The organism is Pseudomonas sp. R15(2017) (genome assembly GCF_002112685.1).
Taxonomy (GTDB): domain Bacteria; phylum Pseudomonadota; class Gammaproteobacteria; order Pseudomonadales; family Pseudomonadaceae; genus Aquipseudomonas; species Aquipseudomonas glycinae.
In genome coordinates this window covers 171,647-286,989 of the sequence record NZ_NEII01000007.1, presented here as the reverse complement: position 1 = coordinate 286,989, position 115,343 = coordinate 171,647, and the positions used below count along the sequence as shown (strand labels likewise).

The following is a 115,343-nucleotide window of genomic DNA, read 5'->3' as shown; positions in this document are numbered from 1 at the left end:
ATGTTGATGACTGTTTCAGTAATAGTTGTGCGGCGGGCAGTATTACCGAGTTCAACGAACATCATAAGAGCAAGGTGGATAACTTTGATCTCAAGGTCACTGGTGCTTTTCTGAATGTCCTTTATTCAGGCAGTCTCGCTTACTCGAAAAATGTCGGAGAAGTTCATCTGGTGCAGCTCAACAATGAACCCACCTACGCCACAAAGATTGCTCATGCGTTGAATCCGACAACCTTCAATATCACCAGTGCCCTGGACTGGCTGGAGAACGATTTGAGGGTGGCGAGGGCGCAGGGTTACGCCATCATCCTCAACATGCACAAGTGGGATGACTGGCAGGGAGACTGGCAACAGGAGCAGCGCTTTCTGGACATGATCGAGAAGTATGAAGTCACGGCCATTTTTGCGGGTCATTACCATGCGCGAGGTGGAGCCAAGCGCTGGATGGGTAAGGTGCCGATGTTTCTCAGCGGCGCAACGTCCCAGCAAACGTACCTGACGGCCAGTTTTTCGGATGATCGCAGGCAGCTGCACGTCAATCTGGTCGAGAACAATGAATGGCAAAAGCCGCGATTCGTGCATACGGTTCCGGTGAAGTCCATCTGGGCCAATCGTCCATAAAAAATGGCTCGGGCATCGCTTTTACAGATCTGACTCTTTCAAGGATGAAAATGTATGAATAAAGGCACTCTCAAAGCACTCGGCATTACTCAGAAAGAAATTGATGCATTGGACGTCATTCTGAATAGCGCCAGCGCGGTAGCTCCCTTGGCCGTCGTGTACCTGCAAACGGCTCTGCGAGCGCTTGAGCCGGTCGAAGCTGCGCAGGGGACGAAGGATCTGGCCAGTCAGAAAGGCAACCAGCCGGGCGATGCCGGCAAGCAGCGCAGACCTTCGGGCCTGGACAGTCTCGGTGGAGGCAATATTCTTTGAATCAGTAGAGAGGGAAACAAAACGGCCCCGCCAATTCTCATTGGCGGGGCCGTTTTGTTTGCTTCAGGCGTTGGTCTTACTGAGCCTCGGCTTCCGCTGGTTTTTCACCGTGGGACAGGCTGTAAACGTAAGCCGCCAGCAGGTGAACCTTGTCGTTGCCTTGCAGTTGTTCCTGGGCAGGCATCTGGCCCTGACGGCCGTAACGGATGGTCTGCTGCAGTTGCGCGAAGCTCGAACCGTAGATGAACGCGGCCGGGTGGGTCAGGTTCGGGGCGCCCATTGCCGGGGTGCCTTTGCCTTCCGGACCGTGGCAGGCCACGCAGTTGGCGGCGAACAGTTTCTGGCCGTTGGCCGGATCTGCCTTGGTGCCTTCCGGCAGCTTGCGGCCATCCAGATTGGTCAGCACGAACGCGGCCACGTCGGCCACGCCTTGCTCGCCGATCACTTCAGCCCAGGCCGGCATCACGGCGTGACGACCGCCCATGATGGTGGTCTTGATGGTTTCCGGCTCGCCGCCCCAGCGCCAGTCGGCGTCGGTCAGGTTCGGGAAGCCATAAGCGCCCTTGGCGTCGGAACCGTGGCAGACCGAGCAGTTGGAGGCGAACAGACGGCCCCCCATCTTCAGGGCTTGCGGATCCTTGGCCACTTCTTCGATCGGCATGGCGGCGAACTTGGCGAAGATCGGACCGAACTTGGCGTCCGAACGCGCCATTTCCTTTTCCCATTCGTGAACGCCGGTCCAGCCGGTCTGGCCGTTGGCGAACGCGGTCTGCTTCTCGGTATCGAGGTAGTTGTAGCCCGGCAGCAGGCCTTTCCAGTTGCCCAGGCCCGGGTACAGCACCAGATAACCCAGAGCGAAGACGATGGTGCCCACGAACAGCATGAACCACCATTTCGGCAGCGGGTTGTCGTACTCCTCGATCCCGTCGAAGGAGTGGCCCACTGTCTCGTCCGTCTGTTCGCTGCGCTGGCCCTTGCGGGTCGACAGCAACAGCCAGGTCAGGGAAAAGATCGTACCGAGACTGAGGACTGTGACGTACAGACTCCAGAATGTAGTCATTCTTTGTTACTCCTAGAAGCTTGCTCGACGTGCTTGATGGCTTCGGGATCATCCGCGAAGGGCAGCAAGGTCGCGTCTTCAAACTCCGACTTGCGCTTGGGGCTGAACACCCACAACGCCAGGCCGATGAAGGCAACCATCACGACAACGGTGCCCAGGCCTCGAATCATCCCGATATCCATCAGAATCACCGTTTGCTTTTGATGATGGTGCCCAGGCCTTGCAGATAGGCCACCAGCGCGTCCATTTCGGTTTTGCCCTTCACGGCATCTCTTGCACCGGCGATGTCTTCGTCGGTGTAAGGGACGCCGAGCGTGCGCAACACTTCCATTTTCTTGGCCGTGTCTTTGCCATCGAGCTTGTTTTCTACGAGGAACGGGTAGGCCGGCATTTTCGACTCGGGGACGACGTTGCGCGGGTTGTACAAGTGCGCACGCTGCCAGTCATCGGAGTAACGACCGCCGACGCGGGCCAGGTCCGGGCCGGTACGTTTGGAACCCCACAGGAACGGGTGATCCCAGACGCTTTCACCGGCGACCGAGTAGTGGCCATAGCGTTCGGTTTCGGCACGGAACGGTCGGATCATCTGCGAGTGGCAGCCGACACAGCCGTTGGCGATGTAAACGTCGCGGCCTTCCAGTTCAAGGGCGGTGCGCGGCTTCATGCCTTCGACCGGCTTGTTGGTGACGTCCTGGAAAAACAGCGGAACGATTTGGGTCAGGCCACCGACGCTGACGGCGATGACCATGAAGAAAGCCAGCAGGCCAATATTCTTCTCGACAGCTTCATGCTTCATCAGTGAGCTCCAACTACGGCGATCTTGGCGGCGGCTTCGGCTTCAGCCGGGTTCGAGGCGCGCACGGTGCGCCATACGTTGTAAGCCATCAGCAGCATGCCGCTGGCGAAGAACGCACCGCCCAGGGCGCGGACGATGTAGCCAGGGTGGCTGGCCTGCAGCGCTTCCACGAACGAGTAGGTGAGGGTGCCGTCGTCGTTGATTGCACGCCACATCAGGCCTTGAGTGATGCCGTTGACCCACATCGAAGCGATATACAGCACGGTACCGATGGTCGCGAGCCAGAAGTGCGCGTTGATCAGGCCGGTGCTGTGCATCTGCGCACGGCCGAACAGTTTCGGGATCATGTGGTAGATCGCGCCGATCGAGATCATCGCTACCCAGCCGAGTGCGCCAGCGTGTACGTGGCCGATGGTCCAGTCGGTGTAGTGCGAGAGCGAGTTGACGGTCTTGATCGCCATCATCGGACCTTCAAAGGTCGACATGCCGTAGAACGCCAGCGAAACCACGAGGAAGCGCAGGATCGGGTCGGTGCGCAGCTTATGCCAGGCGCCCGACAGGGTCATCATGCCGTTGATCATGCCGCCCCAGCTTGGCGCCAGCAGGATGATCGACATCGCCATGCCCAGCGACTGTGCCCAGTCCGGCAGTGCGGTGTAGTGCAGGTGGTGCGGGCCGGCCCAGATGTACAGGGTGATCAGCGCCCAGAAGTGCACGATCGACAGACGATAGGAGTAGATCGGACGTTCGGCCTGTTTCGGCACGAAGTAGTACATCATCCCCAGGAAGCCGGTGGTCAGGAAGAAGCCCACGGCGTTGTGGCCGTACCACCACTGGATCATCGCGTCGGTGGCGCCCGAGTAGGCCGAGTAGGACTTGAACAGGCTGACCGGCAGCGACATGTGGTTGACGATGTGCAGCATCGCGGTCACCACGATGAACGCACCGTAGAACCAGTTGCCGACATAGATGTGCTTGGTCTTGCGCTTGGTGATGGTGCCGAAGAACACCAGACCGTAGGTGACCCAGACAATGGCTAGCAGAATGGCGAGGGGCCATTCCAGTTCCGCGTATTCCTTGGTGGTGGTGTAACCCAGCGGCAAGGTAATGATCGCGCCGACGATTACCGCTTGCCATCCCCAGAAGGTGAAGGCCGCGAGGCTGTCGGAAATCAGTCGCGTCTGGCAGGTTCGCTGCACGACATAGTAGGAAGTGGCAAACAGTGCACAACCACCGAAGGCGAAAATCACCAGGTTTGTGTGCAACGGGCGCAGGCGTCCAAAGCTCGTCCACGGCAGACCGAAATTCAACTCCGGCCAGACCAGTTGCGAGGCGATGAAGACACCGAGCCCCATGCCAAGGATCCCCCAGACCACCGTCATGATGGCGAACTGGCGGACTACCTTATAGTTATAAGCAGTCGGACTGATTGCTGTGCTCATTCTAAGGTTCCACGGTTTGGGTGTTTTATTAGGATTAAAATCGGCCGCAAGTATGTAGAAAGCAGGGGGTCAATGCAACGCGCCATGACCTGGGTCAATGCTTTCCAACGCTGATTCTGCGGCCTTTCCATGCGCCGCGTAAGGACAAAATTGCCCTCGGGCAAAATGTCGCAGCGAACAAAAAAAGTGAGGGGTCCCGGTCGGATGTAACGGGGTGTGTTCGAACGCTCGGTTCGGGTGACGGACGGTAATCGGCACGACAGCCGGTATCTACCGGCCTTTGCGGCCATGTCAGTCAGCCGATTCGTTCAACGCCTCGCTCAGGGTCGACCTGGAACCGGCACGGGCCAGTCCGCATCGAGCAAGCGTAGACCCGAATCCGGGTAATCGAAAGGAGAGGGGGTAACGGGGTGCGACAATGCGTCGCAAAGAGGCTGGAAACTGCCGCACTGGAAACGTGCGGCAGTGTTGTACTCAATGATTATTGCTTGTTGTCTTCAGTAATCAGTTTTTCTGTATTCAGTCCGTGACTCAAGCTGTACACGTAAGCGGCGAGCAGTTGCACTTTGTCGTTGCCCAGCAGCTCGTTCTGAGCTGGCATGTGGCCCTGACGACCATGGCGAATGGTCTGCTCGAGCTCGGTCAGGCTGGTGCCGTAGATGAAACCGGCCGGATGCGTCAGATTCGGCGCGCCCATGGCTTCGGTGCCTTGGCCGTTTGCCCCGTGACAGGCGGTGCAGGTTGTGCTGAACGCCTGCTGACCCGCTTGAAGATCAGCCTTGTTGTCCGCCGGCAGTGGCAGCCCCGCCAGTTCATGACGCACATAGGCGGCAACGTTTTTCACGCCAGTCTCGCCCAGCACTTCACCCCACGCCGGCATCGCCGCCATCCGGCCACCCATGATGGTGGCCTTGATGGTTTCGGCGCTGCCGCCCCAACGCCAGTCCTTGTCGGCGAGATTAGGGAAGCCGAACGCGCCCTTGGCGTCCGAGCCGTGGCACACCGAGCAATTGGAGGCGAACAGACGGCCACCCATTTTCAGCGCCTGCGGATCCTTCGCCACTTCTTCCACCGGCATGGCGGCGAATTTGGCGAAGATCGGCCCGAATTTGGCGTCAGCCTTGCTCATTTCCTTTTCCCACTCGTGGACGCCGGTCCAGCCGTCCTCGTAGCCGGGCAGGATGCCTTTCCAGTTGCCCAGGCCCGGATAAAGGATCAGATAACCCACGGAAAACACCAGCGTGCCGGCGAACAGCATGAACCACCACTGCGGCAGCGGGTTGTCGTACTCCTCGATGCCGTCGAAGCTGTGGCCCATGGTCTGGTCGACGCTGCCCTTGGTCTCGCCCCGACGGGTGCCGACCAGCAGCCAGGTCAGGCCGATCAGGCTGCCGATGGTCAGTACGCAGATCCACGTACTCCAGAAGGTGGTCATGGCCGGGTACTCCTTGTTTCAGATGCTTGGGTTGGGTCGGGTTGTGGCTCGTCGGCAAACGGCAGCAGGCGTGCTTCGGCGAATTCCGGCGTGCGCTTGCGGTTGAACACCCAAAGGGTCAGGCCGACGAAGGCTACGAACACCACGACCGTGCCGAGGCCGCGAATCAGCCCCGCGCTCATTTCAATGACCATTTCTCACCTCTTGCTCTTGATCGCAGTGCCGAGCACTTGCAGGTAGGAGACGAGGGCGTCCATTTCGGTCTTGCCCTTGAGGCTGGCCACCGCGCCGCTGATGTCGTCATCGGTGTAGGGCACGCCGAGGGTGCGCATGGTCTTGAGCTTGGTTTCGGTGTGGCTGCTGTCGACCGGCTGGGTAACCAACCATGGGTAGGCCGGCATCTTCGATTCCGGTACAACGTTGCGCGGGTTGTACAAGTGCGCACGGTGCCAGTCATCCGAGTAACGCGCGCCGACCCGGGCCAGATCCGGACCGGTACGCTTGGAACCCCACAGGAACGGGTGATCCCACACGCTTTCGCCGGCCACCGAGTAGTGGCCGTAGCGTTCGGTTTCGGCGCGGAACGGACGGATCATCTGCGAGTGGCAGCCGACGCAGCCTTCGCGGATGTAGATGTCGCGGCCTTCCAGTTGCAGCGCGGTGTAGGGTTTCATGCCTTCCACCGGTTTGTTGGTCACGTCCTGGAAGAACAGCGGGACGATCTGGGTCAGGCCGCCGATGCTCACGGCGAACACCATCAGCAGCATCAGCAGGCCGACGTTCTTTTCAATCGTTTCGTGTTTCATGGCGGACTCCTCAGGCCATCTGCGCGGCAGCAACGACGTCAGCAGGCTGCGAGGCCCGCACGGTGCGCCAGGTGTTGTAAGCCATCAGGAACATGCCGCTGAGGAAGATCGCCCCGCCAATCAGCCGCACGACGAAGCCCGGGTGGCTGGCCACCAGGGTTTCGACGAAGGAGTAGGTCAGCGTGCCGTCCTCGTTCACCGCACGCCACATCAGGCCCTGGGCGATGCCGTTGACCCACATCGAGGCGATGTAGAGCACGGTGCCGATGGTCGCGAGCCAGAAGTGCGCATTGATCAGGCCGATGCTGTGCATCTGCTCTTTGCCGAAGACTTTCGGGATCATGTGATACAGCGCGCCTATGGAAATCATCGCCACCCAGCCGAGTGCGCCGGCGTGTACGTGGCCGATGGTCCAGTCGGTGTAGTGGGAGAGGGCGTTGACGGTCTTGATCGCCATCATCGGACCTTCGAAGGTCGACATGCCGTAGAACGCCAGCGACACCACCAGGAAGCGCAGGATCGGGTCGCTGCGCAACTTATGCCAGGCGCCCGAGAGGGTCATCATGCCGTTGATCATGCCGCCCCAGCTCGGCGCCAGCAGAATCAGCGACATCACCATGCCCAGAGACTGCGCCCAGTCCGGCAGCGCGGTGTAGTGCAAGTGGTGCGGGCCGGCCCAGATGTACAGGGTGATCAGCGCCCAGAAGTGCACGATCGACAGGCGATACGAATACACCGGACGTTCGGCCTGCTTCGGCACGAAGTAGTACATCATCCCGAGGAAACCGGCGGTGAGGAAAAAGCCTACGGCGTTGTGGCCGTACCACCATTGCACCATCGCGTCGGTTGCACCGGCGTACACCGAGTAGGACTTGGTGAAGCTCACCGGCAGCTCAAGGTTGTTGACGATGTGCAGGATCGCCACGGTGATGATGAACGCGCCGAAGAACCAGTTGCCCACGTAAATGTGCTTGGTCTTGCGCTGCATGATCGTGCCGAAAAACACGATGGCGTAGGCGACCCAGACGATGGTGATCAGAATGTCGATCGGCCATTCCAGCTCGGCGTATTCCTTGGAGCTAGTGTAACCCAGTGGCAGGCTGATGGCTGCCAATAGAATCACAAGCTGCCAGCCCCAGAAGCAGAACGCGGCGATTTTCGGCGCGAACAGTTGGGTCTGGCAGGTGCGCTGCACCGAGTAGAACGAACTGGCGAACAAGGCACAGCCGCCGAACGCGAAGATCACCGCGTTGGTGTGCAGCGGGCGCAGGCGTCCGAAGCTGGTCCACGGCAGGTTGAAGTTGAGTTCGGGCCAGACCAATTGAGCCGCGAGAAAAACCCCGAGCCCCATGCCGACGATGCCCCACACCACCGTCATAATGGCGAATTGGCGGACCACCTTGTAGTTGTAGGCGGTACTGATAGAAGTGTTCATGGTTCCCCATCCACGGTTCAGCCGAAGTGAGCGCCAACAGCGCGTCCTTCGCCTGGAGTTATAGGCAGACTAAAAGCGAGGCAAGCATGGACAAACAGCACAAGGCCAGTATTGACGGGGATCAATGGGCGCAGTGCCTGCGGGATCACGGGTGGCTTTGGGATGCGGCTGTTGGTGAGGCTTCGGCGACGCTGATCCTGGCGCATGGGGCGGGGGCGCCGATGGATAGCGACTGGATGAACGATATGGCTGGGCGCCTTGCCGGGCTTGGTATCAACGTGTTGCGGTTTGAGTTTCCTTATATGGCGCAGCGGCGGGTTGATGGGGTCAAGCGACCGCCGAATCCTGCGGGGAAATTGCAGGAGTGCTGGCGTGAGGTTTATGGCCTGGTGCGACTTCATGTCGCTGGTCCGCTTGCGATTGGCGGGAAGTCCATGGGTGGGCGGATGGCGAGTTTGTTGGCTGATGAGCTTGGCGCTGATGCTTTGGTTTGTCTGGGGTATCCGTTTTATGCGGTTGGGAAACCGGAGAAGCCTCGGGTTGAGCATTTGGCTGGGTTGAAGACTCGGACGTTGATTGTTCAGGGGGAGCGGGATGCGTTGGGGAATCGGGGCGCTGTCGAGGCTTACGATCTATCGCCGAGTATTGAGGTGTTTTGGCTGGCCTCCGGGGATCATGATTTGAAGCCGCTCAAGGTGTCCGGATTTACGCATGAGGAGCATTTGGCTGCCGCCGCGCAGAGGCTGGTCGAGTTTCTCAAGCACTGATCGAGGTTTTGAACCGCGTAAAAATTGAATTGGTCAACAATTCTGTGTCCGGGAATTGTTGACCAATACATAAATAGCGTCGCCGGTGCCGTGTGAGTCAGCAAAAAGCCGCTAGTTTTTCACCGAATCTGAAAGTCTTTTTCAGAGATTCCTTAGGTGATGACATAGGTTTGCGTGGCACTGGTGGCAACGACTCGTAGAGGGGTCTGAGGGCCTGCTGGGGCTGGAGAAGGGGGAGTTGGCGTAGGTCTACTATAGTGGACGCATATGAAGTCCCATGTTCCAGATGCGACTCCTAAGTTAATTAAATCAGTTGTGGGTATCTCACCCCTTATAAACACGCCCTCGTTTCTGCGTAGTGCCCAGAAAATATCATAATCCGTAAGTGTGTAGGTTTTAACCAGTATGGCAACACTGTTGGAGTTGTCTATTAAATAAAACTCAGCCACATCATCTACTCTCAATGCACGCGGCAAAAGATAGCGGATAGTTAAGAAGTTCGGGCCGTTAGGCTGGTCTATCTGTGGGGCAAAACTAGTGCCAGGCACTCCGGGCGGGATGAGAACAGCGGCCGTGGCTGTAAAGGCGTTCGACATGGTTGTTGCCGCAGGTGCAAGCGTTATGGGGGTTGGCATAGGAGTAAAGATCATGTTTGCATCCTCTGTTTTTCTCGTGCCAGTAATTTATATGGTCGAGATTGTTTGGGTGAATTGATTCTGCCGGGCACTGGCGTGTCACGCACCTGTTAGAAGTTGCAGCTTTTTATATTTTTTGGCAGTTAAGCACGGGTTGATTATTTCGTTTTTTAAATGTGCAATCCCTGATCGGTGTGCGAGGTTTGGTTTACCGCAGGGCAGATATAGCCCGGACCGGTGAAGTCCGGGCACATCCTTGATGTCGCAAAAGCGTGGACGCTATTCACTGATCACCAGGTTAAAGCGTCCGATGGGCTGTGTCCGAAAACCATGACTCTTGAACTTCGCTTCAAAAGTGCCCACTGCAATTCCCTTGGCAGGATTGAGGTCTATTTTCAAGGTGGCTTCATTGGCATGGACCACTCTCCAACTCTCAAAGCCCTCCGGCGGGGGAAATGAAATACTGTTACTGAAGTTCAATTTGTCCTTAAGCGTGTACGTGGCGTTGAGAGGGGCGTCATTGATGTACGGGAAACTCATGCTGTAGGCGAAGTAGTTTCCGCTAGAAACTGAGCCGATAGCCCCTAAGATTGACCAGAACTGCTCACCCGTTGGCGGATACGTAAATCGATAAAACAGGGATCTTTCAGCTGTCACTTCGGGATTGCTCCCAAATGTCCAGTAGAACTCATTTGCGAGGATCGCAGTGCTGTTGGATTTAGGGACAAAAATAGTATGACTGCTCATCTGGAATTCCTTTTTCATGAAGGGTGATCGGCGTTCTCTTAATAGATCGCCAGACACTTGATATGCCTTTTTCAAGATGAGCGTCTACTGTCATACCTGACAGCTGGGCGATGAGTATCAAATGTGCTTGTTTCCGGTCTGGTGATTAAAGAACCTAGACGGTGGGCATATCCGTTGCTGCGGGTATGGCTGCTTAGGGTTCCGCCCTGACGGCGGGTCACTTTTTACAAACGCCCGGAATGCCGGCCCAGAAAAAAGTAACCAAAAACGCTTGCTCCTACGTCCGGCCCACTCGCTGAGGCTCGGGGTTCCTTCGTTCCGGGATTCATCCGGTGGGGCATCGCCTACGGTTTGCTTCGCTGCACCTCCTCTCGATGTGTTTGGCTTCGCCAAACGGTCGCTGCGGGAGCTGGCTTGCCAGCGATGGCGGCCTACGAGGCGACCAGTTTTTGACAGGTGCGTCCGATCCAATGCGGGCTTGCTCGCGAAAGCGGTCTGCCAGAACACAGCAAAGGAACAGGACTGAATGCCCCGCCCATCAGAGCAGGAAGGGCACTGGCGACTAGGTTGCTTGGGGTCGTATATCGTTCAACTCTATGGCCACCCCGTATTTTTTCTTTAAGTTTTCATCATGAGTGACAATTATCAAGCAAGGGATATTGACGGCAAGCCACTCTATGATTGTGTGTGCCGTTTCCTTGTCGAGTGCCGAAGTTGGCTCATCTAATATCACGGTTGGCTTGTCTCTTAGAATGGCTCGGCCAATAGCAATACGTTGCTTTTCTCCCCCGCTGAGTTCGCTATTTGTCGCGCCTATTACGGTATCGAGTAAAGCATCAGTATCGGAATCCTTTCGCGAAAATCCCAGAAGCTCGACGACCTGTCTTATTTTCTGCGAGCAGGCGTTTTCAGCGCCATACAGGAGGTTGTCCTTAAAGGTTCCGCCTATCAGGATAGGTTTTTGCGGCGCTACGGAAACTTCAGAGAGTATGAATTCGCTCATGCTTTCGTTTATCAAATGTCCTTTATAGTACGCCGTTCCGGTGTAGCTTTCTTCGAAGCCTAAAAGTGTATTGATAAGTGTTGTTTTTCCTGCACCAGAAGCACCAGAGATGATATTTACACCTGGCCTGAACTCATGAGTAATGTTGGAGAGTATGGTGTTGTTGTCTTTGCTGAGTGACAGGTTGCTCAGGACAAAACCCTGTGCAGTCTGAGATGTATTCGGTTTTTGCGGAAGGGTTATTTTTTCTTCAATGTATTTGATGCCGTCATTCAGAGAAACGATATTGGCCTGGAGGTTTATAAGGGTCCCTGCCATTAAATGTAACTGCATCGTAAACATTGTGATGTAGCCAATGATCATGACGAAGTCGCCGGTTGTCAGTTTTGAGCCATAGTGGGTGCCTGACAGAATAACAAAAAAAGCCAGCACGACTCCGATTGCCAACCCTTGGGTGCCGACTCGTATGCCCATATGAAGATTGGCTTTTCTGATTGTCTTGACGTAACCGTCGAAAAAAAACTTTCCCTGCGTGACATTCCTTGTGTTGCGTGTTGTTGAGTTTGATGTCGTAAGTTCGGCCGAGCCTTTCAACTGTGTAGCTGGATAAGTTGTCATCAGCCTCAAATAATTCTCGGTGAATGTTCGAGCTGGATTTTGCCACGTATGTCGATATGCAAATCAATACCAAGGAGGCGAGGAGGAAAAGAAGTGCATAGGTGAGGCCCATGATCGAATAAAGTACGCTGATGGCAATGATGATTTCTACTGCGATGGGGGTAATTGTCCAGAATACGCCTACCGTCACCATGCTGAAGCTTCTTGCGGATCTGCTTATATCGGAGACAACATATCCAGGATCCAGGTTCTGTTGTTTTTTATAGGGGTAGCGAAAGACTTTGTTAATGATCGCCTCGTATATTGTGGTATCGCATTTTGCGAGCATCCAGGCTGAAAAAATGCCACGTATGTTCGACAAGACTTGCGAAAGTGTCCATATGGCCGAATAAGAGGCTGCAAAAAAAAGGAACTGTGTTTGTAGGTTGTTCGCCTCTTGGATAGAGTTTGCGGTATTTCTCAACAGTACAGGGAGGAGCGAATTTAAGGCGCTGCATAGAAGAAAAATGATCGATACGCCTACAAAGCTGATGGTGAGTTGGCGGTAGTTGTTGGAGACTATTTTAAAGATTGTTATGTATTGATAAGACCAGTTCATTTGTGGGTGGACCTTATATTGTTTGTGTCATTGAAAATTTCCGTGATAGATGAGGGGTGTTAGCTACGATTGTTTCGCCTACTTCGATCTACGCATACGAATGGACGTCGAATGGCTCGACTCCAATAAAGAAATTACAGATTTTTCGTTTCTCATTGTGTATTAAAAGAAGCAAATAGTAGCGCTCCAGGTGCTTGATCCTTAATTACAGAGCAGGCTGGGTGATATGAATTGCTTGGGCGCATTTTTTTCAATTTTGCCGTGCCACGTTAATGTGGAACTGATTCACCAGATCGTTTTTCAGCTTTCAGTGACCTTGTTACGGTAAATTCCACGCGCCAGGTGCACAAGCCGGCGGATTCTGTCGTTGTTGTAGGCAATGACGAGAGGATCTGTAGGCTTCGTATGACGTTCCAGGAAGTGTTTTAAACGTGTTCAGTTTGATCCTGAACGTCGTCCGATTTTTGCGAGGCACACTTGAGTTTTGAGTGGTGATTCCTGGCTTTGTAATCATTGGCAAATGACATCTGAGTTGCCGATTAGGCTCCGCTGGTCGACGGATCAAGATCATGAGCTGCAGGCGAGAAAACCCCCATCCTGTTGAGTTTTACTGTCGGGTATTTGCTATTCGTAAACATGATTGGGTGTTTAGGTTTAAACCACACAAAGCGTTACTCCATAAGGGCTACAACACCTTGCGTCGTTGCCTACGCGTACGCCAGAATCCGCCGGCTTACGCGGCTTGGAGAGGGCTATATCGTTTCCCTGTCACTGAAAAGTGGCTGGGTTTGGTAGCCCGATTCGAGTTGTGGTTATTGCGACACCTTCAATGCTGTCTCTCTTTTGAGGTGCAGCTTTGTATGGTGGGCATGCGTGGGGCTCATTCGTGAGCGCCGGGTTTCCCAATTCGACCGGTCTACCAACCCGCGCATGGCCGCCACCCGCCGTTTGGTAGCGAGGGTGATGGCTCCCATTTTTTCGAATTGGAGTTCTAACTATGTTCAAAGCCACACCAAACCCGCCAGAAACCGATTCAACCTCCAACGACCCCGAGCTCGAGTCCCGAAAGACAAAAGAAGCCGCCGACCGCGCACTCGACTTTTACCTCGGCCCCGAAATCCCGAAGTACTTCCCGCCCAAGGCCCGTCCTATCTTTATGGTCGATCCCACACTCGATGACGAAACGCTGCTCGTCGAAGCCTGCGAATCACTGTCGTCAGCCAACGCCATGGCCGGCAATATCGCCAACTCGGTGAAAGGCCCGGAGCGCAAACCGCTGCTGGCGCTGCAACAGCTGATCATGTTGAACGAGCTGCTGGTTAATCGAGTGCTGGACAGGCTGAAATTGCCTTAATGATTCGCTCGCTGTTATGGCCTCTTCGCGGGCAAGCCCGCTCCCACAAGGATGGTGGTGTTGCGAGATTTTGTGGCCAATGCGAAACCCTGTGGGAGTGGGCTTGCCCACGAAGAGGGCGGTGCTGGTCACATCCATTTCAGACAGGTAATAAAAAACCCGGAAGCTCTCGCTATCCGGGTTTTTTCTATTGCAGAACAATCAGCGGTTAAACCGCTCCACCAACGAGTATTGCGTGTTGGCAGTCTTGGTCAGCTCTTCACTCAGCAACGCCGAGTTATGCGCCTGTTCCGAGGTCTGGTCCGCCAGTTCCGAGATGTTGCTGATGTTGCGGCTGATTTCTTCAGCCACGGCACTTTGCTCTTCGGTCGCGGCGGCGATCTGGGTGGTCATGTCGGTGATGTTGGCCACCGCTTCGCTGATGCCCACCAGGGCCTGATCCGCTTCCAGTACCCGCGCTACACCTTCTTCCGCCTGGCGATGGCCGGCTTCCATGGTTTGTACGGCGCTGGTGGCGGTCTGCTGCAACTTGGCGATGAGGGCGTGGATCTGGCCGGTGGATTCGCTGGTGCGTTGTGCCAGTTGGCGGACTTCGTCGGCGACTACGGCAAAACCACGGCCCATCTCGCCGGCACGTGCTGCTTCAATCGCAGCGTTGAGCGCGAGCAGGTTGGTCTGGTCGGCGATGCCTTTGATCACGTCGACCACGCCGCCGATTTCGTCGCTGTCCTTGGCCAGTTGGGTGACGGTCAGGCCGGTTTCACCGACCACGACCGACAGACGCTGGATGGCTTCGCGGGTTTCGCCGGCGATGTCGCGGCCGCGGCCGGTCAGGCGGTTGGCTTCCTGAGTGGCGTCGGCGGTGCGCTGGACGTGGCTCGCCACTTCCTGGGTGGTGGCGGCCATCTGGTTGACGGCGGTGGCGACCTGTTCGGTTTCCACGCGCTGACGTTCCAGACCGCTGGAGCTGTTGTGCGCCAGGGCGTCGGATTGCTTGGCCTGATCGGTCAGGTGCTCGGCGGTGTCCTGCAGACGGGTCAGGCAGGTTTTCAGGCGCGCTTCCTGGCTGAGGATCGACATCTCCAGACGCGCCTGGGCGCCACGGCTATCGGTGTACATCTGCGCGATCAACGGGTCGGAGGTGGTCTGCTCGGCCAGACGCAGCAGGCGCTTGAGCCCGCGTTGTTGCCATTGCAGGCCCAGCAGGCCCAGCGGCACCGACAGACCGGCGGCGAGGGCGAAGCCCCACTGCGAGTTGAGGGTGGCGCCGATCATGAAGCTCAACTGGCTGACCAGAATGAACGGCAGCCAGTCCTGCACAATCGGCAGCCACTTGTCGCTCGAAGGAATCGCCGACTTGCCCTGGTTGATGCGTTGGTAGAGCGCTTCGGCACGGCGGATCTGTTCGGCGGTGGGTTTGACCCGCACCGACTCGTAACCGACCACCTGATTGCCATCGAACACCGGCGTTACATAGGCGTTCACCCAGTAATGATCACCGGTCTTGCAGCGATTCTTGACAATGCCCATCCATGGCAAGCCTTGTTTCAGTGTGCCCCACATGTGCGAAAACACCGCCGCCGGCACGTCAGGGTGACGAACCAGGTTGTGCGGCGCACGGATCAGTTCCTCACGCGAAAACCCGCTGATTTCGACGAAAGCGTCGTTGCAGTAGGTGATCACGCCCTTGGCGTCGGTTGTGGAAATCAACCGTTGCTGAGCCGGGAAAGTCCGTTCGCGTTGTGTAATGGGCTGGTTATTACGCATGGTTTTTCAATCCGCAAGGCTTTGAAAGGTTGTCGGCGGGGTCAGCCATTTATTGAAATTTTTTTTCATTTATAAGTACGGCGTCGCAAAACGGCCCTTGCTTCAACCCGCGAGCATCGGATAGGTGAACAGACCGAAGTGCAGCAGGTTCAGGCCAAAATGCGTCGCGATCGCCGCACCGAGCCCGCCAAAACGGTAGGCCAGACCATAGCCGACACCCGCCAGGCTCGCCAGCAACACCCATTGCCAGCCAGCGCCCACATGCACCAGGCCGAACAGCAGGGACGCCAGCAGCAGCGCGAGGTTTTCGCCGTAAGGCAGGTGTTTGAAGCGCCGGCTCATGCCGCCCTGTATATAGCCGCGAAACAGCGTTTCTTCGACCAGCGTCACCAGCAGCAGATTGTTCAGCACCCACAGCCACGCCTGATCCGGCCATTTCGGTGCCCAGGTGATCATGCCCAGCAACACCGCACCGCCGAGCGCCAGAATCACGCTCAACGTCAGTGCCAGCGCGGTGGCGTACACCGTCAGGCGCAAGGAGCGTCGCGCGACGATCCATGGGCAGACCAGCAGCAGCCAGAAGCCAATCAGCGGTTTGTCGAGATTCAGGTACATCGAGAACGGCACGGCATTGTCGGTGAAGCGCTGCGGCTCGATGGCCCGGCCGTTGTAGAAGCCCGGCAGCCAATGCAGGGCTAGCGCCAGAGCCAGCACGATAAACAGGCCATGGCCGAGATAACGCCCGACCGGCACGGTTTGCTGGCGCACGGCGTAACCGGCGAAAACCAGCAGCGCAATGGAGATCAGCGCCAGCCAGCCGAGCTGGCCGAAACTCGACGCCAATCCGTAACCAAGGCTGAGAAGCCCGAGATAGAGCCATGGCAGAGCTGTCATGGAAAGTCCTTGTGCACGATTTGTGGACAGGGTTTCTACACGGGTGGGGGCGAGGGGACAAGTGAAGTTGCGGCGAGAAACCGGGACAACATGCAAACCTGTGGCTGACACTGAGACCTGTGGGAGACCTGTGGGAGCTGGCTTGCCAGCGATAGCGGTGAGTCAGTCAATGAAGATATCGACTGTGCAGACGCCATCGCTGGCAAGCCAGCTCCCACAGGGATTTGTATAAGGCTGAAATGTCAGCGCAGATTGAGCCTTGCCGCCGCACGCTCGGTGATTTCAGTACGCAACTTCAGCGAAGGCGCCGCGCGCTTGCGCGCCTCATCGACAACCGCACTCGGCGCCGTCTCCGGGCTGCCCGAATCAAACGGCGGCGCCGGCGCATATTCCAGCTGCAACTGCACCAATTGCGCCGTGTCCGCACCGACCAGCTCTTGCGCCAGCGTCAAGGCAAAATCGATCCCGGCCGTGATACCGCCCCCGGTAAACAGATTGCCGTCGCGCACCACCCGATCCTTCACCGCAATCGCGCCCAATGTCGGCAGCAGATCGTGATAAGCCCAATGCGTGGTCGCCCGTTTATCCTGCAACAGACCCGCCGCCCCAAGCACCAGCGAACCCGTACACACCGACGTCACATAACGCGCCTGCGCAGCTTGTGTCTTGATGAACGCCAGCGTCTGCTCATCCTCCATCAACGGCCCGACCCCGGCGCCACCGGGAACGCAGATCACGTCCAGAGCCGGGCAGTCCTCGAACGTGGTGGTCGGTTTCAGCACCAGCCCGGTGCTGGCGGTGACCGGCACCAGATCCTTCCAGATCAGGTGCACTTGCACGTCCGGCAACGACGCCAGCACGTCGTACGGGCCGGTCAGGTCGAGTTGCTGCACCTGGGGAAACAACAGAAAACCGATCTGCAACGCCATGGTTCTTCTCCGTGAAAAGGGGGTGGACGGCTTCACTGTAGGCGCGTAGGTTTTGGCGCATACGCCAATCAGCCCACGAATTACGCCAAATGCCGAAAACCATCCACGTCCTCGCGTTCGCCAATGTGCAATTGCTCGATGTCACCGGGCCGTTACAGGTCTTCGCCTCGGCCAACGATATCGCCCGCCAGCAGGGATTGCCTGCGCCGTATGCGCCAACGGTCATCGCCAGCGGTGGCGGGGCGGTGAACTCGTCCGCCGGGTTGGCGATGCTGGCCGAACCGCTGCCGAAACAGCCCAGCGATACGCTGATCATCGCCGGAGGCTGGGGCGTTTATGCCGCTGCCGAAGACGCCGGGTTGGTGAATTGGGTGCGTGAACATGCGAATGGCTGTCGGCGCGTGGCCTCGGTCTGCACCGGCGCATTTCTGCTGGCGGCCAGCGGCTGGCTCGACGGTCGCCGGGTCGTCACTCACTGGACCCGTTGCGAACAACTGGCGCAGCAACACCCGCAATTAAAGGTCGAACCGAATCCGATCTTCATCAACGACGGACCGGTCTGGACCTCGGCGGGCGTCACCGCCGGCATCGACCTGGCGCTGGCCATGGTCGAAGACGACCTAGGTCGCGACATGGCCCTGGACGTCGCCCGGCAACTGGTGGTGTTCCTCAAGCGCCCGGGCGGGCAGTCGCAATTCAGCGTGACGCTGTCGCTGCAAAAACAGGGCAACCGCTTTGACGATCTGCACGCGTGGATTGCCGAGCACCTGACCTGCGATCTGGGCATCCCGACCCTCGCCGAACAGGCCGGCATGAGCGAACGCAGTTTCGTGCGCCACTACCGCGCCGACACCGGCCAGACCCCGGCCCGGGCCATCGAACTGATTCGCGTTGAAACCGCGCGCCGGTTGCTGAGCGATACCGGACTGCCGATCAAACGGGTTGCGGCCAATTGTGGTTTTGGCAGTGAAGAGACGTTGCGTCGCAGTTTCCTGCGGGCCATGGGTGTGACGCCGCAGGCTTATCGGGAGCGGTTTTCGGTCAGCGCTGGAGCAGACCCAGTAATGCCTTGAGCGTTTCGCCGGGCGCTTCTTCCGGAATGTTGTGCCCGACACCCGTCAGCACTCGCCGCTCATAAGGCCCGGTAAAGTGGTGCGCATCTTCATCGTCCGCCGGTGCCGGGCCGACGCCATCATCGGCACCGCACAGCGAAATCGTCGGAACGCCGATCGCCGGTTGTTTCTCCAGCGCCTGCTCCATCCACTCCAGCGTCGGATCGCCCGGCGCATACATGAAGCGATGGCGATAAGAGTGAATCACCACCTCAACGAAATCCGGGTTGTCGAACGCCGGCGCGCTCAACGGATAACGCTCGGCGTTCCGCGCCCAGGTCGGTGACCACAATTGCCAGAGCAATTCGCACAGCGCCCGACGATTCTGCGTCAGTCCTTCAACGCCTCGGGGCGTGTGGAAGTAATACTGATACCAGTAGCGATGCTCGCTCTGCGGATCCAGCGGGTGAATCGAATTCGGAATGTCCTGCAGGTTGTAGCCATCGCCCGTCACCAAACCGCGCACGCGCTCGGGAAACAGCGCCGCCACAATGCACGCCGCCCGACCACCCCAGTCGTAACCGCACAATGTCGCTTGCTCGATACCCAGCGCATCCATCAGATCCAGCAGGTCCTGCGCCAGCGCCGCTTGCTGGCCGGAACGCGGCGTGTCCGGGTTGTTGAAACGGGTCGGGCCGTAACCGCGCAGGTACGGCACGATTACCCGATAACCCTTGGCGGCGAGGGGCGGGGCGATTTCGTCGTAGGCGCGGGGAGAGTAGGGGAAGCCGTGGAGCAGGATGACCGGCGTGCCGTTTCCCGGGCCGTGATGCTCATAGGCGATGGTCAGACTTTCAGTCTTGCAAAACTGCATCACGGCTCGGGTCATACGGGATTCCTCAAGTTTCGGCTTCCGCCACCTGATTGAAATACTTGCTCCGATCCGGCGTAAACTTCACCACCATTTTCGTCCGCGAGCAGGTCAGCACCCGTTCGGCACTCAAGTCGATATCCAGATCTTCCCCACGCAAACCCTGCCACTGAGCCAGGTATTTCAGCGATCCGTACTTTTCATTCTTCTTCAGGCTGCGACTGACCCCGCCTTTCCAGCCCAGTACCGGCAATTCATCGGCGCGGCAGCGTTGGGCGAGGCCGGGGAAACGGGCGGCGCGCTGGCGGCCGATTTCCCAGCATTTGATCAGGCCCTTGTCGGCGGCTTCCCACAGTTCGTCGCGGGTCAGGCCAGACCTCAATGGGGAAGCGATGGGGCGGTGGATGCGTTGGCTCATTCTGGTTCCTTGAATCGGGTTTTTATTGGACAGCTCCGCTGTGCCCGTTGCGGTGGATGGTAGGGGGGGATGTAACAGCTGGCAACAAGGTATTTCGAGGTGTAAGTGCGAGTTGCGGGCCAAGCGTTACACGGGGTTGGCAGGTTTCTGTAGGCCGCGCCATCAACCAGTTGTATTGAAAGGAATCGATTGTGTGGGCCAGCCCTTCAACCACAAGGCTCAGGGGTGTTTGCCGTTCGTAGGTGGCCATCCTACAAACGGCGGTTGGAGTGGAGATCTTTCTTACAGCGTGTGGCGAAAAATGATGACTATGGCTGCCAGTAATTTTTCTCCCCGCTCAATTTGCGATCGAGAAAACTCGCCGCGCTGATCAGCGCCAGGTGGGTCAACGCCTGGGGCGTGTTGCCCAGATGCCGGCCACGATTGTCGAATTCCTCCGCATAAAGCCCCAACGGATTGGCATAACGCAGCAGTTGCTCGAACTCCAGATGGGCCTTTTCCACTTGCCCGGCGCGGGCCAGGCATTCGACGTACCAGAACGAGCACGCGGCGAACGCGCCTTCGGTGCCGGACAAACCGTCGATGCCTGCATCATCGTTGCGATAGCGGTAAACCATGCCGTCGCGCACCAGATGTTTCTCGATGGCTTCCAGGGTCGCGAGCCATTTCGGATCCTTGGCACTGACGAAGCGTACCAGCGGCATCAGCAACATCGAGCCATCCAGCGCGGTACCGCCCTGGTACTGCACGAAATGCCCACGCTCTTCGTTCCAGAAATTGTCCCAGATGTCGGCATGGATGGCCTGACGGGTCTGATCCCAACGGGCGAACGGTGCCGGCAGCGAGCGTTTCGAAGCCAGGCGGATCGCCCGGTCCAGCGCCACCCAGCACATCAGCCGCGAATGCAGGAAATGATGTTGCTCACCGCGCATTTCCCAGATGCCTACATCCTTGGTCTGCCAGGTCTCACAGACCTGATCGACCACTTCCATCACATGTTTCCAGCCTTCGTGGGAAATCGCGTCGCCGTACTTGTTGACCAGATAAACGGCGTCCATCAGTTCGCCAAAGATATCCAGTTGAATCTGGTCGTACGCGCCATTGCCGATACGCACCGGTTTCGCGCCGCCGTGTCCGGCCAAATGCGTGAGTTCGGTTTCCGGCAGTTCCTGGCGGCCGTCGATGGCGTAGAGGATATTCAGCTTCATCGATGATTGGCCACTGCAATCGCTGACCCGCCCGCGCAGCCAGCGCATATAGGCGTTGGCTTCGTCGACAAACCCCAGGCGCATGAAGGCGTAAACGGTGAACGAGGCGTCGCGGATCCAGGTATAGCGATAGTCCCAGTTGCGTTCGCCGCCGGGTGTTTCCGGCAGACCGAAGGTGGCCGCGGCAAGGATTGCGCCGTGCTGGCGCGAGGTCAGCAGCTTCAGGGCGAGGGCCGAACGGTTGACCATCTCCCGCCAGCGGCCGCGATAGTTGGACTGGCCGATCCAGTCGCGCCAGAACTTCAGCGTGCGCTCGATGCACAACTGCGCGGCGCCTTCGGCAAATCGCGGATCGTCGCTGGCGCCGAGCATGAACGCGGCGGTCTGATCCTGCTTGAGAGTGAATTGCCCGACCGCCGCATCGTGATCGACGCTCAAGGCTTGATCCGAGGCCAGCCGCAGTGTCGGCTGCCCGCTGGCGCTGAACAGCACATCCTGTTTATCGATGACGGCGCGGGTTTCAGCGCGGGCATAGTCATGCCGAACCGCGCAGCGCAGGTGAAACGTCGCCTGTCCGCTGACCACTCGCACCCGGCGCATCAGCAGCGGCAAGGCATCGTCGTTGTCGCCGATGGGCAGCAGATCGGTGATTTCCACCACGGCGTGGTCGCTGAGCCAGCGGGTCTGCAGGACGTTGGTGTCTGGCAGGTAAATCTGTTCGCGCCGGGCATCGGGCAGGTCCGGGGCGAGCTGGAAAATCCCCGCATCGAGTGTGTCCAGCAGCGAACAGAAGATCGACGGGCTGTCGAACTCCGGCCAGCAGAAAAAATCCACGCTGCCCTTGTCATTGACCAGCGCGGCACTGCGCAGGTCGCCAATGATGCCGTGGGCGTCGATGGGGCTTTGTCGTTCGGATTGATGCTCAGCCATTGCCACGGAACTCCGGATAGAGGCTCATGCCGCCGTCGATGAACAGGGTGGTGCCGACGATGTAGTCGGAGGCGTCGGAGGCGAGAAACACCACCACGTTGGCCACGTCCTCGACATCGCCGATGCGCCCGTAAGGGATGAGTTTGAGCAGGTCCTGCGCGGCGTCGCCTTCGGTGGCGTCTTTATTGATGGCCGTGCGGATCGCCCCCGGCGCGATGCCGTTGATGCGGATTCGCTGGTGGCTGACTTCCTGGGCCAGGGTCTGCATCAACTGATCGACGCCGCCCTTGGACGCTGCGTAATTGACGTGCCCGGCCCAGGGAATGCGCTGGTGCACCGAACTCATGTGGATGATCTTGCCGGCGGCCCGGGACACGCCTTCGCGCACGCCCTGGCGGTTGAAGATCCGCAGCGCGGCGCGGGCGCAGAGGAACTGGCCGGTGAGGTTGACGCCGATCACCGCGTTCCAGTCGGCCAGCGACATATCCACAGCCGCCGCGTCTTTTTGCAGACCGGAATTGGCCACCAGAATGTCCAGTGTGCCGAAGGTGTCGAGGGTTTGCTGGAACAGCCGCTCAACGTCTTCTTCTTTCGAAACATCCGCGCCAATCGCGATGGCCTGACCACCGTCGGCGACGATCTGCCGGGCCAGCGCTTCGGCCGGCTCGGCTTGTCGGTTGTAGTTGATGACGACAGCGGCACCGGCAGCGGCCAGGGCTTTGGCGGCGCCGTGGCCGATGCCGGAACTGGCGCCGGTGACCAGTGCCACCTGACGGGCGAGGGAAATCTGCATGAACGGTCGCGCCTTATGCGGGGATCTGATCTGCTGACCGGCATCCTTGAGTCAGAGTTCAGCGTGAATGCGAAGGGGCACGTAATCAAGTCGAGTCCCGCAGGGCTGTACGGGTTCAGATATGGTACCGGGCACTGTGTTTATGCCACTCCAGATTGCCGCCAATCCATGTACTCAATCCGGTGAGATAGCGCCGCAATACCGGCGAGCGCGTGCCTTTCATCAGCGTTGCGTGCAGGCGTTCGTATTCTTCCATCACTGCGTCATGGATATCGGCCGCCCGGTCGATTGCCTCTTGAAGCGAACAGTTGTGCCTGGCTGCCAGCAGATAAGGCAGCTTGAAGTCGCCGGTTTCGTTCAGGTGCTCTTTGTAAGCGGAATACAGATCGTTGATCAGAGTGGTCGCCAGCGAGGCCAGTGCGGTGACGTGGTGAATGTCTGGACGGGAATACGTATTGGCCGGGACTTCGTAGCCGCCGATCAGGTCGATCAGTACCAGGCATGGCCAGAAGCTGTTGACCTGCCGACTGGCCAGGTATTCGGCGACGGTGGGTTGAGTGCCATAGAGGCGCCAGGGACCTTCCGCCGCCATGGTGACGAACATGGCGATGGTGATCTGGCGCACCCGGGCGACTTGCGAGGGCGTGCAGAATTGGGCGACCCGTTTCATGTAGGCCAGCAATCCCCTGATTACCGGGTCGCACATTTGCTGCTTCAGGAGTTCTTTGTCGAACGGCGAAGGCAAATAGACCGGATCGATCGCGGTGAGGGCGAACGACAACTTTTCGGCCACTGTCTCGGGGCGACCGCCGAGGGATTGATCGTCGCAATAGTGATCGTCCACCGCAAACAACGCCGCAAAGCATTGCGCCGCGAGTAACAGTCGATTCGGATCATTCGTGTCGGCGTGGCACAGCATTGCATAGCGACCGAAGTCGCTGGCGCGGATTTTTTCCTCTTTGCCGGCAAAGATTCCCACGCTCGGTATCCAGGCCATCAGGCGATCGTTGACTTCCTGGCCCAGCGCCTCATCAATGCGCGTAGGCGGCGGGCAGCGTACGGCACGGACGATAAAGGGGGCAGTGGCGCTGCGTGGCGTCCGGGCACTGCTGGATCGATTCATGGGGTGATCCTTTTCTCGGGGCCGATTGAGATGCTCACCGACGCGGTTCCTGTGCAGGGATGACAGATCCATGTAAAACCTTTGGCGGAATTTGCGCACCTGTCAGGTTTGACAGGTGCGCGGCTCAATGGACGAGCAGTCAACGACCTCCACTAAGCGTCAGGCAGGCAGTTTGCGAAGCCAAAACCCTGAATCTTTCGCGGGTGCATTCCCTTCACATTCCACCAACAATTCCTCGCTTCCCCGCCCGTCAGGCTTTGTGGCAACTTGGCCGCCCCTGATGAGGCTGCATCCGATGGCAAACCCTTACCGCGAGTTGTTCAACGCCCCCGGCGCCCGGGCTTTTGTGATGGCCGCGATGATCGCGCGCATGCCGATTTCCATGACCGGTATCGGTGTGATCACCATGCTCTCGCAATTGACCGGCGGCTACGCGCTGGCGGGTGGGGTGGCGGCGACGTTTGCGCTGGCCACGGCGTTTTGTGCGCCGCAGGTGTCACGGCTGGTGGACCGCTTCGGTCAGGGGCGAGTGCTGCCGGTGGCGGCGCTGATCGGCGGGGGCGCGCTGCTGATGTTGCTGTTGTGCACCCGCTTGCAGGCGCCGACCTGGACCCTGTTTGTCTACGCAGCATTGGCCGGTTGCATGCCAAGCATGTCGGCGATGGCGCGGGCGCGCTGGACCGAAATCTATCGCGGCCAGCCGCAGTTGCAGACCGCTTATGCGCTGGAGTCGGTGCTCGACGAAGTCTGCTTTATTGTCGGCCCGCCGCTCTCGGTAGGGCTGTGCGTCGGCGTGTTCCCCGAGGCCGGGCCGCTGGCGGCGCTGTTGATGTTGGCCATCGGCGTCACGGCGTTCGTCGCCCAGCGCAGTACTGAGCCGCCGGTGCATCCGCACGAATCGCAGCATCAGGGTTCGATCATTCGTTCGACCGACGTGCAATGGCTGCTGGCGTTGATGCTCGCCATGGGCGTGATTGTCGGCGTGGTGGATGTGGTCAGCGTCGCGTTCGCCCAGCAGCAGGGTCAGCCGGCGGCGGCCAGCATCGTGCTGTCGGTGTACGCCATCGGTTCCTGTCTGGCCGGTATCGCCTTCGGTGCGATGCGCTCGAAACTGCCGTTGCCCAGGTTGTTTCTGTATGGCGGGATCGCGACGGCGGTGACCACGCTGCCGCTGTTGCTGGCGACCAACATCCTCGGGTTGTCTGTGGCGGTGTTCATCGCCGGGCTGTTCTTCTCGCCGACCCTGATCGTGGCGATGGCGTTGATCGAGCGCATCGTACCGCCGGCCAAACTCACCGAAGGTCTGACCTGGCTGGTCACCGGTTTGAGCATCGGCGTGGCCATCGGCGCCGCCGGCTCCGGCGCACTGGTGGATGCCTTTGGCGCGCGGAGCGGTTTCTGGCTGGCGATTGCCGCCGGTGCGGTGGTGCTGGGCTCTGCAGTGCAGAGCTTTCGTCACCTCAAATAATCCCGGTTACCAGCCCCGGCCCGAGTTCACCCAGAAGTTGACCGACAGCGACGTCGATACCGACTCCACCTGATGGAACCAGCCCTCGGGCAGGAACAGCAGATCGCCGGCCTCCAGCGTCACGCGCAGGAAAGTCACGTCGCGTGCGGCGGGGAAACGATCATAGTCCGGCGCATCCGGATTGAAATCACAACCATCCAGGCCGCCTTCCGGCGCGGTGGACCAGGTGCCCAGCGCTTCGCGGTGGTGGGGCGCGGCGAGGGTGAATTTCTTCTGGCCCCAGACCTGGGCGAACAGGTTGTCGGAGTCGTCGCGGTGCAGCGGCGTCAGCGTGCCCTTGGGGCCGATCCAGATCCGTGGCGGGATGAACAGCGAGGCATCGAAGTAGGGCGGGTATTTGATCTGCTGCATCAGCGCGGCCGGCAGGATGTTGTTGCCCATATACGCCGGCGGCTCGCCGTCCGCGCCCTTGACCGCCGGGCTGTCCAGCGAAGCGATGAAATCGGCCATCGAGGTGGAGCGGAAATCCCGTTCGGTGGAGAAGGTTTTCTTCACGTAATCGCCGTGGCGGGTGATGCCTTGCAGTTCGGCGAAATGCACCAGCGACTCTTCGCGGCTGAGCTTGAACAGCGGCCAGTCGTGCAAGGCATTGCTGATGACCACCGGCGTGCCGAAGGGCAGGTAGCGCTCCTCGAATTCCTGACACGACAGTTCGCCGCGTGGCCGGCGCTCGACGACGGTCTGCACCGGTCGTGCGGCGGTGATGCTTTCACTGCGGCGCGGCGGTGTCGGGTAGCGCTTGTTCATGTCGACCTTTTGCGCCGGCGCCCCCCCGTAGCGGGCCTGGTCGATGATCTGCGGCAACATCGTCGCCAGGCCCATGTTGCCGCCGATCTTCAGCCGACCGCTGGCGAACAGTTCCTCGACGTTGGCGGTGCCGCTCATGATCCCGGCAAAATCGTTTGGCGCCACCTCAATGGTCACGTCCGGGTTCGGGTGTCGACCGGCCTCGGTGCGGGTGCTGGCCTTGACCTCGGACCAGCACGTCAGCTGAGGCCCCAACACGAATTGGAAAACGCCTTCGATGCCGACGGCACCGGCATTGGCGAACAGCTTGCCCAGGATGGTCTGCAGGTCCACGGTGAATCCTCGTTGTTGTTTTGGCCTGAACGGTTAACGAGGGTTTGCCGGGGAAATTTAGCCACCCTCGACTAATTTGCCCGGCCGTTGATCCGTACCCTTTTGAAGAGACATTTTTTCGAGGGAAGCGTGGTGACCAACAAGTTGACCTTGCTGTGCCTGCCGTACTCCGGCGCCAGTGCCATGGTCTACAGCCGCTGGCGGCCGAAGCTGCCGCAATGGCTGCAACTGCAACCGGTGGAGCTGCCAGGGCGTGGCGCACGGTTCGACGAACCGCTGCACACCGACATGCGCGCACTGGCGATGCAACTGGCCAGGGAGTTGCGCCCGACGCTCAAGACGCCTTATGCATTGTTCGGCCATAGCCTGGGTGCGCTGATGGCTTGCGAAATCGCCCATGCGCTGCGGGCGCTGGGCTGTCCGGAACCGGTGGCGCTGTTCGCCTCGGGCACCGCTGCGCCGACCATGCGCGCGGATTACGACCGCGGTTTCGCCGAACCGAAGACCGACGCCGAACTGATCGACCAGTTGCGCACGCTTAACGGCACCAGCGAGGAAGTGCTGGCCAACGCAGAGTTGATGAGCCTGACCCTGCCGATCCTGCGCGCGGATTTCCTGCTCTGTGGCAAATTCCAGCCGCTGCAGCGCCCGTTGCTCAATTGCCCGGTGCATGTGCTGGGCGGCAAGGCCGACAAGGCCACCACCGAGCAATTGATCGGCTGGAGCAAGGAAACCTCGGGCAGCTTCTCGGTGGACATGCTGGCCGGCGGGCACTTCTTCATTCATGAGCACGAAGCCCGAGTGCTCAAGGTGATCAAGGATCAACTTGAGGTGCATCACCGGCGCCACGCGCTGGCCGTCAGCGCCTGAGTTTCAACTGGCGACTGCAGGCTCTCTGCCCGCAGTCGCTTCCTCTTGTGGCTTGCAGCTTCGAGCTTGCAGCTACCCCTCTGACACTTCTTCTCAATCTCTAATTTTTCCGGTCTGCATTCGTTTTATAGGGATGACGTGCCTTTGTGCTGCCTGCCTACTGATCCGGATGCCAAGAAATGAATGCAGAAGACTCCTTGAAACTCGCTCGCCGGTTTATCGGGTTGCCCCTGGAAAAGCGCCGGATGTTCCTGGCTGCCCTGGCGAAAGAAGGGGTGGATTTTTCCCGGTTCCCGATTCCCGCAGGCGTCGAGGCCGAGGATCGACAGGCGCTGTCGTATGCCCAGCAGCGCATGTGGTTTCTCTGGCACCTGGACCCGCAAAGCGGCGCCTACAACCTGCCGGCGGCGGTGCGCCTGACCGGTCGCCTGAACCAGGCAGCGCTGGAGCAAGCCTTCGCCAGCCTGATCGAACGCCACGAAACCCTGCGCACGGTGTTCCAGCAGCAGCTCGACGACAGCCTGCAGCAAGTGCCGCTGCAACAACCGCTGGACATCCAGCGCATCGACCTCAGCGATTTGCCCGCCGCCGAACGTGAAATCCGTGTGGCCGCTGCCGCGCAGGAGCAATCGCTGCTGCCGTTCGACCTGGCCAACGGCCCGTTGCTGCGGGTGCGCCTGTTGCAACTGGCCGAGCAGGAACATGTGCTGCTGCTGACCCTGCACCACATCGTCTCCGATGGCTGGTCGATGAACGTGCTGATCGACGAATTCTGCCGCTTCTATGACGCCCACGATCAGGGCCGCGCTGCCGAGCTGCCGCCGCTGGCGGTGCAATACAGCGACTACGCCCTGTGGCAGCGCCGCTGGCTGGAGGCCGGCGAACAGCAGCGTCAACTCGACTACTGGCTGGCGCAGATGGGCGACGAACACCCGGTGCTGGAATTGCCGGTGGACCGCCCGCGCCCGGTGCTGCCGAGCAATCAGGGCCGACGTCTGGAAAGCGTGGTGGACGCTGCACTGGTCGAGCAACTGCGCGGCATCGCCCGTCAGCACGGGGTGACGCTGTTCATGCTGCTGCTCGGCACCTTCAATATTCTGCTGCACCGTTACACCGGCCAGACCGACCTGCGCGTCGGCGTGCCGATCGCCAACCGAAACCGCCGGGAAATCGAAGGGCTGATCGGCTTCTTCGTCAACACTCAGGTGCTGCGTGTCGAACTGGACGGCCAGACCTCCATCGCCGATCTGCTGCGTGACCTCAAGGAAACCGCCCTCGGTGCCCAGGCCCATCAGGACTTGCCGTTCGAACGTCTGGTCGAGGCGCTGAAACTGGAGCGCAGTCTCAGTTACAACCCGCTGTTCCAGGTGATGTACAACCACCAGCCGGAAGTCGCCGACGTCACCACGCTCAAGGTCGGCAGCGGTCTGGAGCTGGGCGTCATCGAGTGGGAAAGCCGCAGCACCCAGTTCGACCTGAGCCTGGACACTTACGAAAAAGGCGGGCAACTGCACGCGGCGTTCACCTACGCCACGGATCTGTTCGAGCCTGAAACCATCGAGCGTATGGCGCGCCACTGGACGAACTTGCTGCGCAGCCTCGTCAGCGATCCGCAGCAGCGTGTCGGTGACATCGCGCTGTTGGAAACGACCGAGCTGGAACAACTGACTCAGGACTGGGGCCGCCACGATACCCAGTGGCCGAGCGAGCGCCCGGTGCATGAGCTGTTCGAAGCCCAGGCCGAGCTGACGCCGGATGCCGTCGCGCTGATTTTCGACGGCCAGCGCCTGACTTACGCCCAGCTCAACGCCCGGGCCAATCGCCTGGCGCGCAAGCTGCTGGCGCAAGGTGTCGGCCCGGACGTGCTGGTGGGTGTGGCGGTTGATCGCGGACTGGAACTGATCGTCGCCATCCTCGCTGTGCTCAAGGCCGGTGGCGCTTATGTGCCGCTGGATCCGCAATACCCGCGTGATCGCCTGCTGTGCATGATCGAAGACAGCGGCAGCCGTTTGCTGCTGACCCAAAGCCATTTGCTCGACCGTTTGCCGGTACCGCAGAACGTCCGGAGCCTGTGTCTGGATCAGGCCGAAGTCTGGGCGCACACCGACGAAAGCAACCCGCAACGCACCGTGTGGGCCGACAACCTGGCCTACGTGATGTTCACCTCCGGCTCCACCGGTCGCCCGAAAGGCGTCGGCATCAGCCACGGTGCCCTGAGCAAGCACGCGTTCGCCTCGCAGCATTACTACGACCTGAGCGCCGCCGATTGCGCGCTGCAATTTGCGACCTTCAACTTCGATGCGTTCGGCGAGCAGCTGTTCGGCCCGCTGACCTGTGGCGCCTCGGTGGTGCTGCGCGGCAACGAAGTGTGGGACAGCGAAACCCTGTACCGGAACATTGTTGAACACCGCATCACGGTCATGGACCTGACCACCGCTTACTGGAACATGATCGCCAAGGAATTCGCCGCCGCCGGCCCGCGTGACTACGCGGCGCTGCGTCAGGTGCACAGCGGTGGTGAAGCGATGCCGCCGGAAGGCGTGCAGGCCTGGCGTCAGGCCGGGCTGGAACACGTCAAACTGCTCAACACCTACGGCCCGACCGAGGCCACCGTTACGGCGACCACCCTCGATTGCAGCGACTACGTCTTGGGTCGCCAGTCGTTGCCACTGACAATGCCGATCGGTCAACCGCTGCCGGGCCGTCACACTTATCTGCTGGATGCCGACGGCCAGCCGACCCCGGTCGGTGTGGTGGGTGAACTGCTGATCGGGGGTGAATTGCTGGCGCGGGGTTACTTCCAGCGCGCAGATCTGACTGCCGAACGCTTCATTCCCGATCCGTTTTCCAGCACTGGGGCGCGCTTGTATCGCACCGGCGACCTGGCGCGTTACAACGCCCTCGGCCAGATCGAATACGTCGGACGGGTTGACCATCAAGTGAAGATCCGTGGTTTCCGTATCGAGCTGGGCGAAGTCGAAGCGCGCCTGCTGGAACTGAACGACGTCAGCGAAGCGGTGGTGCTGGCAGTGCAGGGCGGCAGCAGCCTGCAACTGGTGGCGTATGTGGTGCCAAAAGACACGTCCGTGGTTGCAGCGACGGTCGACGAACAAGGCGCGGCGCGTGAAGCAATCAAGGCGCAGCTCAAGGACAGCCTGCCGGACTACATGGTGCCGACGCAGCTGCTGTTCCTCGCCGAACTGCCCCTGAGCCCGAACGGCAAACTGGACCGCAAGGCCTTGCCGGCGCCGGACGCCAGCCAGATGCAGCAGGCGTTCGTCGCGCCGCGCAGCGAGCTGGAGCAGAAAATCGCCGGCATCTGGCAGGACGTGCTCAAGCTTGAGCAGGTCGGCCTCACCGACAACTTCTTCGAACTGGGCGGCGACTCGATCATCTCGATTCAGGTGGTCAGCCGCTCGCGTCAGGCCGGGATTCATTTCAGCCCCCGCGACCTGTTCCAGCACCAGACCGTGCAAGGTCTGGCCAGCGTGGCGCAGCAGGGCGGCGGTGGCGTGAGCATCGATCAGGGCCCGGTGACCGGCGAGCTGCCGTTGCTGCCGATCCAGCAAGTGTTCTTCGAAGACCCGATTCCCCAGCGTCACCACTGGAACCAGGCGGTGCTGCTGCGCAATCATCAAACCCTGAACGCCGAGGCGCTGTTGCAAGCGCTGAACGCGTTGCTCGCGCATCACGACGGCCTGCGTTCGCGCTTCGTCGAAAGCGCCGAAGGCTGGCGTGCCGAAGTCGCGCCGGTTGCGCACGATCCGGAACTGTTGTGGACCGCCGACAAGTTGGACGACGGCGAACTGCAAGCGCTGTACGCCAAGGCCCAGCAAAGCCTGAACCTGCAAAACGGCCCGCTGCTGCGCGCGGTGATGGCGACCGTCGCCGATGGCAGTCAGCGTCTGTTGCTGGCGGTGCATCACCTGGTGGTGGACGGTGTGTCGTGGCGGATTCTGCTGGAAGACCTGCAACTGGCGTATCAACAGGCTGCGCAAAAAACCGCCATCAAGCTGCCGGCGAAAACCAGCGCCTACAAGGCTTGGGGCGAGCAGTTGCAAGCCTATGCCGCGACCGAAGCGCTGCAGGCCGAACTGGGTTTCTGGAAGCAACAACTCGATGGCGCGGCCCTGGATCTGCCCTGCGACAACCCGCAAGGCAGTCTGCAAAGCCGTCATGCGCTGGTGCTGCACAGCCGCCTCGATAAAACCTTTACTCAGCAGTTGTTGCAACAGGCCCCGGCCGCTTACCGCACGCAGGTCAACGACCTGCTGCTGACCGCGCTGGCGCGGGTCATCAGCCGCTGGACCGGCCACGCCGACACCCTGATTCAGCTGGAAGGCCATGGCCGCGAAGACCTGTTCGACGACGTCGACCTGACCCGCACCGTCGGCTGGTTCACCAGCCTGTTCCCGGTGCGCCTGACCCCGGCGGATTGCGTCGCGGCAGCGATCAAGCAGGTCAAGGAACAACTGCGGGCGATCCCGAACAAGGGCATCGGTTTCGGTGTGCTGCGCCATCTGGGCGACGCGTCCACCCAGGCCAGCCTCAAGGCGCTGGCCATGCCGCGCATCACCTTCAACTACCTCGGCCAGTTCGACGGCAGTTTCGATGTCGAGGACGGTGCACTGTTCAGCCCGGCCGGTGAAAGCGCCGGGCTGGAGCAAAGCCTCGACGCGCCGCTGGACAACTGGCTGGGCGTCGAAGGTCAGGTCTACGACGGCGAACTCGACCTGCGCTGGACCTTCAGCCGCGAGCAATTCAACGAGGCGACCATCGCCCGTCTGGCCGAGGATTACGAACGTGAACTGCAAGGGTTGATCAGCCATTGCTGCGATGCGGATTCGATGGGCGTGACGCCGTCGGACTTCCCGCTGGCGCGCATTGATCAGGCACAACTGGACGCGATCCCGGTGCCGGCCGCGGGTATCGAAGACATCTATCCGCTGTCGCCGATGCAGCAGGGCATGCTGTTTCACACCTTGTACGAGCAGGGCACCGGCACTTACATCAACCAGTTGTGCGTCGATGTCGACGGCCTCGATCCCGAGTGTTTCCGCGCGGCGTGGCAAGCGACCATGGACGCTCACGACATCCTGCGCAGCGGCTTTATCTGGCAGGGCGAATTGCAGGAACAACTGCAAATCATCCATCGCCAACTGGCGCTGCCGTACACGCTGCTCGACTGGCGCGAGCGCAGCGACATCGCCCAGGCCCTCAAGGATTTCACCGCCGCCGATCTGGCCGAAGGTTTCGACCTGACCCAGGCCGGGCTGCTGCGCGTGACCCTGATCCGCATCAGCGACCAGCGTCATCACCTGATCTTCACCAACCACCACATCCTGATGGACGGCTGGAGCAGCGCGCAGATGCTCGGCGAAGTCCTGCAGCGTTATGCCGGCCAGCAACCACCGCGTCCGGTCAGCCGTTACTCGGATTACATTCAGTGGCTGCAACGTCAGGACGCGGCGGTCAGTGAAGCGTTCTGGCTGCAACAACTGGCGGACTTCCACGAGCCGACGGTGCTGGCACAAGCCGCTGTCGGCGGTGGCGAGGTGCGCAGTGAAGTCGGTCATCTGCTCAAGCACTACGACCTCGATGCGTCGCGCACCCGGCGCTTGAACGCGTTTGCCCGTGAGCAGAAAGTCACCGTCAACACTCTGGTGCAAGCCGCATGGCTGTTGCTGTTGCAGCGCTACACCGGCAGCGCCTGCGTGGCGTTCGGCACCACCGTGGCTGGGCGTCCGGCGGAACTGGTGGGGATCGAGCAGCAGGTCGGTCTGTTCATCAACACCTTGCCGGTGATCGCCGGCAGTCGTCCGGACCAGACCGTGGCCGCGTGGCTGGCGGCGGTGCAGGCGCAGAACCTGTCGCTGCGCGAGTTCGAACACACGCCGCTGGCGAGCATTCAGCGCTGGGCCGGGCAGGGCGGCGAGTCGCTGTTCGACACGCTGCTGGTGTTCGAGAACTTCCCGATTTCCGCAGCGCTGCAACACGGCACCGCCCAGGGCGTAGTGTTCGGCGAAGTCGCCAACCAGGATCAGACCCACTATCCGCTGACCCTCGGCGTGACGCTGGGCGAAACCCTGGCGCTGCACGTGAGCTTCGACCAGGCGCATTTCAGCGTCGCCACCGTCGAACGTCTGAGCGCGCAACTGCTGCACCTGCTGGAACAGTTCGCCGAATCCGCCGAACGTCGTCTCGGTGAAATCGCTTTGGCCACGGCTGACGAACACGCGCGGCAACAGGCGCAGAACCATCCGCAGGCGTATCCGACCGATATTGCCGTGCACCAGCGCTACGCCCGTTTGGCCGCGCAGCAACCGGATCGCACCGCGGTCATTTTCGATGGCAAGCATTACAGCTATGGCGAACTCGATGCCCGCGCCAACCGTCTGGCCCACGAACTGGTGGCCCGTGGCGTGCGCGCCGAAGTGCGGGTCGGCGTGGCGATGCCGCGCGGCGAAGGCCTGATCGTTGCCTTGCTGGCGGTGCTCAAGGCCGGCGGCGCCTATGTGCCGCTGGACACCAGCTACCCGCGCGAGCGTCTGGCGTACCTGATGCAGGATTCCGGACTGGCGCTGCTGTTGACCGATTCCCGCGTGTCGGCGCAACTGCCGATCGACAACGCCATGAGTGTGCTGGAACTGGACCGCCTCGACCTCAGCGGCCATTCGGCGCAGGCGCCGGTGGTGACGATCGATCCGGACAATCTGGCCTACGTGATTTACACCTCCGGTTCCACCGGCAATCCGAAAGGCGTCAGCGTCACCCACGGGCCGCTGGCAATGCACTGCCTGGCCATCGGTGAGCGCTATGAAATGCGTGACAGCGATTGCGAATTCCACTTCATGTCGTTCGCCTTCGACGGCGCCCATGAGCGCTGGCTGACCAGCCTGACCCACGGCGGCTCGCTGCTGATCCGCGACGACAGCCTGTGGACGCCGGAGCAGACCTACAACGCGATGATCGAGCACGGCGTGACCGTGGTCGCGTTCCCGCCGGTGTATCTGCAACAACTGGCCGAACACGCCGAACGCGTCGGCAATCCGCCAAAGGTGCGGATCTACTGCTTCGGTGGCGATGCGGTGCCGAATGCGAGTTTCGAGCGAGTCAAACGCGCGCTGAATCCGGAGTACATCATCAACGGCTACGGCCCGACCGAAACCGTGGTCACGCCGCTGATCTGGAAGGCCGGTCGCGATGTGCCGTGCGGCGCCGCGTATGCACCGATCGGCAGCCGCATCGGCGACCGCAGCGCCTATGTGCTCGACGCCGATCTGAACCTGTTGCCGCAAGGCATGGCCGGCGAGCTGTACCTGGGTGGCAGCGGTGTGGCCCGTGGTTACCTGAATCGTCCGGCGATGACTGCCGAGCGTTTTGTCGCGGACCCGTTCAGCGCAACCGGTGGCGTGCTGTACCGCACCGGCGACCTGGTGCGCCAGCGTGCCGACGGCACTTTTGATTACCTGGAGCGCATCGACAACCAGGTGAAGATCCGTGGTTTCCGCATCGAACTGGGCGAGATCGAAGCCAGCCTGCAAGCCCTCGACGGCGTGCGCGAAGCGGTGGTCGTGGCCCAGGAAAGCGCCGGCAGTAAACGGCTGGTGGCGTACGTGGTCGGCGATTCGCAACAGGCGGATTTCGCCGAGCAACTGCGGGCGCAACTCAAGGCCAGCTTGCCGGCGCACATGGTCCCGGCCTACGTGGTGACCCTTGAGCGCATGCCGCTGACGCCGAACGGCAAACTCGATCGCAAGAACCTGCCGAAGCCTGACGTCAGCCAATTGCAGCAAACCTACGTGGCCCCGCAAAGCGCGCTGGAGCAGCAATTGGCAACGATCTGGCAGGACGTGCTGAAGCTGGAACGCGTCGGCCTGACCGACAACTTCTTCGAGCTGGGCGGCGATTCGATCATCTCGATCCAGGTGGTCAGCCGCGCCCGTCAGGCCGGGTTGCGTTTCACCCCGAAAGATCTGTTCCAGCATCAGACCATTCAGGCGCTGGCCAATGTGGTGCAGACCGGTGAGCCGGTGCAGCAGATCGATCAGCGCCCGGTGACCGGTGAAACCGCGTTGCTGCCGATTCATCAGTGGTTCTTCGCCCAGCCGATTCCCGACCGTCATCACTGGAACCAGTCGGTGATGCTCAAGACCGCTCAGCCGTTGGATGCTTCTGTTCTGGAACAGGCACTGGATGCGTTGGTTGTGCATCACGACAGCCTGCGCCTGGACTTTGCCGAACAAGGGCAGGGCTGGACGGCGCAGTACCGCGACGTCGAAACCCAGGCCGGTGAAACGGTGTTGTGGCAAGTCGAGGTCGCCGATCTGGCGGCTCTCGAAACGATCGGCAATCAGGCCCAGCGCAGCCTGCAACTGAGCGGCGGCTCGCTGATCCGTGCGGTGCTGGCGAACCTGGCCGATGGCAGTCAGCGTCTGCTGCTGGTGGTTCATCACCTTGTGGTGGATGGCGTGTCGTGGCGGATTCTGTTCGAAGACCTGCAAACCGCTTACCGACAGATCCAGTCGGGTGCGGCCGTGCAACTGCCAGCCAAGACCAGCGCCGTGAAAGCCTGGACCGAAGCGTTGCAGGACTACGCCGGCAGCGCCCCATTGCAAGCCGAGCTGGGCTTCTGGCAGCAACAACTGCAAGGCGCGTCGAACGCGTTGCCGTGCGACAACCCGCAAGGCGGCCAGCAACATTGCCAGGCACTGGCGATCCGCACGCCGCTGGACAAGACCCTGACCCGTCAACTGCTGCAAGAGGCCCCGGCGGCCTACCGCACCCAGGTCAACGATCTGCTGCTGACCGCGCTGGCGCGGGTGATGGTGCGCTGGACCGGTGACGACAATGTGCTGGTGCAGCTGGAAGGCCATGGTCGCGAAGACCTGTTCGATCACATCGACCTGACCCGCACCGTGGGTTGGTTCACCAGTCTGTTCCCGGCAAAACTGACCCCGACCGCCGACCTCGGCGCCTCGCTGAAACAGATCAAGGAACAGCTGCGGGCGATCCCGAATAAAGGCATCGGTTTCGGTGCCCTCGCGCATCTGGGCGACGACCACGCCCGCGCTACCCTGCAAGCGCTGCCGACGCCGCGCCTGACCTTCAACTATCTGGGCCAGTTCGACGGCAGTTTCGAGGCCGGTGATGCAGCGCTGTTCCTGCCGACCAGCGAATCCGGCGGCGAAGAAGTGAATATGCAAGGCCCGCTGGGCAGTCCGCTGGCCCTCGACGGCAAGGTGTTCAACGGCGAACTGGACCTGAGCTGGACCTTCAGCCGCGAGATGTTCGAGCCGGCGACCATCCAGCGTCTGGCCGACGATTACCTGCAAGAGCTGACCGCGCTGATCGCCCATTGCTGCGACAGCGCCAACCATGGCGTGACCCCGTCGGACTTCCCGCTGGCGACCCTGACCCAGGCCCAGCTCGACGTACTGGCGCCACAGCCGCAGACCATCGACGACATCTACCCGCTGTCGCCGATGCAGCAGGGCATGCTGTTCCACACCCTGCTCGAACACGGCAACGGCGACTACATCAACCAGATGCGTCTGGACGTCGATGGCGTCGACCCGCAGCGGTTCCGCGCGGCGTGGCAAGCGGTGGTGGATGCCCATGACATCCTGCGCACCGGTTTCGTCTGGCAGGGCGATCTGGAGCAGCCGGTGCAAGTGGTGCAGCGTCAGCTCGAAGTGCCGTTCCGCGTACTCGACTGGAACGGCCAGCCCGACGTTGATACCGCGCTGAAAAAACTCGCCGACGAAGAGCGTACCCAGGGCCTGGACCTGAGCCGTGCACCGTTGTTGCGTCTGGTGTTGGTGCGCATCGCGGAAAACCGGCATCACCTGATCTACACCAACCATCACATCCTGATGGACGGCTGGAGCAGCGCGCAGTTGCTCGGCGAAGTGTTGCAGCATTACAGCGGCGCAGCGGTGCCGCGTCCGACCGGGCGCTACCGCGATTACATCGCCTGGCTGCAACGTCAGGACGCCGCGACTGCCGAAGCCTACTGGCTGGCGGCGCTGGGCAATCTGCAGGAGCCGACGCGTCTGGCCGATGCCATCGCGCGGCCGAATGCCGGTCTGCCGAGCGTCGGTTATGGCGATCATTTCCAGGTGCTCGATGCCGGTCTGACTCAGCGTCTGGGCGAGTTTGCCCGGGCCTCGAAAGTCACTGTCAACACCCTGGTGCAAGCCGCGTGGCTGCTGCTGTTGCAGCGCTACACCGGCAAGGAATGCGTGGCGTTCGGCGCCACCGTCGCCGGGCGTCCGGCGGATCTGCCGGGGGCCGAACAGCAGGTCGGTCTGTTCATCAACACCTTGCCGGTGATCGCCGCGCCACAAGCACAGCAGACCCTGGCCAGCTGGCTGCAAGGCGTTCAGGCACAGAACCTGGCGCTACGCGAGTTCGAGCACACACCGCTGGCGCAGATCCAGCGCTGGGCCGGGCAGGGCGGTGACGCGCTGTTCGACAGTCTGATGGTGTTCGAGAACTACCCGATCGCCGAAGCGCTGGAGCAAGGCGCGCCGCAAGGCCTGCATTTCGGTCCGGTGCAGAACCACGAACAGACGAACTATCCACTGACCCTGCTGGTGCATCTGGGCGCCGAACTGTCGGTGCACTTCAGCTACCAGCGCGACCGCTTTGCCGACGTCGGTGTGGCGCAACTGGGTGCTCATTTGCAGCGTTTGCTTGAGCAGATGACCGAGGCGGGCGAGCGTTCGCTCAGCCAATTGCACCTGATCGAAATGGCGCCGGTTTCCAGCGATTTCGTCACCGAACTGTGCATCCACCAGAGCATCGCCCGTCAGGTCGCCGCAAGCCCGAATGCACTGGCCGTGACCTTCGCCGACTCGCAGCTGACCTACGCCGAACTGGACGCCCGGTCCAACCGTCTGGCGCGCAAGTTGATTGAACTAGGCGTCGGCCCGGAAGTGCGGGTGGGCGTGGCGTTGCCCCGTTCCGAACAGTTGCTGATTGCACTGCTGGCGGTGCTCAAGGCCGGCGGCGCCTACGTGCCGCTGGACCCGGACTATCCGGCCGACCGCGTGGCTTACATGCTCGAAGACAGCCGCGCTCGAGTGTTGCTGACGGAGCAAGAACTGGCGGCAACTCTGACCGTGCCGTCCGACACGCAGGTGTTGCTGCTGGATCAGATCGTGCTGGATGGTTATCCGGCTCAGGCACCACAAACCGCCGTGACCCCGGACAACCTCGCCTACGTGATCTACACCTCTGGCTCCACCGGCAAGCCGAAGGGCGTGGCGATTGCCCATCGCAACGTCATGGCGCTGATCGACTGGTCGGCCAAGGTCTACCGCCGCGAAGACATTCAAGGCGTGTTGGCCTCGACCTCGGTGTGTTTCGACCTGTCGGTCTGGGAATTGTTTGTGACCCTGGCCAACGGCGGCTCGTTGATCATCGCCCGTAATGCGCTGGAACTGCCGCAACTGCCGGCTCGGGATCAGGTGCGCCTGATCAACACCGTGCCGTCGGCGATCAATGCGTTGCAGCGCGCCGGGCAGATTCCACCGGGTGTGCGGATCATCAACCTGGCGGGCGAACCGCTCAAGCAAGGGCTGGTGGACGCGCTGTATCAGCAGCCGAGCATTGAGCATGTCTACGACCTGTACGGCCCGTCGGAAGACACCACTTACTCGACCTGGACCCGCCGCACCGCCGGTGGTCAGGCGCGCATCGGTCGCGCGCTCGATCACTCCGCCAGCCACTTGCTCGATGCCGATCTGCAAGCGGTGCCGCACGGTGTGTCGGCCGAGTTGTACCTGTCCGGGGCCGGTGTCACGCGCGGTTACCTGGGCAAAGCGGCGATGACCGCCGAGAAGTTCGTGCCCAACCCGTTCGCCCGCAACGGCGAGCGTCTCTATCGCACCGGCGACCTGATCCGTCAGCGCGAGGACGGCGATCTGGAGTACATGGGCCGGATCGACCATCAGGTGAAAATTCGTGGTTTCCGTATCGAACTCGGCGAAATCGAAGCGCGGCTGCTGGCGCAACCGGGCATCAGCGAGGCGGCCGTGCTGGCCGTCGAGGCCGAGGGCGGCGCGCAACTGGTGGCCTATGTCGTGGCCCCGAAACTGGACGTGTACGACGGTGAAGCGCAGCGCCAACTGCGCGACGGACTAAAGACTGGCCTCAAGTCTTCGTTACCTGACTACATGATTCCCGCGCACCTGCTGTTCCTTGAGCAGTTGCCCCTGACCCCCAACGGCAAGCTCGACCGCAAGGCGCTGCCGGCGGTGGATGCCAGCCAGATGCAGGTCGCGTATGTCGCGCCGCAATCGGAGCTTGAGCAACAGGTCGCGGCAATCTGGCAGCAAGTGCTCACCGTGGAACGCATCGGTCTGAACGATCACTTCTTCGAACTCGGCGGGCACTCGCTGCTGGCGGTCAATGTCGTGTCGCGCATCGCCCTGGAACTGGGCCTGACGCTGACGCCGCAACTGCTATTCCAGCACCCCGTCCTCGGCGACTTTGTCGCTCGACTCGATACAGGAGGCGGGGCAATCAACGAACAGAAACTGAACAAGCTGGAAGCCCTGCTTGACGATATGGAGGAGTTCTGATGGACACGAGTGTTGCTTTGAGGATTGCCAAGCGCTTTATCACTCTGCCGCTGGACAAACGTAAGCTCTACCTGGAAAAGATGCTCGAAGAGGGCGTCTCGCCGGCCAACCTGCCGATTCCGGAAACTCGCTCAAGCTTCGAGGCGATCCCGCTGTCCTACGCCCAGGAACGCCAGTTGTTCTTGTGGCAGATGGACCCGCACAGCACCGCGTACCACATTCCCAGCGCCCTGCGTTTGAAGGGGCGGCTGGATGTCGCGGCGCTGGAGCGCAGTTTCAACGCGGTGGTCGCCCGCCACGAAAGCCTGCGCACCACGTTCGTCGAACAGGGTGAAACCTTCTGCCAGCAGGTTCACGCGCAGATGCCGCTGAGCATCACGGTCGAGACGCTGGCGGCCGGTCTGGACGCCGACGCTGCGATCAAGGCTTTCGTCGAGCATGAAACCGCGCGCCCGTTCAATCTGCAACAGGGCCCGTTGCTGCGGGTGTCGTTGCTCAAGGTCGGTGAAGACGATCACGTGCTGGCGCTGATCCAGCACCACATCATCTCCGATGGCTGGTCGATGCAAGTGCTGGTCGGCGAGCTGATCAAGCATTACGCCGCCGACACCGGCGGCCAGCCCCTGAGCCTGCCGCCGCTGGAGGTGCAATACGCCGACTACGCAATCTGGCAGCGCCACTGGCTGGAGGCCGGCGAGCGTGAGCGGCAGCTCAAATACTGGATCGACACCCTCGGCGGCGAACAGCCGGTGCTGGAATTGCCGATCGATCACCCGCGCCCGGCGGTGCAAAGCTTCCGTGGTGCGCGTCTCGATCTGCACCTGCCGACCGCACTGGGCGATGCCCTCAAACAACTGGCCCAGCGCGAAGGTGCGAGTCTGTTCATGGTGCTGCTGGCGTCGTTCCAGGCCTTGCTGCACCGCTACAGCGGCCAGTCGCAGATCCGCGTCGGCGTGCCGACCGCCAACCGCAACCGGGTGGAAACCGAGGGGCTGATCGGCTTCTTCGTCAACACCCAGGTGCTGAGCGCGGACGTTCACGGGCAACTGCCGTTCAATCGATTGCTGGCCCAGGTCAAACAATCGGCGATGGCGGCCCAGGCCCATCAGGACCTGCCGTTCGAGCAACTGATCGAGGCCCTGCAACCGGAACGCAGCCTGAGCCACAGCCCGGTGTTCCAGGTGATGTACAACCACCAGGCGGTCAACGACCAGACCCAGCGTCAGAGCCAGGTGCAGCTGCCGCAACTGAGTGTCGAGGATATCGTCTGGGAAGGCCGCACCGCGCAGTTCGACCTGACCCTCGGCACCTACGAATCCAGTGAAGGCGTGGCGGCGGAACTGACTTACGCCACCGACCTGTTCAAGCCTGAAACCATCGAGCGTCTGGCGCGCCACTGGCTGAACCTGCTGCACGGCATCGTCGCCGCGCCGAATCAGCGTGTCGGCGAACTGCCGCTGCTGGAAACCACCGAACATCAAGTGCTGTTGCAGGACTGGAAGCGCGTGGTCACTCACGCCGCGCCGGCACCGTGCGTGCAGCAACGCATTGCGTTGCAGGCCGGGCAAACGCCTGACGCCACCGCGCTGATCATCGGCCAAGACCAGTTGTCCTTCGGTCAGTTGGACGCCCGCGCCAACCAGCTCGCGCACAAGCTGATCGAGCTGGGCGTCGGCCCGGATCGACTGGTCGGCATCGCGGTCGAGCGCAGCGTCGAAATGATCGTCGGCCTGCTGGCGATCCTCAAGGCCGGCGGCGCTTATGTGCCGCTGGATCCGGCGTACCCGGAGGATCGTCTGGCCTACATGATCGAGGACAGCGGCATCGAATTGCTGCTGACCCAGTCGCACTTGCAGACGCTGCTGCCGATCCCGGCCGGCCTTGCCACGGTGCTGCTGGATCAGCCGCAGGACTGGCTGGCGGAGTACCCGGTCACCGCGCCTGACGTGGCGCTGAACGGCGAGCATCTGGCCTATACCATTTACACCTCCGGCTCCACCGGCAAGCCTAAAGGCGTGATGGTGCGCCACGCAGCCCTGAGCAACTTCGTTGCGAGCATGGTCGAGCAACCGGGCATCGCGGCGGCGGATCGCATGCTGTCGCTGACCACCTTCTCATTCGACATTTTCGGCCTGGAAATCTACGGCCCGCTGCTGGCCGGCGCCGCCGTGGTGCTGACCGGCAAGGACGTGCATCAGGATCCGCAAGCGGTGCTCGAACTGATCGACCGCCACGGCGTGACCATGCTGCAAGCCACGCCTTCGACCTGGCGCATGCTGCTGGACAACGAACACGCCGGGATTCTCGACGGCCGCACTTTCCTGTGTGGCGGTGAAGCGCTGCCCCAGGAACTGGCACAACGCATGCTGGCGCGCTCGCCGAAGGTCTGGAACCTCTATGGCCCGACCGAAACCACGATCTGGTCGGCGCTGCATCCGCTGAGCGTGGACAACAGCCGTCCGTTCCTCGGCAAGCCGATCGACAACACCGCGCTGTACATTCTCGGCAGTGATCTGGAACTCAATCCGCTCGGCGCGCCGGGCGAGCTGCTGATCGGTGGCGATGGCCTGGCGCGGGGTTACTTCCAGCGTCCTGCGCTGACCGCCGAACGCTTTGTGCCGGATCCGTTCTCAAGCACCGGCGAGCGTCTGTATCGCACCGGTGACCTGACCCGTTACCGCGCCGAAGGCGTGATCGAATACATCGGGCGGATTGACCATCAGGTGAAAATCCGTGGTTTCCGGATCGAGCTGGGCGAAATCGAAGCGCGCCTGCTGGCGCTCGACAGCGTGCGCGAAACCGTGGTCGTCGCCCAGGACGGCCCGACCGGCCCGCAACTGGTGGGCTACGTGGTGCCGGCGTCCGGCGAGGTGCTGGATGCCGATGGCGAAGCCGCGTTGCGCGCTGCGCTCAAGGCCAGCCTCAAGGCTGAATTGCCGGAGTACATGGTGCCGGCGCACTTGCTGTTCCTTGCGCAACTGCCGCTGACCCCCAACGGCAAAGTCGACCGCAAGGCTTTGCCGGCGCCCGACGCCAGCCAGTTGCAATCGACCTACATCGCGCCGCAGACCGCCACCCAGCACACCGTCGCCGACATCTGGCAAACCGTGTTGAAACTGGAGCAGGTGGGGCTGGGCGACAACTTCTTCGAGCTCGGCGGCCATTCGCTGCTGGTGACCCAAGTCGTTTCGCGCGTGCGTCAGGCGCTCAACGTGCAAGTGCCGCTGCGCACCTTGTTCGAACACAGCACGCTGGTGGATTTCGTCGCCGCCCTTGGGGTCGAGCAGGCACATCAAGAGCCGCCGATTGTCGCGTTGCCGCGCCTGCAACCGCTGACGCTGTCCTACGCTCAGGAACGTCAGTGGTTCCTCTGGCAACTGGAGCCGACCAGCACCGCTTACCACGTGCCGGCCGCACTGCGCCTGCGCGGTGAACTGGACCTGCCGGCGTTGCAGCGCAGCTTCGATGCGCTGATCGCCCGCCACGAATCCCTGCGTACCTGCTTTGTCGAGGAGCAGGGCCAGACCCTGCAAGTGATCCAGGCCCAGGCATCGCTGGACATCGCCGTCGAAACCATCGATCGCGAGCTGAACGATTCCGCGCTGCAAGCCTTGGTCGCTGCCGAAACCCTGCACCTGTTCGACTTGCAGAAAGGCCCGCTGCTGCGGGTCAAGTTGCTGCGTCTGGCGGCCGATGACCACGCGCTGATCATCACCTTGCACCACATCGTGTCCGATGGCTGGTCGATGGGCATCATGGTCAACGAGCTGGTGGCGTTGTATGCCGCCCACAGCGAAGGCAAGACCGCGCAGCTGCCGGCATTGCCGGTGCAGTACGCCGACTACGCCGTGTGGCAGCGCCAGTGGATGGATGCCGGTGAACGCGAGCGCCAACTGAGTTACTGGACTGCGCAACTGGGCGATGGCGACCAGCCGTTGCTGGAGCTGCCGACCGACCGTCCGCGTCCGCCGGAGCAAAGCTATCGGGGCGCGCGTCAGGACATCCCGCTGAGCGCCGAACTGGCCACCGGCCTCAAGCAGGTCGCGCAACGCGAAAACGTCACCCTGTTCGCGCTGCTGCTGGCCTCGTTCCAGACCCTGCTGCACCGCTACAGCGGCCAGGCCGACATTCGCGTCGGCGTGCCGGTGGCCAACCGCAACCGGGTCGAGACCGAAGGCCTGATCGGTTTCTTCGTCAACACGCAAGTGCTGAAGGCCGAGTTCGACAGCCAGCAGAGCTTCCGCAGCCTGTTGCAGCAAGTGAAGAACACCGTGCTCGGCGCCCAGGCCCACCAGGACCTGCCGTTCGAGCAACTGGTCGATGCGCTGCAACCGGAACGCAGCCTGAGCCACAGTCCGCTGTTCCAGGTGCTGCACAACCACCAGAGTCAGGCCCGTCAGGCCGAAGGCGCAACGCGTCTGTCGAAGATCGAGATCGAAGGCCTGAGCTGGGTGTCGCACACCGCGCAGTTCGACCTGACCCTCGACACCTTCGAATCGGCGGACAACGTGTGGGCCGAACTGACCTACGCCACCGACCTGTTCGATGCGGTGACCATGGAACGTCTGGCACAGCACTGGACGAATCTGCTGCACGGGATCGTCGCCGATTGCACCCAGCGCATCGCCGAGCTGCCGCTGCATGATGCGGCCGAGCGTCAGGCCACGCTGTTGCAATGGAACCCGGCCGTGGCCGATTTTCCGAGCCAGGCGTGCCTGCATCAACTGATCGAAGCGCAGGCCGCGCGGGCGCCGCACGCGGTGGCCGTGACTTACGGCGAAAAGGCCCTGAGCTACGGCGAGCTCAACAGCCGCGCCAACCAGTTGGCCCACAAGTTGATTGCCAGCGGTGTCGGGCCGGACGTACGCGTCGGTCTGGCGGTGGAGCGCAGCCTGGAAATGCTCGTCGGGCTGCTGGCGATTCTCAAGGCCGGCGGTGCCTATGTGCCGCTTGATCCGACGTATCCGGAAGATCGTCTGGCCTACATGATCGGCGACAGCGGCATCGCTCTGCTGTTGACCCAGAGTCATCTGCTCGGCCGTCTGCCGGTGCCGGACTCGGTGCGCAGCGTGATGCTCGATCAGGAACGCGACGGCCTCGAAGGCTACAGCGACAGCAACCCGCAGGTCTCCATGAGCCCGGACAACCTGGCTTACGTGATTTACACCTCCGGTTCTACCGGTCAGCCGAAAGGCACCTTGCTCGCCCATCACAACGTGCTGCGCCTGTTCAAGGCCACCGATGCCTGGTTCGATTTCGGCCCGCAGGATGTCTGGAGCCTGTTCCATTCCTACGCGTTCGACTTCTCGGTCTGGGAAATCTTCGGTGCGCTGCTGTACGGCGGCAAACTGGTGGTCGTGCCTTACGAGACCAGCCGTTCGCCGGACGATTTCTACGCTTTGCTGTGCCGTGAAGGGATCACCGTCCTCAACCAGACGCCGTCGGCGTTCAAGCAACTGATGCAAGTGGCGTGCGCCCCGGAACACGCGGCGGCGCAACCGTCCCTGCGTTATGTGGTGTTCGGCGGCGAGGCGCTGGAGGTCAAGAGCCTGCGCCCATGGTTCGAGCACTTCGGCGATCAGGCCCCGCAACTGATCAACATGTACGGCATCACCGAAACCACGGTTCACGTGACGTATCGGCCGATCTCGCTGGCGGACCTGCAACGCGACGCCAGCAGCCCGATCGGCGAGCCGATCCCGGACCTGTCCTGGTACTTGCTCGACGGCGACCTGAACCCGGTGGCCAAGGGTTGCATCGGCGAGCTGTACGTCGGCCGTGCCGGTCTGGCCCGGGGGTATCTGAACCGTCCGGACCTGACCACGCTGCGCTTCATTCCCGATCCGTTTGCCGCCGATGGCGGGCGTCTGTACCGCACCGGTGACCTGGCGCGCTATCGCGCCGACGGCGTGATCGAATACATCGGCCGGATCGACCATCAGGTGAAGATTCGCGGCTTCCGCATCGAACTCGGCGAGATCGAAGCGCAGTTGCTCGAACAGTCCGCCGTGCGTCAGGCCGTGGTGCTGGCGCAGCCGGGCCTCAGTGGTCAGCAACTGGTGGCGTACCTGGTGCCGAGCGAGGCTGCATTGCTCGACGCCGACGCTGCCGAACAGGGCCAGTGGCGTGACAGCGTGCGGGCCGCGCTCAAGGAAAACCTGCCGGATCACATGATCCCGGCGCACCTGTTGTTGCTCGAACAATTGCCGTTGACCGCCAATGGCAAACTCAACCGCAGTGCCTTGCCGTCCCCGGATGCGAGTCAGGCGCAGCAGGCTTATCAGGCACCGCAAAGCGAGTTGGAGCAGCGTCTGGCCGAGATCTGGCAGGACGTGCTGAAGCTGCCGCAAGTGGGTCTGAACGACAACTTCTTCGAGCTGGGCGGCGATTCGATCATCTCGATTCAAGTGGTCAGCCGCGCCCGTCAGGCCGGCATCCGTCTGAACCCCAAAGACCTGTTCCAGCACCAGACCGTGCAGCGTCTGGCGCTGGTCGCGCAGCTCGGCGACAGCGAGTCGACCATCGATCAGCAACCGGTCACCGGCCCGGCGTTGCTGCTGCCGATCCAGCAGCAGTTCTTCGAGGACGAAATCCCCGAGCGTCACCACTGGAACCAGTCGGTGCTGCTCAAGCCACGTCAGCCGCTGGCGGCCGAAAAGATCGAGCAAGCGTTGCGCGCGCTGGTCATCCATCACGATGCCTTGCGCCTGAGCTTCAGCCAGCAAGGCAGTGTCTGGCAGGCCGAACACCTGGCGGTCGAAGCCTTGCCGCAAGATCTGCTCTGGCAGGAAGCCATTGCCGACATCGCCGATCTTGAAGCGTTGGGCAACCGCGCCCAGCGCAGCCTCGACCTGCAGAACGGCCCGCTGCTGCGGGCGGTGCTGGCGAATCTGGCCGATGGCAGCCAACGCCTGTTGCTGGTGATCCATCACCTGGCGGTGGACGGCGTGTCGTGGCGGATTCTGCTGGAGGACCTGCAAACCGCGTATCAGCAAGCCATCAACGGTCAGGCCCTGAGCCTGCCGGCCAAGACCAGCGCCTTCAAGGACTGGAGCGAACACTTGCAGCGCTACGCCAACAGCCCGGCATTGCAGGAAGAACTGGCGTACTGGCAGGCCTGCCTGAGCGACGTCAGCACCGACTTGCCGTGCAAGCGTGTCGACGCCGGCCAGCAGAACCGTCTGGCGCAGACCGTACAGACTCGCCTCAGCGCGGAACTGACCCGGCAGTTGTTGCAAGAAGCCCCGGCGGCCTATCGCACCCAGGTCAACGACCTGCTGCTGACCGCGCTGGCCCGAGTGATCGGGCGCTGGAGCGGGCAGCCGTCGACCCTGATTCAACTGGAAGGTCACGGTCGCGAAGAGCTGTTCAACGACGTCGATCTGACCCGTACCGTGGGCTGGTTCACCAGCCTGTTCCCGGTGCGTCTGACCCCGGCCGAAGGCGCGGGCGATTCGATCAAGCGGATCAAGGAACAACTGCGCTCGATCCCGAACAAGGGCATCGGTTTCGGCGCGTTGCGTCACCTCGGTGATGCCGGCGCGCAAAGCAGTCTGAAGGCGTTGCCGACCCCGCGCATTACCTTCAACTACCTCGGCCAGTTCGACGGCAGCTTCGAGGCCGATGATGGCGCACTGTTCGCGCCGGCCCCGGACAACGCTGGTCTGGAACAAAGCCCGGACGCGCCGCTGGGCAACTGGCTGACCCTCAACGGTCAGGTGTATGGCGGTGAGTTGAGCGTCGGCTGGACCTTCAGCGAAGAGCGTTTCGACAGCGCCACCATTGAGGCGCTGGCCCGCGACTACGCCGATGAACTGGCCGCGCTGATCGCTCACTGCCTGACCCCGGGCGTGGAGGGCCTGACCCCGTCGGACTTCCCGTTGGCGGGTCTGACCCAGGCACAACTCGACAGCTTGCCGCTGCCGGCGCCGCAGCTTGCCGACATCTATCCGCTGTCGGCGATGCAGCAGGGCATGCTGTTCCACAGTCTGTACGAGCAGGCGAGCGGCGACTACATCAACCAGGTTCGCCTGGATGTCGAAGGCCTCGACCCGCAGCGCTTCCAGCAAGCCTGGCAGGCGGCGGTGGATAACCACGACATCCTGCGCACCAGTTTCGTCTGGCAAGGCCAGGTGGCGCGTCCGGTGCAAGTGGTGCACAAGCAGCTGGAGATGCCGTTCAGCGTGCTCGACTGGCGTGACCGCAGCGCCGATCCGGCAGCGCTGGATCGATTGGCAGCCAACGAACAGGCACAGGGTTTCGACCTGAGCCACGGCCCGCTGCTGCGCATGGTCGTGGTGCGTCTGGACGATCAGCGTTGCCACCTGATCTACACCAATCACCACATCCTGATGGACGGCTGGAGCAATTCGCAGTTGCTCGGCGAAGTCCTCCAGCGTTATGCCGGAGAAACCCTGCCAGCGCTGACCGGGCGTTATCGCGACTACATCGAATGGCTGCAACGCCAGGACGCCAAGGTCAGTGAGCATTACTGGACCGCGCAACTGGCCAGCCTGCAAGAGCCGACCCGTCTGGCCCAGGCCATTCAGGCCCAGCGCAGCGACGAGTTGCGTGAAGGTCATGGCGAGCGCTACGTGTTCATCGACGCCGAACAGACCCGACGCCTGGGCGAGTTTGCCCGTCAGCAGAAAGTCACGCTCAATACCTTGATTCAGGCCGCTTGGTTGCTGCTGTTGCAGCGCCTGACCGGTCAGGAAAGTGTAGCCTTCGGTGCCACCGTGGCCGGTCGTCCGACCGAGCTCAAAGGCGTCGAGCAGCAGATCGGCCTGTTCATCAACACCTTGCCGGTGATCGCCAGCCCGCGTTCGGAATACAGCGTCGGCCAGTGGTTGCAGAGCGTGCAGGCGCAGAACATCGGCCTGCGCGAACACGAACACACGCCGCTGTTCGACATCCAGCGCTGGGCCGGGCAGAGCGGTGAAGCGCTGTTCGACAACATTCTGGTGTTCGAGAACTATCCCGTGTCCCAGGCCCTGGAAGAGGGCGCGCCGCAGGAACTGCGCTTTGGCGAGGTCAATAACCACGAGCAGACCAACTACCCGCTGACCCTGGCGGTGAACGTCAGCGATGAACTGTCGCTGCACTACAGCTACCAGCGCGGGCAGTTCACCGATTCGGTGATCGTGCAATTGAGCGCGCAGCTGCAAAACCTGTTGCAGCAAATGGTGCAGTCGGGCGATGCCATGCTCGGCGCGCTGGACTTGCTCGACAGCGTCGACCGTCGCTTGATGGTCGAGCAGTGGAACGCCACCGGCATCGACTATCCGCTGGAGCAGGGCGTGCACACGCTGATCGAAACCCAGGCCCTGCGCACGCCGGACGCGCCGGCTCTGGTGTTCGCCGGCCAGACCCTGAGCTACGCGCAACTCAATACCCGCGCCAACCAGTTGGCCCATGGCTTGATCGCCCGTGGGGTCAGCCCGGATGTGCTGGTGGGGATTGCGGTCGAACGCAGCCTGGAAATGGTCATCGGCCTGCTGGCGATCCTCAAGGCCGGTGGCGCCTACGTGCCGCTGGATCCGGAATACCCGCGTGATCGCCTGAGCTACATGATCGCCGACAGCGGCATCGACCAGTTGCTGACCCAGCCGCACCTGCTGGCCAGCCTGCCGATTCCCGACGGCGTACAGACCCTGTGCCTGGAACCGTCCGGTGCGGACTTCGCCGAGTGGCCGACACACAATCCGCAGGTCGAATACGACGCCAGCAACCTGGCGTACGTGATCTACACCTCCGGTTCCACCGGCATGCCGAAAGGCGCGGGCAACGCTCATCGCGCCCTGACCAACCGCCTGATGTGGATGCAGCAGGCCTATGGTCTGGACGCCAGCGACACGGTGCTGCAGAAAACCCCGTTCAGCTTCGACGTGTCGGTGTGGGAGTTCTTCTGGCCGCTGATGACCGGCGCCCGACTGGTCGTCGCGGCACCGGGCGACCACCGCGATCCGGCGAAACTGATCGCGCTGATCAATGCCGAGCGCGTCACCACGTTGCACTTCGTGCCGTCGATGCTGCAGGCCTTCCTGCAGGATGCCAACGTGTCGAGCTGCACCGGTCTGAAGCGCATCGTCTGCAGTGGTGAAGCGCTGCCGGTGGATGCGCAGGTGCAGGTCTTCGCCAAACTGCCGCAGGCCGGTCTGTTCAACCTGTACGGCCCGACCGAAGCCGCGATCGACGTGACCCACTGGACCTGCCGCGACGAAGGTCGCGATGGCGTGCCGATCGGTCAGCCGATTGCCAACCTGTCGACCTTCATTCTCGACAGTGGTCTCAATCCGCTGCCGGTGGGTGTAGCCGGTGAGTTGTATCTCGGCGGAATCGGTCTGGCCCGTGGTTATCACCGTCGTCCAGGGCTGAGCGCCGAGCGCTTTGTCGCCAATCCGTTCGCGGCCGGCGAGCGGATGTACCGCACCGGTGACCTGGCGCGCTATCGCGCCGACGGCGTGATCGAGTACGTCGGGCGCATCGACCATCAGGTCAAACTGCGCGGTCTGCGGATCGAGCTGGGCGAAATCGAAGCACGGTTGATGGAACACCCTGCCGTGCGGGAAGCGGTGGTGGTTGCCCGTGACGTACTGGGCAGTCAGCAACTGGTGGCGTATCTGGTGCCGAGCGATCCGGCGACTGTCGACGCCAGCGATGCCGCGCGCAACGCACTGCACGACAGCCTGTCGAGCTGGCTGGGCGCGAGCCTGCCGGATTACATGGTGCCGGCGCACCGGATGTGGCTGGCGCAGATGCCGCTGAGCCCCAACGGCAAGCTCGACCGCAAGCGTCTGCCGGCGCTGGCGTTCTCGGCTGCGCAGCAACACGTCGAACCGGCCAATGCCGTCGAGCAGACGCTGGTGGAGATCTGGAAAGACGTGCTGGGCCTTGAGCGGATCAGCACCACCGACAGTTTCTTCGCGTTGGGCGGCGATTCGATCGTCTCGATTCAGGTGGTCAGCCGCGCCCGTCAACAAGGCATCGAACTGAGCCCGAAAGACCTGTTCCAGCAGCCGACCATCCAGCAACTGGCCGTGCGTGCCCAGGCGAGCGAAGGCACTCAGGCACCGGTGGCCGTTTTGGTCGACATGCCGTTGCACGGTCTGAGCGAGGCGCAGATTGCCGGGCTGCCATTGCCCGAGGGGCAACTGGACGGGTTGTACCGCTTGTCGCCGATGCAGCAGGGCATGCTGTTCCTCGGTTTGAACTCGCCGGAAGCCGACCTCTACATCAACCAGGTGAGTATTCCGGTGCAGGGCCTGGAGCCGTCGCGCTTCCAGGCGGCGTGGGAAGCGGTGAGCCGTCGTCACGACATTCTGCGCACCGGTTTCCTCTGGCAGGACATGGCCGAGCCGCTGCAATTCGTGCTCGCCGATCCGCAACTGCCGGTGAGCGTGCTCGACTGGCGCGATCAGGATCATTCCGAAGAAGCCTTGCAGGCGCTGGCCGCCAGCGAACGGGCCAAGGGTTTCGACCTCGACCGTCCGCCGCTGCAACGCCTGACCCTGGTGCAGGTGGGCGAGGGCAGCTATCAACTGATCTGGACCTATCACCACATCCTGATCGACGGCTGGAGCAGTTCGCAGTTGATCGGCGAAGTGCTGAGCCAGTATTCCGGCCAGCCGCTCGCCGAAGCGGTGCCGTACCGTCGCTACATCAACTGGCTGCAACAGCAGGATGCCAACGCCAGTGAAGGTTTCTGGCGTGAACACCTGAGCCTGCTCGACGAGCCGACTTATCTCGCTGACGCGGTTGCCCGCATCGGCGAAGGTCGCGGTCACGAAGCGCTGTACAGCCGTCTGGGCGAAACCCGCACCGAACAGCTCAAAGCCTTCGCCCAGTCCCAGCAGATCACCCTCAACACGCTGGTGCAGGGCGCGTGGCTGATGCTGCTGAGCCGTTACAGCGGCCAGCGCTGCGTGGCGTTCGGTGCCACGGTGGCGGGGCGTCCGGCGAGTCTGCCGGCGTCGGAGTCGATCCTCGGTCTGTTCATCAATACTTTGCCGGTGATCAAGGATGTACCGGCCGAACAGGCGGTCGGCCACTGGCTGCGCGACTTGCAGGACTTCAACCTGGAAATGCGCGAGCGCGAATACACGCCGCTGTCCGATGTTCAGCGTTGGGCCGGGCGTACCGGACAGTCGCTGTTCGACAGCATCATCGTGTTCGAAAACCACCCGATCGATCAGGCGCTGCGGCAGTGGCGCGACGACTCGCTCAAGTTCGGCGAGAGCGCCAGCGCCGGCCTGACCAACTTCCCGATGGACCTGATGGTTACGCTCGAAGAAGGGCTGGTGATCGAGTACATGTTCCTGCGCGAGCACTTCGACCGGGCGACCGTCGAAGGCATCCGCAGCAATATGGAAGGGCTGCTGGTTGCGCTTACGCAAGACGCATCGCAACCGCTGGGCCGCATCGGCCTGCCGACTGCGCAGGTCGCGGATTCGACGATGGTTGCCGGACAGCCCCCAGCGCTGGCGGTGCATCAGCGCATCGGTCAGTGGGCCGTGCAGCGCAGCGAGCAGACTGCCGTGGTCTTCAACGATCAGGCATTCAGCTACGGCCAGATCGAGGCACGGGCCAATCGTCTGGCCCATGCACTGATCGCCGAAGGTGTCGGCCCGGAAGTGCGGGTCGGCGTGGCGCTGCCGCGCAGCGAAAACATGATCGTCGCGCTGCTGGCGGTGCTCAAGGCTGGCGGTGCCTATGTGCCGCTGGACGCGACCTATCCTCGCGAGCGTTTGAGTTATCTGATGCGTGATTCCGGGATTGCGTTGCTGCTCAGCGATTCGAGCCTGCGTCAGGTGATGCCAGCCCAGGACAACCTGCATGTGCTGGAACTGGATCAACTGGACCTCAGCGCCTGGCCGGATACTGCGCCGCAGGTTTCGGTCGAACCGGGCAACCTCGCGTACGTGATCTACACCTCCGGTTCCACCGGGTTGCCCAAAGGCGTCGGTGTGGCTCACGGGCCGCTGGCGATGCACTGCGAGGCGATCGGTCAGCGTTATGAAATGAGCGAAGCCGATTGCGAATTGCACTTCATGTCGTTCGCGTTCGACGGCGCCCATGAACGCTGGCTGACCACCCTGACCCATGGCGCACGCCTGCTGATCCGTGACGACAGTCTGTGGACCGCCGAGCAGACCTGCAACGCCATGCATCAACACGGCGTGACCGTGGCGGCGTTCCCGCCGGTGTACCTGCAGCAACTGGCCGAACACGCCGAGCAACACGGCAACCCACCGCCGGTGCGGATCTACTGCTTCGGCGGCGATGCGGTGCCGGTGGCGAGTTTCGAGCTGGCCAAGCGTGCGCTGAAACCGCAGTACATCATCAACGGCTACGGCCCGACCGAAACCGTGGTCACGCCGCTGATCTGGAAGGCCGGCGCCGAGGATGTCTGCGGCGCTGCCTACGCGCCGATCGGCAGTGTGGTCGGTGAGCGCTGTGGTTACGTGCTCGACAGCGATCTCAACCGTCTGCCGGTCGGGATTGCCGGCGAGTTGTACCTCGGTGGCGCGCTGGCCCGTGGTTATCTGGGGCGCGCCGGCGGCACCGCCGAGCGCTTCGTGGCCAACCCGTTCAGCACCGATGGCAGCCGTCTGTATCGCACTGGCGACCTGGTACGCCAGCGCGCCGATGGCACGGTCGACTACCTCGGCCGAATCGACCATCAGGTGAAGATCCGCGGTTTCCGTATCGAACTGGGTGAGGTCGAAGCACGCCTCAAGCAGCAACCGGGTGTGCGCGATGCAGCCGTGGTCGCTCGGGATGGCGTCAGCGGCAAACAGCTGCTCGGCTATGTGCTGGCCGGTGCCGATACGTCGGTGGACGGTCTGTGCGAACGCTTGCGCGAACAGCTCAAGGCCGGCCTGCCGGACTACATGGTGCCTGCGCACTTGATGTTGCTTGAGCGCATGCCGCTGACGCCGAACGGCAAACTCGATCGCAAGGCCCTGCCGGATCCGGACGCCGGACAGCGTCAGGATTACGTGGCGCCGCGTACCGAGCTGGAAAAATCTCTGGCGAAGATCTGGCAGGAGGTGCTGAAGATCGAACGCGTCGGCCTGACCGACAACTTCTTTGAACTGGGCGGCGACTCGATCCTCAGCCTGCAGGTGGTCGCTCGCAGTCGTGTGCTCAAGTCCCAGGGCCTGAGCCTGAAACTGCGCGATCTGATGCAGAAACCGAGCATCGCCGAACTGGTGGCCAGTGTTCAGGGCACGGCCGAGAAAGCCTCCGGACTGTTGGCGATGAACGCCGAGGTCAAGGGGCGGGAACCGTTGTTTTGCATCCATGCCGGTTTCGGCACGGTGTTCGATTACGAGCCATTGGCCCGTCGTCTGAGCGGTCAGCGCCAGGTGCTGGCGATCCAGTCGCGGATGTTGCTCGATCCGGCCTTCAGCGACACGTCGCTGGAAAGCATGGCGAGTGATTACGTGGCGCAGATCCGCGAGAAACAACCGCAGGGGCCGTATCACCTGTTGGGTTGGTCGCTCGGCGGTACGCTGGCGATGCTGATGGCGGCGCAGCTTGAGCGGGAAGGGCAGCCCGTGCAGTTCGTCGGCCTGGTGGACAGCTTCGTGGCCTCGGCGGCGATCAATGCCGGCGCTGTGGATGACTGGCGAGCCGACCTGCGCGATTTTCTGCGGGTCACGCTGCCGGATGCCACAAACGTGACCATCGACGGCGAGGAAACGGCACAGCACCTGCGTGCAGTGTTCAACGCAGCGATGGGCGTCGGAGGTGGGGCTTCGACCTACGTCGCGCTGGGGGCCGATGAACTGGCCCATGTGTTCAGCGTGGCGCGCCGGCTTAAACAGCTGTCGCTGCAACTCGACCGCTGTCCGCCGCTGGCGGTGCAGCCGGTCTGCTGGTGGACGCTCGGTCGCGAAGAGGAGGCGGCTGAACTGGCGACGCAACTCGAACAGCCGGGCATGGGCGGCGAATGGCTCGATTGCGGGCACTTCCAGATCCCGCGGGATGAAACTTTCCTGTCCGAGGCTGAAGAAATGCTCGGCGAGATCGTTGAATCAGTAGCCATGTCCTGAATCCTGCCCTGTAACCGCAAACACCACTCGGGCGCTTAAGGCGCCCGAGTGGTCTGGAGAATTTGAATGTCGTTGAATCCTGATATCGCCGCATTTCTGCAACTGGTCGGCAACGGCCGGGCCAGCGGCAAACGCGTGGGCATGCATGAGTTGAGCCCGGAACAGGCGCGCGAGCAGTTCGATCAGTCTTCGTTGCTGATGGACGCTGGCGGTGAAGACCTGGCGGTGGTCGATGAGCTGCAACTGCCGGTGCGCGACGGCTCGCTGCTGGATGCGCGGGTCTACAGCAATCAGCCCTTGAAGGCCGGGGCCGGGCGTCCGGCACTGTTGTATTTCCATGGCGGCGGTTATGTGGTTGGCAGCCTCGATTCCCACGATTCGCTGTGCCGGGCGCTGGCGTCGATGGCCGATTGCGTGGTGGTGTCGGTGGCCTATCGACTGGCGCCGCAATGTCGCTTCCCGACCGCCGCTGACGATGCACAGGATGCCTGGCACTGGTTGGTCGCCAGCGCTCAGGACCTTGGGCTGGACAACGCACGTCTGGCGATTGCCGGTGACAGCGTAGGCGGCAGCCTGGCCACGGTGCTGGCCGCGCAATTGGCGGGTGCCCCGGTGCAGCCGCGTTTGCAGGTGCTGATCTACCCGGTCACCGACGCCAGCCGCAGCACCCCGTCCATCGAGCGTTACGCCGAGGGTTATCTGCTGGAGAAGGCATCGCTGAACTGGTTCTACAACCACTATCAGCGTGAGGCGGCCGACCGTCTCGATCCGCGTTTTTCGCCGTTGCTGGGTGACGTCTCAGCCGCTGTGGCGCCGGTGCTTTTGGTGTTGGCGGAGTGCGATCCACTGCACGACGAAGGCGTGGCATACGCCCGGCATTTGCAGGCGGCGGGTGTCGAGGTCGAGTTGAAAGTGTACGAAGGCATGACCCATGACTTCATGCGCATGGGCGCGATCATCGACGAAGCCGAAGAAGCGCAGCGACACATCGCCGAGCGCTTGGTGGAGGTGTTTACGGCGCAGTGACACTGGTTTTCGAGGGACTGAAAGGGCCGCTGTTTACGGCCCTTTTCTTTTGCCCGGGAATTGCTTTCGGGCAGACAGCAAAACGCCGGCAGATGCCGGCGTTCTGTTTGACGCTGAGCGTGTTACCAGTTGTAGGTCACGTCGGCGGTCATGGTCCGGCCTTCGCCGTAGTAGCAGTCCAGGGTGCTGTTGCAGCTGGCGACGTATTTCTCGTCCGTGAGGTTTTCCAGGTTCATCTTCACCTTCACGCCTTTGACGTGCAGTGGCGATTTTTCCAGGTCGTAGGAGACCATGGCGTCATACACGGTGTAGGACGGGATCTGGAAGGAATCTTCCTCGTAGTCCGAGCCATAGCTGCTGCGCACGTAACGGGTGCCCAGGCCCATGCCCAGACCGGCCAGCGACGTCGAGATGTCGAAGTCATAGTTGATCCATGCGGACGCCGTCAGCGGCGGGCTCATGGCCAGGGTGCGACCTTCGCGGCCATCGTTGACGCTGCGCCATTTGATCTGGTTACGCGACACCGAGGCCAGCACGCGCAGGTTCTGGGTGACGTTGACCTTGCCTTCCAGTTCCACGCCGCGCGAGCGCACTGAACCGCTCTGGATGCTGAAACCCGGGTTTTGCAGGTCGTTGGTCAGCATGTTGTTCTGGTCGATCTGATAGGCCGACAGCTGGATGAAGCCGTCGATCGACTTCGGCTCGTACTTGATGCCGACTTCGTACTGCTTGCCTTCGGTCGGTTCGAACCCGCGACCGTTCATGTCGGCACCGGTTTGCGGCAGGAATGATTCGGCATAGCTCACGTACGGCGTCATGCCGTTCTCGAACTCGTAGCCAAAGCCTGCACGACCGGTGAACTTCTCGTCCTTGAGGTTCGAACGGTTGCCGCCCAACGGTTCCTTGTTGATGGTCTCGGCGAAGTCATAACGCCCGCCAATGGTCAGGAACCACTGGTTCCAGCGCATCTGGTCCTGGGTGTACAGGCCGGTCTGCTTGACGGTGTTGTCCCACTTGTAAGGCTGGCGGAAATTGAACTCGCTGCCGTAGACCGGGTTGTACAGGTCGATGGCCGGGCCGGTGCGGTCATAGCGACCGAGGAACTTGGAGTTGAAGTGGTAGTAGTCCACGCCCAGCAGCAGGGTGTGGTCCAGTTCGCCGGTCTTGAACTGTGCCTGGGCAATGTTATCGATGCCGAAAACCTTGTTGTGCTGAGCCCAGTCCACGCCGTAACGGGTCTGGTAGCTGATTTCGTCACCGGTGACCGGGTTTGTTTCGAACGAGTAGCCGTGCAGCGGCGCGACGTAACGGTCGTTGAGGTCGGCGTAGCGGGCGTTCTGCTTGAGGGTCCAGACGTCGTTGAGTTCGTGGGCGATCTCGTAGCCGATCACGAACTGTTCGCGGTCGTACTTGTTCACGCCCGGCTCGCCGATGAACAGGCTGCGGCTGATGCGCCCGGCACTGCTGCGGTGGACGGTGCCGTCGGCCGGCAGGCCCTGGGCTTCCGGGGTGTCGCGGTCTTTCTGGTATTGGCCGTAGAAGGTGATGCTGGTGCGGTCGTTCGGCAGCCACGTCAGGCTGGGCGCGAGCATCATGCGGTTCTGGTCGGCGTGGTCGATCTGCGAGTTGCTGTCGTTGACCACACCGGTCAGGCGATAGAGAAACTCACCCTGGTCGTCGATCGGGCCGCCCAGGTCGAAGGCGCCGTATTTGCGGTCATAGCTGCCGCCACCCAGGATCACTTCGTGCAACGGTGTGGCGGTCGGACGCTTGCCGACCATGTTGACGATCCCGCCTGGCTGGTTCTGGCCGTAGAGTACCGATGCCGGGCCCTTGAGCACTTCGATGCGCTCCAGGCTGTACGGATCGATCTGCAGCGAACCGCCGGTGCTGCCGCCGCCGTAAGGCAGGTGCAGACCATCGAGGTAGAGCGGGGTAGGCGAGAAGCCACGGGACGTCGGTTCGTCGAAGATTTTCACCCGGTCGGAGAAACCGCCGCCGGTCATGCCCGCGGTGTAGCGCAGGGCTTCGGTGACCGATTGCGAACCGCGCATCTTGATTTCGTCCTGGGTGACGACGTTGATGGTCTGCGGGATTTCCTTGAGCGCGGTATCGGTTTTGGAACCGGTGGCGCTGCGTTTGGCGACGATCCCGTCAACCGGGCCCCACGCCGATTCCTGGGCCGCTGTAATGCTGGTCGGCGCCAGATCCAGGCTTGCGCTGTTGCCGCGGGCGCGCAACGCAACGTTGTTGCCCTGGACGCTGTAGGTGATGTCGGTGCCCTGCAGCAATTGCCCGATCGCTGCGGTCGGTTCCAGGCTGCCGCTGACGGCGGTGCTCCGCAGGCCGCTCACTTCGTCCGGGCTGTACAGCACTTGCAGATTGGTCTGGCGGCCGAATTCCTGCAGAGCGCTCCCCAGCGACTGAGCAGGAATATTGATCGCCACGGCCGCTGCCTGCGCCTGGCCGGTGATCGGCAGGGTGAGGGCAAGGGCGCAAACGGCTGGAAGGGTGGTGCGGAAGGAACGGCGGATCAGCAGAGCCTTGGCGAGCGGGTGGAGTCCGTGCGGTGCGGGCATTGTTCTTCTACTCTTCAAAGTGTTGACTGAGAACTATTTCTATTAACTGTAAGTAAGACGTTGAGCCTTCCGAAAACCGGAAAGGCTCAACGCACTTTTTTTACAAATTTTTCACAATCAGGCGGGCTGCAGCTCGGTGACCACTTTGCCGGCGCTCATGCGCACCAGTTGGTCGGCGACGTCGAAGTAACGATCGTCGTGGGAAATGACGATGATGGTCTTGCCCAGACGCTTCAGGTCCGGCAGCAATTCGGTGTAGAAAATCCGTCGGAACGTCGGGTCCTGGTCGGCGGCCCATTCGTCGAACACCAGCACCGGACGCTCTTCCAGCCACGCATTGATCAACGCCAGACGCTTGCGTTGACCGGTCGACAGATCGGTGGTGGTGAACGCGCCGTCGCGCACGCTGACCTTGTGCGCGATTTCCAGGCGCTCGAGGTATTTGTTGGCGTCTTGCGGAATATGCGTGTCGCCCTGCACCACGTCGTCGAACAGGTAATAGTCGGCGAAGATCGTGGTGAACAACTGGCGATAGTCGTCGCGGGTGAGGGCGGTCACGACCTGATCGTTGAGGCGGATCTCACCCTGCTGCGGCGCATACAGGCCCAGCAGCAGTTTGATCAGGGTGGTCTTGCCGCAACCGTTTTCACCGACGATGAAGATGATATCGCCCTGATCGATCTTCAGGTTCACCGGCCCCAGGCGGAACGGCGCAGCGCCTTCCACGGTCGGGAAACTGTACGAGACGTCGGTCAGCTCCAGGCTGTGCACGGGCGTTTTTTTATTGCCTTGGTCGCTGAGCAACAAGTGCGGCTCGGGCGAGGAGAACTGCTCGGACAATTCGGCAATCCGGCGGAATGCAATCTGTGCGCGGCTGACGATCGGCAGCGTGCCGATGATGTGTTCCAGCGGACCTTTCATGTACAGCAGCACCAGCACGAAACCGCTCATCACCGCTTTGTCGGCGCTCGGCCACAGCGATTGCAGGGCCAGTGCCAGGCCGATCACCACGAAGAACAGCATCGAGCCGAGGGTCTTGGCGACCACGAAGATGTTCACCGAACGTACCTGGGTGTCACAGATTTTATCGGCCGTGCCTTCGATGCCCGAGGTGAACATGCGATGGCGGCGCGGGCGATGGATGCGCAGCTCCTTGGCACCTTCGGCGACGGCGTTGTAGTGCTTTTGCAGCTCGTCTTCGTAATCCCGGGCCTTGAGGAAGCCCTGCATGCCGCGCCCACGGGCGATGTACTGAATGACGGTACCGATCAGAATCGCCACCACCATCATCAGGAACATCGGCCACGACAGCATCGCCAGGTAGCCCATGCAGCCGAGGGTGACGGTCATGGAAATGGCCAGCGGCGCGAAAGCGAAGGCGAAATCGCTGATGGTGTCGACGTCGTGGGTCAGCACCGGGATCAGCCGATGGCTGCGATAGCGTTCGATCTGCTCGATGGGCGCCGACAGCACTTTTTCGCCCAGTTCTTTGCGCAGCCTGGCGATGATGTGCTGGCCGACGAAGTTGGTGCCGATGTCGGAGAAGATCGAACTGAGCAGGGCCAGCAGACACAGGCCGGCGAACGCCGCGACCACGTTGCTGGTCAGGCCGGCTTCGGAGTGCAGCGCGTTGTTGATCGTCGCCAGCAGCGCCGTGACGCTCAGGCCGCCGACCATGCCGAGCAGGATCGAACCGGCCACGATCAGCCGAAAGGGTTTGAGCAGGGCGAACAATTCATTGATCACCCCGCGTGTTGGTTTGCTCATGGAGGTTCCCTGCGTGAAAGAGCGGCGAGGTCCGGGATCGGCTGCGGACATCGCCTGGGTGACGTAGAGGGCAGTGGCGCGTCGCAATGGATCGCACCATCTGTAGAACGACTGGCGGGAGGGTTAATTTAGCGTGGCGGCGGGAGCGTTACAGATCCCGCGCGACCCGGAAACCGATCCAGTCGCCGCGCTCGGTCGGCACCAGCGCATTGCGGTTGCCGGAGCGCGAGAACACCGGCGCTTCGCCCCAGTCGTTGCCGCGAATGCGCTTGAACTGGCACTTGCCGGTCTCCCACGCACTGCCGTCGCTCGGCGCGCCTTCGTAGTTTTCGTTGTAGCAATCGGCGGTCCATTCGTAGACGTTGCCGTGCATGTCGTACACACCGAAGGCGTTGGGCGGGAAGCTGCCGGCCGGCGCGGTGAAGTTGTAGCCGTCGGCAGCGCCGTAGGTGTTGGCATGTTTGGCGATGCTGTATTCCTTGCCTTCATCGAACGGGAAGGGGAACGGCCCGGTGGTGCCGCCACGGGCGGCGTATTCGCGCAGGGACTCACTGACCAGGCGGTACTGCTTGCCGGTCTTTTTCGACAGCCAGGCCACGTAGGCGTTGGCCTCGGCGAAGTCCATGCACACCGCCGGATACCTGTCGGTGTACTGCTTGCGCGGGTCGCTGCCGGCGTAATCCGGGATCCCGGCCTTGCACGCGCGCCCCGGGCGATCATCGCCGTCGGGCATTTGGTAGCCGGTGTCCTTGAGGTAGGCGAACCATTCGCCCTTGAGTACCTGGAAGCGGCTGATCGCCAGCGGTTTGGCGAACGTCACCGGATGCATCGGGCCTTCGTCGGGCTCGCGGCCGACTTCGTCTTCAGGCGTGCCCATGGTGAAGGTGCCGGTGGGCAGCACGACCATTTCCGGGCAGTCCTTGCAATCCTTGAACACCTTGCCCGGTGCCGGCGGCGTGGCGGCTTGCGCGGCGTTTGGCAGCAGACTGGCGGCGAGGGCGGCGAACATCAGCGCCGGCAGGGTTTTCAGGGCAGAACGAGGCAGTTCGTTGTTCATTTCGAGTCTCGTCAAAGGAAGGAAATCGTTGGCGCTCACAGCGCCCGGTCGAGCACCGCCAGCAGGCGGTCGATCTGGGCTTCGCCGTTGAGCAGGCCGGGTGCGGTGCGGATCACCGGGCCAACATCGCGCTCCACGGCGTCGGCCACCACCTTGTTGGCCATCAGGTGCGCGGCGATCTTGTCGCTGTTCTTGCCCCTGACCCGGAAGAAGGTGAAGCCTGCGGAAAACTCCGGGCTCAACGGCGTGACCAGTTCGATCTGCGGGCGTTGCAGCAGACGTTTTTTCAGGTAGCTGTTCAGTTCATGAATGCGCGCCTGCACGTCGGCCTTGCCCAGTTGCAGGTGCAGCTTGAAGGCCTCGGTCAACGCCCAGCGATGCTCGAACGAGTGGTAACCGCCCGGCGTCATGGTGGTGGAGAAGTGTTCGGCCTCGGAAAAGGTCGGGATGATCGGCGTGACGTATTTCACTTGCGGTGTGCGGCTGACCACGATCCCGGTGCCGCGCGGGCCGAACATCCACTTGTGGGTGCCGGCGATGAAGAAGTCGCAGTTCATGGCCGGGAAGCTCACGTCTTCCACGCCGAAACCGTGCACGCCGTCGACGACATACACGATGCGGTCGGCCTCGCTGCGCCCGCGGTTGTGTTTGTCGACCAGCGCACCGATGTCGCCGAGCGGCAGTTTCACGCCGCTGCCCGAATGCACCCAGCACATGCCCAGCACGCGGGTTTCCGGGCGGATGCTGCGGTCGATATTCGCCAGCAGCTCTTCCTTGCTGATCCGGTACGGATCCTTGAACAGGCGGATCTTGCGCACCTTGGTGCCGTCGCGCTGGGTGCGCAATTCGAGAATGGTGTGGGTCGCGTAGTGTTCGTGTTCGGTGGTGAGGATTTCCTGATCGGCGCGTACCTGGACGCCGCCGTAAATCATCGCCAGGCCTTCGGTGGTGCTGCCGGTGAGTGCAATCTGCCGGGCATCGGCCTGCACATATTTACCAGCCCAGACGCGCACGTCTTCTTCACGTTTTTCGGTGACACCGTGGTCCCAGTCCATCGCCAGCCCCGGATTCTTGTCGAGGGCGGCGCGGTGCATCTCGATCGCCTCACGCACCGGGCGCGGGTGGGTGGTGACGAGGAAGTTGGAGAAGTGCAGCCAGGCCGGATCCTGATCGAACAACTGTTGCAACTGCGCCCACTTGTTGCCTGGCAGCGCGGCGGCGGTCGAAGCGCTGGCGATGTTCGGCAGGCTCGCGCCCAGCGGCAAGGCCGCGGCGAGAAGTCCGGCCTGCTTCAGAAAGTCACGACGGTTGCTCATGGCTTGGCGACTTCCCGGTTCGACGCGAGCGCTGGTCTGGCGGATTTCTCGACCTGATCCCAGACCCGCAGGAAGTTGCCGCCCCAGAGCTTGGCGATGTCCGCTTCCGAGTAGCCGCGCGACAGCAGTTCTGCGGTCACGTTGCGGATCTCGCCGACATTTTCCCAGCCTTTGACGCCGCCACCTTCGTTGAAGTCCGAGCTGATGCCGACGTGGTCGATGCCGATCTTCCTGACCGTGTAATCGATGGCGTCGCCCAGGTCCTTGAGGCTGGCTTTCGGCTCTTCTTCGAGGATCGCGTAGAGCTGGCCTGCATACTCGCCGAACTTCTGTTCGGACCAGGCGGAGATGATCGGATCGCCCGGCATCAGGGCCACGGCCAGGTTCGGCAGCGGCGGCAGGTCGAAGCGCTGGCGCAGTTCATTCAGCTTGTCCTGAGTGCCTTGGGTCAGCGGTCGCAGGTATTGCGAGAAGCCGACTATCTGCACCACGCCGCCGCTGTTCTTGATCAGCTGCATTTCCTTGTCGCTGAGGTTGCGCGGTATATCGACCATGGCCCGCGGTGCCGAGTGCGACGCCACCAGCGGCGTACGGCTCAACTGCGCGACCTGCTCCAGGGCCTTGGTCGACATCTGCGACACGTCGATGATCACGCCCAGGTCGTTCAGGCGCTTGACCGCTTGCTTGCCCAGGTCCGAGAGGCCGTCGAGGGCGTCCGGCGAATCATTGAAGAACGGCAGCGGGCGCGACGAGTCAGCCCAGTCGTTGTTGCCGATGTAGCTGAAGCCGAACATGCGCATCCCGCGCGCCTTCCACAGTTCCAGCTGGCTCAGGTCGTGGCCCAGCGGGTAGGCGTTGAGCATGCTGATGAAGATCGCGAACTTGCCTTCGCCGTGCAGGCGCCGGAAGTCGTTGGCGGTGTAGGCGATGCCGACCTGGTTGGGGAAGTCGCGGACCATCCCGGAAATGATCTTGTAGCGGATTTCCTGCTGGTTGCGCGCCTCTTCGACGAAGCCTGCGGTGGGCTTGTGCGGAGCGTTCGGGCCGTTCCAGATTTCCGGCCAGCCGAAGATCGTCAGGGCCGCACCGGACAGCCGCCCGCGATTGGCCTTGACCAGGTCGAACTGGTCGCTGCCATCCTTGTCGACTTCGTTCCCGGTGGTGCCGAAGTTCTGGGTGATGGTGATGTGGCTGTCGAACGAAAGCATGTGCTCGTGCAGTTCTTCGGCCTGCTGCATGACTTTGACCGGGTAGCCGGGGTTGTCCTTGAACCCGATGTCCCAGACCGCGATACCGGCGCCGACGCTGAGCGCCAGGGCCAGTGGCAGGCCGATGAATAGAGCCTTTTTCGAACGTGGTTTTGTCATTGCCATCTCAGTCAGGTTCGCTGTCGAGGAACAGGCGCAGAGGCCTTTGCTATCTGGGAAGAACGAGCGGGCGCGGGAAAAAATTAGTCCGTTCTGACGGCGCTTAAATTTGTTCGGTCAGCAAACGTTCTAGCTTGGATAAAGCCTGCTTCAGGGCTGAACACAGGTAGGGCAATGAGGATTTCTCGACGATGGTTCATGGCAGGCCTGGCACTGACCGGCGCTGCCGTACCTGCAGCTTATTTCGGGCACCGCGAGTGGACGAAGCCCGACCCGACGATCACCCCGGGTGAGGCGTCATTCGATGTGGCTGACGTGGCCGGGCAGCGCCTGGCGAATGCGCTGCGCGGGGTCTGGAAGATCCGTTTCACGGGGCGTGACGCAGGCCTGGACGGCTTGCCGACCCAGGGCCTGGAAGTGTTCATCGACATCGGCCAGAAAGGCCGGGGCGTGTGTGGCTTTCTCGACACGCCGGAGCGTCTGCGCTCTGCCGACACCCCCCGTTACCGGATTCTCGGCGATCTGGCCGGGGCCGAGGCATCAAAACTGAGTTGGCGACTGTTGGGTGCCGGCGGCAGTGTGGACTACGAACTGAACATGATTCTGGATGAGGTCTGGGCCGATTTCGGCAATGCCGGCAGCGGCACCCTCAGCGGCACGGTGCAGCGTCTCGACCGCTCGCTGGCCCTGCCGGATCAGGATCACCATTTCGTTGCGGTCAAGTGCCTGTTCCCGGAAGCGCGGCAGCGTACGCCGTTGAACCCGACGTTGCTGGCGTGGCTGGTGTCGCCCGAGCACCGGCTGTTTCACCAGGTCTGGCATGCGACGCGGGACAAGTGGCACACCTTGTCGGAAGACAAGCGCAATGCCTTGCGCGGCCTCGGCTGGCAGCCCGGCCCACGCAACCTGGAACGTGATGCCCGTGGTCCGCGCAAGGATCGCAACGGGTCGGGCATCGACTTCTTCTTCATGCACCGACACATGCTCGGCACGGCGCGTTCGATGCAGGATCTGCCGTCCTGGCAGTTCTTCCCGTTGCCGCAGCCGGAACTGATTCGCGACCGTGTCGGGTTCGCCCGTTACTTCGATAACCACGACGGCACCTCGCTGCCGCCGACCTGGCTGGCCGAAGGTGATGACGAGTACGCGCAATGGGTCAGCGATATCAAGACCGCCGAGACCTACCAGAGCAACTTCGAGGTCTGGGAGTCGCAATACCGCGATCCGCAATATCTGTCGAAGCTGACCCTCGGTCAGTTCGGCTCGGAAGTGGAGCTGGGTCTGCACGACTGGCTGCACATGCGCTGGGCGTCGGTGCCGCGCGATCCGTCCAATGGTCAGCCGGTGCCCCTGGCCCGTGATCTGGACGATTTTGCCGCACGCTGGTTCGCCCCTGAGAACGACTTTCTCGGCGATCCGTTTTCCTCCCATGTGAACCCGGTGTTCTGGGCGTTCCATGGCTGGATCGATGACCGTGTGGAGGACTGGTTCCGTGCTCACGAGCGTTTTCACCCGGGGCAGGTCACCCGCCTGGAAGTCAATGGCGTGCAATGGTTTGCTCCGGGTCGCTGGGTCGAAGTAGCGGATCCGTGGCTGGGTCCCACGACTCATGGTTGCAGTACGGTGCCGGGCTTGCAGGTGGGCAAGTCGGTGGAGATGGACCCGGAAACCATGAAACTCGCGCTGCGCATTACCTTTGGCGAGGACGAGAAGAAACTCGAAGGGCTGTTCCGGCGTGTGCCTAAGCGGCCGTGGTACGCGCGTAACCTGAAGGCCAAGAACCTCGCGGTCTGAGGGCCGCGTTATCGTTGATTCGCTGAACTTGCCAGGCTTGCTCCCGCAATGATCGCGTCCATTCAGATGGAATGCGGTCACTGTGAGAGTGCGCCTGCTCGCAAAAGCGGTCTTGAGTTCGCTGCGATTACAGCGCCTGCCACCCACCGCCCAGTGCCTTGTACAACCCGATACTCGCCTGCAATCGCGACAGGCGCAGCTGTACATTCAGATCCTGCGCCGCGTACAGCGTGCGCTGGGTTTCCAGCACCGTCAGCAAATCCTCGGCGCCGGCCTGATAGCGGCGCTGGGCGATATCGAACGCGGTCTGCGCCTGATTCAATTCTTCACTTTGCCATTGCCGCTGTTCGTCGAGCCCGCGAATCCCGTTCAAGGCTTTTTCGACGTCGGCGAAACCGTTGATGATCGCCCCGCGATAGGTTTCCAGCAGCTCTTCCTGGCGAGCCTTGGCCTTGTCGCGTTCGGCGCTCAGGCGACCATTGTTGAAGATCGGTGCGACCAGTCCGGCGGTGAGGTTGTAGAAAGGGCTGCGAATAATGTCATCGAACTGGTTGGCCCCGGAGCCCAGTTGGGCGGTAAGGGTCACGGTCGGCAGCATGGCGGCGCGGGCGACTTTGACGTCGGCCTCGGCCGCCGCCAGTTGCGCCTCGGCGCGGGCAATGTCCGGGCGACGGCTGAGCAGATCGCTGGGCACGCCGGCATCGATGGTTGGCCAGTGCAGTTGATCAAACGGTTCCACGCCGGTTTGCAGCTCCTGCACCGGCCGGCCGAGCAGGGCGGCGAGGCTGATCAGGGCATCCCGAGCCTGTTGTTGCACCAGCGGCAGTTGCCGTTGTTGCGCCGCCACCAGACTTTTTTGCTGGGCCAGCTCCAACGCTGTTGCCGAGCCTGAGTCGTAGCGGGTCTGCACCAGTTTCAGCACGTTTTGCGCGTTGGCCAGGTTCAATTCGGCGATGCGACTTTGCTCACGCAGCGACAAGGCTTGTGCGTAGGTGTTGGCCACCCCGCTGAGCAAGGTCAGCTCCACGGTCGCCCGGTCGAACTCGCTGGCTTGCAGGGCAAGCTGCGCGCTGTCGCGGGAGGCGCGTTTGCCGCCCCAGAAATCGATTTCGTAGGACGCGCTCAGGTTGGCATCGAAATAATCCACAGCCTTGTTGCTGCTGTCCGCGTCGAGCTGGGAGTAGCCATTGCCGCGCAGCAGTTTCTGGCGATTGGCGTTGGCCCCGGCTTTCACCTCCGGCAACTGCGAGCCGCCGGCAATCACCGTGCCGGCCTGGGCCTGGCGCACTCGGGCGACGGCGGCGGCGAGGTCGAAGCTGCCGAGGCGTGCCTGTTCGATCAGGCGGTCGAGCTCGGGGCTGCCGAACTGTTTCCACCATTGCGGATCGGTGCGGGCGACGCTGGTGTCGTGGGGCGACTGCCAGGTGGCGGGCGGTTGCAGGCCGCTATCGGGTCGCTGGACGGGACTGCCGCAGGCGCTGAGCAACAGGCACACGGTCAACAGGCTGAGGCGCGGTTTCATAGATCGATCATTCACTGGTAAGGGCCGTCACCGGGTCGAGTCGGGCGGCTTTGCGGGCCGGCATGAAGCCGAAGACAACACCGGTCACGAGGGCGCAGGCGAAGGCGCCGAACACCGCCATCAAGGAAAATGCCACGGCGACTTCGCTGAGCATCAGCACGCCGCCGACGATCAGCGCCAGGGCGATCCCGGCGATCCCGCCGACCACCGAGAGCATCACCGCTTCGGTGAGGAACTGGCGCAGGATGTCCCGTTGCCGGGCGCCGGTGGCCATGCGAATACCGATCTCGCGGGTACGCTCGCGCACAGTCATGAGCATGATATTCATCACCCCGATCCCGCCCACCAGCAGCGAAATCGCGGCAATCGAGCCGAGCATCAGCGACAGGGTGTTCTGCGTGCGCGCCTCGGCCTGGATCATCGCGGCGTTGTTGGTCAGCTCGAAATCCTTCTTGCCGTTGTGCAGGCGCAGCATCAATTGCTCGATGGCGTGTTCCGCCTCCTTGACCTTGCGCGCATCGGCTGCGGCAATGGCCACGTATTCCGGATTGCGTGTGCCGAACAGCCGGACACTGGCGGCGGAGTAGGGGATGGCGATGCGGTCATCGCTGTCCTGATCGCCGGAGCTCGCGCCTTTTTCCTGAAGCACCCCGACCACCTGGAACGGCACGTTTTCGATCAGGATGTACTGGCCGACAGGGTTGGGCACGTCCTTGAGCAGTTTGTCGCGCACCTTCTTGCCGATCACCGCCACGGCGCTGGCGTTGCGTTCGTCAGCGTCGGTGAAGTAGCTGCCTTCGACCACCGGCCAGTTGAAGATCGCCGGGAAGTTGGTGTCGTTGCCGCCGACGTAGCTCAGGTGATCGACGTTGCCGAAACGCACGCCGGCCTCGGCGCCGTTCACCGGCATGATCCGCTTGACTTGCGGCAGGCTGGCCAGCGCTGCCACGTCATCAAGGGTGACGATGCCCGGTGGCGTGCGCGGATTGGGGGCTGATCCGCTGAGGTAAATGATGTTCGAGCCGAACGCGCCCATCTGCGCCATGACCTGGCGCTTGCTGCCTTCGCCGACGCCGAGCATGACCACCACCGAAGCTACGCCGATGATGATCCCGAGCAGGGTCAGCGCGGTGCGGAAGCGGTTGATCCACATCACCCGCCAGGCGGCGTGCAGGGCGTCCACCAGCTCGCCTTTCCAGGCGCCGGAGGCTTGTGCGCCTTCGCTCAGGCGCTTGCGCAGATCGACGGCCTGCAGGGCGCCGGGGTTGGCCGACGTCTGGGCCTCGAGGTTGTCCCGGGCGCTGTCGCTGATGATCAGGCCGTCGCGGATTTCGATGATACGCTTGGCCCGCGCTGCGACTTCGCGGTCGTGGGTGATCAGGATGACCACGTGGCCCTGACTCGCCAGCTCGTCGAGCAACGCCATGACTTCTTTGCCGCTGTGGCTGTCGAGGGCGCCGGTGGGTTCGTCGGCCAGGATGATGTGGCCACCGTTCATCAGCGCCCGGGCAATCGACACCCGTTGCTGCTGACCGCCGGACAACTGATGTGGACGGTTGCCGGTGCGCGATGCCAGGCCGAGGCGGTCGAGCAGGGCGGCGGCGCGGGCGTGGCGTTCGGCGGCCGGGGTGCCGGCATAGATTGCCGGCATCTCGACGTTTTCCTGGGCCGAGCCGGACGGAATCAAGTGATACCCCTGAAACACGAAACCGAAGGCTTCGCGCCGTAGCCAGGCCAGCTCGTCGGTGTCGAGGCCGGCGACGTTTTCCCCGGCGAAACGGTATTCGCCGGAGGTGGGCCGGTCGAGGCAGCCGAGGATATTCATCAGGGTCGATTTGCCGGAGCCGGACGCGCCGACAATCGCCACGAATTCTCCGGCGTGGATCGACAGGTCGATCCCGCGCAGCACATGCACTTCAGGGGCGTCGCCACCGCCGTAGGATTTGCGGATGGCCTGCAGGTCGATCAGGGGCGTCTGCATTCAGCCTCCGCTGCCGTCGGCCGGGCCGATCAACAGGTGATCGCCTTCGTTCAAGCCCTCAAGCACCTGGACTTTCAAGCGATCGCTGATGCCGGTATGCACTTCGCGGGACTGCACGTCGCCATTGGCGGCGATCACCTGCGCGGTCTGCCGGTTTGCCGTGGCAGTACCTTGCAGGGCGGCAACCGGTGCGGTGAGGACGTCTTTTGCCTGGCTGGCGACGAAGAATACCTGGGTGGTCATTTCCGCCATCAGTGCGTTGTCGGCGTTGTCGACATCCAGCAATACGGTGTAGAGCACCACGCGGGCGCTGCCGCTTTTGCTGGAACTGGCAGGACTGCCGCCGCCCTGGCTGGTCTGGTCCAGGGGCTTGGGCGGCACCGGCAGGATTTGCCGCACGGTGCTGCTCCAGCGTCGCTGGCCGCCGCTGAGGGTGGTGAAATAGGCGGTCATACCGGGTTTGACGTGGCCGATGTCGGCTTCGGAAACTTCGGCCCACACGGTCATCGGCGACAATTTGGCGATGCGCAGGATCAGCGGTGTCTGTTGTTGTGCGTTGAGGGTCTGGCCTTCGCGGGCATCGAGGGCCACTACGGTGCCGGCCATCGGCGCATAAATGCGGGTGTAGCCGAGTTCGGCCTGATCGCTGCGCAGGCTGGCTTCGGCCTGGCGGATCTGGGCCTGGAACATGTCGATGCGCGCCTGGGTGGCTTTCAGTTCGGCGCGGGCGGTCTGCACGTCTTCTTCGCGGGTGGCGCCGCCAGCGGCCAGGTTCTGTTGGCGTTGGTATTTCTGTTGCGCGAGTTCGTGCTGGGCTTTCTGTTCCTGTAACTGGGCCTTGAGGTTTTCAATAGAAAACCGTCCGGCGTCGAGTTTGGCTTTCTGGGTCGACGGATCGATCTCCACCAGCAATTGACCTTCCTTGACCACGTCGCCGACCTCTACGTGGATCTTGCGGATCTGCCCTGAGGCCTGGGCGCCGACGTCCACATAACGCCGGGGTTGCAAAGTGCCCAGGGCGGTGACGCTGCTTTCAATATCGCCGCGGGTCACTTGCACGGTGGCGAACCTGTCGCGCCCGGGCGGCAGGATCTGCCAGGCGGCGTAGGCGGCAACGGGGATCAGACAAAGGACTACGAGCAGGGCGCGTCGGGCGGGGCGGGGACGTTTCATGCAGGGTTCCGGCCAGTGGAAATCGGCCCGTCGTTCAGAGGTGTGCGCAGGATCGGGCACCGTTGAACGCTGCCGCAGGGCGCGACAGACACGGGGAGCTGTCCTGTAAACGATGAAAGCCGACCGGAATTTAAGCTGTGAAAAAGGTTGTTACAGCAATCTGAAGGTATAGCCGGACACAATTTGTCGGGCAATGACAAACACTACTTTAAATCTATATGAGAATTACTATAAATTACGCACCTCAAGTTGCCACTATCCTGCTACTGCCTCGTGCGGGCGAGCAGGCCAGTGTGCTCAAGGACAGAACCCGCACTCAAGCGGCCGGGAGTCATGTTGGAAAACTACTATCGTGAGCTGGTGTGTTTCCTGAACGCCAGGCTCGGCAACCGACAGGTGGCCGAAGATGTGGTGCATGACGCTTATGTGCGGGTCCTGGAGCGTTCCAGCGATACCCCGATCGAGCAACCCCGGGCCTTTCTTTACCGCACCGCGCTGAACCTGGTGATCGATGACCATCGGCGCAATGCCCTGCGTCAGGCCGAATCGCTGGAAGTGCTCGACAGCGAAGAGCGTTATTTCACCCCGTCCCCCCACAGCACCCTCGATCATGGCCAGCGCCTGGACATGTTGCAGCGTGCGCTGGCCGAGCTTGCGCCGCTGTGCCGCGAGAGTTTTCTGTTGCGCAAGATCGAGGGCCTGTCGCATCCCGAGATCGCCGAGCACCTTGGGATTTCCAAGGCTCTGGTGGAAAAGCACATCGTCAACGCCATGAAACATTGCCGCTTGCGAATCAAACAATGGGATGCCCATTGAGAAGTCGTCGTTAAATTTTATTTCACTGTCCTCGTTCCTACTCAACAGACGACCTGCTGTCCTGCTCCGGGCTGGCCGGTCACCCAAGCTCTTCCTCCGCGCTGTTCGGGGGTTCATCCAGAGGACACTGGAAATGACACAGGCAATTGCATCGCCCATCGTTCACGACCTGATCGGCGTCGGTTTCGGCCCTTCGAACCTGGCGCTGGCCATCGCTCTGCAAGAGCGCGGCCCGACCCAGGGCGAACTGGATGTTCTGTTTCTCGACAAACAACCCAACTACAGCTGGCACGGCAACACCCTCTCGACCCAGAGCGAGCTACAGATTTCCTTCCTCAAGGATCTGGTGACCCTGCGCAATCCGACCAGCCCGTACTCGTTCGTCAACTACCTCAAGCACCATGGCCGTCTGGTGGACTTCATCAACCTCGGCACCTTCTATCCGTGCCGCATGGAGTACAACGACTACCTGCGCTGGGTGGCTGCACAGTTCACCGAACAGAGCTGCTACGGCGAAGAAGTGCTGACCATCGAGCCGGTGCTGCACAACCATCAGGTTGAAGCGCTGCGGGTGATCTCGCGAGGCACCGACGGCCAGCAGTTCGTACGCACCGCGCGTTCGGTGGTGGTCAGCGCCGGCGGTACGCCGCGCATTCCCGAGGCGTTCAAGGCGCTGAAGGGGGATGGCCGAGTGTTCCATCACTCGCAGTACCTGGCGGAAATGGCCAAACAGCCGTGCGTGAACAACCAGCCGATGAGCATCGCAATCATCGGTGGCGGGCAGAGCGCGGCGGAAGCCTTCATCGACCTGAACGATTCGTTCCCGTCGGTGCAGGTCGACATGATCCTGCGCGGCTCGGCGCTGAAGCCGGCGGATGACAGCCCGTTCGTCAACGAAGTGTTCTCGCCGGAATTCACCGACCTGATCTTCCAGCAGAACAGCAGCGAGCGTGAGCGTCTGGTCAACGAGTATCACAACACCAACTACTCGGTGGTCGACATCGACCTGATCGAGCGCATCTACGGCATCTTCTATCGGCAGAAAGTTTCCGGGATTGCGCGCCATGCGTTCCGCACTCTGACCACGGTCGAGAAAGCCACTGCCACCGAACATGGCATTGAACTGACCGTGCGCAACAATGCCACCGGTGAAGTCACCGTACGAGCCTATGACGCGGTCGTGCTGGCCACCGGTTACGAGCGTCAGATGCACCGCAAACTGCTGGCGCCGCTGGAGGAGTACCTGGGCGATTTCGAGGTCGATCGCAATTACAAACTGATCACCGACGAGCGCTGCAAGGCCGGTCTGTACATGCAGGGCTTCTGCCAGGCCAGCCACGGTCTGAGCGATACACTGCTGTCGATCCTGCCGATCCGCGCGGACGAAATTGCCGGCTCGCTGTATGAGCATGGCAAGAACCGCGGGCACAGCCGTTCGGTGATGGATCTGTTGTTGGCGACTGCCAGCTAAGTATCCTTTCAGCCTCCACACTGATCGTTCCCACGCTCTGCGTGGGAATGCCTCAAGGGACGCTCCGCGTTCCAATGGGACGCAGAGCGTCCCCGGCTGCATTCCCACGCAGAGCGTGGGAACGATCTCGGCGATCTTGGGGGCAATCCTGAACCCTTCCTGAACACCCGCCACATTCCCCGACACATTCCCCGACACACTTCCTTTTGCGGGTTTACTCTCCAGACATCGGGGCGTAAGCTTCGCGCGTTTTCATCAATAGCGGAGACCCACAGTGGGTACTTGTTCGAGTGACAGTTGTCGGCCGGTCCTTGTAACCGGCGGATTCTCGGCAAGATAACGCGCATTCCTTTGTGCCGTTGTCTCGCCGAACAGCGAGCAGCGGCATCCCGATCATGACCGGTCCCGGTCATGTCCCGACGTCCTTCTCATCGACACTGAAAAGCCTGTGAAGTCGACTTAATCGTCGTCATTGCAGCCCTATCGACACGCCTGTCTTTCCTGACCGGCGCGCCACGCCTTGCCGTGCCGGTTTTCCGGTGCCCGGGACGAGGACGTACCTGCTCGACGGTTTCCCGGCTGACCATAGGGGCAACAGCCATGAAACTTACGCTCAAGGAATTTTTCGCAGGCTTCCTGCGGACCCGCCACATCGCCCGGCATTTCCGTCGCCTGGCCTTGCTGGAAACCCTCAACGACACCACGGTCAGCCGTGAAGTGCCGCCTACCCTGGCCAATACGCTGGTGGACGCTGCCCATTGCGACAGCGGTGTGCTGCTGTCGAACCTCGGCACTCACACCGACGGCCTCACCGATTTCGAAGTCGATGTGCTGCGTGCGCAACATGGCCTCAACGAAGTCGAGCACGAGCAGCCGCTGCCGTGGTGGACCCACCTGTGGCACTGCTACAAGAACCCGTTCAATCTGCTGCTGACCTTGCTGGCGGTGATCTCGTGGCTGACCGAAGACCTCAAGGCCGCCATCGTGATTTTCTCGATGGTGGTGCTGTCGACGCTGTTGCGCTTCTGGCAGGAAAGCAAATCCAACCAGGCCGCCGACGCGCTCAAGGCGATGGTCAGCAACACCGCCACCGTGCTGCGCCGGGACGCGCCGCGCGCTGAATTGCCGATCAAGCAATTGGTGCCCGGCGATCTGATCGTGCTGTCGGCTGGCGACATGATTCCTGCCGATTGCCGGGTGCTCAGCGCCAAGGATCTGTTCGTCAGCCAGGCGGCGATGACCGGCGAATCGATGCCGGTGGAAAAATTCCCGCGTCAGGCCGATCGTGACACGCGCAATCCGCTGGAGCTCGACAACATCCTGTTCATGGGCACCAACGTGGTGTCCGGGACGGCGGTGGCGGTGATTCTCACCACCGGCAACAGCACCTATTTCGGTGCGCTGGCGCAGCGGGTCGGGGCGACGGATCGCGCGGTGACTTCGTTCCAGCAAGGGGTGAACAAAGTCAGCTGGCTGTTGATCCGTTTCATGTTCGTCATGGCGCCGCTGGTGTTGTTTATCAACGGTTTCACCAAGGGCGACTGGACCGAAGCGCTGCTGTTCGCGTTGTCGATTGCCGTGGGCCTGACCCCGGAAATGCTGCCGATGATCGTCACCTCGACGCTGGCCAAGGGCGCGGTGTTCCTGTCGCGCAAGAAAGTCATCGTCAAACGCCTGGATGCGATCCAGAACTTCGGCGCCATGGACGTGCTGTGCACCGACAAGACCGGCACCCTGACCCAGGACAGGATCTTCCTGGCGCGTAACGTCGACGTCTGGGGCGAAGACTCCGATGACGTGCTGGAAATGGCTTACCTCAACAGCTATTACCAGACTGGTCTGAAAAACCTGCTGGACGTGGCGGTGCTGGAACACGTGGAAATCCACCGTGAGCTGAAGGTCGGTACGGCGTTTCGCAAGGTCGATGAGATCCCGTTCGACTTCAATCGCCGGCGCATGTCGGTGGTGGTGGAAGGGCGCGGCCAGCCGCATCAACTGATCTGCAAGGGCGCAGTGGAAGAAGTGCTGGCGGTGTGCAGCCGGGTGCGTCACGGTGAAGTCGACGAAGCCTTGAGCGATGAATTGCTGGCGAAAATCCGTCAGGTCACCGCAGCATTCAACGCTGAAGGCTTGCGCGTGGTCGCGGTGGCGGCACGCTCGATGCCGCAAGGTCGTGACACTTACAGCCTGAGCGACGAGCAGGAACTGACGCTGATCGGTTACGTGGCGTTCCTCGATCCACCGAAGGAAAGCACCGCACCAGCGCTGAAGGCCCTGGCCGAACACGGCGTGGCGGTGAAAGTGTTGACCGGCGACAACGAGCTGGTGACCGCCAAGATCTGCCGCGAAGTGGGCCTGGCCCAGCAAGGCCTGCTGATGGGCAACGACATCGAACGCATGAGCGATGCTGAACTCGCCGTGGCGGTGGAAACCACCAACGTGTTCGCCAAGCTGACGCCATCGCACAAGGAGCGCATCGTGCGCATCCTCAAGGGCAACGGCCACGTGGTCGGGTTCATGGGCGACGGCATCAACGACGCCCCGGCGCTGCGCACCGCAGACATCGGGATTTCGGTGGACAGCGCAGTGGATATCGCCAAGGAAGCGGCCGACATCATCCTGCTGGAGAAGAGCCTGATGGTGCTGGAGGAGGGCGTGCTGGAAGGGCGCCGGACCTTCGCCAACATGCTCAAGTACATCAAGATGACCGCCAGCTCGAACTTCGGCAACGTGTTCTCGGTGCTGGTGGCCAGTGCGTTCATTCCGTTCCTGCCGATGCTGCCGATGCACCTGCTGGTGCAGAACCTGCTGTATGACATTTCGCAGATCGCGATCCCGTTCGACAACGTCGACGACGAGATGCTGAAACAGCCGCAACGCTGGCAGCCAGGCGACGTCGGGCGCTTCATGCTGTTCTTCGGGCCGATCAGTTCGATCTTCGACATCACAACGTTCGCCTTGATGTGGTACGTGTTCGATGCCAACACCCCGGATCACCAGACGTTGTTCCAGTCCGGCTGGTTCGTGGTGGGGCTGCTGACCCAGACGCTGATCGTGCACATGATCCGCACGCCGAAGATTCCGTTCCTGCAAAGCCGCGCGGCCATGCCGTTGCTGGTGATGACCGCAATCATCATGGCCGTGGGCATCTTCCTGCCGATGGGGCCGCTGGCGCACTACTTCAAACTGCAGGCGCTGCCGTCGATGTACTTCGTGTTCCTGCCGGTGATCCTGCTGGCGTACATGGCGCTGACCCAAGCCGTGAAAGGCTTCTACATCCGCCGGTTCGGCTGGCAGTAACAGGACAGATTCCCCCCTTGTGGGAGCAAGGGGGGCGGTTTCAAGGAGTTCGACATGCAAGCGATCAACAATCTCAACCTCAGCTCATTGCTCGACACGCTGGTCAGCCTCAGCGCGGCATTCATCCTCGGCGGCCTGATCGGTTTCGAACGCCAGTACCGGCAACGCACGGCCGGCTTGCGCACCAACGTGCTGGTGGCGGTCGGCGCGGCGATTTTCGTCGACATGGCCAACCGTCTCGCCGGTGCCGAAGGCGCGGTGCGGGTGGTCGCGTATGTGGTCTCCGGCATCGGTTTTCTCGGTGCCGGGGTGATCATGCGCGAAGAGGGCAACGTACGCGGGCTCAACACCGCCGCCACGCTCTGGACCTCGGCAGCCGTCGGTGCCTGTGCCGGTGCCGACCTGCTGGCCGAAGCGGTGCTGGGCACCTTGTTCGTGCTCGCCGCCAATACCTTGCTGCGGCCGATCGTCAACAACATCAACCGTCAGCCGCTGGACGTGGTGTCGGCAGAAGTCACCAATATCGTTTATGTCATTGCCCGGCGCTCGCAGCAGAAAGCCGTGTTCGCCTTGCTCGAGGCCGAGCTGGAACGCAGCAATTACCCGGCCAGCGATGTCGATGTGCACGCCTTCGGTGCCGATGAAATCGAGATCGAAGCGACGCTGGCAACCACCTCGGTGGACGGTGATGAGCTGGACGCACTGGTGGCGCGAATCTCGACCTCGGCGCTGGTGGTGCAGGCGTTCTGGAGTCCGAGTACGACCGAATAAAACATTCGATCCGGATGAATGACTGTGTTTTTCGGAAAAGTCCTACAGAGTGTGTCCCGATGCTTGGGTAGTCTTGCCGCCACTTGGAGCAACTACCCGGACTTTCACGTTGACCGACAAAACCCTGCGCATCCTGATCGCCGACCTGCAGCATTTTCACCGGATGAAGATCGAGCGGCTGTTCAATGGTCTCGATTACTACCGCATTGCACCGGTACAGAGCCTTGCCGAACTGCTGACGCTGGTCGATTACGGCTGTCAGCCGTTTGATGTCCTGGTGATTAATGCCGAGCTGGCGACCGGGATCGCGGATCTGCGGGGGTTCCTGTTCGATAATCCACAAGTCCGTCGTGCGCTGATCTACGGTGAGCCGGCGGATTCCTCACGTGTTCCCGAGCATTTTCTGACAAAGATCATCACCAGCCCTGCGCCTTTGCCCTCAATCCGCGCCATCGAACAGTTGATGACCTCGGTCGAGGCTTCGTTCGGGCGCCCATCGCGTGTCCGATCACAGATCAGTCTGGCGCGCAACTGTCAGATCTGACAGGTGATTCAGCGTGCACACCGTGCAACAGTTGTAGCGCAGTTATCAATAGTCCCGTTCATGCAAGATCGGTGGCGTCATCACTATGTATTCGCACCGGGAGTGGTCATGGGTTCAGCATTGATCGTTGATGATCATCCGGTGGTGGTAAATGCCGTTCGCATGGTGCTGGAGTCATTCCGCTACAGTCCGATTTACGTCGCTTCAGACAGTAGCGAGGTGGTGTCTCTGGTTCGTTTGCACGGGCCGGATCTGATCGTGCTCGATCTGAAGTTACCGGGCCAGGGAGGCCTGGAAACGCTGGAGCATATAAAGGCCACCGGGTTGCTCTGCAAGGTCGTGGTTTTTACCTCTGCCGATCCTGTTCATTATCTGGTTCGCTGTCGACGTGCCGGTGCAATGGCCTTTGTCACCAAATCAGCCGAGTTGCAGCAGTTGCAGAACGCGATCAAGGCTGTCCGCGCGGGCTATAGCTATTTCCTGGACTTGCCCAATGTCACTACAGGGCAACCCGAGGTGCACAGTAATGAACGCACGCTGATCGCGTCACTGTCAGACCGCGAATTGCACATCCTGAGGGAGCTGGCTCGAGGGATATCGAACAAGCAGATTGCCGAGGATATGAACCGAAGTCACAAAACCATCAGCACCTACAAGACCCGCTTGATGCTAAAGCTCGGGATCAAGTCATCGGTGGTATTGCGAGAGTTTGCCCTGCGCAATCATTTGCTCTGAGAGGATCCGCATGAAGAGCCTGTTGCGATGCGTCCTGCTGCTGATGCTGTTGCTTGCGGGCACAGCGCAGGCGGCGACGGGCGCTCAAAGGCTGGAAATCGTTTCCCGCACCCGCCTGGAAGGCGTGCAGGTTCGCCTTGATGAGCAGGACAGACAGTGGCTGAGCGCGCATCCGGTATTGCGCATCGGTGCCTCCTGGCCGGATTACCCCCCCTTTGAGCAGACCCGCAAGCGCCATGAACTGGAAGGTCTCACGGCTGATTACGCCGATGCGATCGCGCAGGTGCTGAACATCGCTGTTGAGGTCTGGTGCTATCCGGACCGCGAAAGCGCCATGGTGGCGCTCAAGGCCGGGGATCTGGATCTGCTGGGCACGTCGAACAACTTCGAACTCGCCGACCCGGACTTGATATTGTCCCGTGCCTACGCCGAGGATCAGCCGATGTGGGTGACCCGGCTCGACGAACCTTTGCCTGGCGATCTGGCCGGCAAGCGAATCGCCATGGTGGACGACTACCTGCCAGCCTCGACCATCGAGCAGGCTTACCCGCAAGCTTCCCTGCAGCGTTACCGCTCGATTCTCGATGCCCTCGGCGCTGTCGCGTTCGGTCGGGATGCGCTCTACCTCGGCGACTTCATCAGCGCCAGCTACCTGATCAACACCCATTTTCAAAACGACCTGCAACTGGCCGGGCCCTCGGGCCTCGACGCCAACCCGTTCGGCTTTGCCCTGGCTCGCAGCAACATCCGCTTGAAACGTCTGGTCGACAAGGCCCTGCTGGCCATTCCCATGGAGCAGCGCCTGGCCATGGAACTGCGCTGGAGCGCCGGTCGAGCCGACATAGCGGCGCAGTCGCGGGTGAGCCTGAGTGACAGCGAGCAACAATGGCTGGATCAGCACCCGGTGGTGCGGGTCGGCGCTGTCGATGATTTTGCGCCACTGACATTCTTCGACACCGATGGCCGCTTCAGTGGTCTGGTCGCACAATTGCTCAACCTGATCAGTCAGCGCAGTGGCCTGACATTCGAGGTGGTGCGCGGTCAATCTCTGGATCGTCAGGTCGAGCAACTCAGAAACGGTGAGCTGGACCTGTTGCCGGTGATGACACCGAGCCGCGAGCGCGAAACGCAAATGTTGTTCACTCGCTCGTACGCCAACAGTCCCTTTGTCTTGATCACCGAGTCGAAGGCACAGGCACCGCGCAGTCTCGAAGAGATGGCGGGTAAACGTCTGGCGCTCTATCGCGGCAATCCGCTGCGTGATTACCTGCTGGAACACGTGCCGCAGATCAACCTGATCGAATTGCCGAGCCCGGCGGACGGTACGCGGGCGCTGTTTGATGGTCGGGCCGATGCGACATTGAGCTCGTTGCTGGTGGCGCGTTATCAGATCGATCACCAGTACCGTGAGCGCTTGCGCATAGCCTCTACGCTGGGGGATCAACCGGCCCGGATCGCCATGGCCACGGCGCCCGATGCCCCGCAGCTGCAGTCGATTCTGAACAAGGCGCTGCTGGGCATTGCACCTCAGGAAATCGACGGTCTGGTCGCGAGATGGAGTCGTAACGTGGTGCTGCAGGACAGCTATTGGCAGCGCCATCGAGAGCAGATATTGCGCGGGTTTGCCGTAGCCGCCGGTCTGCTGTTGCTGGCATTGGGCTGGATCGCCTTTCAGCGCCGGCAGATTCGCCAGCGCCAGCAATGGTTGTTGCAGTTACGTGAGGCCAAGGAGGCGGCCGATGAGGCCAATCGTGCCAAAAGCACGTTTCTGGCGACCATGAGTCATGAAATCCGCACACCGATGAATGCCCTGATCGGCATGCTTGAACTGGCTCTCAAGCGTGCCGATGAAGGCGTGACCGATCGCCAGGCGATCGAAGTGGCGTCCAGCGCCGGGCAGCAGTTGCTGGCATTGATCGGCGATATCCTCGACATTGCCCGCATCGAGGCCGGACATTTGTCGCTGGCCCCCGAACGCGCCAACCTGCGCGAGGTGGTGGCGTCGGTGTGTCGGATCTTCGAAGGCCTGGCCCGACAGAAGCCTTTATTGTGGAACGTAGAGCTCGATGAGCGCAGCAACGTCGAGGTGATGATCGATCCCCTGCGTTTCAAGCAAGTGCTGTCGAACCTGCTGAGCAATGCAATCAAATTCACCGATGCCGGGGAAGTGAGCCTGTGTTTGCGCGTGTTCGGCGAGCAGAACGGGCAGATTGATGTGGGCGTGATCATTGAAGACAGCGGTCGGGGGATCAGTCGCGACGATCAGCAGCGGTTGTTCCGCCCGTTTGTCCAGGTCGGCGACGTTCACTCTGTGGCGCAGAGCGGTTCCGGCCTGGGGCTGGTGATCAGTCGCAATCTGTGCCGGATGATGGGCGGCGATTTGTGGGTGACCAGCGAGCCGCAGAGGGGGACGCAGGTCATGCTGCGACTGGAGCTGCCAGTGCTGGCGCCGCGGGTGCAGAAGGACGCAGCGGCACCTGCGGTAACAATGACAAATTCACTGAACGTGCTGGTGGTGGACGACCATCCGGTCAATCGCCTGCTGTTGTGCCGGCAGTTGAGTGAACTCGGCCATCGCCCCGTTGATACCGATGGCGGTGAGCGCGCGCTGGCACTGTGGCGCGGGCAATCGTTCGATGCTTTGATCACTGATATCAACATGCAGGGGCTTAATGGTTATGAGCTGACGCGCGCGGTGCGTCAGGAAGAAGCCGCGACGGGCAGGGCGCCCTGCCTGATTCTCGGATTTACCGCCAATGCGCAAATCGAAGAAAGGCAGCGCTGCCGGGCGGCCGGAATGAACGATTGCCTGTTCAAGCCGGTGCTGTTGCGCGAACTGAGTCAGGCGCTGATGGCCGCCGGAGCAGAGACGCAGGTCGAGAGCCTGGACGAGTCGGCGGTGGCCGAGTTCGATCTGAGTGCGCTGTTGCAACTGGCAGGCGCGGACAACCCGCTGATCGAACAATTGCGTGAGGAGGTACGTAACAGTCTGCGCCTCGACCTGCAGCGTCTGGACGCATCAGGTCTTGATCGTGATGTCTTGCGTGATCTGGCGCATCACGTCACGGGCGGGGCGCACATGATTGGTGCCGAGCGCGTGGTCTCGGCGTGTCGGGTACTTGAGCAGGCCTGCCGTGACGATCAGCCCGCAGCGGCATTGACGGCCGCCATCGATTCGCTGCGCGTGGCCATGCGCGACCTCGCGCAGCAGCTTCAGGCCTGATCGGTCAGTCCCACTGCGGCGCGATGCCTTTGGGGCTGGTCAGGCGATGGCCGCGATCCAGTGTGGCGATCAGCGCCATGTCGGCGTCGCTCAGGGTCAGCGCGGTGGCGCCGAGGTTGCCTTGCAGGTTGGCGCGTTTGGTCGACGACGGAATCACCGCGTAGCCCGATTGCATCGCCCACGCCAGGGTTACCTGCGCCGGGGTGGCTTGCAGACGCTCGGCGATCTGCACGATCAGCGGATCCTTCAACACTTCGCCGTAGGCCAGGGTCATGTAGGACGTGATCTGAATGCCCTGACTCTGGGCGAATTCCACGACCTTGCGGTTTTGCAGGTAAGGGTGCAGTTCAATCTGGTTGGTGGCGATATTTTCCGCGCCGACCGCAGCAATCGCCTGTTTCATCAGGTCGATGGTGAAGTTGGACACGCCGATCTGCCGGGTCAGGCCCAGGCGTTTGGCTTCCAGCAGCGCGCCCATGAACTCTTCGACGGGCACCTGATCTTCCGGCGACGGCCAGTGGATCAGCGTCAGGTCGAGGTAGTCGGTCTGCAGTTTTTGCAGGCTCGCCTTGAGGCTTTCGATCAGGCGGTCCCTGGCGAAGTTGGCGATCCAGATCTTGCTGGTGATGAACAGCTCTTCACGGGCAATGCCGCTGCCAGCGATGGCTGCGCCGACGTCGGCCTCGTTTTCGTAGATCTGTGCGGTGTCGATGACCCGGTAACCCAGTTCAAGGGCAGTGCTCACCGAATCGATGACCACCTGACCTTGCAGGCGAAACGTACCAAGACCGAAAGCGGGAACAGACATGCAGGAACTCCAGGGTTGCAGTGGGAATGGGCAGGAGTATCCGCGTCTGATTCCTTGGGAAAAACCGCTGTCGGGGCAAAGTACTGTTGACTGAAAAGCACGAATCACCGAGTTCGATCATCGTTCCATCAGTAGAACGATGAGGACGGTTTTGGCTGACTAGTGCTAAATACGTGGCGAATTTATGATCAGCCCATGATCAACCTGATTTCGGAGCCCACCATGAAAAAACTGATCGGTATCTACACCAGCCCTCGCGGCCACTGGGTCGGCGATGGGTTTCCGGTGCGCACCCTGTTTTCCTACGACAACCTGGGCAAGCACATCAGCCCGTTCCTGCTGCTGGATCATGCCGGGCCTGCGCATTTCACCCCGACCACTGAGCGCCGTGGCGTGGGGCAGCATCCGCACCGTGGCTTCGAAACCGTGACCATCGTTTACGAAGGCGAAGTGCAGCACCGTGATTCCACCGGCAGCGGCGGCACCATCGGTCCGGGCGATGTGCAGTGGATGACGGCGGCTTCCGGCATCCTGCATGAAGAATTCCACTCGGAAAACTTCGCTCGAACCGGCGGCAATCTGGAAATGGTGCAGCTGTGGGTGAATCTGCCGGCCAAGGACAAAATGGCCGCGCCGGGTTACCAGACCATCCTGGACAGTGATATCCCGCAAATCGCGCTCAAGGACGGTGCCGGCAGCCTGCGCCTGATCGCCGGTGAGTTCGACGGTCACAAGGGCCCATCCCGCACGTTTACGCCAATCGATGTGTGGGACCTGCGCCTGAACGCCGGCAAGCTGCTTACGCTGGATCTGCACGAAGGCCGTAACACCGCGCTGGTGGTGTTGAAGGGTTCGGTACAGATCAACGGTGTGGAGTCGATGCGCGAAGGGCAACTGGCGCTGTTCGAGCGTGATGGCGATCGCATCACCCTCGAAGCCAGCCAGGACGCGGTAGTGTTGCTGCTCAGCGGCGAGCCGATCGACGAGCCGATCGTCGGTCACGGCCCGTTCGTGATGAACACCGAGCAGGAAATCCACCAGGCTTTCGCCGACTTCCAGTCCGGTCGCTTCGGCCAGATGCACGGCTGAAAAAACCGGCAGGCGCCACGTGCGCCTGCCGGTTTTTTTTGCGCACGCGCAGTGGCGCTCATCCCGCCAAATCAATTACTCCTACACTGAGCCCAATCTGTGCGATCTTCTCGCGACTGGCCCCTGTCGGAGTTGTTTGATGCTGTCTCTGCTCACCGATCATCCGTTGTTTTGCGCCTTGATCCTGATCCTGATCGATCTCGGTCTGTGGCGTCTGATCAGCGCCCACGGCAGCGCGTGGAAACTGTTGGTGCGGGTGCTGATTTTCGCCCTGTTCAGCATCCTGCTGTTCAACGAAGGGCTCAACCCGATGGAGCCTGCGCCGTGGGCCGACAACGTGCCGTTGCATCTGGCGGCGACCGGTTTGCAGATTGGTTGGTGGCTGTTCGGCGCGCGCACTCTGACGGTGTTGATCGGCGCGGTGATGATGCAGCGGGTCGGGCATACCGGGCGGTTGTTGCAGGATCTGCTGGGTGCGGTGATCTTCCTGATTGCGATCATCGCGGCGCTGGCCTATGTGCTGGATCTGCCGGTCAAAGGCGTGCTGGCGACCTCCGGTGCGTTGGCGATCATCGTCGGTCTGGCGCTGCAGAGCACCTTGAGTGACGTGTTTTCCGGGATCGTGCTCAACACCACCAAGCCTTATCAACTGGATGACTGGATTTCCATCGACGGCACCGAAGGCCGGGTCACCGACATTGACTGGCGCGCCACGCGCCTGCAAACCAGTCAGGGCAGCATGGCGGTGATTCCCAACTCGCTGGCGGCCAAGGCCAAGATCATCAACTTCAGCCGGCCGAGCAACATGTTCGGGGTTGCCGTCAGCGTGCAGGTCAGCCCCCATGCGCGGCCGAGTTCGGTGATCGATGCCCTGGAGCGCGCGATGCAGGGCTGTCGCCAACTGCTGGAGAACCCCGCGCCGAGTGTTGCGCTGAAGAGCTCCAGCAGTGCAGGCACCGAATATGAAATCAGCGGGTTCGTCGCCTCGATGAGTGAAAAGCGCGTGGTGCGCAATCAGCTGTTCGACCTGGCCTACCGGCATCTGCAAGCGTCCGGGGTCAATCTGCTGTCGAGTGATGAACCGGGTGTTCCGAGCAATCTCTCGCGACCTCGGGCGTTGCTCGACAGCTCGCCGATTTTCTCCACCCTGCGTCAGGAGGAGAAAGAAACCTTCAGCCAGAACATGACCCTGCAAACCTTCCGTGCCGGCGAGATGATTCTGGCGGGTGGGGAGGTCAGCGATCACTTGTTCATCATTGAGTCCGGCGTGGTCTCGGTGACGCTCAAGCGCCACGGCACGCCGTTCGAGTCCGGACGGATGGGGCCGGGCGAAGTGATCGGCGAGGCGGGGATTGTGTCCGATACCTCATTGCCGGCCGACTTCTCCGCCAAGACCTTCTGCGCGCTGTACCGCATCGAGAAGTCTTATCTCAAGCCGTGCCTCGATGCCCGTCACGACATCAACGATGCGATGAAGGCGCTGCTCGATTTCCGCCTGCACAAGGCGCAATCCCTGACCGAAGAAACGCCGGTAGCGGCGCCGAAGAAAGGCTTCCTGCAATGGCTGCGCAATCGCGTGTAAAAGGAGGATCCAACGCAACCGTCGCGGGGGAATCGGTGTCACAGGTTCTATCGGTCAATGGCAGGAGCCCGGACGATGAAAAAAATGCGCATTGCCACGTTCAACGTCAACGGCCTGCGTGCCCGTCTGCCAAATCTGCTGGAATGGCTCAGGCGCGAGCAGCCGGACATCGTCTGCTTGCAGGAGCTGAAACTGGTGGACAGCGCGTTTCCTGCCGCCGATCTGGAGGCCGCCGGTTACGGCGCTATCTGGCACGGTCAGGCGTCTTGGAACGGGGTGGCGATTCTTGCCCGCGATGCGCAACCGCTGGAGAGCCGGCGCGGTTTGCCCGGCGATCCCGACGATAAACACAGCCGCTACCTCGAAGCGGCGGTGCATGGGGTGTTGGTGGGGTGCCTGTATCTGCCCAATGGCAATCCGCAACCTGGGCCGAAGTTCGACTACAAGCTGGCCTGGTTCGAGCGTCTGATCAAATACGCCCGGGATCTGCGAAGCAGCGATCACCCGGTGGTGCTGGCCGGCGATTACAACGTAGTCCCCACCGATCTGGATATCTACAACACCCGGTCCTGGCTCAAGGATGCGTTGTTGCAACCGGAGAGCCGCGAGTGCTTCCAGCGCCTGCTGGATCAGGGCTGGACGGACTCTTTGCGGCATCTGTATCCCGAAGATCGGCTGTACACGTTCTGGGACTATTTCCGTCAGCACTGGCAGAAGAACTCCGGGCTGCGGATCGACCATCTGCTGCTCAATCCGACACTGAGCCCTTATCTGCACAAGGCCGGTGTGGATGCCTGGGTGCGCAACGAACCGCATGCCAGCGACCACGCGCCGACGTGGATTCGCATCGATTCGCGTAAAAGACGCTAGCCGGTGATTGGTTAATTCAATTGTCGATTCGATGCCCGGATCCCGTATACATGGCGACCATCGGCGGAACGATCCGCGCCCCCATGCAAAAGGACCCAGCCATGAGCGAGTCACGCCTGACGAATCTGCAACAGTACCTGCAACGCCTGGGATTCGATGCGCCCCCGGCGCCGACCCTTGAAACCCTGCGCCTGTTGCAACTGCGCCATACCGGCGCCTTTCCTTTCGAAAACCTGTCGACGCTCAGTGGCGAACCCGTCCTGATCGATCTGCCCTCCATTGAGCGCAAGGTCCTGTACAACGCCCGTGGCGGTTACTGCTACGAGCTGAACAATCTGTTCCTGGCGTTGCTGCTCGAGCTGGGGTTCGATGCGCGGGGGATCAGCGGGCGCGTGGTCATGAATCAGCCCGAAGGCAGCTGGACCGCGCGCACCCATCGCTTGAGCCTGGTGACCATTGACGGGGTGCGCTACATCACCGACGTCGGCTTCGGCGGCATGGTCCCGACCGCGCCGCTGGTGCTGGATACCGACGCCGAGCAATCCACGCCGCACGAACCGTATCGCATCGAAGTGCAGGCCGATGGCTACATGCTGCGGGCCAGAGTCGCTGGCGAATGGCGGCCGATGTATCTGTTCGATCTGCAGCGCCAGGAAGACATCGATTACATCCTCGGCAATTGGTACGTCTCGACCCACCCGGACTCACCATTTGCCCAGCGCCTGATGGTGGCGCGTACGGGCGACGGCTGGCGGCGCACCTTGAACAACGGCAGTTTCGCGATCCACCGTATCGGCGCCGAGAGCGAGCGGCGTGAAGTGACGGATGTCGATGAACTGATCGAATTGCTGGAACGGGAATTCGGCTTGCGCCTGCCGCACCAGCTCGGTGCGCGAGAGGCTCTGGCGCGCTTGATTCGGCCAGTTTGAACGCTACGGTTTGACGTCCGGTTCCAGTACCCGCCGGATCTCGTTCACGGCCGCCGACAGTTTTTTCTCAAGGCTCTTGAGGTCGGTGGCGGTGATGCCTTGCTTGAATTGCCCGCTTGAATCTTCGAGTTCAACAGCTGCCCCACGGCTGTTAAGCAATGCATGGCGCAGGGTGTTGTTGATTACCGTCTGATAGCCAAACCCCTCGCTTTCAGCGACCTCGCGCGCGGCTTCGATCACCGCGTCATCGAGCATGATGGTGATGCGCGTTTTACCCTTGGTGGGAGCAATGTCGCCGCGTTTACCGTCGCTGAAATTGTATCCATCTTTCATTGATCACCTCTGCGCAAAGTTGCCATCGCTCGCTGGGCTCGAATGCGTTGGCAGCATTCTTGCTTTTGTCGAACTGAATCTTGAATGACTTCATTATGCATACTTTATATGTATAAAAGGGTGCGACCGCGCCGTCGGTCGCCATGAACACTTCAGCCCAGGCGGATAAAACGTGCACTCGATTGGGGATGTGTTGCCGGATTTGTGGGGGATGAAAGCAGCGGGATAGAACGTTGGGTGGCTAGCTAACCATTATGTGACTGATAAGTTGTATACAAGTCTATGGACATTTGTCCTGACTCTTGCATACAGTGTGTGCATAACAAAAACCAGGGAACTCCCCCACCATGAAAACGCCCCATGTTTCACACCAACGGCCCGAGGACGAGAATCTCGGGGTCGGCGCGAATATGGCTTACGGCCTGCAACACGTTCTGACCATGTATGGCGGTATCGTCGCGGTGCCACTGATCATCGGTCAGGCCGCCGGGCTTTCGCCGGCGGACATCGGTCTGTTGATTGCTGCTTCATTGTTTGCGGGGGGGCTGGCCACGCTGCTGCAAACCCTGGGTTTACCGTTTTTCGGCTGTCAGTTGCCGCTGGTGCAGGGCGTATCGTTCTCCGGCGTTGCCACGATGGTGGCGATTGTCAGCAGTGGCGGGGAGGGCGGCTTCCAGTCGGTGCTCGGCGCGGTGATTGCGGCGTCGCTGATCGGCTTGCTGATCACGCCGGTGTTCTCGCGAATCACCAAGTTCTTCCCGCCGCTGGTCACCGGCATCGTGATCACCACCATCGGCCTGACGCTGATGCCGGTGGCCGCACGCTGGGCCATGGGCGGCAACAGTCACGCCCCGGACTTCGGCAGCATGCAGAACATCGGTCTGGCGGCGGTCACGCTGGTGCTGGTGTTGCTGCTGAGCAAGGTCGGCAGTTCCACCATCTCGCGTCTGTCGATCCTGTTGGCCATGGTGATCGGCACGGTGCTGGCGGTGTTCCTCGGCATGGCGGACTTCTCCAATGTCACCCAAGGCCCGATGTTCGGCTTCCCGACGCCGTTCCATTTCGGCATGCCGACCTTCCACTTCGCCGCGATCCTGTCGATGTGCATCGTGGTCATGGTGACCCTGGTGGAAACCTCGGCGGACATCCTGGCGGTCGGTGAAATCATCGGCACCAAGGTCGACTCCAAGCGTCTGGGCAACGGCCTGCGGGCGGACATGCTGTCGAGCATGTTTGCACCGATCTTCGGCTCGTTCACCCAAAGCGCCTTCGCCCAGAACGTCGGGCTGGTGGTGGTGACCGGGATCAAGAGCCGCTACGTGGTGGCGACCGGCGGTATCTTCCTGGTGATCCTCGGCCTGCTGCCGTTCATGGGCCGGGTCATTGCAGCCGTGCCGACCTCGGTACTCGGCGGCGCCGGTATTGTGCTGTTCGGCACCGTGGCGGCAAGTGGTATCCGCACGCTGTCCAAGGTCGATTACCGCAACAACGTCAACCTGATCATCGTCGCCACCTCGATCGGTTTCGGCATGATCCCGATCGCCGCGCCGAACTTCTACGATCACTTCCCGAGCTGGTTCGCGACCATTTTCCATTCGGGCATCAGCTCGTCAGCGATCATGGCGATCTTGCTGAACCTGGCGTTCAACCATTTCACGGCGGGCAACTCGGATCAGCAGTCGGTGTTTGCGGCAGCAGAAGAGCGGACCTTACGTTATCGCGATCTGGCCGCGCTGCGTGAAGGTGACTACTTCAGCGACGGCAAACTGCATGACTGCGACGGCAATGAAGTGCCGGTGATCGATCCGGATTCGGATCACGGTCATGGCGCGCCGAAGGTACATGCCAAGAGCAGCGAACACGTCTGACCGTTGTAGTTGAATGAAAAGGGCCGATCAGTTGCGAAACTGATCGGCCCTTTTTATGGCGCTGGCTTTTTCAATGCCCACAAAAAAGCCCCTGAATCTTTCGATTCAGGGGCTTTGTATTTGGCTCCACAACCTGGACTCGAACCAGGGACCCAGTGATTAACAGTCACTTGCTCTACCAACTGAGCTATTGCGGAATTGGTGCGTATGTTACTGATTTAAAAAGACTAGTCAAGCGCGAGATGTAAATTTGTTGGAAAGGTCAGGACGGGCGGCGGTTTATCGGCGATTGGCGGTTACCAGAACCGTAGCAGAGGTCTACCATGGCCGCCCGGAAGTGGTCACACGCGCTGCCGGCCATTCGCCGAAAAGGTATGCGCCATGAATAGTCCCATCCTCACCCATTGTCCTGTCGAGGTGTTCGCATGAGCACCGCACAAATCAGCCTGCCCAAAGGCGTCGGCCCGCACGCCGAAAAACTCTTCGACGCGATCACCCAGGCCGCCACGGCTGAAGAGCTGAACCGCGCAGGCGGCAAGGCCGAAGGTTTTGTCCTCGGCCTGGAAAGCACCAAGGCCATCAAGAGCCAGATCGCCGAATCGCTCTACGTCGTTTATGACGACGCGGCGACTCAGCGTGCAGCGGAGCTGGTTTAACCGCCGAAGGTGAAGGTGCCGAGCATCAGTTTGGCGTACAGCATCGTTGCGCCCAGTTGCACCAGCCACAGCGCCAGCCCGCCGAGAAAAACCCCGGCCGCGACTTGCAGCACCAGGTTGTTGCCGCGCTTGGCCGGGGCGCGGGGGATGAAGTCATCCAGATCATCACGGTCGGCGCGCAGGTCATCGTTTTTCATGTTGTCTCTCTGAAATATCGTCTGTGTGCAGTCTAGAGGGTATGGCGGGTTTTCTTCAGACAAATAAAAAACGGGAAGCCCGAAAGCCTCCCGTTTTTATTGCCACGCCGGATCAGATGACCTGAACGATGGCGTCCGTCACGGCTTCGATGTTGCTCTGGTTCAGCGCGGCGACGCAGATGCGGCCGGTGTCCAGGGCGTAGATGCCGAACTCGTTGCGCAGGCGGTGAACCTGTTCGGTGGTCAGGCCGGAGTAGGAGAACATGCCGCGCTGGCGACCGACGAAGCTGAAGTCACGCTGCGGGGCTTTCTTCGCCAGCAGAGCAACCATCTGCTCGCGCATGCCACGAATGCGCAGGCGCATTTCAGCCAGTTCGGCTTCCCACTGAGCGCGCAGTTCCGGGCTGTTCAGCACAGCGGCAACGATGCTTGCACCGTGGGTCGGCGGGTTGGAGTAGTTGGTGCGGATCACGCGTTTGACTTGCGACAGTACGCGGGCGCTTTCTTCTTTCGATTCGCTGATGATCGACAGTGCACCGACGCGCTCGCCGTACAACGAGAACGACTTGGAGAACGAGCTCGATACGAAGAAGGTCAGGCCGGATTCAGCGAACAGACGCACGGCAGCGGCGTCTTCGGCGATGCCGTCACCGAAACCCTGGTAAGCCATGTCGAGGAACGGCACGTGACCTTTGGCCTTGACCGCTTCCAGCACGTTGTTCCAGTCCGCCGGGCTCAGGTCGACGCCGGTCGGGTTGTGGCAGCAAGCGTGCAGCACAACGATCGAGCCGTTCGGCAGGGCATTGAGGTCTTCCAGCAGGCCGGCACGGTTCACGTCGTGGGTGGCGGCGTCGTAGTAGCGGTAGTTCTGCACCGGGAAACCGGCGGTTTCGAACAGCGCGCGGTGGTTTTCCCAGCTCGGGTCGCTGATCGCCACGACGGCATTGGGCAGCAGTTGCTTGAGGAAATCGGCACCGATTTTCAGTGCGCCGGTACCGCCGACGGCCTGGGTGGTGACAACGCGGCCGGCTGCCAGCAGTGGCGAATCATTGCCGAACAGCAGCTTTTGCACGGCCTGGTCGTAGGCCGCGATGCCGTCGATCGGCAGGTAGCCACGGGAGGCGTGCTGAGCGGCGCGAAGGGTTTCGGCTTCGATGACGGCGCGCAGGAGTGGAATTCGCCCCTCTTCGTTGCAGTACACACCCACCCCGAGGTTGACCTTGTTGGTCCGGGTATCGGCGTTGAATGCTTCGTTGAGGCCCAGGATTGGATCGCGGGGTGCCATTTCGACAGCGGAGAACAGGCTCATTTTTACGGCAGCTCTATTGGAGAGTGGAGGGACGTGTGGCGCTCCAGCCGAATGCACTAGAGCGGTGCACAAACGGGGAGCTAGTATAGAGGCCATCATCGATCAATGGCGACAGGCGATTCGGCTTTTAAGGTAAGTTTTTCCGATTATTTCTCGACCGTTAGTCGAATGAACCTGTCGGAGACTTTACCGGATGTAGGACGTTTGCCTTGAAAGGCGAGGCAATCGGCTCCACATTCAGCACAATCTACGTTTTTCCTTGCGCGACATCGGTCGTTTGCGGTCATTCTCGTGGTGCTGCGGTTTGTCCGCAGCGTCGCGATTCCAGAGGTGTTTATGTCTGAATTCCAGCTCGTCACCCGTTTCGACCCCGCCGGCGATCAACCCGAAGCCATTCGCCAGATGGTCGAAGGCATCGAAGCCGGGTTGTCGCACCAGACATTGCTCGGGGTTACCGGGTCGGGCAAGACCTTCAGCATCGCCAACGTGATCGCCCAGGTGCAGCGTCCGACGCTGGTGCTGGCGCCGAACAAGACCCTGGCCGCGCAGTTGTACGGCGAGTTCAAGTCGTTCTTCCCGAACAACGCAGTCGAGTATTTCGTTTCCTACTACGACTACTACCAGCCCGAAGCCTATGTGCCGTCGTCCGACACCTTCATCGAGAAGGATGCGTCGATCAACGACCATATCGAGCAGATGCGGCTGTCGGCGACCAAGGCATTGCTTGAGCGCAAGGACGCGATCATCGTCACCACGGTGTCGTGCATCTACGGTCTGGGCAGCCCGGAAACCTATTTGAAAATGGTCTTGCACGTCGATCGCGGCGACAAGCTCGATCAGCGTGCGCTGGTGCGGCGCCTGGCCGACCTGCAATACACCCGCAATGACATGGATTTCGCCCGTGCGACCTTCCGTGTGCGCGGCGATGTGATCGACATCTACCCGGCGGAATCCGACCTGGAAGCGATCCGCATCGAGCTGTTCGATGACGAGGTGGAGAGCATTTCTGCGTTCGACCCGCTGACCGGCGAAGTCATCCGCAAGCTGCCGCGCTTCACCTTCTACCCGAAGAGCCACTACGTGACGCCCCGGGAAACCCTGCTCGACGCCATCGAGGGGATCAAGGTCGAGTTGCAGGAGCGCCTGGAATACCTGCGCAACAACAACAAACTGGTGGAAGCCCAGCGTCTTGAGCAGCGCACCCGGTTCGACCTGGAGATGATCCTCGAACTCGGCTACTGCAACGGCATCGAAAACTACTCGCGCTACCTGTCGGGTCGTCCGGCCGGTGCGGCGCCGCCGACGCTCTACGATTACCTGCCGGCCGATGCGTTGCTGGTGATCGACGAATCCCACGTCAGCGTGCCGCAAGTCGGCGCGATGTATAAGGGCGACCGCTCGCGTAAGGAAACTCTCGTGGAGTACGGCTTCCGCCTGCCGTCGGCGCTGGACAACCGGCCGATGCGCTTCGACGAGTGGGAAGGGGTGAGCCCACAGACGATTTTCGTCTCGGCCACGCCCGGCAACTACGAAGCCGAACACGCAGGTCGGGTGATCGAGCAAGTGGTGCGCCCGACCGGTCTGGTCGACCCGCAGGTTGAAGTACGCCCGGCGCTGACTCAGGTCGACGATCTATTGTCGGAAATCACCAAGCGTGTGGCGCTGGAGGAGCGAGTGCTGGTCACCACGCTGACCAAGCGTATGGCTGAAGATCTGACCGATTATCTGGCCGATCACGGCGTGCGCGTGCGTTATCTGCACTCGGACATCGACACCGTCGAGCGGGTCGAAATCATCCGCGACCTGCGCCTCGGCACCTTTGATGTGCTGGTGGGGATCAACCTTCTGCGTGAAGGTCTGGACATGCCGGAAGTGTCGCTGGTGGCGATTCTCGACGCGGACAAGGAAGGCTTCCTGCGTTCCGAGCGTTCGCTGATCCAGACCATCGGCCGGGCGGCGCGTAACCTCAATGGCCGGGCGATTCTCTACGCCGATCGCATCACCGGTTCGATGGAGCGGGCCATCGGCGAAACCGAGCGCCGTCGCGAAAAGCAGATCGCCTTCAACCTGGCCAACGGCATCACGCCGAAGGGCGTGTTCAAGGACGTCGCCGACATCATGGAAGGCGCCACCGTGCCCGGTTCGCGCAGCAAGAAGCGCAAAGGCATGGCCAAGGCCGCCGAAGAGAACGCCAAATACGAAGCCGAACTGCGCTCGCCGAGCGAGATCACCAAGCGCATCCGCCAACTGGAAGAGAAGATGTACCAGCTGGCCCGCGACCTGGAATTCGAAGCGGCAGCGCAGATGCGCGACGAAATTGCCAAGCTGCGTGAGCGGCTGTTGACCGTTTAACGGATCGTTCCCACGCTCCGCGTGGGAATGCAGCCCTGGACGCTCTACGTCCGCTCAAGGTTAATGCGCCTCGCCGGCCTTCAGTCCGGCGGGCAATTTCTTGGTCAGCAAAATCGCCAACATGCTGATCCCCAGCGCAATCCCGACAAAATGAAACGCATCGTTGTAGGCCATGATCAGCGCCTGCTGATGCACGATCTCGCTCAACTTGCCCAACGCCGCCGTGTCACTGCCGAACCGATCGGTCAGCGACGCCAGGCGTTCGGCCACCTGCGGATTGGTCGGCACCACGGCTTCACGCAAATAATCGAAATAGGTCTTGGTGCGCGCATCCAGCAAAGTAGCGAGCAGGGCAATGCCGATGGCGCCGCCGAGGTTGCGCAAAATGTTGAACAGGCTCGACGCCGAACCCGCGTCCTGCGGCAGGATGTACGCCGTGGCGATCAGCGAAATGGTCACCATGATCAGCGGCTGGCCGAGGGCGCGGATAATCTGGATCTGGTTGAACTGCGGCCCGGCGAAATCCGGATTGAGCACCCCGGATGAAAAACTCGCCAGCCCGAACAGCCCGAAACCGATTGTGCACAGCCATTTCGGCGAGACGAATTTCATCAGTTTCGGCACCAGCGGAATCAGAAACAGCTGCGGCACGCCCATCCACATGATCACTTCGCCGATCTGCAGGGCGTTGTAGTTCTGGATTTGCGCCAGGTACAGCGGCAGCAGATAGATCGAACCGTACAGCCCGACGCCCATGCCGAGGCTGGAAATACTCGACAGCCCGAAGTTGCGATTGCGCAGGATGCCGAGGTTGATCAGCGGGTTGGGTTTGGAAATCTGCACGATCACAAAGGTGATCAGGCTCAGCAGGGCAATGCTGCCCAGCGTTACGATCAGGCTCGATTCCAGCCAGTCCTTGCGGTGGCCTTCCTCAAGGAAAACCTGCAGGCAACCGAGGCCGACACCCAGGGTGAGAATACCGGTGTAATCGGTGCTTTTCAGCAGCTCCCAGTGCGCTTCTTTCTTCTCCAGACCGTACATCAGCCCGGCGATCATGATCAGCCCCGGCGGGATGTTGATATAGAAGATGTACTCCCAGCCCCAATTTTCCGTGAGCCAGCCGCCGAGGGTCGGGCCGATGGATGGGGCGAAGGTGGCGGTCATGGCAAACATCGCCATGCCTTTGGCGCGGTGGTGTTCGGGGAGTTTGATCAGGGTCAGGGTGAACGCCAGCGGGATCAGCGCGCCACCGGTGAAGCCCTGCATGGCGCGAAACACGATCATGCTCTCCAGACTCCAGGCCATCGAGCACAGCAGCGAAGAAATCAGAAACCCCAGCGACACCCACACCGCCAGCCGCCGTGCCGACAGCAACTGCACCAGCCAGGCGGTCAGCGGAATCATGATGATTTCCGCCACCAGATAAGACGTCGAAATCCACGAGCCTTCTTCCAGCGTCGCCGACAGGGCGCCCTGAATATCCTTGAGCGAGGAGTTGGTGATCTGGATGTCGAGCACCGCCATGAAGGCGCCGAGCATCACGCTCATCACCGCAATCCAGTCCCGCCGGGTCGGTTCGCCGACCGGGCGGATCAGTTGATCACCGGCCATTGTCCGGGGCGTCTTTGATATTCACGGTGGCGGTGACCGACATGCCCGGACGGATCTTGCCGCGCAACGGGTTATCGGCCTTGAAGGTCAGTTTGACCGGAATCCGCTGTACCACCTTGGTGAAGTTGCCGGTGGCGTTGTCCGGCGGCAACAGGCTGAACTGCGCGCCAGAGGCGGCGAACAGACTGTCGACCCGGGCTTCTATCGGCGTATCACCATAGGCGTCGAAAATCAGCTCGGCCTTCTGGCCTGGCTGCATGTGGCCGATCTGGGTTTCCTTGAAGTTGGCCTGCACCCAGATGTCTTCGTCCGGAACGATCGACAGCAGGTACGCACCGGCCTGCACCACTTGACCATTACGCGCGGCACGCTGGCCGATCAGGCCGCTGATCGGCGCGTGGATTTCGCTGCGGGTCAGGTTCAGTTCGGCCTGGGCGAGGTCGGCGCGGGCGTTGGCGATCTGCGCGTCGAGGCGTTTGATTTCGGCCGTCAGTGCGTTGACTTGCTGGCGCTGGCTCTGGGCATCGGCCTGGGCCTTGGCCACCTGCGAGCGGGCGATATGGGCGTCGGCGGAGAGGGTGGTGACCCGCTCCTCGGAGACGTAGCCGGGTTTGCGCAGGGTTTCTGCCCGCGACAAGTCCATCTGCGAGCGCCCGAGGGTGGCTTGCGTGGTTGCCACTTGCGCATCGCTGGCGGCGATCAGGCTGGCTTGCTGGGTCAGTTTGCTTTGGGCTTGCAGGCGCTCGGCTTCGCGGGTGGCGAGAGCGGCGTTGGCGCGATCGACGGCCAGACGGAAATCATTCGGTTCGAGACGGATCAGCAACTGGCCCTTTTCCACATGCTGGTTGTCCTGCACCAGGACTTCGTCGATGCGTGCGCTCAACTGACTCGACACGCGGGTGATTTCACCCTGGACATAGGCGTTGTCGGTGCTTTCATAAAAGCGTCCCTTGAAAAACCAATGGGCGAAAAAGCCCCCGGCAATCAGCAGGACCAGCAGCAGGAAAATCAACAGGCGACGCTTGAGTTGGGCAGGCATGGGCAAACTGTAGTCGAGGAATTGTAAGGAAAGTTATCAGCAGGCGAATCTGGCATACAGCCGATGAACGGTAAATGCCGTCTGTTGATATTCGGCCATTCACCACGGCCAACGGGCGTTCCAGGCGCAACCTTGGCTTAAATGCCCTGCCCGCTGGAGCGGGGCGGGTGTCGCCTGTTACCATTCGCCGCTTGATCGTTCTTTGCTTTTCATTCTTTTCGAGACATGCCATGACCACCGTCCGCACTCGCATCGCGCCATCGCCTACCGGGGATCCCCACGTAGGTACCGCTTACATCGCACTGTTCAACTACTGCTTTGCCAAGCAGCACGGCGGTGAGTTCATCCTGCGAATCGAAGACACCGATCAGTTGCGTTCGACCCGCGAGTCCGAACAGCAGATTTTCGATGCCCTGCGCTGGCTGGGTATCGACTGGAGCGAAGGCCCGGACGTTGGCGGTCCGCACGGTCCTTACCGTCAAAGTGAGCGCGGCGATATCTATCAGAAGTATTGCCAGCAACTGGTCGACATGGGCCATGCTTTCCCGTGCTTCTGCACCGCTGAAGAGCTGGACCAGATGCGCGCCGAGCAAATGGCGCGCGGCGAAACCCCGCGTTACGACGGCCGTGCACTGTTGCTGTCCAAGGAAGAAGTCGCCCGGCGCCTGGCTGCCGGTGAACCCCACGTGATCCGCATGAAGGTGCCGAGCGAAGGCGTCTGCGTGGTGCCGGACATGCTGCGTGGCGACGTCGAGATCCCGTGGGATCGCATGGACATGCAAGTGCTGATGAAGACCGACGGCCTGCCGACGTACTTCCTGGCCAACGTGGTCGACGACCACCTGATGGGCATCACCCACGTGCTGCGCGGCGAAGAATGGCTGCCGTCTGCGCCGAAACTGATCCTGCTCTACGAGTACTTCGGCTGGGAACAACCGGAGCTGTGCTACATGCCGCTGCTGCGTAACCCGGACAAGAGCAAGCTGTCCAAGCGCAAGAACCCGACTTCGGTGACGTTCTACGAGCGCATGGGTTTCATGCCTGAGGCGATGCTTAACTACCTGGGCCGCATGGGCTGGTCGATGCCGGACGAGCGCGAGAAGTTCTCGTTGCAGGAAATGGTCGACAACTTCGACCTCAAGCGCGTGTCGCTGGGCGGGCCGATTTTCGATATCGAGAAGCTGTCGTGGCTCAACGGCCAGTGGTTGCGTGATCTGCCGGTGGAAGAGTTCGCCGCGCGGGTACAGAAGTGGGCGTTCAACTCCGAGTACATGATGAAGATCGCGCCGCATGTTCAGGGCCGTGTCGAAACCTTCAGCCAGGTTGCACCGCTGGCCGGGTTCTTCTTTGCCGGTGGCGTGAACCCGGATGCCAAGCTGTTCGAATCGAAAAAGCTCTCGGGCGATCAGGTTCGTCAGTTGATGCAATTGATCCTGTGGAAGCTGGAAAGCCTGCGTCAGTGGGAGAAGGACAGCATCACCGCAACGATTCAGGCGGTGGTTGAATCCCTTGAGCTGAAGCTGCGTGACGCGATGCCGCTGATGTTTGCCGCGATTACCGGGCAGGCGAGTTCGGTGTCGGTGCTCGATGCAATGGAAATCCTCGGGCCTGACCTGACCCGTTTCCGTCTGCGCCAGGCGATTGACCTGCTGGGCGGCGTGTCGAAGAAAGAAAACAAAGAGTGGGAAAAGCTGTTGGGCGCCATCGCCTGATTGCGTTTGACTCTGCAGGACGCGCCGAAGGTCAGGATCTTTTGATCCTGTCCTTCGGTGTTTTCCCCCGAATTTACGGGGGGAGGGCGGTAAGTGATTGTAATGCCGACAAAAAATTTTGAAATTTTTCAAAAATAAGTTTGACAGCCTTTCGATACGCCCTTAAGATTCGCCCCGTCCTCAGCGATGACATCAACGATGAGGGGCTATAGCTCAGCTGGGAGAGCGCTTGCATGGCATGCAAGAGGTCGACGGTTCGATCCCGTCTAGCTCCACCAATTTACACTTCGAAGCGTGGCCACACCGGCTTCGAAGCGATCAACACTCAGTGTTGATCAGTTGTATAGAAGGGTTTGCGTCCCCTTCGTCTAGTGGCCTAGGACACCGCCCTTTCACGGCGGTAACAGGGGTTCGAGTCCCCTAGGGGACGCCAGTTTTACAGAAGCGATGTTGCAAGATGTCGCTCCGCCGAGAGGCGAAAAATCCGGGGCTATAGCTCAGCTGGGAGAGCGCCTGCATGGCATGCAGGAGGTCAGCGGTTCGATCCCGCTTAGCTCCACCAATTTACAGTTCAAGGTCTGGCCACACCGGCCTTGAATCGATCAGTACTCAGCGCTGATCAGTTGTATAGAAGGTTTGTGTCCCCTTCGTCTAGTGGCCTAGGACACCGCCCTTTCACGGCGGTAACAGGGGTTCGAGTCCCCTAGGGGACGCCACGATTACCCGCTCTGCGGGATTTTATAAGGGTCATTCAATTATTGAATGGCCCTTTTGTTTGTCTGGCGTTTGGCCAAATCCTCTTTTTCCTTAACACTGTGCTTCAGACCAGCGGTCACGCTTGTGACTTGCGGAATATTATTATGAGAATAATATTGCTATCGTAATATTCGGAGGCGACGATGAACGACAAGAAAGCTCAAACCCGCGAACGCATTCTCAAGGCCGCCAGTGCTGCACTGATCCAGCGCGGCCCGGCTGAACCGAGCGTGGGCGAAGTGATGGGGGCGGCTGGCCTGACCGTCGGTGGCTTCTACGCCCACTTCGAAAGCAAGGACGCAATGATGCTTGAGGCGTTCAAGCAATTGCTCGGTCGCCGTCGCGACCTGATTGCCGAAATGGACAGCGAGCTGACCGGTGAAGAGCGCCGCGCCCTGGTGGCTGCGTTCTACCTGTCGCGCAAGCATCGTGATTCCAGCGATTCGGCGTGCCCGATTCCAGCCTCCATCGGCGAGTTGGGCCGTTTGCCAGAGGCGTTCCGGATCGCGTTGAACGAACACCTGGAATTGATGATTGCGCAGTTGGCCGCAACGCCGGAAGACACCGACAAAGCGTTGGCCGACGTGGCCTTGATGGTGGGTGGCCTGGCGCTCGCCAGGGCGTTGGGCCCTGGGGATTTATCCGATCGATTGCTGCGCGCTGCCAAGTCGGCGGTGCGTTGACCTGAAGGCTACAAGCCCGAGGAGAGAGCGATGAGCACGTTGAAGTGGGTTCGCGGCGTTAATGGCACCTTGGGCTGGTTCGCACCGAAACTGGTGGCGAGCAAAATGCGGCTGGCGTTCATGACGCCTCGCGCGAATACACCGCGGGATTGGGAGTTGCCGCTGCTGGCGAGATCCGAACGCATCACCTTGCGTTTCGGTCTTTCGGCCCTGCGTTGGGGGCAAGGCCCGACTGTCTTGCTGATGCACGGCTGGGAAGGGCGACCCACCCAGTTTGCCGCGTTGATCACGGCGCTGGTCGACGCGGGCTACACGGTTGTCGCGCTGGATGGTCCGGCCCACGGTCGCTCGCCGGGGCGCGAAGCCAATGTGGTGCTGTTCGCCCGTGCGATGCTTGAGGCCGCGGCCGAATTGCCGCCGTTGCAAGCGGTCATCGGCCATTCCATGGGCGGTGCCAGTGCCATGCTCGCGGTGCAATTGGGCTTGCGCACCGAAACCCTGGTGAGCATCGCCGCTCCAGCGCGAATTCTCGGGGTGTTGCGCGGATTTGCCCGCTACGTCGGCATGCCGCCCAGAGCTCGTTCCGCGTTCATTCGCGAGGTTGAACAGGACGTCGGCATGCGCGCCGCCACCCTCGATGTCGCCCACTATCAACTGGATATGCCAGGCCTGATCGTGCATGCCGAGGACGACACCTTCGTTTCGGTCAAGGAATCCCAATTGATCCACGAATCCTGGTTCGACAGTCGCTTGCTGCGCCTGGAGGCCGGCGGCCATCAACGCGTACTGGCCGACCCTCGGGTGATTGATGGCGTGTTATCACTGCTGGCCGGGCGCAGCCTTCAGGCGCGGCAATCGGCCTAGTCATCCGTTACACTGCCCCGGTTGAATCATTTGACCGGGAGTAGGGCATGGGCTGGGATCGGGCAACGCCGTTTACCATTGATCTGCAAGTGGGCGCCGAGGACATCGACGGGCTGGGCCACGCCAACAACGCGGTCTATGTGACCTGGCTCGAGCGCTGCGCCTGGCGCCACTCACAGCGCCTGGGCCTGGATCTGGTCGAGTACCGGCGGCTGGATCGGGCAATGGCCGTTGTACGCCACGAAATCGATTACCTGGCCGCCGCCTATGAAGGCGACGAGCTGCAACTGGCGACCTGGATCGTCGATTGGGACCAGCGCCTGAAAATGACCCGTCACTTCCAGCTGGTTCGCCCCAGCGACAACGCCACGCTGCTGCGCGCCCAGACCACCTTTGTCTGCATCGAACTGTCCACCGGCAAACCCAAGCGCATGCCCGCCGAGTTCATCGAAGGCTACGGCCCGGCCATACAGACGGCGGACATGGGTTTAACCCGCGAAACCCAGTAAACTGCCGCACGTTTTTCCTTGAGTGTGTGTTTCCCATGCAAATTGCTCTGGCGCCGATGGAAGGGTTGGTCGACGACATCCTGCGCGATGTCCTGACCCGTGTCGGCGGTATTGACTGGTGCGTGACCGAGTTCATTCGGGTCAACGACCAGTTGCTGACCCCGGCCTATTTCCACAAATTCGGCCCTGAACTGCTCAACGGTGCGCGCACCGCTTCCGGCGTGCCACTGCGTGTGCAGTTGCTGGGTTCCGATCCGGTGTGCCTGGCGGAAAACGCGGCGCTGGCCTGTGAGCTGGGCTCCGAAGTGATCGACCTGAACTTCGGTTGCCCGGCCAAGACCGTCAACAAGTCCCGTGGCGGTGCGGTACTGCTCAAGGAGCCGGAACTGCTCAATCGGATCGTCGAACACGTGCGTCGCGCCGTACCTGCGCACATTCCGGTTACCGCCAAGATGCGCCTGGGTTTCGACAGCCCGGACGGCTCGCTGGTGTGCGCCACGGCACTGGCCGAAGGCGGCGCCGAACACATCGTGGTGCACGCCCGGACCAAGGTCGACGGCTATAAGCCACCGGCCCATTGGGAGTGGATCCCGCGCGTACAAGATGTGGTCAAGGTGCCGGTATTTGCCAACGGCGACATCTGGAGCGTCGAGGACTGGCGACGCTGCCGGGAAATCAGCGGCGTCGAAGACATCATGCTCGGTCGCGGTCTGGTGTCGCGCCCGGACCTGGCCCGTCAGATCGCCGCCGCCCGTGCCGGCGAAGAAGTCGTCGAGATGACCTGGGCCGAGCTGATGCCACTGATCCAGGACTTCTGGCTGCAAGCCAAAGCGCAAATGACCGCGCGCCAATCGCCTGGCCGTTTGAAGCAATGGCTGGCCATGCTGACCCGCAATTATCCCGAAGCCGTCGAGCTTTTCACCGTGCTGCGCCGGGAGACCGAGCCGGATCAGGTCTCGCGTTTGCTGGGTTTGCCGGTCGCCGAAGCCGCCTGAAAAAAATCTTCAAACGATCTCTTGAAAACAAAACGCAGGTCCCTATCTAAGGGTTACGCGATGCCGAATTCGGGTCGCGGAGACAAAAAAACTTGCTGATTGTTTTCAGGAGATTTGAATCATGAGTACTGCATTTTCCCTCGCTCCACTGTTCCGTTCCTCGGTAGGTTTCGACCGTTTCAACGACCTGTTCGAAACCGCCCTGCGCAACGAGCCAGGCAGCACCTATCCGCCTTACAACGTGGAAAAACACGGTGACGATCAATACCGCATCGTCGTGGCGGCGGCCGGTTTCCAGGAAGAAGACCTGGAACTGCAAGTCGAAAAAGGCGTGCTGACCATCAGTGGCGGCAAGCGTGATGCCAATGAAGGCGTCACGTTCCTGCACCAGGGCATTGCCCAGCGTGCATTCAAGCTGTCCTTCCGCCTGGCCGATCACATCGAGATCAAGGCCGCCGGCCTGAGCAACGGTCTGTTGAGCATCGACCTGCTGCGCGTGATTCCGGAAGAGGCGAAAGCCAAGCGCATCCCGATCAATGGGGCGCAGCCGGCTCTGCAACACTGAGTCACTTGCAGAAACAAATCGTCTGAACGGGCGATAAGCCGCTGAATGAAGGCCCCGACACGTCGGGGCCTTTTTTGTGGGCGCAGGAAAATGGCTGTTCGACTTTGCCGCCAGCGGCGGTTTCTCTACAATCCGCCGCAGTTTAGCCGACCCCATCCTTAGCGGTCGGCCTGGAGCCTTTTTTCATGGACGATATTCAACAGCGCTGGCTGTGCGCCCTTTCTGCGCCAATGGCAGCGCTCAATACCGGCGCCGGGTATGACGACCCTGCCTTCTGCGACGACCGCTATATCGATCTGAAAGGCAGCTGGGGAATCGATGACCGGCGACAATTGTTCGACATGCTTCAATGGATGACGGACGACGGACATGCGAAGCACCTGAGTGGCGCCTATTTGGCATGGCAACGTTGTCTGCCGAGTGAATGGCAGCGCCTGCTCGAAGAACTGAGCCCCCGTGAGCGTGTTCTTCATGAGTTTGCCAGTCGCACTTTCGGCGGTTGTGGTCCAGGAGGGATCTTGTCCTGGGACTACGGGCGGATGGGGTTTCTATTGCGTTGCGCAGTGCGCAATCAGTGGATTGATCTGGCCGAAAGCAACTGGCTGCACAGTCGTTTGGCCGTCAGGGCGCAGTTTCACTACGGTAACTGGATGTCCTACTTCAATGGCTTTGTTGTGGGTCGCAGCTTTTGGTGCTGCCTGAACACAAGCGACGACGAGCTGGCCTGGGAGTTGGAGCGGCAGGGGGACAGTGCTCATAACCTGCGGATCACCCGCGGCCTCGCCCAGAACATCCCGCACTTTCTCGCCGACCTGCCCTGGCACATGGAAATTGATTCGTTACCCCGTCCGGCATCGCTCAAGGAGTTCGACTGGTCATGAGTTGCTGGATTCGCCTGGGCATCGAGCCCACCTCCGACGAAACCCTGATTCGCGATGCCTACCGCGCACGATTGCCGTCGCATCATCCGGAAACCGATCCTGAAGGATTTCAGGCGCTGCGCATGGCCTACGAAAACGCGTTGCGTCTGGCGCGGGAAGGCGAGGAAGAAGCGCCCGAGGAAGAAACTGAAGAGTCAGGGCAGGAGGTTGTCGAGGTCCCGCAGGCGTTCGTGGATTTCTGCGAATTACTTGACGATCCCGCGCGACGTTTCAACTTCGAGGCGTGGCAGGCATTTGTCCGGGTGCTGGACGAGCTGTCGCTGGAGCAGCTCGATGAAATCAGTTGGGGGCTCTACCACCGGATGGCCGACGCCGGCCCGCTGTCTTACCACTGCGCGAATCTGTTGGCCAAGCGTTTGGCCTGGCATCAGCAGTTACTGGATCTGGAATTCAACGACGCGCATCGGGTGGAAGCCTTTTTGCAGCGAATCGAAACGCCTGACCCGTTCGATACCGATCTGATGAGCGCCTGGTCAGTGGCTGCGCAAACCGAAACACTCTGGTACGCCCGCAGCCTCGACTTTATTTTCACCCAGCGTCCCCTCCATGAATTCGCCGACTTCGCCAGCCAGCACACGTGTCTGCCGTTGCCGGATGATGCTGTGTTCATGAAACGTTTACTGGTGCAGTTCACCCAAGCGGGCATCGGTGCACCGATATTTTTGCAGTGCTGTGTCGAAAAACAGCTGGAAGCACCGGATGACGTGGACTGGCTTTACCTGTTGGCGTGTCAGAGCAGTCTGCTGGGGCGGGACGATCAGGCATTGCCGTGCTGGATCCGACTGTGGAACGAGTTCCGCCATCCGATGGCCGAAAGTCGTCTGCTGGAATTATGCGCCAAGCGGCAACCGACTTTTCTGCCTTTGCTGATTCAGGCGTTCGATTGTCTGGGCGATTTCTCCGAGTGGCCTGCGGATCTCGGGGATGACGCGCAGGTATACGGCAGTCCGTCACAACGCCCCGAGACGCTGAACCGTTGGTTGGGTATTGGACGGTTGAAGCTCGATAGCCTGGCGCAAAGTTTTGTCGATTGGCGCATGACAGGCGATGAGCTCCCGTTGCTTGCCCAACTGCTGGGTGAGAATGCCGACAGCAGGCTGCTGCAACTGTACCGGCATGCCTGGGCGCTGCATCGCGGTGATGCGGTCTTGCTGCAGCGGATTCTGGATCAGCCGCTCCCGGTCGATGCGCTTGAATGCCTGGTGTTGAGCGGGTTCAAAGTTCAGGCCGGACAACATCTGCGCTGGTTGGAGAATGCGCCGATTGCGCAGGCTATGAGCGTATTCAGCGAAGCGGATTCAATATCGCAGCAATTGCCGCAGGCACTGACAACAGGCGAGCTGCACAAGGTCTGTCGCCTGTGGCTGCGTCGCTTGCGGCCCTACAGTGACACCGCCCTGGAACGCATCGCCGAAGCATTCACATTGGGCGCCGTCAAAGACGACTGTGACTTGTCCGAGCTCGATCTGCTCCTTCAGTTGAGCCGTCGCGGGATAGGGTTGCCGCCGGTCGGGCTGGGCGAGGCTGCCTGGGAGTGGCACGCTCAAACCGTGTTTTTGCTGGCGTTGCTGGATCAGCCGGAGCGCTGGCTGCCAATGATCGATGGGCAGTGCCTGGAGCGTCTGCCGTTCAGTCCGGCTCATCCTTTGAGTCGACTGCAGCCACTGTTGCGGCGGTTGCAACGCGAGCAAGGCAATTGCGACGGTTTACTGGGCTGGCTGCAAGGCAATGATCCGGTGCACGGCTTGTTGGTGCAGCACTTGTTCAGCGTGCAGCAGGCACTCGACAGCGCCCGATTGCCTGCCAATACTCTGCTTTACACCTGCATCGAGAGCGACCGCGCTGCGTGTGGCGACGATCTGTTGGGGCTGTTGATGTTCTGGGGCGTGCTCTATCACGACCCGAGCCTGAGCGCCGAGCAGCATCGTGCCTTGCTGCAGTCCATCGCGGCAGTCAGTTGCGAGGATGACTGGTTCGAAGGGTTTCGTGACGGCTTGATCAAGGGCGAGCCGGTGTGGCCGCCGCGCAAGGTGTTGACGGATTTTGGGGTCGACAAACTGTTGGCATACGAGGCCCTCGATTCGCTCAAGGCCATGGTTCGCTATGGCGCTGCCGGAGTGCCGAAAACGCGAGTGCTGCGCCAATTGCAGCAGGGCAAGGATGACGTGAAGAACAGTACCGGCTTGCGCCTGGCGCTGTGTGCCTTGCTGTCCTGGTCGGAGCGTTTGATGTTGGCCAAAAGTGATATTCAGCCGGTGCCAGCAGGGGCGATCTGGCGCCTGGGGTCGCGGCTGGGGCGCAAGGCTTTTATCGCCCAGGTCCTGGGGTGTGTGGTGATTACGCCGGTGGCAGGATTGATCAGCGGTACCACATTCTTTGGCATTCTGATCCTGTTACTGGGTGTTCTGCTGTTATTCGGTGCCACTCTGCGCCGTTTGCATGATATGGGACGAGGCCTGCCCACATTGCTGATATTCATGGCCGTGTCGCCGGTCTTGCCGTTTCTACCGCTGCTGCTGTTCGGCTTTCCCGGTGACAAGTTGCCCAACCGGTACGGGGTGCCACCGGACAGCGGCGGTGGCGAGATGCTGTCCGGTGGTCTGCAGGCTGCTCTGCGGCGACTCAACGGTTAGAGGCGCAGTTGATCCAGCGCCTTGTTGAGCTCTGAGCGGTGGCTGGCGATCTCGGCCGGCTGCTGTCCGCCGAGTACCGTGGTGAAGTTGTGCAGCCACTCGGCAATGTGTTCGCGCTGCGTGCCCAGACTTTGCATCCATGCCCGCTCCAGACGGGCCAGCAGTGTGCGGTTGGGCAATGCGTCGCGTGGATGGACCTTCAGAGTCGACAGACGGTTATGGCTGTCTATGCGTGCTTGTTCATCCAGCCCGGTGGGGCTGCGATCGATGCTGTGGCTGTGGCGTTCGCCGGTCTCTAGCAGCGTGACATCGACTTCGAGCAGACCGTTGATGTCGTAACTGAAGCGTACGTCCAGCTCCTGAATGTTATCGGTGGGCGTCAAGGTGACATCGAAAGCGTCAATGAGGATGTTGTCACGTACCCACGGCCGCTCACCCTGATAAACGGCAATGCGCAGCAGCTCCTGTCGGGGATGGGTTGTGTGGTAGCGCTCTACCCGTGACGTCGGGATGATGGTGTTGCGTTCGATGATCGGCGAAAAGGCGCCGTCGATGCCTTTGTCACGCATGGTTGCGATGCCCAGCGTATACGGGCAGACATCGGTCAGAATCAGTTCTTCGATCGCACCATCGCGCGCCTTGCAGGCCGCTTGCGTGGCCGCACCCAGTGCAACGAGGGTGTCGGGATCAAGATGCCGGTAGGGCAGGCGTCCGAACAGTGTGGCGACCAACTGTTGTACCGCAGGCATCCGCGTTGCCCCACCGACCAGCACCAGACTGTCGAGATCCCGTGGTTTCAGGCGCGCATCGCGCAGGGCCTGTTCGATCGGCGCGCGCAATCGTGCCAGCAACGGTTCCCAGATCTTCACGGCAGCGGCTTCATCCAGCGACCATTCGTACAGTTCGTCGGCATGGCGCCAGCTCAGCGATTGAGGTCCTTCGCCGAGTTTGCATTTGAGTTGTTCCAAGGCATCGCCCAGGCTGGCCATGCCTTGCGGATCAATCATCGACGGGGTCAGTTGCCAGCTTTTCAGACAGGCGTTCAGCAGTGCAGCGGTAAAGTCCTCCCCACCCAAAAAGTTGTCACCGGTGGACGCATGCACTTCAATCAGCGGCAACGCATATTCCAGCACCGTGACATCGAACGTCCCGCCGCCCAGATCGAAGATCAGCGTGCGTTCGAATTTTTGCTCGTGCAGCCCGTACGCCATTGCAGCGGCGGTCGGCTCGTTGATCAGTCGGGAAACCTTCAGGCCCGCCAGTTCGGCGGCGAACAGCGTGCGTTTGCGTTGCTCGTCACTGAAATACGCCGGCACGGAAATCACCGCTTCAGAAACCGGATGACCGAGAAAGGCTTCGGCGTCCTGCTTGAGTGAGCCCAGCACCAGTGCCGACAATTCTTCCGGGCTGAAGGTTTTGGTGCCGAGTTCAATCTGCCGGTCGCTGCCCATGAATCGCTTGAACGCGGCGGCCGTGCGTTCCGGGTGGGTCGTGAGGCGTGCGCGTGCGGCTTTGCCGACCAGAATGGTCTCGTCTTCATCGAGGCTGACCACCGACGGGGTCAGTACCTCGCCTAGGGCGTTGGGAATCAATCGGGCCTGACCGTCCTGCCAGACGGCGATCAAACTGTTGGTGGTGCCAAGGTCAATGCCCAGCAGGGCCGGGCGGGGGAGGGTTGCATCCTGCATGATCGATCTCGAAACAGCGCGAAAAAACGCGACCCTACAGGTTGCCGCCAGCCCTGGCAATTACCGGCCTGGGTCAATACTTGCGACAAGCAATCGCAGGTGTCGGGTCATTCCAGCAACCCCTTCAACCCCTCCAGCGGCAACGGCCGGCTGTGCAGATAACCCTGATACAAATGGCAGCCCAACCCCTGCAGGAAGGCCAGCTGTTCCGGGGTTTCCACGCCTTCGGCGATCACCTCCAATTCCAGGCTGCGGGCCATGGCGACGATGGCGCGGATGATTTCGGCGTCGTTGGGATCGCTGGTGGCGTCGCGGATAAACGACTGATCGATCTTCAGCGTGTCCACCGGCAATCGCTTCAGATAGGTCAACGATGAATAGCCGGTGCCGAAATCGTCCATGGCAAAACTCACGCCGAGTTTTTTCAGACGACGCATCTTGCTGATGGTGTCTTCCAGGTTCTGAATGACGATGCCTTCGGTAATCTCCAGTTTCAGCAACGAGCAGGGCAGGCCGTGGCTGCTCATGCTGTGTTCGATGCGCTCGACGAAGTCGTTCTGGCGGAACTGCCGGGGGCTGATGTTCACGCACAGGCTGAAAGCCAGAGGATCGATCAGCTTTTCGGCGATCAACTGCTTGAAGGCTTCGCACGCCTCGTCGAGGATCCAGGTGCCGACCTCCAGAATCAGCCCGCTGTCTTCCAGCACCTTGATGAATTCGGTGGGTGATTGCGCGCCGAGTTCCGGGTGATTCCAGCGCACCAGGGCTTCGGCGCCGATTATGCGATTGTCCCGGGCGTCGATCTGCGGTTGGTAATGCACGTCGAATTCGCCACGGGACAGCGCCAGGCGCAGGTCGGTCTCCATGCGCAGCCGTTCGCTGGCCGCTTTCTGCATGGTGTTGTGATACATCTGCGTGGTGTTGCGCCCGGAATCCTTGGCCCGGTACAGCGCAATGTCGGCGCGTTTGAGCAGGTCGGTCGGGGTCGAGCCGTGATCGGGAATCAGCGCCACGCCGATGCTCGGCGTCACTTGCAGGCGCTGGCCGTCGAGGAACATCGGCTCCGACAGCAACTCGCGAATGGTGTCGGCCAGCTCGCGCACCTGGGCACTGACTTCATTGCGCGTGCCCTCCAGACCGCTGAGCAACACCACGAATTCATCGCCACCGAGCCGCGCCACGGTGTCTTCCATGCGCACGCTGGCCTCAAGTCGTGCGGTGATGATTTTCAGCACCGTGTCACCGACCGGATGACCCAGCGAGTCATTGATGTGCTTGAAGTGATCCAGATCGAGAAACAGCAGCGCGCCGCGCAGGTTGTGGCGCTTGAGCAGGGCGATCTGCTGGCTCAGGCGATCCATCAGCAGTGCGCGGTTGGGCAGGTTGGTCAGCGGATCGTGATAGGCCAAGTGGCGGATCTGCGCCTCGGCGTTCTTCAGCAGGCTGACGTCCCGGGCGGTGAGCAGCAGGCAGGCGGTTTCGTTGAGGGTGATCGGCTCGACCGAGACCTCCACCGTCAGGATCTCGCCGCGCTTGTTGCGCCCGAGCATTTCCTGATGGTGTACGCGGCCCTTGATCTGCAGTTCGGCCAGCAGTGCCGAGCGCTGTTTTTCCTCGGCCCAGATGCCGACCTGGTACACGGTTTTGCCCACCACTTCGTCGGCGCGGTAGCCGGTGAGGCGGCAGAAACCGTCGTTGACCTCAAGATAACGTCCGGTGTCGCGCTCGGTGATGGTGATGGCGTCGGGACTGGAGTGGAACGCCTTGGCGAATTTCTCTTCGCTGGCCTTGAGCGCCGCTTCCGAGCGCTGTTGCTGGGTGATGTCGCGCAGCGTGGTAACGATGCACGGCTGGTTGCCGACGCTGATCTGACGGCTGGAAATCACGCAGGTCAGCGACTGGCCGTCCTTGTGCTGGACGATGATCGCGACATTGCTCAGGCCCTGTTCGCGGATCACCCGTTCGATGCGTTGCAGGCTTTTCGCCGAGGCGTCCCACAGGCCGATTTCTTCGGCGGTATGGCCGATCACATCAGCGGCGCTCCAGCCGAAAGTCTGGGAGAAACTGGAGTTGATCTCGATGAATTCCCCGGTTTCCTGGCGGGTCACGCAGATTGGATCGGGGCTGACCTGGAACAGCGTGGCGAATTTCTCTTCCGAAGCCACCAGCCGTTGCTCGCGTTCAACCTGATCGGTGATGTCCAGCAGGGTGCCGGCCATCCGCAGCGGTACGCCGTTGTCGTCGCGATAGAGGCGGGCTCGGCTTTCCAGATAGCGCGAGCTGCCGTCCGGCAATTGCACGCGGTAAGTCAGCTGATAATTGCCCGCCGGGCCTTCGCGCAGGCTGCGATAGGCGTCGCGCATGCTGTCGCGTTCTTCGCCGGGTACGCCCTCGAAGAACTCTTCGAACGATTCATGGAACGGTTTCGGCTCCAGGCCGTGTAATTGCGCAGCGCGGGCCGAACCGTAGAGCATGCCGCTGGGAATGTGCCAGTCCCAGGTGCCGAGTTGCGCCGAATCCAGTGCCAGATCGAGGCGTTCCTGGCTGTCTTTCAGGGCATGTTCGGCGGCTTTTCGTTCGGTAGTGTCGAGAAAAGTGCTGAGCAGGTAAGGCTGGCCTTCGAGTTCGACCTTTTGCGCGCTGAGGATGCCGTCGTGGATCTGGCCATTGCTGGCGCGGAACTGCACCTCCATGCTGACCAGTTCGCCCTTGGCCTTGGTCTTCTTGACCAGCTCCGCCCGTTGCTCGGGATGCACCCACAGGCCCAGTTCCAGGGTGGTGCGCCCGATGGCGCTCTGCACCGGCCAGCCGAACAGGCTTTCGAAATACTGGTTGGCCTCGCTGATCAGGCCGTCTTCCTGGCGGGTCAGCAGCACCATGTTCGGGCACAGATGAAACAGTGTCGCAAAACGTTTCTCCGAACTGCTGAGCGCCTGTTCCCGTTGCCGCTGGTGGGTGATTTCGCGGATCACCCCGATCATTCGGGGGCGACCGTGTTTGTCGGGGAGCAGGCTGCCGTTGATCTCCAGCCAGTGCAGGCTGCCGTCGGGCCAGCGGATGCGGTGGTGCATTGCCTGTTCCAGCGGCGCGCCGGCAATCACGGCGTGGAAGGCGCGGATGGTTTTCGCCCGGTCTTCCGGTGGCAGCAGGTCGAGGTATTCCAGGTCTTCGGGCAGCGGTTGCCGCGGGTCGAAGCCGAACAAGGCCTGAGTGCCGCGCGACCAGCTGATCTGCCCGCGCTCGATGTCCCAGTACCAGGCGCCGAGCCGGGCACCGTTGAGCGCCGCGAGCAATTGCGGCGCACTCTCCCAGCTCTGCTCGGATCGCCGTGGATCAATGGCCTGAATACGCGGCATCGGCGGAATACGGTCAACAGATTTCGGCATTGTTAAGGGGCCTTGAGCTGATTTGGGCGTTTGGCACAGGGGCGGCAGCTCTATAGGAGTAGCACAAGTTAGCCGAGAGTCCCTGGCAGATCGATTTGAGCGTCCAGCAGGGCCATAAACGCCCGTGCAGCATTCGACAGCGTCCTTTCAGTGTGCAGGATATAGCCTAGCTGGCGACTGAGCTGTATGCCCGGTAAAGGTATGCGCGCCACCTGCTCATCGAGCATCGTGCGCGGCAAAACGCTCCAGGCCAGGCCGATCGACACCATCATCTTGATGGTTTCCAGGTAGTTGGTGCTCATGGCGATGTTCGGCGTCAGGCCCTGAGCCTCGAACAGCCGTTGGACAATATGGTGAGTAAAGGTGTTGCCGCCGGGGAAAACCGCTGGATGGCCGGCAATGTCCGCCAATGTGACGGCGCCATTGCTGATCAATGAATGTTCCGGGGCGACCACGAAATCCAGCGGGTCATCCCACACCGGGGTGGCCTTGACCAGCGTATGTGGCTCCGGCGCCAGGGTGATGACCGCCAGCTCTGCGCGACCGTGGAGGATTTCTTCGTAGGCCACTTCCGAATCGAGGAACTGAATATCCAGCGCCACCTGTGGGTAGCGGCGGGTGTATTCCCTCAATAAGGGCGGCAAGCGGTGCAGACCGATGTGGTGACTGGTGGCCAGGGTCAGGCGACCGGTGACTTCGCCGGTCAGGTTGGTCAACGCGCGGCGCGTGTCGTCCAGCACGTTGAGAATCTGATAAGCCCGTGGCAGCAGGGCCCGACCGGCCTCAGTCAGACCCACTTCACGACCCAGCCGGTCGAACAGCCGCACATTCAATTGCTGCTCCAGCCCGGCGATGCGTTTGCTGATCGCCGGTTGTGTCAGGTGCAGCCGTTCGCCGGCGCCGGAGAAGCTTCCGGTCTCGGCAATCGCGATAAAAGCATTGAGGTTGGCCAGGTCCATGTTCGTATTCCAGTTGGTTATCCAAAGCATAAAAAATATGAATTTGAGTTATTTAATCTAACCCCATAGGATCGGCCTCACAAGCCAAAGGGTTATTGATAAGCCCAGGGCATAGAAACAAGCTGATGAGGAACCGTCTGATGGCCGGCAAAACGCTCTACGACAAGCTCTGGGATTCGCATTTGGTCAAGCAGCGCGACGATGGCTCGGCGCTGATCTATATCGATCGTCACATCATTCACGAAGTGACCTCGCCGCAAGCCTTTGAAGGCCTGCGTCTGGCCGGACGCAAGCCGTGGCGCATCGATGCCAACATCGCCACCCCGGACCACAACGTACCGACCACCCCGGAGCGCAAGGGCGGCATCGAAGCCATTGCCGACCAGGTTTCGCGTTTGCAGGTCCAGACCCTCGACGACAACTGCGATGAATACGGCATCGTCGAATTCAAGATGAACGACGTGCGCCAGGGCATCGTTCACGTGATCAGCCCGGAGCAGGGCGCGACCTTGCCGGGCATGACCGTGGTCTGCGGCGACTCGCACACCTCGACCCACGGCGCGTTCGGCGCCTTGGCCCACGGTATCGGCACTTCCGAGGTCGAGCACGTGCTCGCCACTCAGTGCCTGGTCGCCAAGAAAATGAAGAACATGCTGGTGCGCGTCGAAGGCCAATTGCCGTTCGGCGTGACCGCCAAGGACATCGTTCTCGCGGTGATCGGCAAGATCGGCACCGCTGGCGGTAACGGCCATGCGATCGAGTTCGCCGGCAGCGCGATCCGCGATCTGTCGATCGAAGGCCGCATGACCATCTGCAACATGTCCATCGAAGCCGGCGCCCGCGTGGGCCTGGTGGCGGCGGACCAGAAGACTGTGGATTACGTCAAGGGTCGTCCGTTCGCACCGAAAGGTGCCGAGTGGGATCTGGCTGTCGAGTCCTGGAAAGATCTGGTGTCCGACGCCGATGCGCATTTCGACACCGTGGTCGAGCTCGACGCCACGCAGATCAAGCCGCAAGTCAGCTGGGGCACTTCGCCGGAAATGGTCTTGGCCGTTGATCAGAACGTGCCGGATCCGGCTAAAGAGATGGATCTGGTCAAACGCGACTCGATCGTCCGCGCCTTGAAATACATGGGTTTGACCGCCAATCAGGCGATCACCGACATTCAGCTCGACCGCGTATTCATCGGCTCCTGCACCAACTCGCGGATCGAAGACTTGCGCGCAGCGGCGGTGATCGCCAAGGGCCGCAAGGTTGCGTCGACCATCAAGCAGGCCATCGTGGTGCCGGGTTCGGGTCTGGTGAAGGCTCAGGCCGAGGCCGAGGGTCTGGACAAGATCTTCCTCGAAGCCGGTTTCGAGTGGCGCGAGCCGGGTTGCTCGATGTGCCTGGCGATGAACCCGGACCGTCTGGAGTCCGGCGAGCATTGCGCCTCGACGTCCAACCGTAACTTCGAAGGCCGTCAGGGCGCCGGTGGCCGTACCCACCTCGTCAGCCCGGCCATGGCCGCTGCGGCGGCGGTGAACGGTCGTTTCATCGACGTTCGTGAATTGATCTAAAGGAGCGCAGCATGAAAGCTTTTACCCAGCACACTGGTCTCGTTGCGCCTCTGGATCGTGCCAACGTCGACACCGACCAGATCATTCCGAAGCAGTTTCTGAAATCGATCAAACGCACCGGTTTCGGCCCGAATCTGTTCGACGAGTGGCGTTACCTCGATGTGGGTCAGCCGTATCAGGACAACTCCAAACGTCCGCTGAACAAGGAATTCGTGCTCAACGCCGAGCGTTATCAAGGCGCCAGCGTGTTGTTGGCCCGCGAGAACTTCGGTTGTGGCTCCAGCCGTGAACACGCGCCGTGGGCGCTGGAAGAGTACGGTTTCCGCAGCATCATCGCGCCGAGCTATGCCGACATCTTCTTCAACAACAGCTTCAAGAACGGCTTGCTGCCGATCATCCTGAGCGACGCCGAAGTCGACGAGCTGTTCAAACAGGTCGAAGCCGCGCCGGGCTATCAGTTGCAGATCGATCTGCACGAGCAGACCGTGACCAGCCCGAACGGCAAGGTCTATCGCTTCGAGATCGACGCCTTCCGCAAACACTGCCTGCTCAACGGCCTGGACGACATCGGCCTGACCCTGCAGGACGGCGATGCGATTGCCGCATTCGAAGCCAAACATCGCGCGAGCCAGCCATGGTTGTTCCGCGACGCGTGATTGATTCGAGATTGATGTAGTCAGGTCCGGCCCCATCGCTGGCAAGCCAGCTCCCACAATGTTTGCGGTGTTCATCAAACCTGTGGGAGCTGGCTTGCCAGCGATGAGGCCGGATCAAGCAACCCAAGATCAAAGGGAAGTCCCCATGACCAGCACCGCCCACAGTCAGGTTGTACAAAAGCAATTTGGTGAACAGGCCGCCGCCTACCTGAGCAGCGCCGTTCACGCTCAAGGCACTGAATTTGCGCTGCTGCAGGCTGAGCTGGCGGGGCAGGGCGAGGCACGGGTACTGGATCTGGGTTGTGGCGCCGGGCACGTGAGTTTTCACGTCGCCCCGTTGGTGAAAGAAGTGGTGGCCTATGACCTGTCGCAGCAGATGCTCGACGTGGTGGCCGCCGCTGCCGTTGATCGCGGCTTGAGCAACGTGTCCACGGTCAACGGCGCCGCCGAGCGTCTGCCGTTTGCCGATGGCGAATTCGACTTCGTGTTCAGCCGCTATTCGGCGCACCATTGGAGTGACCTCGGCGTGGCCTTGCGCGAAGTGCGCCGGGTGCTGAAGCCAGGTGGCGTGGCGGCGTTCATCGATGTGCTGTCGCCGGGCAGTCCGCTGTTCGACACCTATTTGCAGAGCGTCGAAGTGCTGCGCGACACCAGTCATGTGCGCGATTATTCGGCCGGTGAGTGGTTGCGCCAGGTCAGCGAAGCCGGGCTGCACACCCGCAGCACCACGCGTCAGCGCCTGCGTCTGGAGTACACCAGCTGGGTCGAGCGCATGCGCACGCCTGAAGTGATGCGCGCCGCGATCCGCCAGTTGCAGCAATCAATGGGCAACGAAGTACGCGATTATTTTGAAATTGAGGCCGATGGTTCGTTCAGTACAGATGTACTGGTGCTCTGGGCTGAAAAGTAATCCTGAAACGATAAGTATTTTTCCGGGCGCGCCAGTCGATGGCGCACCGACTAAAGACACGAGGAAAGCATGAGCAAGCAGATTCTGATTCTCCCAGGCGACGGTATTGGTCCGGAAATCATGGCCGAAGCGGTCAAGGTGCTGGAGCTGGCCAACGACAAGTACAGCCTGGGCTTCGAGCTGAGCCATGACGTGATCGGTGGCGCCGCCATCGACAAGCACGGCGTGCCGCTGGCCGACGAAACCCTCGATCGCGCCCGTGCCGCCGACGCCGTGCTGCTGGGCGCCGTCGGCGGCCCGAAATGGGACACCATCGAGCGTGATATCCGCCCTGAGCGCGGCCTGCTGAAAATCCGTGCGCAACTGGGCCTGTTCGGCAACCTGCGTCCGGCGATCCTGTACCCGCAACTGGCTGACGCTTCGAGCCTGAAGCCGGAAATCGTTGCCGGCCTGGATATCCTGATCGTCCGTGAGCTGACCGGCGGCATCTACTTCGGCGCGCCGCGCGGCACCCGTACCCTGGAAAACGGCGAGCGCCAGTCCTACGACACCCTGCCGTACAGTGAGAGTGAAATCCGCCGCATCGCCCGTGTCGGTTTCGACATGGCCCGCGTGCGTGGCAAGAAGCTGTGCTCGGTGGACAAGGCCAACGTGCTGGCGTCCAGCCAACTGTGGCGTGAAGTGGTCGAGCAGGTCGCCAAG

Annotated in this window: 74 protein-coding genes and 5 tRNA genes (2 of these 79 running past the window's edge); 41 read left to right on the top strand and 38 right to left on the bottom strand. The window is 61.4% G+C overall.

Going from position 1 to position 115,343, the window contains the following annotated elements:
- Together CAF77_RS16480 and CAF77_RS16475 are read left to right on the top strand one after the other, a co-directional pair.
- Positions 1–620, top strand: the 3' portion of a protein-coding gene (locus CAF77_RS16480; protein WP_064378778.1) for a metallophosphoesterase. It extends 385 nt beyond the left edge of the window; 620 of the gene's 1,005 nt are visible here — the last part of the coding sequence; its start codon lies beyond the left edge, outside the window; the stop codon is at positions 618–620.
- Between the two features lie 54 nt (positions 621–674).
- Entirely contained in the window at positions 675–932 is a 258-nt protein-coding gene (locus CAF77_RS16475; protein WP_064378779.1) for a hypothetical protein, read from the top strand.
- 76 nt (positions 933–1,008) lie between these two features.
- Here CAF77_RS16475 and ccoP (CAF77_RS16470) read toward each other — a convergent pair whose 3' ends face one another.
- From ccoP (CAF77_RS16470) to ccoN (CAF77_RS16435), 8 genes are all read right to left on the bottom strand, one after another.
- Positions 1,009–1,992: a cytochrome-c oxidase, cbb3-type subunit III gene (gene ccoP / locus CAF77_RS16470; protein WP_011333286.1), complete on the bottom strand. Its 984-nt coding sequence runs from the start codon at positions 1,990–1,992 to the stop codon at positions 1,009–1,011.
- Positions 1,989–2,174 (bottom strand): CcoQ/FixQ family Cbb3-type cytochrome c oxidase assembly chaperone, encoded by a 186-nt coding sequence (locus tag CAF77_RS16465; protein ID WP_003175465.1) that lies wholly within the window; start codon positions 2,172–2,174, stop codon positions 1,989–1,991. The genes ccoP (CAF77_RS16470) and CAF77_RS16465 overlap by 4 nt, the downstream gene beginning before the upstream one ends.
- Before the next feature lie 5 nt (positions 2,175–2,179).
- Complete coding sequence (ccoO, locus tag CAF77_RS16460; protein ID WP_011333287.1) at positions 2,180–2,788, bottom strand: cytochrome-c oxidase, cbb3-type subunit II; 609 nt, start codon at positions 2,786–2,788, stop codon at positions 2,180–2,182.
- Complete coding sequence (ccoN, locus tag CAF77_RS16455; RefSeq protein WP_064378780.1) at positions 2,788–4,230, bottom strand: cytochrome-c oxidase, cbb3-type subunit I; 1,443 nt, start codon at positions 4,228–4,230, stop codon at positions 2,788–2,790. The genes ccoO (CAF77_RS16460) and ccoN (CAF77_RS16455) overlap by 1 nt, the downstream gene beginning before the upstream one ends.
- Before the next feature lie 481 nt (positions 4,231–4,711).
- Positions 4,712–5,665: a cytochrome-c oxidase, cbb3-type subunit III gene (gene ccoP / locus CAF77_RS16450; RefSeq protein WP_085655235.1), complete on the bottom strand. Its 954-nt coding sequence runs from the start codon at positions 5,663–5,665 to the stop codon at positions 4,712–4,714.
- Positions 5,662–5,859, bottom strand: coding sequence for a cbb3-type cytochrome c oxidase subunit 3 (locus CAF77_RS16445; protein WP_064378782.1), 198 nt, complete (start codon positions 5,857–5,859; stop codon positions 5,662–5,664). Before CAF77_RS16445 ends, ccoP (CAF77_RS16450) begins: the two co-directional genes overlap by 4 nt.
- Positions 5,860–5,862: 3 nt before the next feature.
- Positions 5,863–6,471, bottom strand: a complete 609-nt coding sequence (ccoO, locus tag CAF77_RS16440; protein WP_039770055.1) for a cytochrome-c oxidase, cbb3-type subunit II — start codon at positions 6,469–6,471, stop codon at positions 5,863–5,865.
- Positions 6,472–6,481: 10 nt separating this feature from the next.
- Positions 6,482–7,906, bottom strand: a complete 1,425-nt coding sequence (gene ccoN, locus CAF77_RS16435; RefSeq protein ID WP_007969190.1) for a cytochrome-c oxidase, cbb3-type subunit I — start codon at positions 7,904–7,906, stop codon at positions 6,482–6,484.
- An 86-nt stretch (positions 7,907–7,992) separates the two neighbouring features.
- Between ccoN (CAF77_RS16435) and CAF77_RS16430 the strand changes: the two genes are divergently transcribed.
- Complete coding sequence (locus CAF77_RS16430) at positions 7,993–8,673, top strand: alpha/beta family hydrolase (protein ID WP_064378783.1); 681 nt, start codon at positions 7,993–7,995, stop codon at positions 8,671–8,673.
- A gap of 914 nt (positions 8,674–9,587) precedes the next feature.
- Here the strand turns inward: CAF77_RS16430 and CAF77_RS16425 are convergent.
- The 3 genes from CAF77_RS16425 to CAF77_RS29755 form a co-directional block, all read right to left on the bottom strand.
- Complete coding sequence (locus tag CAF77_RS16425) at positions 9,588–10,055, bottom strand: hypothetical protein (protein ID WP_064378784.1); 468 nt, start codon at positions 10,053–10,055, stop codon at positions 9,588–9,590.
- Between the two features lie 562 nt (positions 10,056–10,617).
- Positions 10,618–11,376 (bottom strand): ABC transporter ATP-binding protein, encoded by a 759-nt coding sequence (locus CAF77_RS16420; protein ID WP_170928964.1) that lies wholly within the window; start codon positions 11,374–11,376, stop codon positions 10,618–10,620.
- On the bottom strand, positions 11,327–12,274 hold the full coding sequence (locus CAF77_RS29755; protein ID WP_085655261.1) for an ABC transporter transmembrane domain-containing protein: 948 nt from the start codon (positions 12,272–12,274) through the stop codon (positions 11,327–11,329). Before CAF77_RS29755 ends, CAF77_RS16420 begins: the two co-directional genes overlap by 50 nt.
- A gap of 997 nt (positions 12,275–13,271) precedes the next feature.
- Between CAF77_RS29755 and CAF77_RS16410 the strand changes: the two genes are divergently transcribed.
- Positions 13,272–13,628, top strand: a complete 357-nt coding sequence (locus CAF77_RS16410; RefSeq protein WP_085655233.1) for a DUF6124 family protein — start codon at positions 13,272–13,274, stop codon at positions 13,626–13,628.
- A gap of 201 nt (positions 13,629–13,829) precedes the next feature.
- On the opposite strand, the gene CAF77_RS16405 is transcribed toward CAF77_RS16410, so the two are convergent.
- From CAF77_RS16405 to inhA, 3 genes are all read right to left on the bottom strand, one after another.
- Complete coding sequence (locus CAF77_RS16405) at positions 13,830–15,395, bottom strand: PAS domain-containing methyl-accepting chemotaxis protein (RefSeq protein ID WP_085655232.1); 1,566 nt, start codon at positions 15,393–15,395, stop codon at positions 13,830–13,832.
- 102 nt (positions 15,396–15,497) lie between these two features.
- On the bottom strand, positions 15,498–16,289 hold the full coding sequence (locus CAF77_RS16400) for a CPBP family intramembrane glutamic endopeptidase (RefSeq protein WP_085655231.1): 792 nt from the start codon (positions 16,287–16,289) through the stop codon (positions 15,498–15,500).
- A 242-nt stretch (positions 16,290–16,531) separates the two neighbouring features.
- Complete coding sequence (inhA, locus tag CAF77_RS16395) at positions 16,532–17,218, bottom strand: isonitrile hydratase (RefSeq protein ID WP_085655230.1); 687 nt, start codon at positions 17,216–17,218, stop codon at positions 16,532–16,534.
- A gap of 89 nt (positions 17,219–17,307) precedes the next feature.
- On the opposite strand from inhA, the gene CAF77_RS16390 reads away from it, so the two are divergent.
- Positions 17,308–18,291, top strand: coding sequence for a GlxA family transcriptional regulator (locus CAF77_RS16390; protein WP_085655229.1), 984 nt, complete (start codon positions 17,308–17,310; stop codon positions 18,289–18,291).
- Here the strand turns inward: CAF77_RS16390 and CAF77_RS16385 are convergent.
- The 5 genes from CAF77_RS16385 to CAF77_RS16365 all read right to left on the bottom strand — a co-directional run bounded on the left by CAF77_RS16385 (position 18,260) and on the right by CAF77_RS16365 (position 23,613).
- Positions 18,260–19,159, bottom strand: coding sequence for an alpha/beta fold hydrolase (locus CAF77_RS16385; protein ID WP_085655228.1), 900 nt, complete (start codon positions 19,157–19,159; stop codon positions 18,260–18,262). The genes CAF77_RS16390 and CAF77_RS16385 overlap by 32 nt on opposite strands.
- Before the next feature lie 10 nt (positions 19,160–19,169).
- On the bottom strand, positions 19,170–19,559 hold the full coding sequence (locus CAF77_RS16380; RefSeq protein ID WP_085655227.1) for a hypothetical protein: 390 nt from the start codon (positions 19,557–19,559) through the stop codon (positions 19,170–19,172).
- A gap of 308 nt (positions 19,560–19,867) precedes the next feature.
- Complete coding sequence (locus CAF77_RS16375) at positions 19,868–21,697, bottom strand: glycoside hydrolase family 15 protein (RefSeq protein WP_085655226.1); 1,830 nt, start codon at positions 21,695–21,697, stop codon at positions 19,868–19,870.
- A complete protein-coding gene (locus CAF77_RS16370; RefSeq protein WP_085655225.1) occupies positions 21,690–22,490 on the bottom strand; it encodes a glucose 1-dehydrogenase in 801 nt (266 codons plus the stop codon). Before CAF77_RS16370 ends, CAF77_RS16375 begins: the two co-directional genes overlap by 8 nt.
- Positions 22,491–22,605: 115 nt before the next feature.
- A complete protein-coding gene (locus tag CAF77_RS16365) occupies positions 22,606–23,613 on the bottom strand; it encodes a terpene synthase family protein (protein ID WP_085655224.1) in 1,008 nt (335 codons plus the stop codon).
- 295 nt (positions 23,614–23,908) lie between these two features.
- Here CAF77_RS16365 and CAF77_RS16360 point away from each other — a divergent pair, with 295 nt between their 5' ends.
- Complete coding sequence (locus CAF77_RS16360; protein ID WP_085655223.1) at positions 23,909–25,081, top strand: MFS transporter; 1,173 nt, start codon at positions 23,909–23,911, stop codon at positions 25,079–25,081.
- A 6-nt stretch (positions 25,082–25,087) separates the two neighbouring features.
- Here CAF77_RS16360 and CAF77_RS16355 read toward each other — a convergent pair whose 3' ends face one another.
- Positions 25,088–26,221, bottom strand: coding sequence for a cupin-like domain-containing protein (locus tag CAF77_RS16355; protein ID WP_085655222.1), 1,134 nt, complete (start codon positions 26,219–26,221; stop codon positions 25,088–25,090).
- Positions 26,222–26,353: 132 nt separating this feature from the next.
- On the opposite strand from CAF77_RS16355, the gene CAF77_RS16350 reads away from it, so the two are divergent.
- From CAF77_RS16350 to CAF77_RS16335, 4 genes are all read left to right on the top strand, one after another.
- On the top strand, positions 26,354–27,091 hold the full coding sequence (locus CAF77_RS16350) for a thioesterase II family protein (RefSeq protein WP_139831615.1): 738 nt from the start codon (positions 26,354–26,356) through the stop codon (positions 27,089–27,091).
- 179 nt (positions 27,092–27,270) lie between these two features.
- Positions 27,271–39,681, top strand: coding sequence for a non-ribosomal peptide synthetase (locus CAF77_RS16345; protein WP_085655221.1), 12,411 nt, complete (start codon positions 27,271–27,273; stop codon positions 39,679–39,681).
- Positions 39,681–54,740, top strand: a complete 15,060-nt coding sequence (locus CAF77_RS16340; RefSeq protein ID WP_085655220.1) for a non-ribosomal peptide synthetase — start codon at positions 39,681–39,683, stop codon at positions 54,738–54,740. The genes CAF77_RS16345 and CAF77_RS16340 overlap by 1 nt, the downstream gene beginning before the upstream one ends.
- A gap of 66 nt (positions 54,741–54,806) precedes the next feature.
- A complete protein-coding gene (locus tag CAF77_RS16335; protein WP_064378801.1) occupies positions 54,807–55,766 on the top strand; it encodes an alpha/beta hydrolase in 960 nt (319 codons plus the stop codon).
- 122 nt (positions 55,767–55,888) lie between these two features.
- Here the strand turns inward: CAF77_RS16335 and CAF77_RS16330 are convergent, their stop codons facing one another.
- The 5 genes from CAF77_RS16330 to pvdM all read right to left on the bottom strand — a co-directional run bounded on the left by CAF77_RS16330 (position 55,889) and on the right by pvdM (position 63,852).
- A complete protein-coding gene (locus CAF77_RS16330) occupies positions 55,889–58,345 on the bottom strand; it encodes a TonB-dependent siderophore receptor (protein ID WP_064378802.1) in 2,457 nt (818 codons plus the stop codon).
- Positions 58,346–58,462: 117 nt separating this feature from the next.
- Positions 58,463–60,112: a cyclic peptide export ABC transporter gene (locus CAF77_RS16325; protein WP_064378803.1), complete on the bottom strand. Its 1,650-nt coding sequence runs from the start codon at positions 60,110–60,112 to the stop codon at positions 58,463–58,465.
- Between the two features lie 148 nt (positions 60,113–60,260).
- Positions 60,261–61,169, bottom strand: a complete 909-nt coding sequence (locus tag CAF77_RS16320; RefSeq protein ID WP_064378804.1) for a formylglycine-generating enzyme family protein — start codon at positions 61,167–61,169, stop codon at positions 60,261–60,263.
- A 35-nt stretch (positions 61,170–61,204) separates the two neighbouring features.
- Positions 61,205–62,485, bottom strand: a complete 1,281-nt coding sequence (locus CAF77_RS16315; protein ID WP_064378805.1) for an aminotransferase class V-fold PLP-dependent enzyme — start codon at positions 62,483–62,485, stop codon at positions 61,205–61,207.
- Positions 62,482–63,852, bottom strand: a complete 1,371-nt coding sequence (pvdM, locus tag CAF77_RS16310) for a pyoverdine-tailoring dipeptidase-like protein PvdM (RefSeq protein WP_085655219.1) — start codon at positions 63,850–63,852, stop codon at positions 62,482–62,484. Before pvdM ends, CAF77_RS16315 begins: the two co-directional genes overlap by 4 nt.
- A gap of 174 nt (positions 63,853–64,026) precedes the next feature.
- On the opposite strand from pvdM, the gene CAF77_RS16305 reads away from it, so the two are divergent.
- The gene (locus CAF77_RS16305) at positions 64,027–65,646 is read left to right on the top strand and encodes a PvdJ/PvdD/PvdP-like protein (protein WP_085655218.1); all 1,620 of its coding nucleotides are present in this window, start codon (positions 64,027–64,029) and stop codon (positions 65,644–65,646) included.
- A 127-nt stretch (positions 65,647–65,773) separates the two neighbouring features.
- Here the strand turns inward: CAF77_RS16305 and CAF77_RS16300 are convergent, their stop codons facing one another.
- From CAF77_RS16300 to CAF77_RS16290, 3 genes are read right to left on the bottom strand one after another with little or no spacing between them, the layout of a single operon-like run.
- Entirely contained in the window at positions 65,774–67,168 is a 1,395-nt protein-coding gene (locus tag CAF77_RS16300; RefSeq protein WP_085655217.1) for an efflux transporter outer membrane subunit, read from the bottom strand.
- Between the two features lie 7 nt (positions 67,169–67,175).
- The gene (locus CAF77_RS16295; protein ID WP_085655216.1) at positions 67,176–69,149 is read right to left on the bottom strand and encodes a MacB family efflux pump subunit; all 1,974 of its coding nucleotides are present in this window, start codon (positions 69,147–69,149) and stop codon (positions 67,176–67,178) included.
- Positions 69,150–70,322: an efflux RND transporter periplasmic adaptor subunit gene (locus tag CAF77_RS16290; RefSeq protein WP_064378810.1), complete on the bottom strand. Its 1,173-nt coding sequence runs from the start codon at positions 70,320–70,322 to the stop codon at positions 69,150–69,152. It abuts the gene before it with no gap.
- Between the two features lie 333 nt (positions 70,323–70,655).
- Here CAF77_RS16290 and CAF77_RS16285 point away from each other — a divergent pair, with 333 nt between their 5' ends.
- The 7 genes from CAF77_RS16285 to CAF77_RS16255 all read left to right on the top strand — a co-directional run bounded on the left by CAF77_RS16285 (position 70,656) and on the right by CAF77_RS16255 (position 81,182).
- Positions 70,656–71,138 (top strand): sigma-70 family RNA polymerase sigma factor, encoded by a 483-nt coding sequence (locus CAF77_RS16285; RefSeq protein ID WP_064378811.1) that lies wholly within the window; start codon positions 70,656–70,658, stop codon positions 71,136–71,138.
- Between the two features lie 133 nt (positions 71,139–71,271).
- Positions 71,272–72,609 carry a lysine N(6)-hydroxylase/L-ornithine N(5)-oxygenase family protein gene (locus CAF77_RS16280; RefSeq protein ID WP_085655215.1) on the top strand — a complete coding sequence of 446 codons (1,338 nt, stop codon included), beginning with the start codon at positions 71,272–71,274 and terminating at the stop codon, positions 72,607–72,609.
- A gap of 600 nt (positions 72,610–73,209) precedes the next feature.
- On the top strand, positions 73,210–75,909 hold the full coding sequence (mgtA, locus tag CAF77_RS16275; protein ID WP_085655214.1) for a magnesium-translocating P-type ATPase: 2,700 nt from the start codon (positions 73,210–73,212) through the stop codon (positions 75,907–75,909).
- Positions 75,910–75,963: 54 nt separating this feature from the next.
- The gene (locus CAF77_RS16270) at positions 75,964–76,680 is read left to right on the top strand and encodes an MgtC/SapB family protein (RefSeq protein ID WP_064378814.1); all 717 of its coding nucleotides are present in this window, start codon (positions 75,964–75,966) and stop codon (positions 76,678–76,680) included.
- A 109-nt stretch (positions 76,681–76,789) separates the two neighbouring features.
- Entirely contained in the window at positions 76,790–77,224 is a 435-nt protein-coding gene (locus tag CAF77_RS16265; RefSeq protein ID WP_064378815.1) for a hypothetical protein, read from the top strand.
- A 108-nt stretch (positions 77,225–77,332) separates the two neighbouring features.
- Positions 77,333–77,959: a response regulator transcription factor gene (locus CAF77_RS16260; RefSeq protein WP_064378816.1), complete on the top strand. Its 627-nt coding sequence runs from the start codon at positions 77,333–77,335 to the stop codon at positions 77,957–77,959.
- A gap of 10 nt (positions 77,960–77,969) precedes the next feature.
- On the top strand, positions 77,970–81,182 hold the full coding sequence (locus CAF77_RS16255) for an ATP-binding protein (RefSeq protein WP_085655213.1): 3,213 nt from the start codon (positions 77,970–77,972) through the stop codon (positions 81,180–81,182).
- Positions 81,183–81,186: 4 nt separating this feature from the next.
- On the opposite strand, the gene dkgB is transcribed toward CAF77_RS16255, so the two are convergent.
- Entirely contained in the window at positions 81,187–81,990 is an 804-nt protein-coding gene (gene dkgB, locus CAF77_RS16250) for a 2,5-didehydrogluconate reductase DkgB (protein WP_085655212.1), read from the bottom strand.
- A gap of 222 nt (positions 81,991–82,212) precedes the next feature.
- Here dkgB and CAF77_RS16245 point away from each other — a divergent pair, with 222 nt between their 5' ends.
- The 4 genes from CAF77_RS16245 (at position 82,213) to CAF77_RS16230 (ending at position 86,460) form a co-directional block, all read left to right on the top strand.
- A complete protein-coding gene (locus tag CAF77_RS16245; RefSeq protein ID WP_064384030.1) occupies positions 82,213–83,079 on the top strand; it encodes a pirin family protein in 867 nt (288 codons plus the stop codon).
- A 139-nt stretch (positions 83,080–83,218) separates the two neighbouring features.
- Positions 83,219–84,661: a mechanosensitive ion channel family protein gene (locus CAF77_RS16240; RefSeq protein WP_064378819.1), complete on the top strand. Its 1,443-nt coding sequence runs from the start codon at positions 83,219–83,221 to the stop codon at positions 84,659–84,661.
- A gap of 75 nt (positions 84,662–84,736) precedes the next feature.
- The gene (locus CAF77_RS16235; RefSeq protein WP_064378820.1) at positions 84,737–85,531 is read left to right on the top strand and encodes an exodeoxyribonuclease III; all 795 of its coding nucleotides are present in this window, start codon (positions 84,737–84,739) and stop codon (positions 85,529–85,531) included.
- Positions 85,532–85,632: 101 nt separating this feature from the next.
- The gene (locus CAF77_RS16230) at positions 85,633–86,460 is read left to right on the top strand and encodes an arylamine N-acetyltransferase (RefSeq protein ID WP_064378821.1); all 828 of its coding nucleotides are present in this window, start codon (positions 85,633–85,635) and stop codon (positions 86,458–86,460) included.
- Between the two features lie 3 nt (positions 86,461–86,463).
- Here CAF77_RS16230 and CAF77_RS16225 read toward each other — a convergent pair whose 3' ends face one another.
- Positions 86,464–86,793: a BrnA antitoxin family protein gene (locus tag CAF77_RS16225; RefSeq protein ID WP_085655211.1), complete on the bottom strand. Its 330-nt coding sequence runs from the start codon at positions 86,791–86,793 to the stop codon at positions 86,464–86,466.
- A 347-nt stretch (positions 86,794–87,140) separates the two neighbouring features.
- Here CAF77_RS16225 and CAF77_RS16220 point away from each other — a divergent pair, with 347 nt between their 5' ends.
- A complete protein-coding gene (locus CAF77_RS16220) occupies positions 87,141–88,661 on the top strand; it encodes a nucleobase:cation symporter-2 family protein (protein WP_085655210.1) in 1,521 nt (506 codons plus the stop codon).
- A gap of 121 nt (positions 88,662–88,782) precedes the next feature.
- Here CAF77_RS16220 and CAF77_RS16215 read toward each other — a convergent pair.
- Positions 88,783–88,858, bottom strand: a tRNA-Asn gene (locus tag CAF77_RS16215).
- Between the two features lie 228 nt (positions 88,859–89,086).
- Here CAF77_RS16215 and CAF77_RS16210 point away from each other — a divergent pair.
- Positions 89,087–89,317 carry a hypothetical protein gene (locus tag CAF77_RS16210; RefSeq protein WP_085655209.1) on the top strand — a complete coding sequence of 77 codons (231 nt, stop codon included), beginning with the start codon at positions 89,087–89,089 and terminating at the stop codon, positions 89,315–89,317.
- On the opposite strand, the gene CAF77_RS16205 is transcribed toward CAF77_RS16210, so the two are convergent.
- Together CAF77_RS16205 and CAF77_RS16200 are read right to left on the bottom strand one after the other, a co-directional pair.
- Positions 89,314–89,514, bottom strand: coding sequence for a hypothetical protein (locus CAF77_RS16205; RefSeq protein WP_007956421.1), 201 nt, complete (start codon positions 89,512–89,514; stop codon positions 89,314–89,316). The two genes, CAF77_RS16210 and CAF77_RS16205, sit on opposite strands and share 4 nt — an antisense overlap.
- Positions 89,515–89,626: 112 nt before the next feature.
- Positions 89,627–90,823, bottom strand: a complete 1,197-nt coding sequence (locus tag CAF77_RS16200; protein ID WP_039770139.1) for an amino acid aminotransferase — start codon at positions 90,821–90,823, stop codon at positions 89,627–89,629.
- A 336-nt stretch (positions 90,824–91,159) separates the two neighbouring features.
- Between CAF77_RS16200 and uvrB the strand changes: the two genes are divergently transcribed.
- Positions 91,160–93,175: an excinuclease ABC subunit UvrB gene (gene uvrB / locus CAF77_RS16195; RefSeq protein WP_064378824.1), complete on the top strand. Its 2,016-nt coding sequence runs from the start codon at positions 91,160–91,162 to the stop codon at positions 93,173–93,175.
- A 60-nt stretch (positions 93,176–93,235) separates the two neighbouring features.
- Here the strand turns inward: uvrB and CAF77_RS16190 are convergent, their stop codons facing one another.
- Together CAF77_RS16190 and CAF77_RS16185 are read right to left on the bottom strand one after the other, a co-directional pair.
- Positions 93,236–94,726, bottom strand: a complete 1,491-nt coding sequence (locus CAF77_RS16190) for an MDR family MFS transporter (RefSeq protein ID WP_170928965.1) — start codon at positions 94,724–94,726, stop codon at positions 93,236–93,238.
- A gap of 49 nt (positions 94,727–94,775) precedes the next feature.
- Positions 94,776–95,825 (bottom strand): HlyD family secretion protein, encoded by a 1,050-nt coding sequence (locus tag CAF77_RS16185; RefSeq protein WP_064378826.1) that lies wholly within the window; start codon positions 95,823–95,825, stop codon positions 94,776–94,778.
- A gap of 230 nt (positions 95,826–96,055) precedes the next feature.
- Here CAF77_RS16185 and gltX point away from each other — a divergent pair, with 230 nt between their 5' ends.
- The 12 genes from gltX (at position 96,056) to CAF77_RS16125 (ending at position 105,483) form a co-directional block, all read left to right on the top strand.
- On the top strand, positions 96,056–97,537 hold the full coding sequence (gltX, locus tag CAF77_RS16180) for a glutamate--tRNA ligase (RefSeq protein ID WP_007956429.1): 1,482 nt from the start codon (positions 96,056–96,058) through the stop codon (positions 97,535–97,537).
- 202 nt (positions 97,538–97,739) lie between these two features.
- A tRNA-Ala gene (locus CAF77_RS16175) sits at positions 97,740–97,815 on the top strand.
- Between the two features lie 79 nt (positions 97,816–97,894).
- Positions 97,895–97,970 (top strand) — tRNA-Glu (locus tag CAF77_RS16170).
- Between the two features lie 53 nt (positions 97,971–98,023).
- Positions 98,024–98,099: transfer RNA gene (locus tag CAF77_RS16165), tRNA-Ala, on the top strand.
- Between the two features lie 78 nt (positions 98,100–98,177).
- Positions 98,178–98,253: transfer RNA gene (locus tag CAF77_RS16160), tRNA-Glu, on the top strand.
- Between the two features lie 183 nt (positions 98,254–98,436).
- A complete protein-coding gene (locus CAF77_RS16155; protein WP_064378827.1) occupies positions 98,437–98,976 on the top strand; it encodes a TetR/AcrR family transcriptional regulator in 540 nt (179 codons plus the stop codon).
- Between the two features lie 30 nt (positions 98,977–99,006).
- Positions 99,007–99,840, top strand: coding sequence for an alpha/beta fold hydrolase (locus tag CAF77_RS16150; protein WP_064378828.1), 834 nt, complete (start codon positions 99,007–99,009; stop codon positions 99,838–99,840).
- 47 nt (positions 99,841–99,887) lie between these two features.
- Complete coding sequence (locus tag CAF77_RS16145) at positions 99,888–100,349, top strand: thioesterase family protein (protein WP_064378829.1); 462 nt, start codon at positions 99,888–99,890, stop codon at positions 100,347–100,349.
- 35 nt (positions 100,350–100,384) lie between these two features.
- A complete protein-coding gene (locus tag CAF77_RS16140; protein ID WP_011333343.1) occupies positions 100,385–101,344 on the top strand; it encodes a tRNA-dihydrouridine synthase in 960 nt (319 codons plus the stop codon).
- 121 nt (positions 101,345–101,465) lie between these two features.
- Positions 101,466–101,909, top strand: coding sequence for an Hsp20 family protein (locus CAF77_RS16135; RefSeq protein WP_011333344.1), 444 nt, complete (start codon positions 101,466–101,468; stop codon positions 101,907–101,909).
- 185 nt (positions 101,910–102,094) lie between these two features.
- A complete protein-coding gene (locus CAF77_RS16130; protein ID WP_064378830.1) occupies positions 102,095–102,790 on the top strand; it encodes a DUF1266 domain-containing protein in 696 nt (231 codons plus the stop codon).
- Positions 102,787–105,483, top strand: coding sequence for a J domain-containing protein (locus CAF77_RS16125; protein ID WP_064378831.1), 2,697 nt, complete (start codon positions 102,787–102,789; stop codon positions 105,481–105,483). Before CAF77_RS16130 ends, CAF77_RS16125 begins: the two co-directional genes overlap by 4 nt.
- Here CAF77_RS16125 and CAF77_RS16120 read toward each other — a convergent pair.
- The 3 genes from CAF77_RS16120 to CAF77_RS16110 form a co-directional block, all read right to left on the bottom strand.
- A complete protein-coding gene (locus tag CAF77_RS16120) occupies positions 105,480–107,171 on the bottom strand; it encodes a molecular chaperone HscC (protein WP_085655208.1) in 1,692 nt (563 codons plus the stop codon). The two genes, CAF77_RS16125 and CAF77_RS16120, sit on opposite strands and share 4 nt — an antisense overlap.
- A 107-nt stretch (positions 107,172–107,278) precedes the next feature.
- Positions 107,279–110,557: a bifunctional diguanylate cyclase/phosphodiesterase gene (locus CAF77_RS16115; protein ID WP_064378833.1), complete on the bottom strand. Its 3,279-nt coding sequence runs from the start codon at positions 110,555–110,557 to the stop codon at positions 107,279–107,281.
- A 68-nt stretch (positions 110,558–110,625) separates the two neighbouring features.
- Positions 110,626–111,516 (bottom strand): LysR family transcriptional regulator, encoded by an 891-nt coding sequence (locus CAF77_RS16110; RefSeq protein ID WP_007956444.1) that lies wholly within the window; start codon positions 111,514–111,516, stop codon positions 110,626–110,628.
- Between the two features lie 140 nt (positions 111,517–111,656).
- Between CAF77_RS16110 and leuC the strand changes: the two genes are divergently transcribed.
- The 4 genes from leuC to leuB all read left to right on the top strand — a co-directional run.
- Entirely contained in the window at positions 111,657–113,075 is a 1,419-nt protein-coding gene (leuC, locus tag CAF77_RS16105) for a 3-isopropylmalate dehydratase large subunit (RefSeq protein ID WP_011333350.1), read from the top strand.
- A gap of 11 nt (positions 113,076–113,086) precedes the next feature.
- Positions 113,087–113,731 (top strand): 3-isopropylmalate dehydratase small subunit, encoded by a 645-nt coding sequence (gene leuD, locus CAF77_RS16100; protein ID WP_007956446.1) that lies wholly within the window; start codon positions 113,087–113,089, stop codon positions 113,729–113,731.
- A 145-nt stretch (positions 113,732–113,876) separates the two neighbouring features.
- Positions 113,877–114,641, top strand: a complete 765-nt coding sequence (locus CAF77_RS16095; protein WP_085655207.1) for a class I SAM-dependent methyltransferase — start codon at positions 113,877–113,879, stop codon at positions 114,639–114,641.
- A gap of 69 nt (positions 114,642–114,710) precedes the next feature.
- Positions 114,711–115,343: the 5' portion of a 3-isopropylmalate dehydrogenase gene (gene leuB / locus CAF77_RS16090; RefSeq protein ID WP_085655206.1), read on the top strand. The gene runs 450 nt beyond the window's last position; 633 of the gene's 1,083 nt are visible here — the first part of the coding sequence; it begins with the start codon at positions 114,711–114,713; the stop codon falls past the right edge of the window.

What these genes read in the sequence shown, in the direction of transcription:
- CAF77_RS16475 (WP_064378779.1), top strand. Translation starts at nt 675, where the DNA reads ATGAATAAAGGCACTCTCAAAGCACTCGGCATTACTCAGAAAGAAATT.
- ccoP (WP_011333286.1), bottom strand. Translation starts at nt 1,992, where the DNA reads ATGACTACATTCTGGAGTCTGTACGTCACAGTCCTCAGTCTCGGTACG.
- CAF77_RS16465 (WP_003175465.1), bottom strand. Translation starts at nt 2,174, where the DNA reads ATGGATATCGGGATGATTCGAGGCCTGGGCACCGTTGTCGTGATGGTT.
- ccoO (WP_011333287.1), bottom strand. Translation starts at nt 2,788, where the DNA reads ATGAAGCATGAAGCTGTCGAGAAGAATATTGGCCTGCTGGCTTTCTTC.
- ccoN (WP_064378780.1), bottom strand. Translation starts at nt 4,230, where the DNA reads ATGAGCACAGCAATCAGTCCGACTGCTTATAACTATAAGGTAGTCCGC.
- ccoP (WP_085655235.1), bottom strand. Translation starts at nt 5,665, where the DNA reads ATGACCACCTTCTGGAGTACGTGGATCTGCGTACTGACCATCGGCAGC.
- CAF77_RS16445 (WP_064378782.1), bottom strand. Translation starts at nt 5,859, where the DNA reads ATGGTCATTGAAATGAGCGCGGGGCTGATTCGCGGCCTCGGCACGGTC.
- ccoO (WP_039770055.1), bottom strand. Translation starts at nt 6,471, where the DNA reads ATGAAACACGAAACGATTGAAAAGAACGTCGGCCTGCTGATGCTGCTG.
- ccoN (WP_007969190.1), bottom strand. Translation starts at nt 7,906, where the DNA reads ATGAACACTTCTATCAGTACCGCCTACAACTACAAGGTGGTCCGCCAA.
- CAF77_RS16430 (WP_064378783.1), top strand. Translation starts at nt 7,993, where the DNA reads ATGGACAAACAGCACAAGGCCAGTATTGACGGGGATCAATGGGCGCAG.
- CAF77_RS16425 (WP_064378784.1), bottom strand. Translation starts at nt 10,055, where the DNA reads ATGAGCAGTCATACTATTTTTGTCCCTAAATCCAACAGCACTGCGATC.
- CAF77_RS16420 (WP_170928964.1), bottom strand. Translation starts at nt 11,376, where the DNA reads ATGGCAGGGACCCTTATAAACCTCCAGGCCAATATCGTTTCTCTGAAT.
- CAF77_RS29755 (WP_085655261.1), bottom strand. Translation starts at nt 12,274, where the DNA reads ATGAACTGGTCTTATCAATACATAACAATCTTTAAAATAGTCTCCAAC.
- CAF77_RS16410 (WP_085655233.1), top strand. Translation starts at nt 13,272, where the DNA reads ATGTTCAAAGCCACACCAAACCCGCCAGAAACCGATTCAACCTCCAAC.
- CAF77_RS16405 (WP_085655232.1), bottom strand. Translation starts at nt 15,395, where the DNA reads ATGCGTAATAACCAGCCCATTACACAACGCGAACGGACTTTCCCGGCT.
- CAF77_RS16400 (WP_085655231.1), bottom strand. Translation starts at nt 16,289, where the DNA reads ATGACAGCTCTGCCATGGCTCTATCTCGGGCTTCTCAGCCTTGGTTAC.
- inhA (WP_085655230.1), bottom strand. Translation starts at nt 17,218, where the DNA reads ATGGCGTTGCAGATCGGTTTTCTGTTGTTTCCCCAGGTGCAGCAACTC.
- CAF77_RS16390 (WP_085655229.1), top strand. Translation starts at nt 17,308, where the DNA reads ATGCCGAAAACCATCCACGTCCTCGCGTTCGCCAATGTGCAATTGCTC.
- CAF77_RS16385 (WP_085655228.1), bottom strand. Translation starts at nt 19,159, where the DNA reads ATGACCCGAGCCGTGATGCAGTTTTGCAAGACTGAAAGTCTGACCATC.
- CAF77_RS16380 (WP_085655227.1), bottom strand. Translation starts at nt 19,559, where the DNA reads ATGAGCCAACGCATCCACCGCCCCATCGCTTCCCCATTGAGGTCTGGC.
- CAF77_RS16375 (WP_085655226.1), bottom strand. Translation starts at nt 21,697, where the DNA reads ATGGCTGAGCATCAATCCGAACGACAAAGCCCCATCGACGCCCACGGC.
- CAF77_RS16370 (WP_085655225.1), bottom strand. Translation starts at nt 22,490, where the DNA reads ATGCAGATTTCCCTCGCCCGTCAGGTGGCACTGGTCACCGGCGCCAGT.
- CAF77_RS16365 (WP_085655224.1), bottom strand. Translation starts at nt 23,613, where the DNA reads ATGAATCGATCCAGCAGTGCCCGGACGCCACGCAGCGCCACTGCCCCC.
- CAF77_RS16360 (WP_085655223.1), top strand. Translation starts at nt 23,909, where the DNA reads ATGGCAAACCCTTACCGCGAGTTGTTCAACGCCCCCGGCGCCCGGGCT.
- CAF77_RS16345 (WP_085655221.1), top strand. Translation starts at nt 27,271, where the DNA reads ATGAATGCAGAAGACTCCTTGAAACTCGCTCGCCGGTTTATCGGGTTG.
- CAF77_RS16340 (WP_085655220.1), top strand. Translation starts at nt 39,681, where the DNA reads ATGGACACGAGTGTTGCTTTGAGGATTGCCAAGCGCTTTATCACTCTG.
- CAF77_RS16335 (WP_064378801.1), top strand. Translation starts at nt 54,807, where the DNA reads ATGTCGTTGAATCCTGATATCGCCGCATTTCTGCAACTGGTCGGCAAC.
- CAF77_RS16330 (WP_064378802.1), bottom strand. Translation starts at nt 58,345, where the DNA reads ATGCCCGCACCGCACGGACTCCACCCGCTCGCCAAGGCTCTGCTGATC.
- CAF77_RS16325 (WP_064378803.1), bottom strand. Translation starts at nt 60,112, where the DNA reads ATGAGCAAACCAACACGCGGGGTGATCAATGAATTGTTCGCCCTGCTC.
- CAF77_RS16320 (WP_064378804.1), bottom strand. Translation starts at nt 61,169, where the DNA reads ATGAACAACGAACTGCCTCGTTCTGCCCTGAAAACCCTGCCGGCGCTG.
- CAF77_RS16315 (WP_064378805.1), bottom strand. Translation starts at nt 62,485, where the DNA reads ATGAGCAACCGTCGTGACTTTCTGAAGCAGGCCGGACTTCTCGCCGCG.
- pvdM (WP_085655219.1), bottom strand. Translation starts at nt 63,852, where the DNA reads ATGACAAAACCACGTTCGAAAAAGGCTCTATTCATCGGCCTGCCACTG.
- CAF77_RS16305 (WP_085655218.1), top strand. Translation starts at nt 64,027, where the DNA reads ATGAGGATTTCTCGACGATGGTTCATGGCAGGCCTGGCACTGACCGGC.
- CAF77_RS16300 (WP_085655217.1), bottom strand. Translation starts at nt 67,168, where the DNA reads ATGAAACCGCGCCTCAGCCTGTTGACCGTGTGCCTGTTGCTCAGCGCC.
- CAF77_RS16295 (WP_085655216.1), bottom strand. Translation starts at nt 69,149, where the DNA reads ATGCAGACGCCCCTGATCGACCTGCAGGCCATCCGCAAATCCTACGGC.
- CAF77_RS16290 (WP_064378810.1), bottom strand. Translation starts at nt 70,322, where the DNA reads ATGAAACGTCCCCGCCCCGCCCGACGCGCCCTGCTCGTAGTCCTTTGT.
- CAF77_RS16285 (WP_064378811.1), top strand. Translation starts at nt 70,656, where the DNA reads ATGTTGGAAAACTACTATCGTGAGCTGGTGTGTTTCCTGAACGCCAGG.
- CAF77_RS16280 (WP_085655215.1), top strand. Translation starts at nt 71,272, where the DNA reads ATGACACAGGCAATTGCATCGCCCATCGTTCACGACCTGATCGGCGTC.
- mgtA (WP_085655214.1), top strand. Translation starts at nt 73,210, where the DNA reads ATGAAACTTACGCTCAAGGAATTTTTCGCAGGCTTCCTGCGGACCCGC.
- CAF77_RS16270 (WP_064378814.1), top strand. Translation starts at nt 75,964, where the DNA reads ATGCAAGCGATCAACAATCTCAACCTCAGCTCATTGCTCGACACGCTG.
- CAF77_RS16260 (WP_064378816.1), top strand. Translation starts at nt 77,333, where the DNA reads ATGGGTTCAGCATTGATCGTTGATGATCATCCGGTGGTGGTAAATGCC.
- CAF77_RS16255 (WP_085655213.1), top strand. Translation starts at nt 77,970, where the DNA reads ATGAAGAGCCTGTTGCGATGCGTCCTGCTGCTGATGCTGTTGCTTGCG.
- dkgB (WP_085655212.1), bottom strand. Translation starts at nt 81,990, where the DNA reads ATGTCTGTTCCCGCTTTCGGTCTTGGTACGTTTCGCCTGCAAGGTCAG.
- CAF77_RS16245 (WP_064384030.1), top strand. Translation starts at nt 82,213, where the DNA reads ATGAAAAAACTGATCGGTATCTACACCAGCCCTCGCGGCCACTGGGTC.
- CAF77_RS16240 (WP_064378819.1), top strand. Translation starts at nt 83,219, where the DNA reads ATGCTGTCTCTGCTCACCGATCATCCGTTGTTTTGCGCCTTGATCCTG.
- CAF77_RS16235 (WP_064378820.1), top strand. Translation starts at nt 84,737, where the DNA reads ATGAAAAAAATGCGCATTGCCACGTTCAACGTCAACGGCCTGCGTGCC.
- CAF77_RS16230 (WP_064378821.1), top strand. Translation starts at nt 85,633, where the DNA reads ATGAGCGAGTCACGCCTGACGAATCTGCAACAGTACCTGCAACGCCTG.
- CAF77_RS16225 (WP_085655211.1), bottom strand. Translation starts at nt 86,793, where the DNA reads ATGAAAGATGGATACAATTTCAGCGACGGTAAACGCGGCGACATTGCT.
- CAF77_RS16220 (WP_085655210.1), top strand. Translation starts at nt 87,141, where the DNA reads ATGAAAACGCCCCATGTTTCACACCAACGGCCCGAGGACGAGAATCTC.
- CAF77_RS16210 (WP_085655209.1), top strand. Translation starts at nt 89,087, where the DNA reads ATGAGCACCGCACAAATCAGCCTGCCCAAAGGCGTCGGCCCGCACGCC.
- CAF77_RS16205 (WP_007956421.1), bottom strand. Translation starts at nt 89,514, where the DNA reads ATGAAAAACGATGACCTGCGCGCCGACCGTGATGATCTGGATGACTTC.
- CAF77_RS16200 (WP_039770139.1), bottom strand. Translation starts at nt 90,823, where the DNA reads ATGAGCCTGTTCTCCGCTGTCGAAATGGCACCCCGCGATCCAATCCTG.
- uvrB (WP_064378824.1), top strand. Translation starts at nt 91,160, where the DNA reads ATGTCTGAATTCCAGCTCGTCACCCGTTTCGACCCCGCCGGCGATCAA.
- CAF77_RS16185 (WP_064378826.1), bottom strand. Translation starts at nt 95,825, where the DNA reads ATGCCTGCCCAACTCAAGCGTCGCCTGTTGATTTTCCTGCTGCTGGTC.
- gltX (WP_007956429.1), top strand. Translation starts at nt 96,056, where the DNA reads ATGACCACCGTCCGCACTCGCATCGCGCCATCGCCTACCGGGGATCCC.
- CAF77_RS16155 (WP_064378827.1), top strand. Translation starts at nt 98,437, where the DNA reads ATGAACGACAAGAAAGCTCAAACCCGCGAACGCATTCTCAAGGCCGCC.
- CAF77_RS16150 (WP_064378828.1), top strand. Translation starts at nt 99,007, where the DNA reads ATGAGCACGTTGAAGTGGGTTCGCGGCGTTAATGGCACCTTGGGCTGG.
- CAF77_RS16145 (WP_064378829.1), top strand. Translation starts at nt 99,888, where the DNA reads ATGGGCTGGGATCGGGCAACGCCGTTTACCATTGATCTGCAAGTGGGC.
- CAF77_RS16140 (WP_011333343.1), top strand. Translation starts at nt 100,385, where the DNA reads ATGCAAATTGCTCTGGCGCCGATGGAAGGGTTGGTCGACGACATCCTG.
- CAF77_RS16135 (WP_011333344.1), top strand. Translation starts at nt 101,466, where the DNA reads ATGAGTACTGCATTTTCCCTCGCTCCACTGTTCCGTTCCTCGGTAGGT.
- CAF77_RS16130 (WP_064378830.1), top strand. Translation starts at nt 102,095, where the DNA reads ATGGACGATATTCAACAGCGCTGGCTGTGCGCCCTTTCTGCGCCAATG.
- CAF77_RS16125 (WP_064378831.1), top strand. Translation starts at nt 102,787, where the DNA reads ATGAGTTGCTGGATTCGCCTGGGCATCGAGCCCACCTCCGACGAAACC.
- CAF77_RS16120 (WP_085655208.1), bottom strand. Translation starts at nt 107,171, where the DNA reads ATGCAGGATGCAACCCTCCCCCGCCCGGCCCTGCTGGGCATTGACCTT.
- CAF77_RS16115 (WP_064378833.1), bottom strand. Translation starts at nt 110,557, where the DNA reads ATGCCGAAATCTGTTGACCGTATTCCGCCGATGCCGCGTATTCAGGCC.
- CAF77_RS16110 (WP_007956444.1), bottom strand. Translation starts at nt 111,516, where the DNA reads ATGGACCTGGCCAACCTCAATGCTTTTATCGCGATTGCCGAGACCGGA.
- leuC (WP_011333350.1), top strand. Translation starts at nt 111,657, where the DNA reads ATGGCCGGCAAAACGCTCTACGACAAGCTCTGGGATTCGCATTTGGTC.
- leuD (WP_007956446.1), top strand. Translation starts at nt 113,087, where the DNA reads ATGAAAGCTTTTACCCAGCACACTGGTCTCGTTGCGCCTCTGGATCGT.
- CAF77_RS16095 (WP_085655207.1), top strand. Translation starts at nt 113,877, where the DNA reads ATGACCAGCACCGCCCACAGTCAGGTTGTACAAAAGCAATTTGGTGAA.